This is a genomic window from Halomonas sp. IOP_14 (assembly GCF_021021315.1).
Taxonomy (GTDB): Bacteria; Pseudomonadota; Gammaproteobacteria; order Pseudomonadales; family Halomonadaceae; genus Vreelandella; species Vreelandella titanicae.
In genome coordinates this window covers 113711-228111 of sequence record NZ_JAINWD010000004.1, presented here as the reverse complement: position 1 = coordinate 228111, position 114401 = coordinate 113711, and the positions used below count along the sequence as shown (strand labels likewise).

Genomic DNA, 114401 nt, shown 5'->3' with positions numbered 1-114401 from the left:
CTGCTAGTCAAGCAACCGCAGCGGCTCAAGCCTCAGTGCGCGCGCGGATGGTAGCGGAGGGCGTTACGTTTTCTCAAGTGGATATGGGCGTATTCAGAGATCGAATGGGCAGCGTTTATGAAGAGCTAGGTTACAACCAGTATCGTGATCAATTGCTTTCTTCAGAGTGAGTCTCAGCCCTCTGCTCGCCAGGGCGGGGGCTGCACCCTTTTTGTCTTTTGCTATTACTTAACTGTCCGGATGCCCGTATAGGGCGAGGAATGCTGTATGTGGCATTGGTACGATAAAGGTGAGGAGTGGCTGGCTATTATGCTACTCGGTGGTACCTCTCTCACCATGTTAGTTAGCTCAACGGCTAGGGCAATAGGGAATCCTTTTGCAGGGGGCGCTGAGCTTGCACAATTTTTGTTTATTTGGACTGCTGTATTAGGGGCTGATATTACCCTGCGCCAGGGAGGCCAGGTGCGAATTGATGCCCTTGTCATTCGTTTACCTCTTAAGTTACAGCTCATGATTACCAGCCTATGTGTTGGGATGATGATGCTCTTTCTGGCTCTTTTAATCTGGTATGGCTTCGTTCTAGCAGCTTCAAACTGGCAGCGTCCCATGGGAGTGGCAGGACTTAGTTATGGGTATATCACTCTGGCACTTCCTGTCGGGGCATTGTTAATGATGCTTTCACTGGTACGCCGCTTGTTCGCTAAGGGCGTCATCGGGAGTTTGGTTGTTGACGATGATGACATTGTGGAGGAGGCGCTATGACGGCAGCTCTGTTATTAGGATTCGGTCTGCTTCTCATGGCGATAGGTATGCCCGTTGCCTTTGCTATTGGAATTGCGGGTTTCTCCTATTTCTTATTGCCAGAAACATTTTTACCGACAAGCATTGCCGTCCAGCGCATTGTATCTTCGACGCAATCATTTCCACTATTAGCTGTGCCGTTGTTTATTTTCATCGGCCATTTAATGAACGCCAGCGGTATTACCCCCCGTTTGGTTCACCTTTCTACTCTATTAGCAGGATGGATGAGCGGTGGTTTAGCCCAGGCAAGTATCGTGTTGAGCACCTTAATGGGCGGGGTTTCCGGTTCTGCCGTGGCGGATGCCGCAATGCAATCCAGGGTGCTGGGAAAAAGCATGATCAAGGGAGGCTATTCAGCGGGGTTTACTGGGGCGGTGCTCTCTATTGGGGGGCTGATTACTGCGACCATTCCACCGAGTATCGGTTTGATCCTTTACGGCTATCTTGGCGAAGTTTCGATAGGGCGGCTATTTATCGCAGGCCTCGTGCCGGGCTTCTTGCTAATGGTGGCGCTGATGCTGACCACTTACATCATGGCTAAACGACGGGGCTATCAGCCAGTAAGGGAGCGGTTGCCCACCGGCCGTGAAGTGCTTAAGGCCCTACGTGGCAGTATCTGGGCAATTCTCTTCCCCGTATGGCTCTTGGTGGGTATTCGCTATGGACTTTTTACCCCTTCCGAAGCAGGTGCTTTTGCGGTTGCTTATGCCTTGTTGGTGGGCTGCGTAATACACCGAGAAATGGGTATTAAAGAGATACTTAATGCCATGCGTGCCAGCGTAAGAGATATTGGCATGATAATGCTGATTATTATGTTCTCAGGCATTATTGGTTATGTCGTCTCTTTCGAAAGGGTGCCGCAAACAATAGCAGAGCTAACACTCGGCGTATTCTCTAGTCATATAACACTGTTGCTGGCAGTTTCCGTAATACTTGTTTTTCTAGGTATGTTGTTAGAAGCCACGGTTGTTGTCATGTTGTTAACCCCCATCTTGGTGCCCGTTATTAAAGCCGCAGGTGTTGATCCTGTTCATTTTGGGCTGTTAATGATGACGCTGGTTACGTTCGGTGGCATGACACCTCCTGTGGGTATTTCAATGTATACCGTGTGCGGAATATTACGATGCTCTTTTTATGAGTATAGCCGTGAGTTACTGCCTTTTGCCTTTGCTGTATTTGTGGTTGTGCTGGGCATTCTCTTCTTCCCCAATGTAGTGCTGTTTTTGCCTAATTTATTGCTGGGCTAAATCTGCCTATGACACTCTCATAATGAAGGAGCGATGATGAAGTTTAATGATAATGTTGAGTTCATGGGCAAAGACTTTCTGTTAGAAAATGAAGCAGCCCGACGGCTTTATCATGAGCACGCAGCGATCATGCCGATTTGCGATTATCACTCGCACTTAGATCCAGTCGAAATAGCTCATAATACCCAGTTCGATAATTTAACCCAGCTATGGCTAAAAGGGGATCACTATAAATGGCGTGCAATGCGCTGCGCGGGTGTTGCTGAGCAGCGTATAACCGGAGATGTCAGTGACCGAGAACGCTTTCAAGCATGGGCGGAAACCGTACCCGACTGCTTAGGCAATCCACTCTATCATTGGACGCATCTTGAGCTTAAGAAGCCGTTAGGGATCGACAATATTCTCCTCTCTGCACAGACAGCTGAGGAGATATGGCACCTATCTAAACAGCGGCTAGCAACTCCACAGCTTAGTGCTCAAGGGATTTTGGAGCGCTTTAACGTGCGTACTATTTGTACCACGGATGATCCTGTGGATAGCTTGGAAACCCATCAACGGCACGCGAAGGCGAACACTGGGCCGACTATGCTGCCGACATTTCGAGCTGATGCGGTTCTCAAAATAGAACAGCCAGCGTTTGTCGATTATCTCGCTACGCTCGAAGTTGCCAGTGGTGTGACGATACAGCGTTTCGATGATTTGCTGGCTGCTCTGTACCAGCGTCTCGAACATTTCGAAAGTTTAGGTTGCTGCCTTTCCGACCATAGCCTTGAGAAGCCCGTTTTTGTTGAGCCTCCTGCAGCTTATGAGCTGGATCGGATACTCGACCGCAGAAAGCGCGGAAATGAACTGAGTAGTGATGATGTGCACGGCTTTACCACAGCGGTGCTGCTATGGCTCGGTAAGGAGTATGCACGCCGGGGCTGGGTCATGCAGCTTCACATTGGCGCTTTGCGCGATTTAAGCCAGCGGGGGCGTCGTGACATAGGCGCTAACAGTGGTTTCGATGCGATTGGCGATATCACCTACGCAGAACCTTTAGCGGCGCTGTTGGATGCGCTGGATAGCCAGCATCAACTGCCGCGCACCGTGCTTTATAACCTTAACCCGCGGGATAACGAAATGCTCGCTGGGCTGGCCGGTTCCTTTCAAGGTGATGGAATCCCCGGAAAAGTGCAGTTTGGAGCCGCATGGTGGTTTAACGACCAGCGTGATGGCATGGAACGCCAGCTAACTACCCAGATGCAGTTTGGTTTGCTGCGCCACTTTGTGGGCATGCTGACTGATTCTCGTAGCCTTCTATCGTTTTCTCGTCATGAGTATTTTCGGCGTATTTTTTGCCAAATGCTGGGGACTCAAATGACCCGCGGCGAGTTACCCAACGATATTGACCGAGTTGGCGAGCTGGTTCGTGCGGTGTGCTACCACAATGTGCAGCGCTACCTATTTGAGCGTTAACTTCTTTTTACTTCTTGTGATGGATTTACCATGATCATTAGCGATGCATATTTAATCGTAACGTCCCCAGGCCGCAACTTTGTCACGCTGAAAATTGTTACCGAATCAGGAGTGTATGGGATCGGCGATGCCACATTAAATGGCCGCGAGCTGTCGGTGGTCGCCTACCTGGAAGAACATGTGTTACCAACATTAATTGGTCGCGATGCTAGCCGCATTGAAGATATCTGGCACTTTCTGTATCGCGGCGCTTACTGGCGGCGTGGGCCAGTAACGATGACGGCTATTGCCGCAGTGGACGTAGCCCTATGGGACATCAAAGCAAAGCTTGCGGGGATGCCGCTTTACCAGCTGTTGGGTGGTAAGAGTCGCGATCGGGTGATGGTCTACGGTCATGCGACAGGGCGTGATATTGAAGCGTGCCTAGAAGAGGTCGCCCGCCATGTGGATGAGGGCTACAGAGCGGTACGCGTTCAAGCTGGTGTGCCAGGCATTGCCAGCATCTATGGTGTCGCCAAAAAAGAGGGTGAGCCCTATGAACCTGCAGATTCTGATTTGCCCGCAGAGCATGTGTGGAGTACCAGTAAATACTTAAACCATGTGCCTAAACTATTTGCCGCCGTGCGTGAGCGCTTCGGCGATGATTTGCACGTGCTACACGATGTTCATCATCGCCTGACGCCCATCGAGGCTGCTCGCTTAGGTAAAGAAGTGGAGCCCTACCATCTCTTTTGGCTTGAAGACTGCGTACCGGCTGAAAATCAGGAGGCGTTTGGCCTTATCCGCCAGCACACCACCACGCCGCTGGCCGTAGGTGAAGTCTTTAACAGCCTGTTTGACGCCAAAGCGTTGATCGAGAATCAGTGGATTGACTATATACGCGCCACTTTAACCCACGCCGGGGGGATCACCCACGTACGGCGCATTGCCGATTTGGCGGGTCTTTACCACGTGCGTACCGGCTTCCACGGGCCAACGGATCTTTCGCCGGTTTGCTTGGGGGCGGCGATTCACTTTGACACCTGGGTACCCAACTTCGGCATCCAGGAGTATATGCCGCATACCAGCGCCACTGACGAGGTATTCCCCCACGATTATCGCTTTGAGGACGGGCATTTCATCGTTGGTGAAAAGCCGGGGCATGGTGTTGATATCGATGAACAGTTAGCCAAGCAATACCCCTATAAGCGCGCCAGCCTGCCGGTGAACCGGTTAGAAGACGGCACCTTGTGGCACTGGTGAAGGAGTTCATCTAGATGAAAGCATTCCAGGTAAAGGCGCCCCATGACTACCAGGTCGCGGAAGTTGATCCGCCCAAGGTGGCCGCTGGTGAAGCGTTGGTACGCGTAGCATTTGCCGGTATCTGCGGCTCGGATATGCACATTATCCATGGCGACAACGCCTTTGTGCGCTTTCCGCGCATCACCGGCCATGAGTTCGCCGGGGTAGTGGAGGCGGTAGGGGAAGGCGTGGCTGACGTAGCCGTTGGGGATCGCGTGTGCATTGACCCCGTTATCAGCTGTGGTGAGTGCTACCCCTGTCGGATTGGCCGTCCCAACGTGTGCAGTTCGCTTGAAGTGATCGGTGTGCATCGCGATGGTGGTTTTGAAGAGTTTGTGGCCGTACCCGCGGCTAACGTACACCACCTACCTGAGCATATCGGGCTAGACGCCGCTGCCTTAGTTGAGCCTTATACCATTGCCGCCAACGTACTTGATCGTATGCAGCCGCACCCTGGTGATCGACTAATGATTCTGGGCGCCGGCGTTATTGGCCTTACGATCCTGCAAATGGCTTTGGCCAAGGGGATTGAAGAGGTCATCGTCACTGATGTTATTAACGAGCGATTAGTGGCGGCAAAACAGCTTGGGGCAACGCAGGTATTTAATAGCCGCGAGCAGGATGTGGAAAAAGAGGTGCTTGCCTTAACCCAGGGGGAAGGCGTGCCGCTGATTGCCGATGCGGCCTGCGTGCCAGCGCTGTTACCGCAAATGCTGCGTTTAGCGTCGCCAGCAGGGCGCATTGGTCTACTGGGCTTTAGCGTTCAGCCCAGCGAGCTAGTGCAGTTAGAGGTGATTAAGAAAGAGCTGACCCTGGTCGGGTCGCGGCTCAACAACCGTAAGTTTCCGGAGGTGCTAAAGCTAATGGCAAGTGGGCAGTTGGATCCGTTGGCGTTAGTCAGCCACCGGTTGCCGCTAAGCGACATGCCCAGCGCCATCGACATGCTTGACCACCGGCCAGAAGAGGCCCGCAAGGTGCTGATTCAAATCAGTGCTTGAGGGATGCTACTCCAACCCACGCCAACCCACGCGAAATTAATAGCTGCAATAAACAACTAACAACACCCGTGTGCAGGAGAAAGACAATGATCAAACAACTTATCACCAGCGCTGTTCTTGGGGCCGCCATGCTAGGCAGTCACTCACTAATGGCGGCAGACTTTACCCTGCGTTTTGGCCATTTAGCCAATGAGCAGAACATTTGGCACCAGGCCGCTGAGAAATTTAAACAGGAGGTCGAAGCAAACTCTGACGGGCAGATCGAAGTACGCCTCTATCCCAGTGAGCAGCTTGGGAACGAGATGGACGTGATCAACAGTATCCAACTGGGCACGGCGGATATGACTATTACCGGTGAAAGCTTACAGAACTGGGCGCCGAAAGCCGCGATGATGGCGGTACCGTACGCCTTTAGAGATTCCGAACACCTCCATGCCGCCGTTAACGGCGATATTGGTGCTGAGATTGAAGCGCAAATCACTGAACGCACTAACCTGGTACCTTTGGCGTGGTTTGAGCGTGGCCCCCGTGAGCTGACCTCCAATCGTCCTATCCGCACGCCTGATGAGCTGGATGGGTTACGTCTTCGCGTTCCTAACGTGCCGCTATTCGTTGATACATGGCAGGCAATGGGGGCACGTCCAACCCCAATGGCGTTTAGCGAAGTGTTCACTGCGCTGCAGCAAAACACCCTGGAAGGTCAAGAGAACCCGCTTAGTCTGATCGAAAGCGCCAGCTTTAATGAGGTGCAGGACTACGTCAACATGACCGGCCATGTGCGCAGCTGGATCTACGTGGTGATTGGCCGTAACCAGTTGGAAAGTATGCCGGAAGAACTTCAGCAAGTGGTGCGAGACGCTGCTCAAACGATGCAGGAGTATCAAGCCGAGCTTTTCGTTGATGACCAAGCACGTCTTGAGCAAGCGCTACAGGAGCGTGGCATGGAGTTCGTGGAAGTCGATGTCGATGCCTTTGCAGAGAAAGCTCGCCCCGCCGTGCTTGAGGCCTTAACCGAAGAGCAGCGTGAACTCTTTGACGCTATCCAAGACCTGTAAGCTCGGATTTGTGGTCAATTGATAATGACAATGGGCTGGCCGTGCGCCAGTCCATTTTCTAACGATACAAGCAGCTTGCCCATGAGGATACGGTTATGAACTCGGATCACAAAGCGCTTGAACAGCAAGCGTTGGAGAGTCTGGATTCAATGTCGGTGGTGCCTAAATTTAAAGGCCCCATTGGGCGCGTCATTGGCTGGGTGGACACGTGCTTTCTGACGTTGGCTGTTACGGCGCTGATTGCGATTGCCGCCACGGTACTGCTGCAAATTTGTTCACGGCTATTTTTGCCGTTTTCGATAGCCTGGACCGAAGAACTCTCGCGCTATCTGTTTATTTATATGGTGGCACTATCTGTTGGTGTGGTGCTGCGACAGAACCGAAACATCAGCGTTGAGCTTTTCCATCATCTACTGGGGCCGCGCATACAGGCAGCCTTTCAAGTGTTGATCTGTGCGCTGATTGGCCTGTTTGCCTTTTTGGTGCTGCCTTACGCTTGGCAGTATGCGCAAAACGGCGCTTGGCAAACCTCGCCCACGCTGCATGTTCCCATGCTGTATATCTTTTTCTCAACGGTAGTCACCTTTGCGCTTCTCCTGGTTTATAGCTTGCTGGGGTGTCTTGAGGGAATTATCGCAATGTGTCACTCCTCTGCCTCCCTTCCGGAGTCGTAAGCATGGAAGTTATTATCCTCTTTAGCGTTTTCTTGGTTTTGCTCTTGGTGGGAATGCCCATTGCGTTTGCGCTGGGGTTAGCCTCGCTCTCTTATCTGCTGCTTGAAGGCATTTCATTAACCATCGTGCCGCAGCGCATGTATGCGGGTATCGACACCTTCGTGCTGCTGTGTATTCCCGGCTTTGTGCTGGCCGGCAATTTAATGAACGTGGGCAATATCACTGATCATATTGTGCGTTTTTCCAATGCTCTGTTAGGCCACATTCGCGGCGGTCTTGGCTTGGCCAATGTGGCAGGGTCGATGATTTTCGGTGGTATCTCCGGCACGGCGGTTGCAGATTCAGCCAGCATCGGTTCGGTGATGATTCCCGGTATGGCTCGCTCAGGCTATGACAAGCCGTTTGCTGCTGCGGTGACCGCCGCCTCGTCAACCGTTGGGCCGATTATACCGCCCAGCGTACCCATGATCATTGCCGGTTCGCTCAGCGGGATTTCGGTCGGACGGATGTTCCTGGCAGGTGCCGTACCGGGGCTTCTAATGGGCCTCGCCATGATGATTACGGTGTATATCCTGGCCGTTCGGCGTGGATATCCCAAAGAGCAGCGGGTACCGTTTTTGCAGCTGCTGCGCGAAGCCAAAACGGCCTTCTGGGCACTGCTGATGACCGTGATTATTCTCTATGGCATTATCGGCGGGTTCTTTACCCCTACCGAAGCTTCTATTGTGGCTTGCCTCTATGCCTTGGTCGTCGGCATGTATGTGTATAAAGGCCTGTCGTGGAAAAAGCTTCCGGCGATTTTGTCAGACACCGTATTAACCTCTTCGGCACTACTGCTGATGGTGGGGTTAGCCAACCTGTTTGGCTGGATACTCACCAGTGAGCAGATCCCTCAGATGATAGCCTCACTGATTCTCTCCATTAGCGATAACCCGCTCATTGTTTTACTCATCCTTAACCTGATTCTTTTGTTTGTTGGCGCTTTTATGGAGACCATTGCCGCGCTGATTATTCTTTTCCCGGCCTTGGTGGGAGTCGCCACTGGCGTGGGTGTCGATCCGGTTCACTTTGCGGTAATCGCGGTGTTGAACCTGATGATTGGGCTGACAACCCCGCCGGTGGGGGTCTGCCTATTCGTGGTAGCGGGGATTGGCAAGATACCTATGTTGACGGTGGCAAAAGCCATCGTGCCTTTTTTACTGTGCAACTTGGCGGTACTGTTGTTGGTGACCTATGTCCCCGCGATTTCGCTTTGGTTGCCTAACTTGCTGATGGGAGAGTAGTTGATGATGGCTCCAAAGCTTATTGAAGCAAAGCCAAGAAGTGGTCGGATCGGGATTGTCCATCTGGGGTTAGGCGCTTTTCACCGCGCCCACCAAGCGGTCTATTTAGAACGTTATCGTCAACGCAGTGGCGATGGTGAGTGGGGCGTTTGCAGCGCGAATTTACGCTCTAGCGTTGGTTTAGTCGACGGCTTACGTGCGGCAGGGCAGCGCTATCATGTAGCGGAGTACGCCGATAGTGACAGCGTCACGCTGCGCGAAATAGGCGTTATTGAAGAGACATTATTCTCGGGCCGTGATGGCGCGGACGAAAGTATGGATAGCTGGGGTCGAGACCGAGAGGCGCTATTGGCGCGAATGGCCTCTGAGGATACCCGTGTTGTTACGTTAACAGTCACTGAGAAGGGCTACTTTTTAAACCCTGCCAGCGGTGAGTTGAGAGTCGATGACCCCATGATCATCGGCGATATAGCCTCGCCCCAGCAGCCACGTACCGCACCAGGGCTATTGGTGGAAGCGTTAGCTCGGCGGCATGAGGCTGGCATTGCCCCCTTTACCGTGCTCTCTTGCGATAACATGCCAGATAACGGTAAGCGAACACGCCTAGCGGTGGTGCAATTGGCCGAGCATCGAGACGCAGCATTGGCCAGTTGGATTGCCAGAGAAGTGGCGTTTCCCTGCAGCATGGTGGATCGCATCGTCCCTGCGATGACCGACGCCGATTTTGAGCGCTTAGCGGCACTGGGCGTTACCGATCCAAACGCCGTGGTATGCGAAGCGTTCACGCAGTGGGTGGTTGAAAATAACTTCCCCCAGGGGCGACCCCGCTGGGAAGCTGAGGGGGTTGAGATGGTGGCAGATGTGGCGCCGTTTGAAACCATGAAGCTGCGCATGCTCAATGGCAGCCACTCCTTGCTTGCCTATCTTGGCGCGCTTGCAGGTATCGAAACGGTTTATGACGGCATCAATCACGTCGAGCTTCGGGCGCTGTTGCGCCGATATATGCTTGAAGAAGCGGCACCTACACTTGAGATGCCCGAGGGAATAGATTTAGACGCTTATGCTGACTCGCTGCTGGCACGCTTTGCCAATGACAGTTTGCGTCATCGTCTGCAGCAGATCGCTATGGATGGTAGCCAAAAGCTTCCACAGCGCTGGCTTTCCGGCGCGCTGGAACGTAGTGCCGCTGGTCAAACTTCGCCCTGCGTGGCGCTGGGAGTGGCGGCCTGGATTCGCTATACCGCGGGTCAAGACCTACTAGGAAATAGTTACCCCGTGGATGATCCGCTAGCCAAGCGCTTTGCAGAGCTGCACCAGATGCATGGTAGCGATCCCAGCGCGCTGGTAGCGGCCTATTTAGCCATGGACGATGTGGTGCCAAACGCATTGGCACAAGACGATGCGTTTGCACAGGCGGTGCTGGTGGCATATCAAACACTAACCCAGGGCGGGCTGCGTGAGGCACTAGCGGGCTTATAATCCCGTTAAGTTCAAAACCCCACTGATTGATTCAATCAGTGGGGTTTTTTATTGCGCACTAATGGCTAACGATTAGCGAGGTGCAGCGGGCGCTTCAGCGTTCGTGAGAGTCGGTTCGGGCACTTGCTCCATACGCTTGCGCTCTTGGTCAAGAATTGCCAGTGCCTGGGCAGAAGTCACGCGTGAGGCGGGCGTCACTAGGCTTACAATCACACCCGCTACCAGCGCTACTAGCACAGCGGGGATGCTTGGGTTACCCCAGAAGGCTGTCCAGTCGCCATTGGCAATAATCGTTAAGGAGGTCACCGAGGCGCAAATTAACGTGGCGATGGCACCCTGCCAGTTATAACGTGACCAGAAACGGCCCAGCATGGCACTCACAAACAGCCCTGACAGAATCGTCGAGATCATGCGGGTGATGTAAGTGATGACATTGTCTGAGGCCAGCGCGAACAGCAGCGCCAGACCAATGGTTGCCACTAGCGCAATACGCGAGAAGCGCACTACATTTCGCGCTGAGGGCGTGCGGCCCGTTGCCAGCACATATAGATCGCGAATCAGCGTGGAAACACCGGCAATGGCATCAGAGCTCGCGCTAGACATCGTGGCGGAAAGACCCGCTACCAATAGCAGTAGTCCTAATCCTAGGGGCATAATTTCAGTGGCCAGGAAAGGGAAGGCGAAGTTGCTATTTTCAAGCCCAGGGTTAAGGGCGTGGGTGGCCATACCAATAATCGCGGGAATGATCGAAAAGCCCAGGTAAAGAACGCCGGTGATTAAGAACGAGCGGCGTACCGATTTGACTGATTTACCTGAATAGATGCGCTGCCGAAAGGAGGGCGTAGCAAGCACGCCAATGGCAATGACGGCAGCCAGTGACAGCGCTGGCAGCGCACCAATTTGACCAATACCTAGAAAGCTAGTGGCCCCCGCATCCATACCTGCCGTAAGGCCTGAGAAGCCGCCAACCTCCACTAGCGCCAGCACCGCCATCAAAATAAAACCCGCAAACAGTACAACCGCTTGAATGGTGTCAGTCCAGATAACCGCAAAATAACCCCCCACCACGCAGTAAATGCCGAAGCCTAACGCCACCAGAATACGTGCGGTGGTTAGATCGATATCCGCCATCCAGGAGAGATAGAGACCACCGCCAAGAATATGCGCGCCCAACCAGCCTATACAGGCGATATAGATAAGTAGCGCGACCACATTACGTACCAGCCGATTCGCACCGACGTAATAGGCGAGTTCCTCACTCATGGTCATAAAGCGAAGTTTACGTACGGGAGCAAAACAGACCGCGAGCAGTAAAATGCCCACGGCGCCTCCAAGCCCGTATAAGGCACCCGCCCAGCCGTTGGCGTAACCGAACCCAACGGCGCCCATGCTGGAGCCGGTGCCCACCATGGTCGCGACCGTAGTACCTACGGTAAGGAATAGCGGAACGCTTCTTCCGCCGAGTAGAAAGTCGTCGCCGCTACCCCGTTTGTGTCTTGAAATCCACCAGCCAAACACAATCATGGCGACAATGTAGAGCACGAAGGTAATAAGGAATAGTTGGCTGTTCATGTTAACCTCTTATCGTTGTTTATCCGGCCGTTGCCGCGGCCGAAGGTAGGCAATGGAAGCGATTACCGCGGGGCTTTTTATCCTAATCACGCGGTAATCTGGCGCTGCACCCTTGCCGGGGTGCGGCGCTTTTTTTGGGGGTACTTAACGTTGGGTGTCTAGACGCGATCAGCGCGGAAGCACTTCACGTCAACCTCAACTTTGCAGTCCACCACCAAGTCTTGAACGCTGCAGATGCGTGCCGGTGGGTTGTCGCCAAAGACCTCCTTAAACACCTTGTTGAACGAGGTGAAATAGCGCGCATCGGTGAGCACGGTGGTGACATGCACGACGTCTTCAACGCCGAAACCTGCTTCTTGCATGATGGCCAGGCAGTTATCGAAGGCGAGGCGGGTCTGCTCAACAATGCCGCCTTCAACGACTTCGCCGTCGGTCATTGGTGTTTGTCCGGAGACGTATAGCCAGCCACCTGCCTCTACGGCGCGGGCAAAGGGCAGCTTCTGACCGCCGGTGCCTACGCCGCCTTCCGTGCCGTATCGAGTAATGCTCATGATGTTTGCTCCTGGTTGGGTTGAAAGGTGGGGATCGATTGCGAAATGCGCTCTGTTCTGCGTAGCATTCTGCCCGCGCGTTGGTCTGAAATTGTGCCTTGGTGATAGGCGATTCTGCCGTTCACTATGACCATTTCGATGCCTTTAGCGGCTGCGATGGGGGTCTCGTAATTGGCCGTATCTTCAAGCATCGTTAGATCAAAAAGGGTGAGGTCTGCGTAGGCGCCTATGCGGATCACTCCGCGATCCGTTAAGCCGAAATTAGTCGCCGAAAGGCTGGTCATTTTGCGCACCGCTTCGGCCAGTGGCATTAGCTTTAAATCGCGGCTGTAGTGGGCCAGCACACGCGGAAATGCCCCCCAAAGGCGCGGGTGGGGGTGCGGGTCGTTCGGTAATCCATCGGAACCGACCATGGAGAGCGGATGCGCTAACACTTGCTGCATATCCGCTTCACTCATGTTGTGGTAAACCGCCCCCGCCGGCTGTAGCTGCTTGGCCGCATCTAACAGTGATACCCCCCATTCGGCGGCGATCTCTTTTAACGGGCGACGTGCCTGCTCAGGGTGCGGTGTCGACCAGGTAATGGTGATCTCGATTTCGTCTGTGACCTGGCCCAGATCGAGAGTGGAGGAGCCCGCGGTGTAGGGGTAGCAGTCGCAGTGGGCATGCTGGTGCTGGGCGGCAGACTCCAATTTACTCAGCGCTTTACCAGCGCCTCCCCAATTGCCCGCGCCTGCGCATTTAAGGTGCGAGATCACCAGAGGCACCTGGCCATTGCGAGCGGTGGAAAATGCTTCGTCCATGGCATCCAGCAGGCCCGCAAACTCATCTCGAAGATGGGTGGTATATACGCCGCCTGATTGGCCAACGGCGGCCACCAGGGGGGCCATTTCGGTGGTCGGCGCGTGTATCGCGTTGCGATAGGCAAGCCCTGAGCTAAGCCCTAATGCACCTTCATCCAGCGCTTGGCTTAGCAACACTTCCATGTTGGCAATTTCTTCTTGAGTCGCAGGCCGGGCAAAGCTATCCATCACCTGGCTGCGCAGACTCGTATGCCCCACCAAGGCGGCGACGTTGATACTGGGTGCGGCAGCGTCTACGGCGTTGGCATAGGCGCTGAAGCTTGAGTAGCGGAAGTCTTCTAGCCTGCCCAGTAAATTCATGGGATCGGGGACTTCGCTGGCGAGTGTCACGGGGCTCGCACTGATCCCACAGTTACCCACCACCACCGTCGTTATTCCTTGTGTCAGCTTCGGCAGCATCTCTGGGGTACGAATGACATTAGTGTCGTCGTGAGTGTGGACATCGATAAAACCAGGGGTCAGATAGCGCTCTTGGGCGTCAATAATGGTGGTGGCGGTGGCGTAGGGCATGTCACCGATGGCGCAGATACGCTCGCCTTGAATAGCCACATCGGCACGAAAATGGGCTGCGCCGGAGCCATCCAGTACGCTGGCGTTACGAATCAGCAGGTCGTAAACCATCTTAATCTCCTAGTGGCTGGCGGTTGTCGCCACCGCGATGGTCATCGAGGCTAAGCTTGAGACGACGCAATTTAGTCCGTGAACGCTCTCGGTGGCGCATGGCAAGTTCAAGCGCTAACACATCGATGACCGCCAGCATGGCGTAGCGGGAAGCTGAAGGGTGATAGATGAAGTCGGTTTCCCGCGAGGTAATCGGGAGCACAGTGTCGGATGTATCGGCTAAAGGAGAATTCAGGGCGGTGATGGCAATCACTTTTGCGCCGTACTGCCTGGCAATTTGTGCCGACTCCACCATCTCCGGGGTATAGCCAGTGACCGATAGCACAACCACTACGTCATTTGGCTCAAGGGTTGACGCTACCATGCGGGGTAAGAGTGCTTGAGGGTAAGCGCAGATCGCATAGCCAAGTCTCACTAAACGGAATTGAAACTCTTGGCAGAGAATGCTGGAACCGCCCCCTGCGCCAAATACCAATATCTGGCGCGCTTTATCCAGCTGTTCGACCGCGCCTGCCACATCGGCCTGGGCGAGCAAGTCACGGTTAAGCGCGAGGGTTTGTGTGGCAATGTCATACACCACGCTTGAGCTGTCTTCGGGGGTCGCTTCTTGTATAAAACGGCGACCTGCTGCTAAAGCGCGTGTTAAGCGCGTTTTTAAGTCACGCACATTAGTGCAGCCGATAGCGCGTGCAAATCGGGTGACACTGGCATCACTTACCCCCGCGCGCTGGGCGATGTCACCGATGCTTGCTTCGGTGACAAACTCGATGTCAGCAAATATCAGCTCGGCGACTTTTTTTTCAGCTTCACGCAAGGCAGCAAAGTCAGTGGTAATACGTGACAAGATGTCGATTTCCTGGCTCACCGTGGACTCCTAATGGTTGCCTGATTTAAAAAGTATGTTAGTTTCTAACCTTAAGTCAATAGTTGTGAAAGTATCTAACATAGATGCTTTATTAAAAAAGAGGATATGGGCGAATGCAGACAATGGCGTTAGCGATGGATAAAGGCGGTGAGGAATTGGGATCAAACCTTCTATCAGGTGTCAGCCTTCCCGCCGCCGTGGTGCATGAAGGCCCACTGGCTCATAACGTAGAGTGGATGCAACGATTCGCAGAGGCTCACGGTGCTCGCTTGGCGCCCCATGGCAAAACCACCATGACGCCCGCGCTTTTCCATCGACAGCTCCAGGCAGGTGCGTGGGGTATCACACTTGCCACTGCGCCCCAGTGTCGTGCGGCTTTCGCCAATGGCGTTACCCGAATATTGATGGCGAACCAACTGGTGGGTCAGGCAAATATGGCCATTATCGCCAGTCTGATCGAACAGGGCGCTGCGTTTTATTGTGTGGTCGATAGCCATGAGAATGCGCGCCAGCTCGGGCGCTTTTTTGCTGAGCGGGGCTTGACGTTATCGGTGCTTATTGAGATAGGCGTGGAGGGTGGCCGCTGTGGCTGCCGCAATCAGCAGCAAATTCTTTCGCTGGCGGAGGTGATTGCTAGTGAACCAGCACTTTCTCTGGTGGGCCTGGAGGGCTATGAGGGTGTGGTTCACGGGGATAATCCCGAATCTGGTATTCGTACCTATGCTAAATACCTGGTGGATGTTGCCGTAGAGCTCGAAGCTGCTGGACGCTTTGCTGAAGAGAACCCGATTGTCACCGCGTCAGGTTCCGCCTGGTATGATGTGATTGCAGAGGCCTTTCAGGGCGCACCGCTTCAGGGAAGATTTACCCCCGTGCTACGCCCAGGTTGCTACATCGTCCACGACCATGGGCTTTATCGTGAAGCGCAATCAGCGGTATTAGGCCGCCGGCCGGATTTGCAGCAGGGGCTTGAGCCTGCCCTGGAAGTCTTTGCCCAGGTGCAGTCGCTTCCCGAACCTGGGCTTGCCATTGTGGCGCTAGGTAAGCGTGATATTGGTCATGACCAGCTACCTATGGCCCTGAGCCGGTTCAGGGAAGCCGGTGAGCCCTCTCAGTCAATGTCAGTTGCTGGTTGGGAAGTGACGAAAATTATGGATCAGCACACCTTTGTGGGCCTTCCGGAAGGGGCTCAAGATGTCGAGGTCGGTGATATTGTCGCGTTTGGCGCCTCTCATCCTTGTTTAACCTTCGATAAATGGCGCCAGATATTGTTAGTGGATGATCAACTAAACGTTAAAGAGCGTATGGCGACCTACTTTTAGCGCCCTGTTATTGAGAAAACCGTTATAGAGAACATCATTTAGCTCGTCGTACCTGCTGGTAGGCGCCCACCAATAGCCAGTGTCAGGGCGTCTGCCAGCTCCCCTAGCTGTTCCCGGCAGCGGTCGATGCTGGGAACTTCCCGATGCATCGCTTCTGGAATCAGAGTGAGATAAGGGATGGTGATAACGGCTTCGATAACGTCATGAACCCCAAAGACAGGGAAGCTGATATTGGTTAACCCTTGGACTTGAGGGCTTGGCCCCACGTGGTAGCCCTGCTGGCGAATCGGATCAAATAGCGCCCGCGTTCGGTCAACCTCTTGTTGCGTTGCATCGCTGGCGGCGAGAATGCGCTCCCGGCGTGGCTCATCCAGAAAGGCCAGCATGACGGCCCCAGAACCGGAGCCGCATATATCGATGTTGGCCCCCAGGCGCAGCCCAAAGCCCATCTTGTCGGGGTTTTCGTACTGGGCCACTACCAATAGATGGCCAGGACGAGCAACGCTAAGATGACACGACTGGGAGATTTCATGGCACAGCTCTTCCATGCGCGGTAGTGCGGCCTGTACTAACCGCTTGGTGGGCGGGAAGCGGTGGGCCATCTCAAACATCTTTAGCGTTAGCTGATAGCGGCTACCGCTATCATCCATGCTGACGTAGCCACGATCTCGCAGCACCATCAGCATGCGGTACATCTCATTGGTTTTACGGCCGATCTGTTCGGCAATCGCTTGGGTGCTTAGCGGCTGGGGAGATTGGGCAAGCAGCTCCAAAATATCCAACCCTTTCTCTAAGGCAGGGGCGTGGTACTGCGTTTCAGCCTTCTCCTTCATTCAAGCTCCCTTACGTGATTGCCAATCGCTCGTTGATCGTGGCGTTAACCAAAACGCTTGGTTAGCGTGCCAGCCAGCCGCCGTCTACCGCCAGGGTATGTCCATGCACGTAGCGGGCGGCATCGGAGCATAAGAATATCACAGCGCCGGCTAAGTCTTCTGGCGTGCCCCAGCGTCCGGCGGGGATTCGGCCAAGAATTTCAGCATGGCGCTGGGGATCGTCGCGCAATGCTTGGGTGTTGTCGGTGGCCATATAGCCAGGGGCGATGCCATTAACGTTGATGTCATGGCCCGCCCACTCATTGGCGAGCAGGCGCGTTAAGCCGAGAATGCCGCTTTTGCTGGTGGTGTAGGAGGGCACGCGAATGCCGCCCTGAAACGACAGTAATGAAGCGATATTGACGATCTTGCCCGGCGCTTTGCGCTCGATAAGGTGTTTGGCAACCTGCTGTGCGAGAAAGAAAGCGGCTTTTAAGTTAACGTCAATGACGTCATCCCAATCTTGCTCTGAAAATTCAACGGCTGCTGCCCGGCGAATAATCCCCGCATTGTTGACCAGGATATCCACCTTGCCCGCTTGCGCGATCGCCTGTGAGACAATCTCGCTAGGCGCTTGGCTGCCCAGCTCCGCCGTAATGTCGTAAAACTGGCGCCCTAGGGCCTCGACCTGCTGGCGGGTGTCATCAGCAGGGCTGCGGTTGACCCCCACGATATCGGCACCCGCCTGTGCCAGTGCAATGGCAATTCCCTGGCCCAACCCTTTGTTGCAACCCGTCACCATGGCAACTTGTCCGTTCAGCGAAAATAGCTTCATTGGTCACTCTCCCTGGGTAGTGGTTTAGCGCAGCTCTTTAGAAGCGATAAAGTCCATATCATCGTAGGTCAGGTTTTCACCGCACATACCCCAAATAAAGGTGTAGCGGCGAGTGCCAAAGCCGCAGTGAATCGACCAGCTGGGGTGAATCACGGCTTGTTCGTTGGCAACCACGATATGCCGGGTCTCTTGGGGTTCACCACACAGGTGGAACACCACATCGTCTTCACTCAAGTCAAAGTAGAAGTACACTTCCATGCGCCGTTCGTGGGTATGGCAGGGCATGGTGTTCCACATACTGCCGGGCTCTAACTGGGTAAGCCCCATGGAGAGCTGGCAGGTATCCAGTACATCGGTATGTAGGTACTTATTAATGGTACGCACATTTCCGGTTTCGGGGTCGCCAAGGGTGGTGGGCGAGGCATCTTCCGGGCGGATATGGCGAAGCTGGTAACGTACATGGGCAGGCGTTGAGTTGATATAAAAGCGCGCAGGCTTGGTCGCATCGAGGCTCTCAAAGCTGACTTCACGGCTCTCTTTGGGAATATACAAGCCGTGGTGGGTGCCCAGCTCGACCGTTTCACCGTCGACAGTAATGCGCCCGGGCGCGCCAATGTTGATAACGCCCATTTCCCGCCGCTCTAGAAAATAGTCAACGCCAAGTTCTTTGCCACCGCTCAGGGTAAGCGGTGAATCAGTGGGTACCGCGCCACCGACAATAATGCGGTCAACGTGGCTGTAGGTTAGCGACAGTTGCCCAGGCTCCATAATCTTGGTGACCAGCATTTTGTCACGCAGGCCCTGGGTATCGAGGGTTTTAAAATGATCGCTATGAAGCGCTTGGCGAATATCCATATGAATTTCCTTTAATAGTAAAAGTAAATGGGCTCACGAGAACAGCGTGAGCGGCCACAGGGTGATAGCCGGAAAGACAATGACCAGCAGTATCACCAGGAGATTTGCGAGCAGGAACGGCAGGGCGCCGCGGAAAATACGCCCAATCGAGAGGCCAGTGATGGATGAGCAGACGTTCAGGCACATGCCCACCGGCGGCGTGACCAAGCCAATAGCCAAGCCACTGATCAACAGGACACCAAACTGCACAGGTGAAATATTGGCCAGGGCAAGCACCGGCAGCACCACTGGGGTAATCAGCAAAATCGCGGGGGTCACATCAATAAAGGTGCCGATCAGTAGCACGGCAGCTGCAATCACCAGCAGAAGCAATATCGGGGTAAGATCCAGCCCGCCTAAAAAGCCTGCCAACAGCTGGGGAATCTGCTCCATCGAGAGAATCCACACGTACAGCTGGCTCATGGCAATAATGATCATCACCGTTGCGCTGGTCATTACGGCAGAGCGAAACAGTGCGGGCAGTTCACGCAGTTTGAGGCTTTTAAATACCACCAAGGCCAGAATCAGCGCATAGCCCACGCCTAACGCGGCAGACTCAGTGGCCGTAGCGACACCGCCGACCACCGCACCCACTACAAACAGAGGAATTAATAGCGCGAGTACCGCACGCTGAATCACCTGACGGCGCTGTTGAGGGTTTAATCCTGCGTGGGCACGGGGGTAGCCTTGACGACCGGCCATTAGCGCAATGATGCCCATCATCAGCAGGCCAATGAGTAGACCGGGGATAAGGCTCGCCATAAACATGGTGCCAATAGACTGCTGGGCGGTAACGGCGTAGATCACCATGGGCACACTGGGAGGAATGATCATGCCCATGGTGGAAGAGGCCACGGTAATGCCGCTGGCGGTTTCGACGCTGTATCCCTTGCGTGCCATCTCCGGAATCATGGCGGAACCCACCGACGCCGTATCAGACACAGAAGAGCCCGATATGCCGCCAAAGATCATTGATGTCGAAATATTGACGTGCCCCAGCCCACCTGGAAAACGGCCTACCAACATCAAACAGAAGTCGATCAAGCGAGCGGTAATGCCTGAGGCGTTCATCACCAGCCCCATCAAAATGAACAGCGGCAGGGCAATCATGGTGTACAGATCCATACCGGACAGTACCCGCTGGGGCAGCACGCCAATCAAGCCTGGTTGCATGATCAAAAAGTAAACCAACCCCGAAAGCCCTAGCGAGTAGGCGATGGGTACCCCAATCAGCAACAGCACCATCAGGCTAACAAGCAGTAAAATCATGCCTGGCCCTCCTGCGCGTCTTCTCGTTGAGCGGAGGGCCGCTCGCCACCCATTAGCACCGCCAAAGAAAATAGAATGACCAGTAGCGCGCCAATGGGGACACTGATTTGCACTACCCAATTAGGCACATCCAGCACGGCGGAGCGGAAACGACCCACTTGCCCAATCCAGCTGATACTGAGCCATGCCAAATAGCCATTGAATAACATCACAAGACAGTGGCGTAAGCGGTTCAGCCAGACGGCTATTGCCGAAGGCAGTGCATCCACAAGCACGCTGATACGGATATGCTCGCCGCGCAAAATGGCGACCGATGCCCCCAGTGCGGTGGAATACACAAATAGAAAGCGCATCACTTCTTCAGCACCGGCAAAGCCAATGCTGAATACGTAGCGCAGTATCACCAGTGCCAAGCAGAGCAGGAAAACCGCCGCAATTAATGCGGCGATCAGATTTTCCAGCAGGCTAGCGAAGCGGCGCATTACCCGCATCAAGGCGGTATCTTCCGCCATCGGCTGCGCCAGTGGAGGTGGATTCATTACTCCAGTACCTCGGCTTGATCAGTCAGGGCGAGCACTTGCTCTAACTGCTCCTGGCTAAAGTCACCACGCTCAACAAAGTGCTCCCAGACAGGAACGACGGCATCTACAAAACCTTGGCGGTGTTCGTCGGCGATGTCATTAATGCTCATGTGCTCGCCAAGGGTTTCGAGGTAGTTGGCTTCGGAGGCTAGCCAAATTTCGTTGGAGCGCGTCATCGTCTCCTGAGCGACGTCGTCGACGATCATCTGCAACTCTTCAGGTAGCTGGTCGTACCACTGGGCGCTGATAAAGAAGGGGTCAGGATGGATTTGCCAGTTCAGTAATGACATGTACTCCTGAGCTTCATGGAATTTCATATCGGCGATATTGGAGGACGGGTTTTCTTGCCCATCGACCACGCCTGTGCGTAGCGCCATATAGGTTTCGGTGTAAGGCACTTGCTGGGGGGAGGCTCCCAGCGCTTCAAACGCCCGCAGCGTGGGAGCCAGTGGCGGGGTGCGAATCTTCAAGCCACGGAGGTCATCAACTTGATTAACGGCGCGAACGTTATTGGTTAACTGGCGCATACCGCCTGCAACGCCGGTCACCGGTATATGCAGCTGGCTTTCACGTGCGCCTTCATTAATGGCCTGGCCAAGCTCGCCCTCCATTACGTCAATAGCCTGCTCCGGCGTGGTGAACAGGAACGGCATGGTATAGATCAGGTAGGCGGGGTTAGCTTGGGCAAACAAACCACCGCGATAGCCCTGAATAAGCCCCATTTGAACTTGCTGAAGTACGTCCTCCTCCTTCCCCAGGGTGCCATTGAAATAGAGTTCGACGGCGATACGCCCATCACTGCGCTCTTCAAGCGCTTCTTTGAAGTAGCGCATGGACTCAGAACGCGGCGCCTCATCGGTTTGCGAATGAGCATACTTGAAGGTGAAATCGGCAGCTTGGAGCGACGTGGTGAAGCCAATAGCGAGGCTGGCCATCATTAAGTGGGTTAGGCGCATGGAAGGTTCTCCGTTTTATTGTGATGTTCTTGTTGCGATGCGATAGCTGTTTCTCAAATATAAAATCTGTTTTTATATTTGATGTGAGGCCAAGCTTAACGTCATTCCTGCATAGGTCAATGCTTGGGCTATGCGACATTGGTCGCGATGCATATTTTCAGTACAGAGTGAGGGGGTTATAAGCACGCAGGCGGTGTCGTCGGCAGGCACGGGAAACATGCCTGTCGAGGGCGGGCGTTGGAGAGTTGATTAGCGGCGGTTAATCAGTTAACCAAGCAACCGCGATCAGAAGTGTAGGCGCGCAATGGCGGTGGGAAGCTCGCTGGCGTGGTGGATACCAATCGCCCCTTCGGGGGTGAGTTCTTCATTAGGGAAGTGGTTGAGGTGAATCACGTGCATGCCCGCCGCTAGCCCCGCTTCCACACCCACCGCCGCGTCATCGATCACCACGCACTGCTGAGGAGCATGGCCCATAGCGGCGGCAGCTTTACGGTACAGCTCGGGGTCGGGTTTCCAGACATTGAGGGTATAGGCGCTAAAGAGCTTGTCAGCAAAGTGATGGCCTAGTTCGGTGCTTTCCAGCGCACAGCGAATTTTGCGCTCGGGGCCATTAGAGACCACGGCCTTGGGGTGGCTACTTAACTGTTCCAGTGCGGCGACCATACCAGGAATCGCCACCAGCTCGGCACGCATACGGGCTTCCATACGCGCCCGCATACCTGCCTCAAGCTGGGAAAATGCATCTTCTGCTAATGTTTGAAAACGCTTTTCCAGGGTTTGGACGATCGTCTGGAAACGCACCCCGCGAAATTCATCCATATACTGACGCGCTGAAAAGGGTAAGCCGAATTCGGGAAGAATATCCCCCATCACCTCGGCAAGCAGTATTTCGCTATCCACCAAGGTGCCATCGCAATCGAACAGTAAGCACAGGGGCGTGGCAGGCTTCATTGATAGGTTTCCTCGTTGACTAAGCTAATTGGCCGCTCACCCGGGAGTGCTAGACGAATATTATCCACCGCTCGCTGGGCCATGGCGTCGCGGGTCTCATGGGTAGCAGAGCCGATATGCGGCAGGGCGACCACATTGGGCATCTTCGTCAGCGGTGACGCAGCGCGTAGTGGCTCCTGCTCAAATACATCCAGCCCTGCTGCTTGAATAACGCTGGTTTCCAAGGCGTGTATTAAGGCGCTTTCATCGACGACTTTGCCGCGGGCGATATTGATAAAAATGCCTGAAGGCTTCATCAGCGCAAACTCTTGGGTACCGATCAAATGCTCGGTCTCGGCGGTAAGCGGCACAGTGACACAGACGAAATCGGCTTCAGCCAATAGCTCGTTGAGTTCGCGGCGCTGCGCACCAAGCTCACTCTCTAAATCGGGCTTGGGTGAAGCGTTGGAGTAGAGCACCTGCATACCAAAGCCCAGGGCTCCGCGCCTGGCAACGGCTTGACCGATGCGCCCAAACCCCACCATGCCTAGGGTTTTACCATGCACATCGCTGCCAAACAGTGCCGGGCCAATGCTGGCTTGCCATTTGTCCGCTTTGACCCACTCGGCTAGTTCAACCACCCGGCGCGCCGCGGCCATGATCAACGCAAAGCCGGTGTCGGCAGTGGTTTCGGTAAGCACATCAGGCGTATTGCACAGCATAATGCCGCGCTTAGTAAGTTCATCAACAGGGATGTTGTCGTAGCCAACAGAGATGGTCGCTATGACTTTCAAGTTGGGCGCTGCGTCCAGCAACTGGGGGGTAATGGCTAAGCCGGAACCGATAATGCCGTGTGTCTCCGCTAATAGAGCGCGATTTTCAGGGGCATCAAGCGAGCTGGTTTTCGGCAACACATCCACTTCAAACAAATCGCTAAGTTCAGTCTGTTGAGCGTCGCTGAGTCGTCCTTGAATCACTAGACGTTTTTTCATTGTTATCTCCATGGTGAAAAGCCTGTTATCTAAAACCTGTTATTTAAAACCTGCTATTTAAAAAATAGTGTGTGGCGATTAGCCAATGGGTTGGTCGACTTCAAGCGCTAGTAGTTGCTCGCGATTAGGCAGACCTTCCATATCACCCACTACCTGGATGGCTTGGGCGCCAATGAGGTTGCCGCGTTGGGCGGCTTGACGCGCCGTTCTTCCGTCAAGCAGAGCGCTAATGACACCGACGGCGAAGCCATCGCCTGCACCTACGGTATCCACCACCTCAGCAACGTGGCAACCGGCCACTGTAAAGCTCTCTTCTTGCCCATCCAGGTTGCCACGGTAATAGCTACCTTCGGGGCCCAGCTTGATGATCACAGCCGAGGCACCTTGATCCAGATAATAGCCTGCTATGTCGTAAGGCGTCTTCTGCCCGGTGAGAAGCTGGCCCTCTGAAAGCCCAGGCAACACCCAGTCGGCGCGGCTGGCGAGTTCATTAAGGGTCGACCGCATAACGTTTTCGCTAGGCCAAAGTGACGGCCGCAAATTGGGGTCAAAGGAAATACTAGCGCCGTGGGCGCGGGCCCCTTCCATCAAATGATGGCTAAGTTGGCAGGCGCTTTCAGATAACGCTGGGGTAATGCCCGTCGCGTGAAGGTGGTTAAGTGCCTGAAAGTCGACATCCCGGGCGTCCTCAATAGTGAGATGGCTGGCGGCACTGCCACGTCTAAAATATTCAACTCGCGGGTCGGCGCCGTTCTGGGCACGTTCTTTAAAGAGCAGCCCGGTGGGGTGCTGTGCATCGGCGTGAATATAGCGATCATCGATACCTTCCGCTGTTAATGCCGCCTGAATAAACCCTCCAAAGCTATCGGTTCCCACTCGACTTAACCAGCCCACGTGGAAACCCAGCCTGGAGAGGCCGATAGCGACATTATTATCGGCGCCTGCCAAGCGGCGGTGGAAACGATCAATGTTGGATAAGTCGCCTGGTGAATCAGCGACAAACATAGCCATGGCTTCGCCGAAGGTGAGAATTTCTGGTGGGTTAGAGAAGGAGTGGGGCATAGTCAGTAATCTCTTCGAGTTGTTCATTATCATCCAATGGGAACGATACCATTTTTGTGGCAATTTTTTAGCACCGACTAAAAAAATTAGGGAACCTCTGATTTACGTAATGAGCGCAGGCCAGACAAGGCAAAAATCAACGAAAAAGCGGAGTTTACGGGTTGTAAATGAGCATTTTGATCGGACTCGCGCACGAGGTGATTTTTAACGCCGTATGGCCAAGCGCAATAGTTAATCAGAGGTTTCTTAGTGTTGGGTAGAACCTCGTTCAATCAGAGTAGGTGAAAAACTCAGCGCCGCTGGCATTGATGATACGTGGGGAGCAATGCGATGCATCAAGCATTGAACAGCCGTTTTACCCATTGCATCGGTGGGTTGGGCAAGCGTGGTAATGCCGGGAGAGATCAAAGCGCACCAATCGAGTTCATCAATCCCCATCAAGCCTACCTTGCCAAGCAGTAAGTCCAACTGCTGAAACAGGCGGGTCACGGTTAGGGTGGCAGTGCCATTGCCGCACAAGACAGCGCAAGCGTGCTGTTGGTGGGCGGCTAAAAAGTCGCTTAATTCTTGAAGCGTTGCAGTGCCATCTGAGTTAGCAAGCAGGGAGGATGAATGAATAAGCCCCAACTGCTCGGCAGTGTGGTTAAAGCGGGCCAAGCGTTTTTGTCGGGTGCTTGACTGCTGGGGAGCTTCGCTGACATACAGCACGGCCTGGTAGCCCTGATCGGCCAAGTGTTCTAGCGCCATATCGACCGCCAGATGATTATCGAGTCCAACCACCTCCGCTTCCACATGATCGACTTCGCGGTCTAGCAGCACAATGGGTGTCCCCTGGCTGATGAAAGTATGTAGTTGGCGTTCAGGGCTGCCGGATGCATTTACCACGAGACCTTCCACCTGATAGGCACCCAACAGGTCTAAATGCTGGCGCTCCTGTTCTGGGTCGTTATCAGTATTACATACTACCAATGAGTAGCCGTATTGGCGGCACGCTTGCTCTACACCATGTGTGATAGCCACTGAAAATGGGTTGCGGATATCTGCCACCAACATACCTAACAATTTAGAGCGACCACCTTTTAACCCGCGTGCCATTTGATTTGGCTGGTAGCCAAGGGTACCTGCCGCATGGGCGATGCGCGCTTGAAGTGAGGGCGAGAGCCGATCACGCTCTTCGCCAAAATAGCGCGATACGCTGGTTTTAGAGGCACCAGCGAGGCGGGCTACTTCAAGAATGGTGGAACGGCGCGGTGTAGGTGGCATAGTGTACTTTAAAATAGAGTGCTTAAATAAATAGCGTTTTGCGTTAAAGTGTCTTCCGTTACATTGTGATTAACGGAATGAAAGTAGCTCAATTTTGGGTGTTTGCTAGGCCAAAAGCAACGGCGTGCGAGCCGCTAAGGGTGATTGGCCATATGAATATTGTAGTCTGTGGGGTTCACCGTGCCCTCAAGACGTCCAATTTGAGTAAAGTCATTATTTTCAAGAACCGTGTCAATAGATGTGTCTCTAAAGGAGAGATTTTTAATAACGTTAACTTTACACGGCATTCCCTTTGCATCTACATCCATTATCCATGCTAAGAAACCGTTTGAGAACTTTGCTAAGCTACCGATAGGGTATAAGCCAAAGTGTTGGATATACTCTACAAGTAATGACTTTTCATAAATAGTTGGGCAGTTATTAACCCAGCGGTAGGCATCAAGAGGTTGCCGCGGATGCTGACCATTTCGCTCATGGGTTAATTTATTGATTATTTTAATAACACTGATTAGTCGAACACGCTCGGATAACTCTGCAGCCTGCTTTCCAGCTGGATAGCCGCTGCCATCGAGCCGTTCGTTGGCATTGAGGATAATGTCATGGCAGGCTGGGCTGGCGACCCAGCCCAGTGCTGTTAGCTTGTTATTCAGTGCAACAACATGTTCTTTGAGTAGCTCGGCTTGCGATGGAGATATGCGAATTTTAAGTGAGGGGAGCTGTTCGCTAATCAGCAGTGGTTTACCCATGGTGTGTAGTAGGGCGCCCGCCACTGTTTCCCGTGTCTGTGACGCGTATGGGTCACGACTGATCAGGATCATTGCTAGCTGGCTACTCACTTGTATGGCATGGCGCACCCACTCGGGTTCATCATGCAAAAAAGCCAGTGCATACTGAAGCCCCCTTCGGTCTTGAGTGACCATATAAAGAAGGCTGTCGACACACTCATAGAGGCTCTCTTCTGGAAATAAATCCTTGTTTTTAGTAAACATTAACATGACTTGTAGCTGGTGAGCGACTTCAAGAACACCGCGTAACAGAGGAGATCGTTGGCTACTCTTGGTTTGATCATGCTCTTCTTTGTGCTGCATTTTCTTCTCTTTGGCATCTGCGATGAAAAGCCGTGACTTAGCTCGAGAGGAGCTATCCTGTATACCTGAGCGAAAAGCAGCTTCGAACTCAGATTCCGATACATAATGGAAAAGAGTCTCAGTCATCGTGGCTGACATATTAATAAACTCAATACCTATAGCCGCATAGTCATGGCTCCCAAAAGGTCGCATATGACAAATACGTCCTTGAGTGTTGAATATTTCTCCGTTTGGAAACTCGAGAGTGACCTCCGGCAGTACCTGATTAATGCTAAGAGCCATGCTATCTTCCAGTCTGACATACACCATGCAGCCACCTACTGAAAGGTTACGCACTTTACCTTCCACGTTGAGCTCATGGGCAAATACTTCCAAGTGCACACGTGCGTGCATACCCAGAATGAAGGGTACACGCAAAGCTCTTCGATTATCGGAGGAAAAAATAGAGCCGGGAAGCTGGCACTCTAAATGGTAAGTGCAGGTATCTATTTTAATGACGTGTGCCGGCACTTGTTCAATATTATAAATTTCTTCTTCTATACCTGGCGTAGGATGGGAAGCTTCTATGTCAAAGCAAATGGTGTCGTTTTGCAAATAAGGAGAAAGCGAGCTACCTGTGTAATGTATCGCTAACGTTATTTTACCACTGTCCAATTCTATCTTAATAGCCTTCGCCTCTATGGCGTAGGCCGCTTCTTTTGAAAAAATAGAAATAGTATGTTCTTTTTTTAGCAAAGACCGTATTATTTGCCCAGTGGTATTTTGGTTCGCCGTATTGATAATCATATAAAACCCACCGTATTTATTTTGTTATAATTAATATCGACTTGGTGGTGACTGCTATATGCTTCTATTGCTTGTCACTCCTACCATGATAGGACATTTTTCCTGTGTCGATTAGCTATTATTTCGCTCCAGTTTGCAAACCTATTTATATCGATTTTAAGAGTCATTTGTAATGATTTGATAATTTTTGTTTATGTTTGATGCAGACCAGGCCGCCATTCGGCCGGGTAGGGATAATCAGGTAAACTGCACGCTTTCTTTATACAGCGATGCTCGCGGCATGCCCTCAAACCCTAAATCACTCCATTCTCAATCGAGCAGCTATGAATTAACGCCGTCTGGCGATCGCTATTTCGATGGCCTGGCCGAGAAATTCTCCCGTTCGCTCTATCAGGCACCCCGGGGCGAGCTGCGTCTCGCAATGCTCGACTACCTGCTACCGGAAATGCTGAATCTAGAGGGGCAGTGCGTGCTGGACGTGGGCGGTGGCCTGGGCCAGCAGGCGGCATGGTTTGCTGAGCGGGGGCACGATGTCACGATGACTGAACCCTCAGCAGATATGTTGAGCTACGCCAAAACCTGGCACCGGGACGTTAAAACGTTACCGGAAGAGGCTATTACTTATCTGCAGGCGCCGCTACAACTGTTAACAGAACAAGCTCCTGGCCCATGGCCGCTTATTACCTGCCATGCAGTGTTGGAGTGGTTGGGCGACCCGCAAGCAGCACTGGCTACCTTGAGTCATTTATTGACACCGGGTGGCCAGCTTAGCTTGATGGTGTTTAATCGCGATGCACTGCGCTTTTCCAACGCGGTCAAAGGCAATCTTGAGAAGGCGTTGAGCGACCGCTTAGCGGGGAAGGGCAAGCGACAACGATTGACGCCTATTTCGCCTGTTAGTCATGCCGAGGTTGAGCAGTGGAGTGCAGATAACGGCTTAGTGATAGATGCAGTCGCCGGTATCCGCGTTTTTCAAGATTACTTGCGCCACCCTCCCGCCACGCCAGTAGAAACTGAAACGCTGCTGGCGCTGGAAAAAAAGTATTGTCGCCATGACCCCCATTGGCGCTTAGGCCGCTACCTACTTTATACATTAATTAAACCGGAGATCGTTGAATGAGTGCCCAAGCCCCAGCGTGCCAACTGTTAGAGCGGCAAAAAGATAACTATGTAGCGCTGTGGGTCATTGGCCCGCCAGTCGATAGCTGGCTTATTGATCAATCGACGGGTGTGGTCAGTGGCGATTTTGACGTGCTGCGTGAGTGGCAGGCTAAAGGCAAACAGGCCCGAGCGCCTTTTGACTTAGCAGCGGGTGAGCCATTCGGCAAAGAGATGGTGCTGTTTTGGCCGAAGGCGCATCAGTTAGGTATTTGGTGGCTCAAGTGGTTATGTGGGCAGCTACCTGAAGGCACACCCATTGAAATTGTCGGCGAGCATCAAGGTGGCATTAAACGCGTTCCCAAGATGCTGGAAGAGCTGGGGATGCCTTGGGATAAGCGCGACAACGCCCGGCGCTGTTCACTCTTTGCCACCCAAACCGTGGCATTGGATTCGACTAGCGATAGCGCTTGGCAGCAATTCGAGACATTAGGACTGACGCTGAACAGCCACCCGGGCGTATTTGGCCACGGCAAAGTCGATGAAGGAACGCTGTTACTGTTGGGAAGCATTGAGAATAGCTTGCCGAAAAAACCGCTCAAAGTGCTGGATATGGGCTGTGGCGATGGGATTATTAGCGCTTGGTTGGCCCAGCGTGGCCATCATGTGACCGCGGTGGACGTCAGCGCTTTTGCGGTAGAGGCGTGTAAGCGCACCTTGGCGGCGAATGGGCTAGAGGGGCGGGTACTCTGCAGTGATGTATTCAGTGCACTTGAAGGTGAGCAGTTTGACTGGATTGTTAGCAACCCGCCTTTCCATAAAGAGCGTGATATCAGTTATGGCCCTAGCCAGCGTTTGATCAGCGCAGCGCCAGAGCATCTCAATGCGGGCGGGCGGTTAATCCTGGTGGCAAATGGCTTTTTGCCCTATCCAGACCACTTGCAGCGGGCATTTCAAGACTTCCAGACCCTGGCGGATAATCGCCGCTTCAAGGTTTACGGTGCGATTAAGTTACAGCGCTAGGTCTACGGCATTTGATGAGGTACTTACTCAGCAAAGAAAACATTAAGTACGTGATCCAGATGCACTTCCATGGCACGACGAGCAGCCGCCGGGTCACGTTCTTCAATGGCTTCAACGATGCGCTTATGGTCATCCTGGGAGCGCTGCGGCATATCTGTTTCCATAAAGAGTTCCTGGAGTCGACGAAACATGGCGCCGTACTTGTGGCCAAGCAGATGCTTGATGACAAGTGCGTAGGCCGCGTTGCCTGAGGCCTCAGCAATACGAATATGCAGTAATCGATCTCCGGCGCAGTTGCGCCCGCCATTGGCGTTGTCAGACACATTCCGCTCAAATGCCAAACGGATCGCTTTCATATCCTCTTCAGTGGCGTTCATGGCTGCTAACGCGGCAATTTCCGGTTCCAGATAGCGGCGCGTCTGGAGAAGTGAAAAGGGCGGGATCTCTTCGTCCAGATTGAGCTCAATTTCGCTCTCGAACTCTGGGTCTATTGCCCAGGGCTCGGTTCGAGCGGCTGCGCGCATCACCGACTCCATTGGAGTGGCGCGCGATTCAAGCACCACGACACCATGGCCGACTCGAACAGCTACCTGCCCAACCACTTCGAGAGCAATCAAGGCCTCTCTCACTGAAGCCCGACTAACGCCAAGAGCTTGGGCAAGCTCTCGCTCGGGGGGTAACAGCGTTCCTGGGGGAAACTCACCATCATTGATTAACTGCTGTAATTGATCAGCAATCTGGCGATAGAGGCGCTGCGAGCGGATGGTTTGAATCGGCATTCGTGGTGTTTCCTATCCGTTTCACTGGTGTTTTTAGACTAAAGTTGATGGCTACTAAAGTTTATTCCCAAAAGCTGCTATTTGGCCTTTTGAGGCTTGTCAGGGTCAAAGTTTCTCGCTCATACTCGGCTCATTGGTCAGGCCATTAGGTGTCTGGATGATTTGGCCTAATGTATGTTCCCATTCTTTTCAAGGTCGTGCCACAGCTTTTAGGGGCGCGCCTTAGCCGTTAGGGATGTGCAATAACATGAGACTCAAGAACAAAACTGCACTGATCACCGCCGCTGCAAACGGCATTGGGCGTGCTAGCGTCGAGCGCTTTGTTGCCGAGGGTGCACGCGTATTCGCGACAGATATCGATATTGCCAGCTTAGAAGGGATACCGGGTGTTGAAGCTTATCGCCTGGACGTCACGGATAGCCAAGCGATCCACCATTTAGCTGCTTCACTACCGACCTTGGATGTACTGTTTAACTGCGCCGGTATGGTGGCAGGTGGCAGCGTACTCGAATGCGACGAGGCCACTTGGCAGCGATCGATGGATCTGAATGTCACTTCAATGTTTCATACCTTGCAGGCTTTTTTACCGGGCATGTTGGCAAAAGAGAGTGGCAGTATCATCAACATGGCTTCCCTGGCATCTAGCATTAAAGGAGTTGCTAATCGCTGCGCTTACGGTACCTCTAAAGCCGCGGTGATCGGACTGACCAAGTCTGTCGCCGCGGACTTTATGACCCAGGGAATTCGCTGCAATGCGATCTGCCCTGGCACCGTTGAGTCTCCCTCTCTCAAACAACGTATTGCTGAGCAGGCACGTAAAGAGGGGCGCAGCGATGCAGAGGTGCTAGCCTCTTTTATTGCCCGTCAGCCAATGGGTAGGCTGGGGCGAGTGGAGGAAGTGGCTGCGCTGGCGGCTTTCCTGGCTTGTGATGAATCGCAGTTTATTACCGGCACCACGCAATTGATCGACGGTGGTTGGGCTAACTGATTACTTCAGAAGGAATAACAATATGAAACTTTTACGCTTTGGAACGACGGGACAGGAAAAGCCGGGCATTCTCGATAGTCAGGGTAAGGTGCGTGATCTGTCCGCTCTCGTTAGCGATGTTGCCGGTGATGTATTGAGCGACGAAGGGTTGCAGAAACTTCGCGATGTGGATCTCTCTATATTGCCAGAGGTCGCGGCTGATGTACGTCTGGGGCCTTGTGTTGGTCAGGTGGGCAAGTTTATTTGTATTGGTCTCAACTACTCCGATCACGCAGCAGAAACCGGCGCCGAGGTTCCCCCCGAGCCGGTCATTTTCAATAAGTGGACAAGCGCTATCTGTGGTCCCAATGACAATGTGGAGATCCCCCGTGGCTCCAAAAAGACCGATTGGGAAGTCGAGCTGGGGGTAATTATTGGAAAGGGTGGTCGTTACATTGATGAAGCCGAGGCGATGTCACATGTGGCGGGGTTTTGCGTGGTTAATGATGTGTCTGAACGCGAGTTTCAGTTGGAGCGCAGTGGTACTTGGGACAAGGGCAAAGGCTGCGATACGTTTGGCCCCTTGGGGCCCTGGTTAGTTACCCGTGATGAGATTGCTGACCCACACCAGTTAGGTATGTGGCTTGAGGTAGACGGCCAGCGTTACCAGGACGGCAATACGCGCACCATGGTGTATCAAGTGCCTTTTCTGATCAGTTACTTGAGCCGTTTTATGAGTTTGCAGCCTGGCGATGTTATCTCCACCGGCACACCTCCCGGTGTGGGTATGGGCCAGAAGCCCGCCGTTTACCTTCGTGATGGACAGCAAATGCGTTTAGGTATTGAGGGCTTAGGTGTGCAGCGGCAGCGGGTCGTTCAGGCCTAAACATAACGAGGAGAAGCGCGCTTATGGAAGTGCTTGTCTGTTCAAAGCCGCAACATCTGGAGCTGCGTCACGCTGCTAAACCAGAGTGTGCCTCTGGGCATGCCGTGGTACGGATACTCCGTATCGGTATCTGCGGAACGGATATTCATGCGTATGGTGGCAATCAACCCTATTTTGAATATCCCAGGGTGTTAGGCCATGAGCTTGCCGGTGAGATAGTCGAAGTCGCTGATGACCATGACCAGCACTTACTGGGCAAGCAGGTTTATGTCATACCCTACCTGCATTGTGGTGAATGCCGTGCCTGCCAGCAGCATAAAACCAACTGCTGCCAGAACATGCAGGTTATTGGCGTACATCAAGATGGTGGCATGGCGGAGTACCTGGCCGTACCTACCACTCACTTAGTGGTATCTGAAACCCTTAGCATCGATCAATTGGCCCTGGTGGAGTGCATGGCAATTGGTGCTCACGCTGTAAGGCGTAGCGTGCTACAAGCGGATGAATTAGCCGTCATCGTGGGTGCGGGGCCTATTGGTATGGGCGTACTCCAGGTCGCTAAAAGCCAGGGTGCGCGTACCTTGATGGTGGATACCAATCCATCACGTCTGGCTTTTTGCCGTGACGTACTGGGTGCCGATGCGGTGGCGAACCCTCAGGAAGTGGAAGTGGCTGCACAGATCAGCAAGCTAAATGGCGGTGCGTTAGCAGATGTGGTGTTTGATGCCACAGGGAGCCCTCGTGCTATGGAGGCTGGGTTCGATCTGGTGGGGCATGGCGGTTGCTATGTTCTGGTGAGTATAGTCAAAGCAGACATTACCTTCAGTGATCCTGATTTCCACAAGAAAGAGTTGACCTTGATCGGCAGCCGTAATGCCACTCGGGAAGACTTTGATAGTGTGGTGTCACTGATGGATAGTGGGGACATCAATGCTGAAGCAATGATTACCCACCGTGCTTACCTTGCTGACGTGCCTGCCCAGATGCCCCAGTGGTGTGACCCCGCTAATCAGGTTATCAAGGCCATGATATCGATTGATCATTAACACTTCTGCATCGTTTCCTCAAACTTGCCACATTCAGCCGCCGACGAATTTACCGGTAAGGTCTATTATGCAAATTAAGAAGTCGTTAATTTAACGGTATGAGTAGGAGTGGCAGCAATGGCGGGAAATATTCGAAATACGGCGGTACTGGGAAGTGCCGTTCTGTTGGGCGGGCTGCTGGCGCTTGGGCTGGTATGGAGCGGTAGTTATATCAAGGGCGCCGCAGAAGTATGGCAGCAGTCGTCACGTAGCGTCACGGTGCGCGGCTTAGCCGAGCGAGAAGTGCCGGCGGATTTGGTGCTGTGGCCGTTCAATTACAGTGTCAGCGCTAATAGCTTGAGTGACCTTGAGCAGCAGTTGTCCAGTGACGAGCAGGCAATTCGCGATTTTCTGGAGGCCCAGGGGTTTGCATCAGAGCATGTTAGCTCCACTCCGCCGCGGATTACCGACCAATATAGCAATCAGTACGGTGGTCAGCGCCCGGATGAGCGCTATCGCGCCGAAGCAACACTGCTACTGCGCTCCCCCGATGTCGAGGGCGTGATCGAGGCAATCCCCAATGCGACTTCACTGGTGCGGGAGGGCGTATTGCTCTCGCCCAGCTACGAATACCGCACGGAGTTTCTATTTACCGGACTTGATGCGATCAAGCCTGAAATGATTGCGGCGGCCACTGCGGATGCGCGTAACGCCGCACAGCAGTTTGCCGAAGATTCCGGTAGCCAAGTGGGCCAGATTCGTCAGGCGACCCAGGGCTACTTCTCCATCGAGGACTTGGACAGCTACACGCCGCAAACCAAACGTGTTCGCGTTGTCACCACGGTGGACTACTCCTTACAAGATTAGGCCCTAGGCGGCGTTAATGGCGCAGGGATTAGCCAGTGTAATCAATGGCGGTGATGGTATAAAACGTATCACCGTTAGGCGTGAGCACTTTTGCTTCATCACCCACCTGTTTACCGAGCAGTGCTTTAGCCATAGGTGCATCGATACTGATCCAGCGCTTTTTGGTGTCGATTTCATCGTGGCCAACGATCCTGAGATGCACCTCACCGCCATTTTCATCCTCCAGGCTTACATAAGCGCCGAAAAACACCTTGCTGGTATCGGCTGGCAGGCGGTCTACGATTTGCAGTTCGTCCAAGCGTTTCGTCAGGTAAGTAATCCGGGCGATAACGCGGTTCAGCTCTTTCTTGTTATAGGTGTAATCGGCGTTTTCACTGCGGTCGCCCTGGGCGGCTGCTTCGCCGACTTTTGCTGAAATATCCGGGCGTTTAACCCGCGATAGGTGATCCAAGATAGCGCGCAAGCGAGCCGCCCCTTCTGGGGTAATCAGATTGCTCTTAGGGGCTTGACGCGGATCTTTGGCTGGATCGCGCCAGCGGGTCATGTTGCGGCCTTTCATTACCTATTCCCCATCGTGTTTCGAGCTACCCACCTTACGTTAATTGCGCGAAGCAACCAAGCAGCATGCTACTGGTAAATCATTCAAACGTTCGTTACATTTTTTGCTATATTGGGCTAGAGGCCCGTCATTGGTGGGTCTAAGTAGGACAACAATAATGTTAGGAGCATGTATGCGAACTCACTCTTTTCCACGTATGTTTTTACCGCGCTCATTAATCGCCGCCGCTATTGGCAGCGCGCTGATGCTGTCTCCGCTAACCGCCTCTGCCTTTGAAGGCGAGCTGTTTTCGCTTAAAAACAGGTGGGAGCATACCGTGACTGAGATGCCCGCCAACGAGCGCGAGAGCACGTTAAAGGCATTGGCAGGTGAAGCGGAGCAGTTGGCCGAGCAGTACAGCGATGAAGCTGATGTACTTGTTTGGCAGGGAATAGTTCTGGCTTCTTATGCCCGTGAGCGCAGTGGTTTAGGCGCATTAGGAATCGCAGGTGATGCGCGTGACGCGTTAGAAAAGGCGATTGAAATAGATCCTCAGGGGTTGAATGGTTCCGCCTACGTCACGCTAGGTGCGCTTTACGATCGCGCTCCGGGGCGGCCACTCGGTTTTGGCAATAGTGATACCGCTGAACGCATGTTCCAGCGTGCCTTGGAGATCCGCCCAGACGGCATCGATGTGAACTACTACTACGCTGCCTTTTTGAAAGAAGAGGGCAATGAGCAGGCCGCTCGCGAGCACGCCCAGCGAGCGGTTAACGGCACCGCTCGAGACAACCGGCAAGCCTCCGATGAAGCGCTACGCCGTGATGCCGAAGCGCTGCTTAAGCAGCTGTAAATCCCCCGCTGAATTGGCATTCCCGGTGGCAAGCATTGATAATAGATCGATTATCACCACCGGGAGTGCCTCATGGCGTCCAACTCCAAGCACGATGCTGTTCAGAATCCTAATTTTCAGCGCCCTCCTTTTAAAAACACGGCTCTTAGCGTTCCAGACTTAAAGCGCAATGATGTTGAGCTGCTTAAGCGGGAGACGCTACACCAGGGGTTTTTCCGCCTGGAAGCCTTAGAGCTTCGTCACCGGCTGTTTGAAGGCGGTTGGAGCGAACCCATGCGTCGTGAAGTGCATAATCGCTTTGATGCAGTGGGTGTGCTGCTCTACGACCCCGAACGCGACTCATTGGTGCTCATTGAGCAGTTTCGTGCCGGCGCCATTGATGATTCCGTTTCTCCCTGGAAGCTCGAGCTCGTGGCTGGTTTGGTCGAAAAAGACGAATCGCTGGAAGATGTGGCGCGTCGCGAGGCGTGGGAGGAGGCCGGTTGTAAAGTGGCCCAACTGACCAAACTTCACACGTATTATCCCAGCCCTGGCGCCTGCAGCGAGCAAGTGACACTATTTTGTGGTTTGGTAGATACCCAAGGATTAGGTGGGATTCATGGCCTAGATGAAGAGCATGAGGATATTCGTGTTCACGTCATGCCTTTCGCTAACGCTTGGGAGCTCTTAGAGAAGGGGCGACTCGACAACGCCATGTGTTTAATTGGTCTACATTGGCTGAATAGTCAGCGAGCCTCACTGCGTGCTGCCTCGCAGCGCGCTTTGACGCAAAGCGAAACCGACGAGGAGTGAACATGGCGAGAATGGCCTATGTCACCGATTTAAAATCGCTCCAAGGGGAGTGCAGCGCCAACTATTTACGTTTGGTGCGCCTGGTGGGCGATATGGAGGCCGGCCAGCGCCGCGATATTGCCTTGCGCGGTGATAAACAGCATTTCGGTGATCTGCATCTGTATATTCAAGAGCAGGCGCCTTACACCACCATGGTGAATGTTTCTCAGACCGGCCCACTAGATACCGTTTTGGAAGGGCCGCGTATGCGCGTACATCTTTATCACGATGTACGCATGGCGGAAGTGACCGACTTTCAGCGCGAGCGCCACTTTAGTGGCCGCTACCGCTACCCCAATGCCCGGATGCATCAGCCGGATGAGAAGCTTCAACTCAACCGCTTCTTGGGCGAGTGGCTGGCTCATGGCCTTGCTCACGGTCACACGGTCGACGTGCCGGAGATGCCCTAATGCGTGTGGTGCAAATTACCGACGCCCATCTCTATGCGGATATCGAAGCGCGTTCCCGGGCGGGCATACCCTGGCGGCAGTTTCAGCAGGTGTTGAATGCCGTTGTCGCCGAAAAGCCCGATATCGTGCTGTTTACTGGTGATATTAGCCAGGATGAATCGGCCGCTTCCTACGCCTTGGCGATGCAGGCGCTGGAGCAGTTGCCTTGCCCCTGGTACTGGCTGCCGGGTAATCACGATCAGCCCGAGTTCATGGCGGCCGAGCGGCCGATGGTTGAACAAGTGGACTTGGATTCGTGGCGCATCCTGTTGCTCAATACCCAGGTGGAGGGCAAACCCCACGGTGAACTGGGAAGCGAGCGGCTAGCTAAGCTCGCTGAACAGTTAGAGAACGATGACCGGCCCACGCTGATAGCCATGCACCACCCACCGGTGGACGTCGGCGCGGTGTGGATGGATGCCATTGGCCTACAAGATCGCGACGCATTTTGGCAACTGCTAAGTAAACACCCGCACGTCAAGATCATCCTGTTTGGTCACGCGCACCAAGCCTACGCCGAGCATCATATTTTAGGCACAGGTAGAGGCATAGGTGAGGCCACTATTGATGTTTATGGCTGCCCGGCGATGGCCGATCAGTTTCTGCCCGGTGCCGAGCAGTTTGCCATTGATGAAGCTTCCCGCCCTGGCTATCGGGTTATCGATTTGGCGTATAGCGATGCCCAGGGAAGCGAGTGGCAGAGCTGGATAGAGCGCACTGATTAGACGTTAATTGCTCTCTTATTTCTAGATAGGTTTTTTAGGAATAAAAAGATAGTTATTAATTCTTTTGGGTTATTACCGGCTCGGCGTTACCCTACTCACATTCGAACGTACATTTATCTATAACGTACGCTGATTTTAGCTTGTGTGACGAGCTTGTTCTTGTGAGGTAAGGGGCCATGACCCAATTGTCTACATTGTCGTCAAAAGAGCGGTCTTCAGAGACGCGTTCTTCATCTTCAGCGACGCAGGGGGAGGCTTTTAATGCCCCTGATGCCGCGCGCTTGACCCACCTCAAGCAATTAGAAGCCGAGTCTATCCATATCATCCGTGAAGTTGCCGCTGAGTTCGCCAACCCGGTGATGATGTACTCCATCGGTAAAGATTCGTCGGTAATGCTGCACTTGGCGCGCAAAGCTTTTTACCCCGGTACACCGCCATTCCCGCTGATGCACGTGGACACCACGTGGAAGTTTCGCGAAATGATCGAGTTCCGTAACCGCATGGCTGAAGAGGCGGGTATGGAACTGATCGTGCACACCAACGAAGAGGGGCGGGCAGCCAATATCAACCCGTTCGACCACGGCAGCGCCAAATACACCGATATCATGAAAACCCAGGCGCTCAAGCAGGCGCTGGATAAGTATGGGTTTGATGCGGCCTTTGGTGGCGCGCGTCGTGATGAAGAAGCCTCGCGTGCCAAAGAGCGCGTCTACTCGTTCCGCGATAAGTATCACCGTTGGGATCCCAAGAACCAGCGCCCTGAGCTTTGGAACGTATATAACGCTAAGGTCAATAAAGGTGAATCGATCCGCGTGTTCCCACTCTCTAACTGGACCGAGCTGGATATCTGGCAGTACATCTACTTAGAGTCGATTCCCATCGTGCCGCTCTACTACTCGGCCAAGCGGCCCATAGTCGAGCGCGACGGTATGCAAGTTATGGTCGATGACGACCGTATGCCGTTAGCACCTGGCGAAGTGCCGGAAATGAAGTCGGTACGGTTTCGAACGCTTGGCTGCTACCCGCTAACCGGCGCGGTGGAATCCGAAGCCGCGACGCTTCCGGAAATTATTCAAGAGATGCTGCTGACCCGAACCAGTGAACGCAGTGGCCGCGCCATCGATCGCGATCAGGTGGGTTCGATGGAGAAGAAAAAGCGCGAGGGGTACTTCTGATGTCTCACCAATCTAATTTAATCGCCGATAATATCGAGCAGTACCTGCACGAGCACGAAAACAAAGACCTGCTGCGTTTTATCACCTGCGGTAGCGTAGACGACGGCAAATCGACGCTGATTGGCCGTCTGCTTCACGACTCGAAAATGATCTTTGAAGATCAACTGGCGGCGATCACTCAGGCTTCTAAAACCAGTGGTACTACTGGTGATACCGTTGATCTGGCGCTGTTGGTGGATGGGCTGCAGTCAGAGCGTGAGCAGGGCATTACCATCGATGTGGCGTACCGCTTTTTCTCTACCGATAAGCGCAAGTTTATTATCGCCGATACGCCTGGGCATGAGCAGTACACCCGCAATATGGCCACGGGGGCATCAACCGCCAGCCTGGCGATTATCCTGATCGATGCCCGCTACGGTGTGCAGACCCAGACTCGCCGCCATAGCTTTATTGCCGACCTGCTAGGTATTCAGCACCTGGTGATTGCGGTCAATAAGATGGATCTAGTGGACTTCTCCGAGCAGCGCTTTAACGAGATAGTCGATGAGTACCGAGCCTTTGCCACCAATCTGCAAGCACCTGACATTCGCTTTGTACCGATGTCGGCCCTGAATGGCGACAACGTGGTCAATCGCAGCGAACAAACGCCCTGGTATTTTAGCGATGCTTACCAGGGGGAAACACTGATCGAGCTATTAGAGAGTGTCGAGATTACCCGCGACCAGAACCTCAGCGATCTGCGTTTACCGGTTCAGTACGTTAACCGCCCGAACCTTGATTTTCGCGGTTACTGCGGCACCTTAGCCGCGGGTGTATTACGTCCTGGTCAAGCCGTTAAGGCACTTCCATCGGGTAAAACGTCGCGGGTTGCACGGATTGTCACTTTTGATGGTGACCTTGCGGCCGCTTATCCAGGTCAGGCGATCACTGTGACTCTGGAAGATGAAATCGATATCTCCCGTGGCGACTGGCTGGTGGCAGCGGATAGCGAACTGCCGCTCTCCAACACCTTTAAAGCCGATATTGTTTGGATGCAGGAAGAGGCGTTAACGCCAGGTAAGCTCTACGATTTCAAACTGGCGACCCGCGATCTTTCCGGTCAGATCAGTGCGATTGATTACCAAATCGACGTCAATACCCTGGAGAAGCATGCCACTCACTCGCTGGGGCTAAATGCGATTGCCCGCTGTGACGTGGAACTGACCGCCGCTATTCCGGTGGATGATTACCGCACCAGCCCCGGTACCGGTAGCTTTATCATCATTGATCGGCTGACCAACGTGACCGTAGGAGCCGGTATGATCCGCGGTACCGCCAGCGCCCCAGGCAATGCTTCAAACGCCACCGATTGGGCCGCCTTTGAACGTGACCTAAATGCCCTGGTGCGTAAGCATTTCCCTCACTGGGAAGCGAAAGATATCAGCGGTTTATTCAGCCGCTAACCGGCATAAGCTCCGGTCATGAGCCTCCTCACATCCGTGCGAGGAGTTCTCCTTATGTCATTGCGAGGAGCGAAGCGACGCGGCAATCTTGCTTTTGTCATTGCGAGCGCAGCGCGGCAATCTCAAAGTTAGTGCCATCGCCGGTATGAGATTGCTTCGTCGCAAGCTACTCGCAATGGCGGTAGGTGATTAGATTTACTCAGCATTAGGGAAAAACAGCTGCTGACCATCTACCTCAAAATCCGCAATCGCTTGCTGGCCCTGTTCAGAAACCAACCACTCGTGCCACTGAGCGGCGAGGTCGTGCTTCAAGTGCGGGTGACGCTCTGCCGAGAGCAATAGGCTGCCATACTGATTGAATAGCGCTTCATCGCCTTCAAACAGCAAGGTGAGGTCTTGTGGGTTGTCAAAGGCGACCCAGGTGGCGCGATCGGTAAACGTATAGGCGTCCATGCCCGCGGCGGTATTCAACGTAGGGCCCATGCCGCTGCCCAGCTCGCGGTACCACTCGCCCTGTGGCGTGACCCCGGCATCTTCCCACAAGCGCAATTCCGCGCGGTTGGTGCCGCTATCGTCCCCACGTGAAGCAAAGGGGGACTCGCTCTCGGCAATACGCTGCATGGCATCGATGACGGTTTCGCTGTCACGGATGCCCGCAGGGTCATCGCTCGGGCCGACGATTACGAAATCGTTGTACATCACATTCAAGCGTTCTGTGGCGTAGCCATCGGCCACAAACTTTTCTTCACCTGCGGTGTCGTGAACCAGCAGGCTATCCGCATCGCCACGGCGACCAATTTCAAATGCCTGGCCGGTGCCCACGGCGACCACGTGCACATCAATCCCGGTCTCTTCGCTGAATGCGGGGATGATGGCGTCAAACAGGCCAGAGTTTTCGGTAGAGGTCGTGGAGGCCAGGGTAATGTAGTCATCGGCCGCCATCAGCGTAGCGCTGAAGGTCAGCCCTAGGGTGCCAGCGGTGATAAGTGCGGTAGTTTTGTTCATTTTTGCTCCTTGATCGCTTTTCATAAATCGTTTTTCTTCAATCCTAGGGCTCACTTATATTGGAGCTACCAGACCAACTCGCCGCGAATAAACGCCCCCGCCTCAGGTGAGGTGGGGGCGGTAAAAAAGTCGCGGGCAGGGGTGTGTTCAAGTAGTTCGCCGTTGTGCAAAAACACCACGTCATTGGCTAAGCGATGTGCTTGGTGCAAGTCGTGAGTGGTCATAACGATACGTGTACCGCTGTGATGAAACTCCAGTACGGCATCTTCAACGGCCTTGATGGCGGCGGGGTCGAGCGCCGAGGTGGGTTCGTCTAAAAACAGCACTTGGGGATTGAGCAGCCAGGCCCGTGCCAACGCTAAACGCTGCTGCTCGCCACCGGAAAGCACCCGCGCAGGCCGTTTGGCTAGGTGTGCTAAGCCAAACTTCTCAAGGGCACTCATCGCCTGGGTTTTTCGAGGTAACGCTTTCAGTTCTGGTCGCGCCACTTTATTGATGGCTAGCACATAGGTCAGGTTATCCAGCGCTGAGCGGCGTAACAGCACAGGGCGTTGGAAAACCATGGCTTGCGCGGGCTGAACCCCTTGCCAGCGAACCGAACCGCTGGAGGGCGTTAGTAGGCCGTGAGCTAGACGCATTAATAGGCTTTTGCCCGCACCGTTCGGCCCCATTATTAGCGTTCGCTGGCAGCCTGCAAGGCGCATCGATGTGGGACTAAGCAGGGTATGGCCGCGATGGATAAAGCTCACGCTGTCGAGCTCAAGGGTGGCGACGGGGGGCGTATGATGTGCGTTCATCCCAGCCGCCTTTTCGCCGTTTCGCCGATTATGTGGGCAATCGCGTTAATCATGGTGACCAGGGCGAGCAGAATGATCCCTAAGCCAAGGGCCATAGGCAGGTTGCCCTTGCTGGTTTCCAACACAATGCTGGTGGTCATCACGCGGGTGACGCCGTCGATGTTCCCGCCCACAATCATCACTGCGCCCACTTCGGCGCTGGCGCGGCCAAAGCCTGCCAGGATCACCGTTAACAGCCCAAAGCGTGCGTCCCATAGCAGGGTGGGGATCATGCGTAGGCGCGTTAGCCCCAGTGAGTTCAACTGCTCGGCATACTCTCCGTGAAGCGCTTCAACCTGCTGGCGGGTGAGGGCGGCAATAATGGGTAGTACCAGAATCACTTGGGCTATCACCATCGCTGTTGGCGTAAACAGCAGCCCCCATTCACCCAGTGGGCCTGCGCGCGAAAGCAGTAGGTAGACACAAAGCCCTGCCACGACTGGCGGTAAGCCCATCAAGGCATTGAGGGCGACAATCACGACGTTACGTCCAGGAAAGCGCCATAGCGCCAGAGCAGCGCCTAAGGGCAGGGCTATCAGGCTGGCAATCAATACCGCCATCAGCGATACCTGCAGCGAGAGCATCACGATGGAGATTAGCGCGCTATCCATACTCAGGATCAGGGTGAGAGCAGTACTAAAAGCATTATCACTGGTGAGCATTGAGCGTCGGTTTCACTTTTGTATGAAGAGCTGTTGTAGGAAAACTGTTATCTGAGAATTGGCATGATGTATCGAAAAATGACTTAATGCACTGCGTCCTGAAATTTATGCAGTCATATGCAGTTAAAATACAAAAGAGGTTTGCATTTTACCCAGCGAGGCTACCTTGCGATGTCTGAACCACATACTTACCTGACCACCGCAGAAGTCGCTGACTATTTGCGTTTAAAAGAGCGCAAGGTGTATGACTTGGTGCGCCAAGGCCAGATTCCCTGTAGTCGGGTAACGGGAAAGTTGCTGTTTCCCCGCCAACAGATCGATTTATGGGTGCTGAACCATTTAGAAGGCGATCAGGCGCAGCGTTTATCAGTGCCGCTAGTAGCAGCCGGTAGCCAGGATCCACTGTTGGAGTGGGCTATTCGGGAAAGCGGCTCTGATTTGGCGATGCTCTGCCAAGGCAGTGGCGACGGCGTGCGGCGGTTGCTTGACGGCAAGGCGATGTTGGCGGGCATTCATCTGCTGGATGCTTCTACTCAGCGCTATAACGAACCCAGCGCGCTCGGCTTAAGCGGCATGCGTGATCTGTTGATAGTGCATTGGGCAAAGCGCCGCCAAGGGCTGCTTTTACCCGCTGGCAACCCGATGAGCATCTCTGGGCTAAATGATTTAAAACGGCCCGGGATCCGCGTGGCGCATCGCCAGCCCGACGCTGGAGCAGCACGGTTGCTGCACTGTTTGCTACAACAAGCAGGCATTGAAAGCTCGGCGATCAACTGGGCGCCCCATGCCTCCTTAAGTGAAGATGATTTGGCGCTTAGCGTTGGTCAGGGTGAGGCGGATGTTGGGCTGGGGGTTGAAGCCGCCGCCCATCGCCAGCACCTCGGCTTCGTTACACTTTGCGATGAGCCGTTTGATTTAATTATGCAGCGGCGCAGTTATTTCGAACCTTCAATACAGCGCCTGTTGGCGTTTGCTCATCAAGCGCGTTTTGCCGAGAGGGCAACACAGTTAGGAGGTTATGATATTGCTGAACTAGGAAGGATTGTGCATAACGCCTAGCGCGCTATTCGCTAACCTGCGGCGTCAGTAGGAGAGCTTGACCCTGATTCAATATACGCCACACTAGTGGGGCGTTACTAACGCAAATCATCACGAAAAGGAGAGCATGATGAAACAAGCACTAAACGGTAAGCGTGTTGCTATTTTAGCCGCAGCTGGTTTTGAAGAGTCTGAGCTGAGCGTACCGCGCGCCGCCTTACAGAAAGAGGGTGTTGAGGTTCATGTGGTCACCCCCGACGGTAAAGGAGTCCGCGCTTGGGCGGAAACCGACTGGGGCGACACCTATGAAGCCGATAAAGCCCTTGCTGATGCCAGTGAGTCTGACTACCACGCCTTGGTACTGCCGGGTGGTTTATTCAACCCCGATGAACTGCGCATCAACGACGATGCGTTGAGTTTCGTAAGAGGGTTTTTCCAGGCAGGTAAGCCTGTTGCTGCTATTTGCCATGCGCCGTGGATTTTAATTAATGCGGGCGTGGTTGAAGGCCGCCGCATGACCTCGGTACACAGCGTCGCGCAAGATTTACGCAATGCCGGCGTTGAGTGGGTCGATGAGCCAGTTGTTGTGGACAGCGGTCTTGTGACCAGCCGTACGCCGAAGGACTTGGATGCCTTTAACGCCAAGTTACTCGAAGAGCTGCAGGAAGGGCGTCACTCCGGTCAACACGCTTGATGAGCGTATTGCGTCAGTGGACAAGCTTTATCAAAAGGCTTGTCCACGTTATTGCCAAACCTATCAAAGGAGACAGTAGCCGCGGCGGAATGGTGGTTCATCCTTACCGCGGCTATGGTTCCCAACGTGAAGTTTTTGTCATGGGCCGGGTGTTTCGCCAAGCCGCACTAGGTCGAGCCATTCCTCGCCATGGCATGCTACGCGATACTGCGGACGTGGCGCGGCGCGTTTTACGCCAGGGGCTGGCCGATGCGCAGGTAGAAATTCACATCGGCGAAAATAAGCTCTGCGTCGGCACGGATCGAGATGGCTATTTCGACGTCCACTTACCGATTAGTCACACCCTGCCCATTGATGTCTCTTGGCACCGCGCCGATATTTTAGTGCATTGCTCGGGGCAGACGCCGGTACGTACTCACGTAGAAGTTTATGTACCTCCGTCAGAGGCGGATTTGCTGATCATCAGTGATATTGATGACACCGTTATGTTTACCGGGGTGGCGGAAAAGCTCAAAATGCTTTATCGCTTATTTGTTAAAAAACCTCATCGCCGCACCGCTTTCCCCGGTGTTGCGCCGCTTTATCAAGCTTTACATCGTGGCGTTAGTGAACGCGCTGAGCGGCCCATTTTGTATGTATCCCGTGGCCCTTGGGCGATATACGAAATGCTCGAAACCTTTTTTCAGATCAACCGCATCCCCGTTGGGCCGATTATCTTTTTACGCGAATGGGGCATCTCTTTGCGCAAGCCTTGGCCGCGCCGTGCAGAAGAGCATAAGCGCGAACTGATCGACCGTATGTTGACGCTTTATAATGATATGCCGTGTATTCTCATTGGCGATAGCGGTCAACACGATCCAGAAGTGTATACCGAGATAGTGAAAGCCTACCCAGATCGGATTAAAGCGATTTATATTCGTCAAGTGGATAAAAACCCCAAGCGCGAGCAGGCGATCCAGCGGTTGCGGGATGAGTTGGCCGGCACCCAGTGTGATTTAGTGCTCGCCGCGGATAGCGTGCTGATTGCCGAACACGCCCACGCCCAGGGCGATATCTCTGCCCACGGCTTAGCGGCAGTACAGCGCGAAGTTGAGGAGCACCGCAACGATCCCGCATAACGCTGTTGCCAAGTCAGTCCCCATGGTAAAAGTACGCTACGAAGAAGTGTGTTTAACGACGGTTATTTGTAGATAGGGGCTGCCATGGTTGTTGTGCTGATCATTTTTGCGCTGGCAGTATTTGTGCTCCCCAATGTTTGGGCCAAGTGGGTGCTTAAACGCCATACCCGCGGTCGTGACGATTACCCGGGGACGGGTGCAGAGCTTGCCGATCACTTGCTGCGCCGACTGGGGATTGAGGGTGCAAGCGTTGAGCGCACTGAGTTCGGTGACCATTATGACCCTGAAACCCGCTGCGTACGTCTTTCACCGGATAACTACGATGGGCGTTCGCTAACGGCCGTCACGGTGGCTGCCCATGAAGTAGGGCATGCCATTCAGCATCACCAGGGCTACACGCCGCTACTGGCGCGTAGCCGCTTAGTCGGCGTTGCCCAAAAAGCTGAGAAACTCGGCGCTGTACTGATGATGGCTGCACCTTTTCTGTTTTTATTGACGCGTCTGCCGGGTGGTTTAGCCATTGTAATTGCCATGGCGGTGATCAGCTTTGGCACCGCGGCGCTGGTGCATTTTGTGACCCTGCCAGTTGAGTTTGATGCCAGCTTTAACCGGGCGCTGCCGCTCTTGAAAGAGTACGTCCCGCCTTACGATATGCCCGGTGCCCGGCACGTACTCACCGCCTGCGCGTTTACCTACGTGGCCGCCTCGCTGGCCAGTGTTATGAACCTGGGGCGCTGGCTGGTGATTTTGCGGCGGTGAGCGTGTATTGAAGCTGTGTTTTCAGTGCCACTAAGTGTCTATGCATAATTTTTCGTGCATTAAAGGTTATAAAAAAAAATCAGTAGCTTACTAGATATTTATACCTGATTTACTTTTGCATAGGCACTTAGTTAATACCTATTGTCTGTCTTTATTGCTTTGTGGCGCGCAGTAGAATATAGGGTTTTGTGTCCTGTAGAGTGCGGAATTCACTCGTATGAACTGGCAACTGCGAATTGTCAAATGGTAGATTACGCTCTGTGGTTAGTGAAAGCCCCGCTGCGGCGAATGTATTTCGATATGTGGATAAACCCCATTGTTTGTCGACAATCTCTAATGGTTGCTGCCTTCCCGGTATCGTGAGGTAGACTGGGCGATTATCTCCGTCTTGATAGGAAATACCATGCTCTCCATTGCGGTAGGTCGGATAATCGACTCCGGTGGTTTGAGGATGAGTGTCGAGGATGTAATAGGAGCCGCCAGGTTTAAGTACGCGCATTACTTCCGTAGTGATGCGTACTAGTTCACGTCTTTCGGGAATGTTAATAAACAGAAAACAACTAATGACAGCTTCAAAACTGTTATCAGGAAATGGCAAATTTGGACCATGGATTTGCTCAAAGCGAAGACGGTTAGTGCCTGCGGATATTGCTTTTTCAATCATTGTTGAAGAGATGTCAACACCGGTGACATAGTCGAATCCGTCGTCTCTTAATCTTCTGGACACTTTGCCGCTGCCACAGCCGTAGTCCAATACACTAATTCCCTTGCCATAAGAGCAGGTTAACTCCGCGATGAGTGGTTGATAGCCAAAAGCATTCTCCACCCAATCATCATAAGCGTCAAAAAGCTCGGCGATATTTTGTTCAGTCCAATTAGTATTCATAAAAATAAATCCCCTAATATTTGCTCATGTATGAATGCTTGTACTATCCCCAGCGATTAATAAGAAACGGTTGATAGTAGGGGTTAATTATCTCTAACGCCTTTTGAGGCAGCGCATTCCCTATCTTGATTTGGCGATAGATCCAGAACAACATCAGCACATCTCGCCAATACGTCGTTAGGTTAAGATTAGCCATATCATTAAACGTCAACAAGCCGCTACGGATCTCTGACTCATATTCCAATAGTTTGCGTATGGTAGTCGGGGAGGTGCCAATTGGCATTAAAGGTACTGTGCCTGGCTGGGGTATAGTTTCATTACTATTCAAAAGTTCAAGCGCACGCTCATGTGTGCTTTCATAGACGTGAATAGAACCAACTTGATGTGTGTAGTGACCGATTTTGCAGCCTATGCGGGCAGCAATATACTCTTGCAAGAAAGTAAAAGAGAAAATATCGTTCAGCATGCCAACGTAGGCATCATTTGCACGCATATAGCTGACCATGTTCAACTTTTCTTCGCGGAGTAGCAACTGAAGACCCAAGGTACATGAAACGTCGATATTGCGTCGATAAAGATCTTCTTCCGCACTAAATATTTGAAGGACAGCGCGCTTACTGTCGGGATCGTCATTTTTAATGATATCAATCACTCGTTCGATTTGATCGAGCGTGTCTGCACCAAAGTTTTTAAGACGAGCTCCGTAACCAGTACCAGGTAAGCTTATACCATCTGGGCTGTAGCGTTGCATTGAAGGGGCGTACCAGGAAATAAATGCTAAGTCGTTTTTACCTGATAAATACCATAACGCTTCTGCATAATTAAAAACAATATTTTGTTTGCGTATTTTGCTTAGACAAAAACGATCAGGAGGATTGTCGAGTCGGATATTGAAGCCAATGAGTTCTCGCTCTTTATTTCCTCTAGGTGAGTTAACATATTCATATTCAAAGCAGATTTTATGCAGTGTATCTCTGTAGAGGCTGGTGAAATTCGTATAATGTTTGTGCATCATTATATTCATCTCTTTCGGTGGACAAAGAGGCGTATTTTGCTGATACGAATGATGGCGAGTAGTTTAAAAAGCTGAATTGGAGCTGTGAATCGCGTTTGATTTTTCTTTGACGATCAAACTGTGCAAATTAAAGGCTTTCACGACAGTATCTGCGACGTGATCAGCTAAGGCTTCATTGAAGTTGAGTTTTCCGTTTATAACTTTCGCCCAGCGGCAGTCCGCAGCATCATCACCAGGCCGTAGCTCGCCATCAACGTAGTGACATAAAAGGGCAACCAAGGCGAAGTGGTGGTGACTTCCCTCTGGGTCATATCCGATTACTTCTACTACATCAATTAACGGTCCTACCAATGCTGTGATACCGGTTTCCTCCATTAATTCGCGCTTTGCTGCACAATGTAGGCTTTCTCCCGGTTCCACTGATCCTCCGGGGAAGCCCCAAGTGCCCCGTTGAGGTTCTTTACTGCGTTGGACGAGGAGAACTTCATTATTACGCAGAGTTACGGCGATTGCTGCCAAGCGTGGCTTGGCAAGTACGGAGTTCAGGCGGTTTTTATCAGACGTGTTAAAAGGGGAGGTACTACTGAGCGTAGATGCGTTAGCGGGCGTTGAGTTACCTTGCGACACGATACACTCCTGCATTGAGATTCGGATAATACAGGCGTAGGTGTCAAAACAGATTCATATATGGTTTATGTCCGTTCCTACGCCGGTATCAGCCGGATCAGGTTCAAAGGGTTTGGATAACTCCATCTCAGCCTGAATAACAGGCACCCCTCGGAAAAGTTACTGTTACTATGAGTTTTAGTATAAGTCAATATTTGGGGGGCAATTCAATGCGGCGGCTTGGCGGACGCCGGGGCGGTTTTGACACCTTCTTCGCACACTTGGCTAACGGCTAACGGCTAACGGCTAACGGCTAATTGGCCCGGCTTATTCGCCAAAATCACCGCCCGCCGCGGTGCAGGGTAGCCTTCAATGGTGCGGGTGCGGTCGTTGGGGTCGAGAAAATCAGCCAACGATTGGTAGGTCATCCACTCCGTCGAGCGCTGCTCGTCTAACGTGGTAACGGCTTCATCGACCACGCGCACGTTGGTAAAGCCGCAGCGCTCCAGCCAGTGGCAGAGTGCTTGAGAAGAGGGCAGGAAGTAGACGTTGGGCATGGCGGCGTAACGTTCGCCGGGCACAAATACGGTCTGCTCGTCGCCTTCGACTACCAGGGTTTCTAGCACCAGCTCGCCGCCCGGAACTAACGCGGCTTTTAGCTGCTGAAGATGTTCCAACGGGGCAGGGCGATGGTAGAGCACGCCCATGGAAAATACCGTATCGAAAAAGCCCAGATTCTCAGGCACATCTTCAATGCCCACGGGTAAAAACTGCGTTTTGCCGCCATCCGCATCACCCACAAAGTGGCGTACTGCCTGAAACTGCCAGTAGAAACGTGGCGAAGGGTCGATGATTAGCACAAAAGCAGCACCTGCCCCGGCCATCCGCCAAGCGTGGTAACCGCTGCCGCCACCCACATCGAGCACTTTGCGATATTTTAGCGGTGCCAGGTGTGGCGCCACTCTTTGCCACTTCCAGTCAGAGCGCCACTCGGTGTCGATATAAATGCCGCCTAGCTGAAAAGGGCCTTTACGCCATGGGGCAAGCTTTCTAAGCAGGTTAAAGCATTGGCGCTGCTGGCTATCGCTAAGATCGAGATCAACGCTGACGGTGTCGCTGTTTAAATCCACGCGCCGCTCGGCGGGCAGCACCGGAAGCTTGGCCACGGCTTTTTCCCAGGCGGATAAATCGCCGTGGCGGTTACGGTCAAGCCCGTGAGCTAACTGCTCGGGAAGCTTCGCTAACCAGGGCGTTAGTGAGGCATCAAGCGTAGCTTGATCTAAAAACGCCTGATAAATTGCGCGATGATCGTCGGGTAGTGGCGCCACCTTTAACCCTCCTTAAACGCAATCAGCGAGGCAAAGTTAAGGTACTGGAACCAGGTCATCGAACGTGGAAAACCTGCTTGTTTCAAACGACCATGAAGTGCATCGAGGGTATCCGGCACCAGTACGTTCTCAAGAGCGGTGCGCTTCTGGCTGATTTCCAGATCACTGTAGCCATTGGCGCGCTTGAAATCGTGGTAGCGTTCTACCCGCCAGGCGTTGTCGCGCTCGTCGGCGTCGACGGTTTTCTCCGAGAGAATCAGCACGCCGCCGGGTTCCAGCGCTGCATAAAGCCGCGCCAGTAGTGCATCGCGGTCGGCGGCGGGTAGAAACTGTAGGGTAAAATTGAGAATGATCATGCCCGAAGATGCATACTCGAGGGTACGAATGTCGGCTTCTTCGACCTGCATAGCGTACGCTGGGCACTCGTCAGCAAAGGTTTGCCGAGCCTGGGCGACCATGGCGGGCGATAGGTCAACGCCCGTATAGCGAAAGGCGTCAGGCGCCAGCGCCCCTGCCAGCGCAAGGCCGGAAGCGCCCAGCGAACAGCCTAGATCATAGACATGGGCGCCATGGCGCAGGTGGCGCTGGGCAATTAAGCTCAACATGCCAAGAATTTGCCCGTAGCCGGGTACCGATCGGCGGATCATGTCAGGAAAGCAGGCGACCACCTTTTCGTCGAAAGAGAACCGCGCGACTCGGTCAAGGGGTGTCGAAAAGATAGCGTCACGGTAAGATGCATCACTCATGGGCAAGCCGGGATCATGGAAAAGGCGTGCTAGTTTACGCGCCCTTAATTGACTAGAACAGGCCTGTCTAGCACAGACTCACATAGAACAGCCCTGTTTAAGGTTATTAACCTGTTTAATGAACCCCGCTGCAAGGATCGACGCCACTGGAGAAGCTAAATGGCCTCAGCATCAAGCGCTACACCCGATACGTTACCGGCATGGCAGACGTTAAAGCATCACGCTGAAACGCTGCAGCATGTCCACTTGAAAACGCTGTTTGGCACCGAGCCTTCCCGCTGGGAAAGCTTTACTCGCCAGGTGGCGGGCTTGACGCTGGATCTTTCCAAGCAGCGCTGGGATGATGATACGCTCGAGCATCTGTTTACGCTGGCCAGTGAAGCGGGCGTACCCTCTGCCATTGAGGCGCTGTTGAGCGGTAAGCGAGTGAACGTCAGCGAAAACCGCCCGGCGTTACATACGGCGCTGCGTTTACCCGCCGATGCGACGCTTGAGGTTGAGGGGGAAGATATCGTCGCTGCCGTGCACGAAAGCCTTGCCCAAATGGAGCGCTTGGTCAGTCGGCTGCACGCAGGGCAGTGGCGTGGTGCCACCGGCAAGCCGATTCGGCATGTGGTTAACCTGGGCGTAGGCGGTTCAGATCTGGGCCCGTTAATGGTTACCCATGCGTTGGCAGATTTTCGGCCCAAAGATATTCATCCGGTTGAGGTGCATTTTGCTTCCACCATGGATGGCTCCCAGTTAGCGGACTATCTGAGCCGGTTGAATCCTGAAACCACTATCTTTGTGTTGTCATCCAAGTCGTTCACCACCATTGATACGCTCTCCAACGCTAACACCGCTCGGGAGTGGTTGCTTAGTCGCTTGACCCAGCATGGTGCGACGCCGATTAGCGCTGAGCTGGTGGTGCGTCAGCACTTTATTGGTGTTTCGGCGAGCCCTGAGAAAATGACCGAGTGGGGCATTGCTGACGATCATCAATTAACCTTCTGGGAGTGGGTAGGCGGGCGCTATTCGCTATGGGGCACCATTGGTTTACCCATTGCGCTGGTGGTTGGGATGGCGAATTTCCGCGAGTTTTTAGCCGGTGCGCACGCCATGGATCGCCATTTTGCTGAGGCAGAAATGGCGGAGAACCTGCCCGTGCTGCTGGCGTTAGCGGGAATCTGGAATGTCAACTTCCTGGATATCCGTGCGCACTCCATTCTGCCCTACGATGGGCGCTTGGAGTATTTCGCCGCCTATCTTGAACAGCTTGAGATGGAGTCCAACGGCAAGTCGGTTACCCGTCAAGGCCAGCCGATTAACTACTCCACTTGTCCTGTGCTCTGGGGTCAGTTGGGCCCCAACGCCCAGCACGCGTTTTATCAGCTATTGCATCAGGGTACTCAACCGGTGGTATGTGATTTTATCGCGCCGCTCAAGCGCTACGATGAGGTGGAAGACCCGGATACCCGCCGCCACCTTAAAACCCAGCATCGCCTGGCACTGGCCAACTGTTTTGCGCAGTCCCGCGTATTAATGCTTGGTGATGACGCCTTGGAAGACGACGGCCCACGGCCAGAGCACAAGCGTTATCGTGGTAACCAGCCCTCGACGACGGTGCTGCTTGACCAGCTCACCCCAGCGACCCTGGGTTCGCTTATCGCCCTTTACGAGCACAAAGTCTTTGTTCAGGCGGTGATTTGGGATATCAACCCGTTCGATCAGTGGGGCGTTGAGCTAGGCAAACAGATTGCCACTGATACCCAAAAGATTATCGACCATGAGGGAGATCTATCGCGGATGGATGCCTCTAGCCGTGGGTTGATTGAGGCGTTTTGGGCGGTGGAAAAGGAGTAAGCGAGTAAGTAAAGGCGCCCCTCTAAGTCTCATTGATGGGGTAGCCCTTTACCACCTTGCTCTTGATAAACATGGCTAGATATACAGCTTTTTGCTTTTCCGCTATCCTGTGCTTCTTTGCAAGCCGCCAATCACTCGTTTCAGCAATCAATATGGCTGCCAGTACGATTTTTCAGGGAACCGACGTTACATGACCCAGTTTGATGCCTCTCAGTACGGCGCGAGTTCCATCGAAGTCCTGTCGGGCCTCGAGCCGGTACGTAAGCGTCCCGGTATGTATACCGACACCACACGCCCCAACCACCTTGCTCAGGAAGTTATTGATAACAGCGTCGATGAAGCGCTAGCGGGCCACGCCACCATGATTAACGTCGTGCTGCATAGCGACGGCGGGATTGAAGTGCAGGATAACGGCCGTGGTATGCCCATCGACCTACACCCTGAGCACGGTGTTTCAGGCGTTGAACTGATATTTACCAAATTGCACTCGGGTGGCAAATTCTCCTCCACTAGTTACCGTTTTTCGGGCGGCCTACACGGGGTAGGGGTCTCGGTGGTTAATGCGCTATCGCGCCGGCTAGACGTCGAAGTTACCCGGGATGGGGCACGCCATGCCATGGCCTTCGAGTTCGGTGAGAAAGTCGAAGAGCTGCATGAAATTGGCAAAGCCCCCAAGCGGGCAAGTGGCACTTTGGTGCGTTTCTGGCCGGATGAGAGCTACTTCGATAGCCCCAAATTAGCGCTAACCCGGCTGAAACACCTGCTGCGTGCCAAAGCGGTGTTGTGTCCCGGCTTAAAAGTCACGCTGGTAGAACCTGACGGCACCTCCACCGAGTGGGAGTTCGCCGATGGTTTGCGCGACTACTTAGTTGAAGCCACCGATGGTTATGAAGTACTGCCCAAGGAGCCTTTTGTAGGCCACTTCAATGACGACGAGCACGGTGTCGATTGGGCGATTCAATGGCTACCAGAAGGCGGCGAAGCGCTGCTGGAGAGCTACGTTAACCTGATTCCCACCCCCCAGGGCGGTACCCATGTAAACGGTTTTCGTTCTGGGCTGCTGGACGCGCTGCGTGAGTTCTGCGAATACCGCAGCCTGTTGCCCCGCGGCATCAAACTCACCGCCGATGACCTCTGGGAGCGCACCTCCTTTGTGCTCTCAGTGAAGATGCTCGACCCGCAGTTTGCCGGGCAAACCAAAGAGCGGCTGTCATCGCGCACAATTGCCGGTTTTGTTTCCGGCGTCGTTAAAGACGCTTTCTCGCTATGGCTGAACCACCACGTGGATCAAGCCGAAGCGATTGCCGAGCTGGTCATTAGCGCGGCGCAAAATCGCCAGAAAAAAGCCAAAAAAGTCGCCCGTAAAAAGGTCACGTCCGGCCCGGCCTTGCCCGGTAAGCTAGCGGACTGCTCCGGCCAAGACCCTGCCCAGAGTGAGCTGTTTTTGGTCGAAGGGGACTCCGCTGGCGGCAGTGCCAAGCAGGCGCGTAACCGCGAGACCCAGGCGATACTGCCCCTGCGCGGTAAAATCCTGAATACCTGGGAAGTGGAGACCCACGATATCTACGGTTCCCAGGAGGTGCACGATATCGCCGTCGCCATTGGCGCAGACCCCGGCAGTGCTGATCTGGAAAAACTGCGCTATCACAAGATCTGTATTCTCGCCGATGCCGACTCCGATGGCTTACACATTGCCACGCTGCTGTGCGCGCTGTTTGTGCGTCACTTCCCGAACCTGGTGGATGCGGGCCACGTCTATGTAGCCATGCCTCCGCTCTACCGTATCGATCTGGGTAAAGAGGTGCACTACGCCCTGGATGAGAGCGAAAAAGCCGCCATTCTCAAGCAGCTTGCCAACAAGCGCGGCACGCCCAACGTCCAGCGCTTCAAGGGGCTGGGTGAGATGAGCCCGCTGCAACTGCGTGAAACCACGATGTCGACGGAGACCCGGCGACTGGTACAGCTGACGTTGACCGTCGGCGACGGCACCATGGAAATGATGGATATGCTGCTGGCCAAGAAGCGTGCCGGTGATCGTAAAAAGTGGCTGGAAGATTACGGCAATCTTGCCGATATCGAAGTGTAGGTAAAAGCAGACAAGCGTTAACAAGCCGTTGTTACAGTAACGCGTACTTTAGCCGATAGTTGAATGTAGAGCTTACATACTAAAAAGACGTAATAAACGTACATTCATATATAAGGGGAAGGCTTTTGTTTAACACGATATCTCGACAGTTAACGCTGTCTGCATTCGTACTTATGCTTCTGATGGCGGCCAGTATTTACGGCGTAATGGCGTGGCGAGGTCAGCCGCTGGTTATCGATGCGAGCCAGTCATTGATAGAGCGTACGGGGGGCTCGATTGTCAATGCGCTCAATGGTCAATTAGCCCGGGTCGAAGGCAATACATCGAGCTTGGCGGCTTTGGCCGAATCGCTGCCGCGTGAAGAAGCCATTTACCTTGAGGCCTTGCCTAATGTCGTTGATGACAACGGCAATGCCACGGTGGCGGGCGGCGGTATTTGGCCGGAGCCCGGCGCATTTTCCTCGGGTGTCGAGCGCTTTAGCTTTTTCTGGGCACGCAATGCCCAGGGCGAGTTGGAATTTTTGGATGACTATAACGCAAGCGATATTGCCGCCTATCATGATGAGGCATGGTACAGCAGTGCCCGTGATGCGACCCCCGGGCAGTGTGTTTGGTCTGCTGCTTATCGCGATCCGACGACCGGCGTCGCGATGGTGACCTGTAGTGTGCCTTATTACCTCGATAATGACTTTGCAGGTGTGGCCACCATTGATATGCAGTTAAACGGTGTTGCTGAGTTTCTCGCCGAAAATGGTGGCGGCACAGGCGGCTATGCCTTTGTACTGGATAAAGATCACAACGTGATTGACCTACCGGGCGTTGAGCAGGCGTCGGATGAAATGCGCGGCCTGGGCGATTTAGTGGGGGATATGCCTTGGCTTCAGCCCGTTGTAGAGGCCGTTGAGGCTGGCCGTGATGAGGCCAATGTAGAAAGTGCGGGCGTATTGGACGAGCCTGCGGCAGTGCGTTTGTTTGATATGCCAGACACTGGCTGGACACTCGGCTTGGTAACGCCTAGCGAACAGGTAACAGCCTTGGCGCGCACTTTAACGCGTGATTTATTGATGTTTATTTTACCGCTGTTGGCGCTGCTGCTCGCGCTAGGCTGGTGGGGTGGGCGTATCTTATTACGTCAGATTCGCAGTACTACTGGGCAGATTGATCAACTGGGCCAGGGCGGTTCCAGTCGTGAACTGACCATTTATCGCGATGATGAAATCGGCGAGCTACGCGGTGCCGTTAATCGCTACGCGGAGAAGTTGCAGCGTCTGTTTGGTGATGTGCGTGGCGTAGCGGATGCCATTGCCAGTGAATCGACGGAAATTGCCGCGGGCAATACCGAGCTTTCTAGCCGCACTGAGCAGCAAGCGGCTTCTCTACAAGAGACTTCTTCTACGATGGAAGAGATGGCCGCTACGGTGAAGCGCAATGCTGACAACGCTCAAGAAGCGGATCAGCGTGCGAAAGAGTCAGCGGAAAAAGTGAAACAGGGTGGAGAGCAGGTATCACGGCTGGCGCAATCCATGGAGGCTATCAACGCAAGCTCTACTGAGGTCTCTTCGATAGTCGATGTGATTGAAAACATTGCCTTCCAAACCAATATTTTAGCGTTAAATGCCTCTGTAGAGGCGGCGCGAGCCGGTGAACATGGGCGTGGCTTTGCCGTAGTGGCCAGCGAAGTACGTGAGCTGGCGTCGCGTAGCGCTGCTTCTGCCAGAAACATTAATGGGCTGATTAAAACCACCTCAGAGCAGATTGCCACCGGTAGTGGCTATGCTCAAGCAGCTGAATCCGCCATGAAAGATATCGTGGTGGCGATTGAAGAGGTTACTGCACGTATTAGCGAAATCAGCCAGGCGTCTGGCGAGCAGACCAACGGTATTGATGAGATCAACCGGGCGGTCACGCAAATGGATACGGTGACGCAGCAAAATGCCGGGTTGGTTAGCGAAGCGGCGAGTGCTGCCAATGAGCTGTCATTACAGGCCCAGCGCTTAAAAGGGCTGTTAGACGAGTTTCACGGTAGTTCTCAAGAAGCGTCATCTACGGCAGCGCTATCTAATGCATCAAACGAAAGGTATCAATTAACATAGCGAGCCATGTTAAGTGGCCGCGTGTCCGCTTATCAGCCGCCCCAACAGGGGCGGTTTTGTTGTCAAGGTAGGATATGATCGACATGGATATTCAAGTAGCGGAAGGAGACGTCGAGCGTCTCTCCCTGCGCGACTACACCGAAAAAGCGTACCTCGACTACTCGATGTACGTCATTCTCGACCGCGCCTTGCCCAATATTGGCGACGGCATGAAACCCGTGCAGCGGCGGATTATTTACGCCATGCGCGAGCTGGCGCTGCACGCCAACGCCAAGTACAAAAAGTCGGCGCGTACCGTCGGTGACGTGCTGGGTAAATTCCACCCCCATGGCGACAGCGCCTGCTACGAAGCCATGGTGTTGATGGCGCAACCATTTAGCTACCGCTACCCGCTGGTAGACGGCCAAGGCAACTGGGGTAGCCCCGATGACCCCAAATCCTTCGCCGCCATGCGCTACACCGAAGCCAAGCTTTCCAAGTTCGCCGAAGTGCTGCTGGGCGAGCTAGGCCAAGGCACCGTCGATTGGTCGCCCAACTTTGACGGCACCATGCAAGAGCCGCTGGTACTGCCGGCCAAGTTACCCCATGTGCTGCTCAATGGCGGCACAGGGATTGCGGTTGGCATGGCCACCGATATTCCTCCCCATAATGTCTCGGAAGTGGTCGAAGCCACCTGTCATCTGTTGCGCAACCCCAAGGCGACCACCGCTGATTTAATGGAATTCGTGCCCGCACCGGATTTCCCCACCGATGCGGAAATTATTACTCCGCCTGCTGATCTGCGAAAGCTTTACGAATCCGGTCGTGGCTCGGTCAAGCTGCGTGCCCGCTACATCCGCGAAGAAGCCAATATTGTTATCACCGCCGTGCCTTATCAGGTCAGCGGTGCCAAAGTATTGGAGCAGATTGCCGCGCAAATGCAGGCCAAAAAGCTGCCCATGGTGGCTGACCTGCGCGATGAGTCGACCCACGAAGAGCCGACTCGACTGGTCATCGAACCACGCTCTAACCGTATTGACGTAGAGTCGTTGATGGCGCACCTATTCGCCACCACCGACCTGGAAAAGAACGTGCGGGTGAACATGAACGTGATCGGCCTGGATGGCCGCCCACGGGTGATGCCACTACCGGAAATGCTGGGTGAGTGGCTGCAGTTCCGGCGCAGCACGGTGCGTCGTCGTTTAGAGCACCGCTTAGGCAAGGTCGAAGACCGGTTGCATATCCTGGAAGGCTTGCTAATTGCCTACCTCGATCTGGACGAAGTGATCCGCATTATTCGCGAGGAGGACGACCCTAAAGCCTCGCTGATGGCGACGTTTAGTCTCTCCGAGCGCCAAGCCGAAGCCATTTTAGAGTTACGCTTGCGTCACCTTGCCAAGCTCGAAGAGATGAAAATTCGTGGCGAGCAGGATGAACTGGAAAAAGAGCGCAAATATCTAGAGGGGCTGCTGGGCAGCGAAGCCAAGCTCACTACGCTGATTGAAAAAGAGATCCGCGCAGCAGGTAAAGAGCATGGCGATGAGCGTCGCTCACCGCTGGTCGAGCGCGAAGAGTCCAAGGCGCTTTCAGAAGTGGAGCTGCTGGGCGCTGACCCGATTACCGTGGTGCTCTCCGATAAAGGCTGGATTCGGGCGGCCAAGGGGCACGATATCGACCCCGAGGGGCTCTCCTATAAAGCCGGGGATAGCTTCCAACTGGCGGCGAAAGGTAAAACCAATCAGCCGCTGGTGCTGCTGGATGACACCGGTCGTGCCTATACGCTGTCTGCTCACAATCTTCCCAGTGCGCGGGGGCAGGGGGAGCCGGTCACCGGTCGCGCGAACGTTGCCGCTGGGGCGAAAATGGCGGGACTGATGTTCGCACCGCCGGAGCGGCGCTTCGTGCTCGCCACTGACGGCGGTTATGGCTTTGTGGCACGGCTCGATACACTTACCGGTAAAAACAAAGCCGGTAAAGCGGTGCTTAGCCTGCCCAAAGGCTGCAATGTGATGGCGCCGGTTGAAGTGCCAGAGGGCGATGAGCTGTGGGTTGCCTCGGTTTCAAACGAAGGCCGGCTACTGCTGTTTCCCTTGGATCAACTACCGGAAATGTCCAAGGGCAAAGGCAATAAGATGCTCGATATCCCCGGCCCACGCGCTGCCCGCCGGGAGGAGTTTGTTACCGGCATTGTGGTTCTCGCTGCCAGTGAGGCGTTAATGATTCATGCTGGTAAGCGCAAGCTAACCCTAAAAGCCGACGATTTAGCTTATTATCGCGGTGAGCGTGGCCGCCGCGGTAGCAAGTTGCCCCGTGGCTTCCAGAAAGTCGACCGTTTAGAGGCAGGAGAGTAAATAATGGCAGGAGCTAAGTGATGGCAGGCGGTGACTTGATCCTAACCGTTTTAGCGGCACGTTTAACCGCAGATATTCAATCCCAGGTAGACGCCCTGATCGTGCAATTTGGTCTGCAGAAAAGGAGCACCCGGCGACTTGCCGATCTGTCGTTACAGCAGAACTCGGTACAGCTGAGCAAGTGCATCGACTGTATCGAGCATCGTCTGGTAGGTGAGGTGGATGTTGAAGCGGTTCGTAATGCCGCACGGGTACTGAGCGAAACTCTGAGTGCTGATATTGTTATCCAAGCAGATACTCGTGATCACGTTCAGCCCCGTTTGGTGTGTTTCGATATGGACTCCACGCTGATCAAAGCTGAAGTGATTGACGAACTGGCCCGCCGCCATGGTGTGGGTGATGAAGTCGCAGAAGTCACCGAGCGTGCCATGCGCGGCGAGTTGGATTTCAAAGCGAGCTTTCGTGAGCGGATGAGCAAACTTGAAGGTTTGGATGAGTCCGTGCTGGCGGAGATCGCTGAGGAATTGCCGCTAATGGAAGGCGTAGAGCGCTTAATGGTTAACCTGAAGCACTTAGGTTTTCGCACCGCCATCCTCTCCGGCGGCTTCACCTACTTTGCTCGCCACTTACAGGAGAAGCTGGGCTTTGACGAGATCCATGCCAATGAACTGATCATCGAAAATGGCAAGGTAACCGGCGAAGTAAGTGAACCGATCGTCGATGCCGAGCGCAAAGCCGAACTATTAGAGTCCATTGCTCAGCGTGAAGGTTTTACCCTGGGTCAAACGATTGCGGTAGGGGATGGCGCCAATGATCTGAAAATGCTTGCCAAAGCGGGCATGGGGATTGCGTTTCGGGCCAAGCCCCTGGTGCGTGCCCAGGCGCGCCAGGCGATTTCAACCTCGGGCCTTGATGGCGTGCTCTATCTACTGGGCTATCACCAGCAGGATTTAACCCCGTAAATTCTGCTTTGGCACAGTCGCGCAAAGTGTCATTGCGAGGAGCCTGCGACGCGGCAATCTCAACCTGCGCAGGCGCAGTTCAACCCAAGATTGCCGCGCTTCGCTCGCAATGACAAAAGCGAGGTTGCTTAGCTTTCAGCCATGGCCTTTATCCGGGTGGGGTACCGGTTTATCGCCGACTTCTTCTGGACGCAGCTCTACTGGCTTACCCTGGGTTTTATCAGCGTGCTTTAAACGCAGGTGCAAGCCGGACTTGGCCAGCAAGTGGGCGCTAACGGGGGCGGTAATGAACAAGAAGAGCGTAATCAACATTTCCTGAATATCGGGTTTGCCATCCACGCTCCAGAAATACATCATCGAAGCGATCAGCATACAGCCGATACCCAGAGTGGTGGCCTTAGTCGGGCCATGCAGGCGCATATAAAAGTCACGCAAGTGGGCCATCCCTAGCGAACCAATAAACACAAAGATGCCGCCAGCAACCAGCAGCAGCGAAATAACCGCCTCTATTACTCCTGACATAACACCCCCTGGCATGAGCCTTTCTGGCATAGCGGCTGCCTCTTTATGGAGGCGACGATCACGGTACTCATTCGATAATATCTCCGCGCAGAATATATTTGCACACCGCAACGGTACTGATGAACCCTAGCATCGCGATCAGCAGCGCCGACTCGAAATAGGTTTTGCTGTTCAGCCATAGTCCCAGCAGCACGATCAGTGCAATCGAGTTGACGTACATAGTGTCCAGGGCGAGTACCCGGTCGGGCAGGCTGGGGCCGATGGTAAGCCGGTAGAGATTCATCAACAGTGCCATCACCACCAGGGCTAAGGTGATATAAAGCGCAATGCTCAGCATTCGTAAATCTCCTTGAGCGGGCGTTCATAGCGCTCACGAATCTGGTTAATCAGCGCCTCCTCATCGTCCACATTTAAGGCGTGAATCAGCAGCGACTTGCCATCCATGCGTAGATTGGCCGATACAGTGCCCGGTGTCAGGCTGATCGTGCTGGCCAGCAGCGTAATGGTGAAGCGCTCTTCGAGCATGAGTGGGTATTCAATAAAGTGAGGCTTAAGCTTGCGCCACGGGTTGGCGATCAAGTAAGCCACTTCAAAGTTGGCGATGATAATGTCGCCCAGCACCCGGAAAATAAACTGCAAAAGCGCGAAAGGTTTGGCGATAAGCGGTCGCGCATCCCAAAAGCGGTGGGTCAGCAGTGGGATCAAAATGGCTAATGAGCCACCGAGTACGAATTGACCAAAGGCGTAACTGCGTACCAGCAGCAGCCAAACGACTAGCAGTAGTAGCGATAAAACAGGCGTGGGTAGCCAGGAGCGCGGAGCAATCATTGGGCATCTCCAGCATCAGGTAGTAGCGTGCGAATCAGCACCTGGGGGTTGGCTAATTGCTCAGCCGTGGCTTGAGTGTAGCTGCTCACTGGCCCGGCCATGGCGACTAATAGAGGGGCTGCACTCAGCAGCCAAATAACCCCAAACCACTGGCAATGGGAAAGCGGCGTACCGCTGATCGTGCCCCGGTGGCTACGCCAAAACAGCGTAGAGCCAGCCCGGGAGAGGGCTATCAGCGAGGCTAAACTGGTTAGCAGCAGCAGCGGCCATAGCCATAGTCGCTGGGTGCCTTCGGCAGCATTGAGCATCAATGCTTTGCCGAAAGCGCCGGAGAACGGCGGGATGCCTGCGACGGCGATAGCGCCGACAAAAAACAACATGGCGAGTGCTGCGCCCTGCACCATAGGGCGGCCCTTGACTATGCGAGTACCCGCTTTGCCACGCTGGAGGCCAATCATTTCCGCTAGCAGGAACAGACCACCGGTGATCAACGTAGTGTGGATCAGATAGTAGAGTAGTGCAGAGACCGCCTGTGGCGAGCGCATGCCGATACCCGCCAGCAGCGTGCCCACTGACACCAGCACTAAATAAGCCACCAGCAGTCGTAAGTCCCGTGCGGCCATTACCCCAACGCCTGCGGCAGCCAGGGTAGCGAGCGATAGCCACCACACCCAGGGCTGTTCCAGCGCCTCCAAACCGCCAGCGCTATCGCCAAAAATGAGCGAGTAGACGCGCAGAATGGCGTAAATACCCACTTTGGTCATGATGGCAAACAGAGCCGCCACTGGCGCGGGGGCCGAGGCGTAAGCTTTGGGCAGCCAGAAGTAGAGCGGCAGAATGGCGGCTTTTAACCCAAACACGACCAGCAGCATCAGTGCCCCAGCGCTCACTAAGCCGTCACGCTCTTCGGGTAGTTCGGCTACCCGGATCGCCATATCGGCCATATTGAGCGTGCCTGTCGCGCCATACAGAATCCCCACTGCAATCAGAAACAGCGAAGACCCCGCCAGGTTGAGCACCACGTAGTGGACGCTGGCTTGAATGCGCGCTTTGCCGCCGCCGTGAAGCAGCAGGGCGTAGGACGCCAGCAGCAGAACTTCAAAAAAGACGAACAGGTTAAACAAATCACCGGTTAAAAAAGCACCGTTAATGCCCAGCAGTTGCCATTGAAAAAGACCATGGAAGTTGCTGCCTTTTTCATCGTCACCGGCGCAGGCAAACACTACTGCGCCAACGGCCAATACGGCGGTCAGCAGCAGCATTAACGCCGAGAGGCGATCCAGCACTAACACGATGCCGAACGGGGCTTGCCAGTCACCCAGCGCATAGTAGGTGACTTCACCACTGGCGGCTTGGCGTAATAGGCCTATCGCGACCAGCAGCAGCAGCACCGTGGCAGCAACACTCACCGTGCGCTTGTAACGCACTAATCCTTGGCGCTGATAGAGTAGCAATATGCCCGCGACTAGCGGCAGAACGACAGGGAAAACAATTAGATGCTGCATCATTCTCGGTCTTCCTTTTTACCGTCGACGTGGTCGTTCCCCACCTCACTCCGCGCCCGCATGGCCAGGATCACCACAAACGCCGTCATCGCAAAGCCAATCACTATGGCCGTGAGCACTAGCGCCTGGGGCAGCGGGTCGGCGAAACCTGCACCCTCGGAGACAATGGCAGCGCCATCAGTGGTTAGTCCCCCCATTGAAAACAGGAACAAATTCACTGCGTAAGAGAGCAGCGTAAGGCCCACCACGACCGGGAAAGTACGGCCGCGTAACGTTAGATAGAGGCCAGAAGCAGTCAATACACCGGTGGTCATCGCATAAAGCAGTTCCATTAACGAGGCTCCTTGGCAGAGGTGGCGGCGTTGGCATCAGCATCCTGTTCGCTTGCTTCGGTCACCGGGCGGTGAGCGGTGGTGACCTTACCAAGGTTGGCAAGAATCATCAGCGTAGCGCCCACCACCGCTAAGTAGACACCCAGGTCAAAGAGCAGCGCGGTGGCCAGTTCAAAGGTACCGATGAGTGGTAGGCTGAAATAGCCAAATGCGGATGTTAAGAACGGGTGACCAAATAGCCAGCTACCCAGCCCGGTTAGAGTGGCTATCGCCACCCCAATGACGGCTACCGGTTGGAAAGGGAAGTCCAAACGTTCTTGCGCCCACGCCACACCCCGGGCCATGTACAGCAGGATCAAGGCTACCGCAGTAATCAACCCCGCGATAAAGCCACCCCCTGGCTGGTTATGGCCGCGCAGGAAGATAAATGCAGATACCAACAGTGCCAGTGGCAGCAGCGTCATTGAAATTGACGTGAGTACCGCTGGGTAGCGGTCAGGTGACCATACCCGGCCTTCGCCGTCACTGTGCGGCATAAACAGGCGTAAGCGGTTCAGCAGCTTAAAGATCGCCAGGCCTGCGATGGCGAGTACGGTGATTTCACCCAAGGTGTCGAATCCCCGGAAGTCGACCAGAATCACGTTGACCACATTGTAGCCGCCACCACCGGGCTTGCTGTTCTCAATAAAGAAACTGGAAATCGACAGCGTCTCGCGGGTCATGACCGCGTAGTTAAGGCTGGCAATCACCAAGCCTAGCGTGCCTGCCAGCAACATATCGCGAACGTTGCGCAGTGGGCTGGATTCGCGCGGGGTCTTTTGGGGCAAGAAAAATAGCGCCAGCATCAACAGGATCATGGTCACCACTTCCACCGAAAGCTGTGTCAGCGCTAAATCGGGTGCTGAGAAACGAGCAAAGGTGAGCGCCACAAAGAGCCCGACGACCGATAGCATCAGCAGAGAGATCAGCCGGTAGCGGTGAGTGGCAGCGGTGGCCACGCCGCCAAACATCAACATCCCCGCCCCGAGTATGAGGATACCATCCAGCTCTTGATTGCCAGCAGCACCCGTTAAGTCAGTGATCTGAACCAGGCCGATCCCACCCATGACTAATGCGCCTAGCCAGAGCCAGCCCACATAACGCTGTAGCGAATTGCCTTCAAGCTTGGCAATAAGCTGCTCGGCGCGATAGCCCATGGAGACAAGCATGCGCTCAAACACCCGCCGGGCATCGACCCCGGCAAACTGCTGGGTAAATCGACGCACCTCGCCATAGCGCCAATAGAGTGCAATACCCACCACGAAGGCGAGCAAACTCATGATGAGCGGTAGATTCACGCCGTGCCAAATAGCCAGGTGGAAATCCAGTGGGCTACCAATCACCGCTTGGCTGGCGAGCTCTAATAATCCCGTTGCCATAAAAGCCGGGAACAGGCCCACTACCACGCACAGGGCTACCAATATTTCTACCGGCAAACGCATAAGGTGCGGCGGCTCGTGGGGCGATTTCGGTGGTGCTTCACGGGCCGGTTTGAAGAAAACGGCGTGCACCAAACGCAGCGAGTAAGCCACAGAGAGGATACCGCCCAGTGTTGCCAGCGCGGGCAATAGCCAACTAAGGCCGCCTAACACGGGCGTCGCTAGCGCTTCGGTGAAGAACATCTCTTTGGATAAGAAACCATTAAATAGCGGTACGCCCGCCATTGAGGCAGCCGCTAGCGTGGTCAAGAGTGCCGTCACTGGCATGGCTTTTTTCAGCCCGCCCAACTGTTTCAGCTCCCGGGTGCCGGTCTCGTGATCGATAATACCGGCACTCATAAACAGTGCGGCTTTAAAGGTGGCGTGATTCAGAATGTGAAACAGGGCAGCTAAAATCGCCATGGGGCTGCCGATACCCAACAGCACGGTAATCAAGCCTAAATGGCTAACGGTGGAGAACGCCAGAATACCCTTTAGGTCGGTCTTCATCAGTGCAAACCAAGCGCCATATAGCATCGTCACGATGCCCACTAGGGAGACCACCACGCTCCACAGCTCGCTACCCGCGATGGCTGGGTGCAGTCGTGCCATCAGAAAAATGCCCGCTTTAACCATGGTGGCCGAGTGCAGATAGGCTGATACTGGCGTGGGTGCCGCCATGGCGTGGGGCAACCAAAAGTGGAACGGGAACTGTGCTGATTTGGTAAACGCCCCCAGCAGTACCAAACCCAGCATAAGCGGGTAGCGGGAATCCGCCAGAATCACTTCGCCGCTAGCCAGTACATCGCCCATATTGAAGCTGCCCGCCATATCGCCCAACAGCAGTAAGCCCGCCAATAGCGCAAGGCCGCCCGCGCCGGTGACTGTTAGCGCCATGCGTGCGCCTTTACGGGCATCCGACTGGTGCGACCAGTAACCGATCAGCAAAAACGAAGAGAGGCTGGTTAACTCCCAGAAGAGCCATAGCAGAATCAGGTTGTCCGACATTGAAATACCCACCATTGACGCCATAAAAAGCATCAGGAAGGCGTAGAATCGGCCATAGGGTTCGTCTTTGGCTAAATAGTAGTGAGCATAAAGAATAATCAGCAGACCGATGCCGAGTATCAATAGGTTGAACAGCAGCGATAGCCCATCCAGGCGGAACGCCAAGTTCAGTGCCAGTTCCGGCATCCAGGTGACCGAAAAACGTAGCTGCTCGCCATCTAAAAGAGCTGGCACGTTGAGTAGCGTCATTACTAGGGCGGTAGCGGGCAGCACCGCCGTTGCAAGGGAACAGAAACCGCGCCCGCGCCGTGCGGTGAGTGCCGGCACCAGTACGCCTAGCAGAGGCAATAAGGCTATCCAAAGCAGTGTCATGGGGATCATCCAGCGGCTAAAGTAAAAAAAGTCAAAAGAGTACCAACAGGGCGTCTAAAGAGGCGTTCTGGTGGCGTAGGATACATCAAGTGAAACAACAGGATATCACTTGTGTAGCAGGTGTGTAATTTTAGTATAAAGTGTGCGAATTAACCGTTGAGAGATTTTTTGTTACATGAGTGAGTCCTTTACTAACTGGCAGTCCCGTTTCGAAAAGCTGCGGTCAAACAAGTTTTTTGAAGCGATGGTGATCGCCATTATCGTCATTTCCGCCCTGGTGATAGGGGCAAAAACCTACGACGAAACCACTCAGGTTGAGCAGTGGCTGCTCTATCTCGATATCGCGGTAACGATATTTTTCCTGATTGAGATTTTAATCAGAATGGCCGCGGAGCGCAGCCTGCTCGACTTCTTCAAAAAAGGCTGGAACGTTTTTGACTTCCTGATTGTGACTGCCAGTCTCATCCCCATGGATGACTCGGAAATGGTGCTACTGGCCAGGCTGCTGCGCATTTTCCGGGTACTGCGCCTGGTGTCGATGATTCCTGAACTTCAGATGCTACTTAGCGCCCTGGTGAAGTCGGTGCCACGGATGGGCTATGTGGTACTGCTGATGTTTATCATCTTCTATATATACGCTGCCATTGGGAGCTTTCTGTTTCACAATGTAGACGAGGGGCTGTGGGGCAATATTTCCCTGGCCATGCTAACGCTATTTCAGGTGGCGACCTTTGAGAGCTGGGCCACCGCTGTGCTGTATCCGGCCATGGAGGTCTACCCCTACGCTTGGATCTATTTTCTCACCTTTATCTTTTTGAACGCCTTTATCTTTCTCAATATGATGATTGGTATTGTGCTGGACGTGATGCAGAAAGAGAGCGCGCAAATGGCGCTGGACAACGGCGAAGGCGAAGAAGCCGAGCTGCAGTCGCTGCGCAATGATGTTCGCGGGCTGAAAGCGCAGCTTGACCGTATGGAGTCAGCGCTCTCTCAAGCATACTCGACAGCCCCAACACACCAGAATGACGCGGGCGGTAAGCACAGCGACAAGCCCACAACTGACTGATTTTAGGAGAGCCGCCATGATGTTGACTGATCCTGCCAAAAAGTACCGCCCCTTTGTGGCCGTTGATCTGCCCGACCGCCAGTGGCCGAGCAAGCGTATTGAAACAGCGCCTGTCTGGTGTAGCGTTGACCTGCGCGACGGTAACCAGTCGCTGATCGACCCTATGGATCAGGAGCGCAAACAGCGCTTATTCGACATGCTGCTAAGTGTCGGTTTTAAACAGATAGAAGTGGGCTTTCCGTCAGCCTCCCAAACCGACTTCGATTTCGTTCGCTCGCTGATTGAGCAGGATAAAATTCCTGACGATGTGACCATTCAAGTGCTAACCCAGGCACGTCCGCACTTGATTGAACGCACCTTTGAATCGCTACAAGGCGCCAAAAACGCTATCGTCCACGTCTATAACGCTACCGATCCCATGTTTCGCCGGGTAGTGTTCAATGTCGATAAAGCTGAATGCGTGCAAATCGCCGTCGAAGCAACCCAGCAGATTCGCGCGCAGATGGACGCCGCACCAGAAACCAACTGGACGTTCCAGTACTCGCCGGAACTCTTCACTACCACCGAGATGGACTTTGCCGTTGAGATCGTCGAAGCGGTCATGGACGCTTATGGCACCCGCGCCGATAAGCCCATGATCGTGAACCTGCCTGCCACGGTAGAAGTCGCCACGCCCAACAACTACGCCGACCAGATCGAGTGGTTCTGTCGCCACGTCAAAAACCGCGACCACTTGATTGTCAGCGTTCACCCCCATAACGATCGCGGTACCGGCGTTGCGGCGGCAGAGCTGACGCTGATGGCCGGAGCTGATCGCGTTGAGGGTACGCTGTTTGGGAATGGCGAGCGCACCGGCAACGTTGATATCGTCACCCTGGCGATGAATATGTATACCCAGGGCGTTAACCCCCAGCTCGATTTTTCCAATATCACGCCCATCATGCGCGAAGTGGAGTACTGCAACCAACTGCCGGTGCATCCGCGCCACCCCTACGTGGGCGATTTGGTGTTTACCGCCTTCTCCGGCTCTCACCAGGATGCGATCAAAAAAGGCATGGCGGATCGTCGCGCCAACCCTGATGCCGTTTGGGATGTGCCTTATTTGCCTATCGATCCGCTGGACGTGGGCCGTAGCTACGAAGCGGTGATTCGGGTTAACAGCCAATCGGGTAAAGGCGGTGTTTCCTACCTGCTTGAGCAGGAACACGGTATTGAGCTACCGCGCCGGCTTTCCATCGAGTTTAGTCAGGTCGTTCAGGAAGTGGCAGAGCGCACCGGGCGTGAGATCACCTCGCAGATGATCTATCAGGCGTTCTCGGATGAGTATTTAGAGCAGCGAGTGCCCTTTGCATTAGTTAACCACCGTTTGTCGTCTGAACCCGACAGCCCCAAAGTCACGCTGGACGCCGTAATTGAGGAGAGCGGCACACGGCAAACGTTAAAGGGCGAGGGCAACGGCCCGTTAGCGGCCTTTGTTAAAGCACTGGCAGCCGCAGGGCACGATGTAGAGATTATTGACTACCACGAGCACTCCCGTGGCCAGGGCGCCGACGCTGAAGCGATCGCCTATGTGGAAGTGCGTATCGACGGCAAAGCGGTATTCGGTGTAGGTAACGATGAAAGCATTACCAGCGCGTCGATGAAGGGGGTATTGAGTGCGATCAATCGCCACTATTCGACCCAGCCTGCGGCGGCCAACGTAACGGCAGAGACGTTGGGGTAATACTGCAGTTACCAGTTGAGCGAGGTGAATTGCAATGCGGCCCTGGCAGATAATGGTAGTAACCGCGATAGTGATCGCCGGGCTAGCATCAACATTGGCCTCTCATGAGCCGTTTGAGTCCAAACTGGTAAGATTGGAAGCTCAGCGGGCATTGCCCTCGCTAGAGGCGGCGCTTCAGCAGGAAACAGCGGAGCTCAATGCGCTGTTTCTCAGTTATGCTGACGATCAGGCGCTGTGGATGAGCGCCTCTTTGGCGATTTTGCGCCACGGTGATATGGCCCGCGATGTATTAGTGGAGTACGGCTTACTGCCCAATTTTCAGCGAGTACTGGTGCGCTATGGGGCTGACGCCGTACTTCCCATTAGCTACTTTCGCAACCACGATGTGGCCACGCTAAAGGCGCAGTACTGGGTCGGTGAGCGTTATCAGCAATTCAGCCGCTGGTGGAGCGATGAGGAGGGAGATGCGGATTCAGCGTTTACTCCTTATCGACGTGGGCAGATGGGCATTGTGCTGCTGGATGCCAATGGTCACGCGCTGCTCAACCAGTTTGTGGTCAGTGAACAAGGCGACGTGGAGTGGCTACAGGGTGAGCGTCTGGTTGCGGGCCTAGGCGATTTCTTCACCAGCGGGCTACGCGATTTGGAAAGCCAGTGGCGGCGGGGTGACGACATTGGCGCCGCCGATCTAGGCTGGGCCGGTGTCGATCTACTCGTGATGGCCAGCACCGTGAAGGTGCTGCGGGCAGGCAAGGCCGCTCGTGCTGCCCGGGTGGGCAGTGTGGAAGCCCAGGGGACTCGTGCTGGTTTGCGCCAAGGCGCGTTAATGAGTGGTGGCGGGCGTTTTGCGGCGTTGCCACGTATGGCCAAAGTAGCCGCTGTGGCGGGCACTGCCTATGTAGTGGTTCGCCATCCAAGCCTTGTGAGCGCACTTGGCGCCAACCTCTCTTCCTGGCTAGGCTGGCCGGTTTGGCTCGGTCAGTTTCTTATCTGGCTCATCGTGCTACTGCCAGTACTCTTCATTGCGCGCTTTATTTACCGCTGGCTACTTACGCCGATACTGTGGCTGCTGGTGCCGCTGATGCGGGTATGCTTTAGGGCGGCAAACAATCAGTTAGCCAGGCGTACCAAGCCTCAGACCCGTGATCTTGGCTGAAGCAGTGAGAGAAAGTAGTTGTTAACGTAAACGGGGCAGCCTCTGAGGCCGCCCCGTTTTACGCTAAGGGTTACTCTGGCAGCGCGTAGACCGCGATCTGATCACCCACCTGGTCTTTCAGAATGGTATTGCCACCGGAAACAAAGGCGACATATTGGCGGCCATTGTACTCGTAGACCGCGGGGTTCGAGACGGAGGGGGCTTCGGTCTGGTCTGACCAGAGCTCCTCGCCGGTCTCAAGGGAGTAGGCACGCACCTTGGCATCCATGGAAGCGCCAATAAAGATAATATTGCCTGCGGTTACGGCCGGGCCACCGATGGTGGGCGAGCCCCAGCTCTCAGGCATAAAAAAGCCATACTGTTGCGATGCTCCCACCGGACGACGCCATTTGATATCACCGCTGGTCATATCCAGGGCGACAAGCTCGCCAAAGGGGGGCTCCCAGCAGGGCATGCCTAGCCGGTTAAGCGCTACCTCAAGGCGCATCCCGTAGGGGGCGCCTTCTTGAGGGGCGAAGCCGCTTTCGTTGCCGGAGCCGCTATCCGCTTTGTCATAATCTTCGCGATTATAGAGTTTTATGTACTGCACAATGTGCGAGGTATTGACGATCGCTGTCTGGCTTTCGGGGTCGAAGGCTACGCCGCCCCACTGAACGCCACCCGCGCTGATGGGAAAGCCAAGGGTGCCTTCGCCTTGGGTCGTCGGTGGGGTGTACATGCCTTCATAGTGAAGATCGTCCCACAATGCGGAACACTCTCCGAAGCTAACCGCGTCGGCCAGCGCCCAGACGTTGGGCTTTTCAGACTGATCTAACAGCGGTTCCGGTTTAGTCGGGAAAGGCTGGGTCGGCGCGTAAACTTCGCCCTCAACGCTGCCGTCGCCGCTGGGTACCGGGCGCTCCTCAATCGGCCAAACGTCTTCGCCTGTTTCGCGATTAACCACGAACAGAAAGCCCATTTTGGTTGCCTGGATGAGTGCCGGTATTTCTTCACCATCTACTGTGATGTCCATCAGCGTTGGTGCGGCATTGATATCGTAATCCCAGATATCGTGATGTACCCACTGCCGCGACCAAACCACTTCGCCGGTCTCGATATCCAGGGCAGTGGTGGATGTGCCCAGAGGCACTTCTTCGGTGCGATTGCCGCCCCAGTAGTTCGGCGAGGGTGAGGAAACCGGCAGATAGACTAAACCACGCTCCTCGTCGGCGGACATATGTGTCCAGACATTGGCGGTGCCGCTTTGATCGCGCATCTCATCGGAAAGTGCCTGGAACGTCCATTCACGTTCTCCAGTGCGGGCATTAATTGAGTAAACAGTGCCGGGTGGCGCCTGTTCGTAGGCCCAGTCCATCCCTGCCCAGCCGAGTACCAAGTGGTCTCCCACCACGGTAGGGGGTTGTAGTAGCGAAAGCGGCCAGCGGTCGTTGGTGTCGTTCCACTGGTTGACGTCGAGCACACCGTTATCGGCAAAGTCGGCGCACTGTTCGCCACTATCGGCATCAACCGCGAAAAGCTGTGCATCCATGGTGCCCATATAGATAATTTTCTGACAGGGCTCGCCTGCTACCGGATCGTCGGCTTCCCAATAGGCCACACCACGGTTTTTCAAGGCGGGTTGAGTTAGCGCTTCCAGAGAGGATTGAGTATCGAAACTCCATTTCTCTTCGCCACTACCGGGGTCTAACGCGAGTATGCGGTAGAAGGGAGTACCAATATAAAGGGTATCGTTAGCAAACACCGGGGTCGCTGACCAAACGGTGGCTGGCAACTCACCTGAGCCATCCGCGACATCGCCGGTATGCACTTCCCATACCTTCTCCAGCTCGCCAACGTTATCAGTATTGATTTGATCAAGCGGGCTATATTTTTGGGCATTAAGCTGGCCATGGAAGCTGTTCCAGGTCGGCTCGCCAGGCACCAGCGGGATGGGAGCGCGACTGGGCGCTTCTTCTTGCTCGGGATTCTCCTGCTCACTGGGTTGACCCTGAGCCAGTAACGGCAAGGGCGTAAAACAGATCGCCAGGGCGGTGACTGCGCCTAAGCCTGGGGTTATCGATTTAAACGGGGTGGGTAATAATGTCGGCATGGGCGGCTCCTCAGGTGTGGGTGAGACGGGCGTGATGGGTTGCGCGAACCATATCAACAATCAAGCCGATCAGACCGACTACCATGGCTGCGCTGATCCACCACTGATGCAGCAGCATTCCGGCGAAAAATGTACCGGCAAGCCCGATCAGGATGAGTATCCGCAGTACGATGGAAGCACCACGCCTTTTGACTTTAAAGAGAAGTAACGCCATCACCGCAAGGGCGAGACAGGCCACAATGGCGACCAGTGCCCCGAGCGTTCCAGTGACGCCGGTTAGTGGTGTGAAATAGGCATATAAAGCGATGGCCAGCCCGGCAAGCGAGGCTATTAAGAGGACGAAAGCGCCCGGTCTGGACGAGAGAGATGGTGACATAACGCTATGGCCTCCTGCTGAGTGAGATGCCCAACGTTGAGGCTAATTCAACGTCAGAAATCGTTAGCACTATAACTTTAGCAGAAAACGATATTTTTACGATCTGGGTGACATGTCTTGATTAACTGTAGCAACACCCAGCGCTGTTTTTTCAATGAAGGGGAGGCATTGTAAAAGCGTTCGTCTCAGCTAAACTAGACCTATTAAACTAAGCTTACTAACCAAGTCGCATTTTTAGGAGATTTTATATGGAGGCTATCAATATTCACGAAGCTAAAACACGGTTGTCTCAGCTAGTGGCGAGGGCTGCCGAGGGGGAGGGGTTTATTATTGCCAAAGCAGGCAAACCGATGGCACGCGTGACGGCCATTGATAGCCCTACTTCTGGACAGCAAAAGCGTCTGGGGTTTCTGGCAGACCAGTTTAAGATACCTAATGATTTTGATCGTATGGGACAGGAGGAAATAGCCGAGATGTTTGGAGGTTGATGTGAATCTACTTCTGGACACGCATGTTTTGCTCTGGGCGGCGGCAGCGCCGGAGAGGCTTTCTGTTGATGCGCGAGCTATGATTAATGACGAAGATAACAGGCTCTATTTTAGCGCTGCCAGCATATGGGAAGTGGTCATTAAGAACAGTCTGCAACGCCCTGATTTTCACGTTGACCCGCACTTGCTGCGTCGTGGGCTGCTGGATAACGGTTATTTAGAACTTTCTATCAGTTCATTGCATACACTTAACGTTGCTCATTTACCAGTCATCCACAAAGACCCTTTTGATCGAATTTTGGTGGCCCAGGCAGAAGCTGAGGGATTTTTGCTGCTTACTGCGGATGAGCTGGTGGCTCAGTATGCTGGGCCTATCCGGAGGGTATAACTAACTTGTGGCTTAAGGCTTCAGCACTGAGCCATTCAAGCGTCTCAGTGCCGGCTGTTTCTTCAACATGCGTCACAACGGCGTTTTACTTCCCCTTCCAGGAATTTCTCGCACTAGGCGTGGCATTAAGAAGCCGGGTAAATGATCGCGAAGATGAGCAACCAGCTCGCGTGCTTCGCTGTCCGGCACATCAAAATGCGCAGCGCCTTGCACAGGATCCAGTACATGCAGGTAATAGGGCAGAATACCTGCTTCGAATAGCCGTTCAGAAAGTGCGGTAAGGGCCGTGACACTATCGTTCACATTGCGCAGCAGTACACTCTGGTTGAGTAGTGTTGCACCCGCCTGCTTAAGGCGCGCGCAGGCGTCTACCACCGCCTGGTCGATTTCATTGGCGTGGTTAATATGCAACACCACCACCTTTTGCAGGCGTGTAGAGGAAAGCCAGCCAAGCAGAGCGTCATCGACCCGATCGGGAATCACCACCGGCAGGCGGGTATGAATGCGTAGCCGTTTTAGGTGCGGGATACTTTCTAGCTGCTCCACCAGCCATGCCAACTGGCGATCGCTGGCGGCCAACGGATCGCCGCCAGACAGAATCGCCTCGTGAATAGTGGTGTCAGCGCGCAGGTAATCCAGCGCTTCCTGCCACTGCGCTCTGGAGGGTGAGTTATCGCTATAGGGAAAATGGCGGCGAAAGCAGTAGCGGCAGTTGATGGCACAGTTGGGGCTGGCGATAAGCAGCACTCGGCCAGCATACTTATGGATCAGCCCTTTGGCGGGCCGATGTTCGGCTTCTTCAAGCGGATCGACGACGTAGCCATGTGGCGTTAGTGCTTCCTCGCCAAGCGGCAGTACCTGACGCAGCAGCGGGTCGTTTATGTCGGCATAGGCTATTCTGTTGAGGTACGCTTCAGGCACACATACGTCAAACAGTGCATGTCCAGCCTTGGCGCCCGCCAACCAGTCGTGGCTTAGGCCCAGCCGTTCGCATAGTGTTTGCGGGTCACGAATGGCATGAGAAAGCTGCTGCTGCCAAGTGGAATGCGCCAGTGAGTCGCGATGGCTTTGCGTTTCAGACGCGGCAATAATGATGTTCTCCTGCAAAAAAGCCCTCCTTCGGGTTATCATGCGCGCACTTATTTAACGACGCCATTTGCAACGCTGCTGGCATATAGCTACTGGTATATAAACCTGCTGACAGTGGCAAAGTATGGCTTCGCGCACCACCTGTTGATACAAATAACTGAAATGGATGATTGAGAGACATTATGGCGAACTATTCTACCAACGAATTCAAGGCCGGTCTGAAAGTAATGCTCGACGGCGATCCTTGTGCAATCGTTGAGAACGAGCTGGTCAAGCCCGGTAAGGGGCAGGCGTTTAACCGAGTTAAACTGCGGAATTTGATGACTGGCCGCGTAGGTGAGAAGACTTTCAAATCCGGTGACTCGCTGGAAGGTGCCGATGTCATGGATTTAGAAATGGAGTATCTCTACACCGATGGTGATATGTGGCACTTCATGAAGACCGATGGCTCGTTTGAGCAGTATGCGGTAGAGAAAAAAGCGCTAGGCGATACCGTCAAGTGGCTGAAAGAGCAGGTGCCCTATATCATTACGCTTTGGGATGATAAGGCCATTTCCGTGACGCCGCCTAACTTTATCGAGTTGGAAGTCGTGGAAACAGATCCCGGTTTGAAAGGCGATACGGCACAGGGTGGTTCTAAGCCTGCGACGTTGTCTTCTGGCGCTGTGGTGCGTGTGCCGCTCTTCATTAACCAGGGCGAAGTGTTGAAAATCGATACGCGCAGTGGGGACTACGTCTCACGCGCTTGATCGCTTTCCAGGGCGCTTGTATGTCTTAATGGCCACGCTTTGTGCGTGGCCATTATTATTTAAGGTGATTTTTTCAAGGAGTCGTTATGGCCATTGATTGGCAACCCTCAGCGTCCTTTGAAACGCTGCGCGAACGGGCGCGGTTAATGGCCAAAGTGCGCGCTTTTTTTGCCCAGCGTGACGTGCTGGAAGTGGAAACGCCCGTGCTGGGGCAGGGGGGAAGCACGGATATCCATTTGGTGTCGCTGCACACTCTGGCGCGCACGGACAAAGGGCAGCGCCGTCTATGGCTACAAACCTCCCCTGAATTCCATATGAAGCGCTTGCTCGCAGCGGGCAGTGGGCCGATCTTTCAGCTTGCGCGAAGTTTTCGCGATGGCGAAATCGGCGCCCGCCATAATATTGAGTTCACTATGCTGGAGTGGTATCGGCCGCAATTTACGCTGGATCAACTGATTGATGAGACTGCGACGCTCATTATGTCACTGTTGCCCAGTTTCCCCGGCCCACCTGTGCATTACCGCTACCGGGAGTTGTTTCATACTTACGTAGAGGTTGATCCGTTCACGACGTCTCTGGATAGGCTGAGGGCGATAGCTGCCGAGCGGGCACAAATGTCTGCCCAATCCTTAGCTGATGAAGGCCGCGAGACCTGTCTTGACCTGTTAATGAGCGTGGTGATCGAGCCGCAGTTAGGCCAGCAGGAGCTAAGCGTGGTAGTTGATTATCCGGCTAGCCAAGCAGCCTTGGCGCGACGCCATCAAGATGCAGATGGTGAGTGGGTGGCTTCCCGCTTTGAGGTCTATCTTAACGGTATTGAGTTGGCTAACGGCTACGATGAGCTGACCGATGCGGCTGAGCAGCGCACGCGCTTTGCTGAAGATAACGCTGAGCGCCGCCGTTTGGGCTTACCGGAAGTGGATGTGGATGAGCGGCTGCTGGCCGCACTTGAGCACGGAATGCCCGAAGGCGCCGGTGTGGCGCTGGGGATAGATCGCTTGATTCAGTTGGCACTCGGCAAGGCACGCCTGGAAGACGTGCTTACATTCTCAACGCCCAGCTGTTAGCGGCTAGTCGCTAACAGGCTGCAAGCCGTCAAGCCGAAATCCTACGCAGTAGGAATACCAGCGGTACGCTGGCAATGTAGATCAGTCCCATCCAAGTAAAGATGTCGTTAAAGGCCAGCACTTGTGCCTGCTGAGAGACTCGTTGCGCCAGCATGGCGACGGCGGTGTGATAGGTATCGGGCACCGAGCCGGCGAGCATCGCTTGGTATTTGGCGATCTCCGCTACCACGACCTCGCGGCTAGTATCGATAGCAGGGATGAGCTGATTCCAGTGAAAGTCCTCGCGGATGTCGCGCACCGTATCGATCAGCGCCAGTCCCATGGCACCCCCCAGGTTGCGCATCACGTTAAAAAGCCCACTGGCGTTGCCTACCTCGCTCGGCGGCAGGGTGCCCAGGGCAATACGCGAGGCTGGAATGATACACAAGATCAGCCCCATGCCGCGCACGATCTGCGGCACGCAGAACTGCCAAAAGCCCGACTCCACGGTAAGATTGGCGTTCATTATGGTGCCCACGCCGACCAGCAGCAGGCCCATAAACAGCATAATGCGCAGATCGAGGCGGTTGGACAGCTGACCGACAATAGGCGCGCAAAGAAACATCGTCAGCCCGGTGACGAACATCACCTGACCAATTTGCAGGCTCGAATAGCCGCGCACATAGCCAAAAAACAGCGGCATGATGTAGACCAGCCCGTAGAGCGCGATGCCGATGATAAAGCCCATTACGGCGCCGATGGCAAAGTTGCGGTTGGTAAAGGCGCGCAGATCGACGATTGGGTGGTCGCTGCGCAGGGTGCGGATGAAGAACCAGGCTCCCGCCACTAGGCAGGTCAGGCTGAACAGCAAGATTCGCTGGCTGGCAAACCAGTCATCGCCGGGCCCTTCTTCAAGCACAAACTCTAGCGAGCCCAAAAACACCGCGATCAATACCAGGCCGATCAAGTCCAGGTGGCGCGCGACCGCGTGGTTGGGTTTGTCGATATCGAGAAATGTCCAGGCGGCCCAGCAGACCAGAACGCCGGGGATCACGTTGGCCAGGAACAGCCAGTGCCAGCTGAGCGTCTCGGTGATGTAGCCGCCCACGGTGGGACCCACCGAGGGTGCCATGGTGACAACCATGCCGATCACCGCCTGCACGCTGCCCATCACCCGGCGGGGAAAGATCGAAAAGCTAACTGCCTGGGTAATGGGTATCATCGCTCCGCCCATAAAGCCCTGAATAGCGCGCAGCACGATCAGTTGCTCGATCGAGGTGGCCAGCGCGCAGCCCAGGCTCGCCAGGGTGAAGCCGACGCACGACAGGGTGAAGGCTACTCGAGTGGAGAGAATGCGCATCAGCATGCCCGACAGCGGGATCATCACAATCTCGGCGATCAGGTAAGCGGTCTGCACCCAGGAGATTTGATCCTCGCTGGCTGAGAGCCCCGCCTGGATTTCGTTGAGCGAGCTGGCGACGATCTGAATATCCAGAATTGCCATGAACATGCCAAACACCGCAGCAATGAAGCCAATGCGCTGTGGCCAGGGTGGCATGTCGTTAACGCCCGTCACCGAGCCGGCGACCGTCTCGCTCATGACTTGGGCCGCTCCGCTGCCAACTGCTGGGCAGGGCGGGAGTCATTTTGTGGTTCAAGATGACGAGTATCGATCTCGGGCACGGCCGATAGCCCGGCGCGCAGTTGGCTCAGCGCCTCGGTGGGGCCGGTGACGCGGATCTTGACCGGCACCCGCTGGACGATTTTGTTGAAATTGCCGGTGGCATTGTCCTGGGGCAGCAGGCTGAACTCGGTGCCGGTGGCTGGCGACAGGCTGTCGACGATGCCTTCGTAGGTAATATCCGGGTAGGCATCCAAATGCACCGCGACTGGCTGGCCGACGCGAATCCGTTCGAGCTGGGTCTCCTTAAAGTTGGCTGCCACGTAGGCCGACTCGATGGGTACCAGCTGCAAAAGCGTCAGCGACGGCTGCGCTAAGGTGCCGACCTCAACGCGTAGATTGCCAATCGCGCCGTCCCGGGGGGCGACGATGCGGGTCTTATCCAACTGGTGGCGAGCATAGTCAAGATCGGCGCTAGCGGCGTCCAGATTGGCTTCAGCACGGGTCACGTCGCTCTCGGCCACGGCTAGCTGCCGCCTGGCCGAGACAACCGCGGCTTGGCTTTCGGCAAGCTTTGCCTGGGCGACACTCAGTGCGGCCTGGTCATCTTCGCGCTGCTGACGGGAGCCATAGTTGTTGGCGGCAAGCGATGAGGAGCGCTCCAGATGCTGGCGCGCCTGGTCAAGATTAGCCTGGGCCGCCTGCTGCTGAGCCGTGGCCTGATCGATAGCCGCCTGCTGCAAATCTACCTGGCGGTGTGATTGGGCGATTGAGGCTGCGGCCACTGCCTGCTGGGCCTCGGCCTGGGTCACCTGGTCGCGGTAGCTCTCGGCGTCTAGACGTATCAGCAGATCGCCTTGCTTGACCGTTTGGTTATCATCTACTGCCACCTCGACGACCCGCGCTGATAGCTCGGCGCGTACCGCGACGCTGTCGGTGCGCACATAGGCATTGTCGGTCTCTTCCATGAAGCGCCCGGTTTGCCACCAGCCCATGCCCCACCAAATTAGCGCCGCCAGGACGATAATCCCCGCCACCATAGCGAGTAACTTGCGGCTAGTTTTGCCGCTGGAGTGGGCATCTTGACCCGCGACGGTATGGCTGCTTTGGCGCTCATCCGGGGGCTCGCCCGGCTTAGTATTCGATGTCATGACCACTCCTTAAGGCAATAGCGCTCCTGCTAGGGGCTCCCTGTGAGGCAAAGACACCTCCCTTGGGAAAAAGACAAATAGTGTAATGAATGCTACATTACATTTCCAGGGCAAAAAATATTACTTCTGTGCGCCGCGTCTTTATAATTAATCCTTCTTTATATACCTCTATAGGAGTGTCAATGCCACGCTCAACCACGCCAGATCCCAACATAACTGATGGCGTAACGTCGCGCGGCGTGGCGCGCCGTGAACGTCTGCTGGACGCTGCCCGGGATGTTTTTCTTGAACAGGGCTATGCCGGTGCCAGCGTTAACGAAGTGGTTGCCCGCGCCGGCGGATCTTTGGCGACGCTGTATAAGCAGTTCGGTAACAAGGAGGGATTATTCACAGCGGCGATGGAGCGTCATATCTCCACCGCTTGGGCAGTGCTGGAGGAGGGGCGACGGGATCACCAAGCCCTAGAGCAGGTGCTGTACGAGCTAGGCCGCCGAATGCTGACGTTGGTGTTCGAGCCGGGCGTGATCCGTTTAGTTCGCGGCTTAGCCTTTGAGGCCGAACGGGCTCCGGAGCTTGGTGAGCTGTTTCTCACTCGCGGCCCCGACCAGACCCGTCAGGCGCTAGCTGCTTACTTAAGCGAGCAGGTGGATAGCGGCCGTCTTGACCTCGACGATCCGCGTGAAGCGGCCGGTATGTTTATGGGAATGTTGCTTGGTGAATGGCACATTGACGCTCTGCTTGGTCGCCATGTGCGTCTTGACGAGACGCGGTGCAACGCTCGAGCTCGACGCTGTGTCGAGCTCTTCCTCTCAGGTGCGGCTAGTGCTTCGACCTAGGTCGTTCAGGGGGAAAGGTCATCAATAAGCTCCCAGCGTTTGCCCCATCTGCACCATGCTGCCCAGCGGATTGTTTGCGAAATTGGGCGGCTTGGCGAAACACATCACCACCGTTGAGCCGAGCTTGAAGCGGCCCATCTCAGCGCCTTTTTCAAGTGTGATAGGTTGGCTAAATTGTGTGCGCTGAGGGCAGCCCGCAAGCGGCGTCACCTGCCCTGACCAGACGGTTTCGATGGCAGCGACGATCATCGCACCAACCAGTACCATCGCCATGGGGCCGTGCTCGGTATCAAAGATACATACTAAGCGCTCGTTGCGGGCGAAGAGGCCCGGCACGTAGTTGGCGGTGGCCTGGTTGACCGAGAAGAGCCGCCCGGGTACGTAGATCATTTCTCGCAACGTGCCGGTTACCGGCATATGCACCCGGTGATAGTCCCGCGGGGAGAGGTAAACGGTGGCAAAGCTGCCGCCTAAAAACTCTTCTGCCAGTGTCGTATCGCCGCCGAGCAGGGTTTGCGCGGAGTAGGTGTGGCCTTTGGCCTGCACCAGTTGTCCGGCCTGTAGGCGTCCGTATTGGGAGAGCGTACCATCGGCGGGGCTGAGGATACCGTCGCCTAGCGGGCGGGCATCCGCTTTGAGCGCACGGGTGAAGAAGTCGTTGAACGTAGCGTAGGCGGTGGGGTCTGGCTCAAGCGCCTGGCTCATATCAACGTTAAAGCGCTTGATAAACGCTTTAATCAAGGTGTTTTTCACCCAGGGGTTGTCACACTGGGCGAACTGCCCGGTTAGGCGCGAGATCGCGTGGTGAGGCAGCGGATATTGGAGTAGTGAAAAGGCTTTTTGGGAAAGGGTCACAGTAATATTTTCACTTCTCAATCGGTGTGTCGTCGCGGTTGCCCCATTCACCCCAGGAGCCCGCGTAGCCGCGCATATTAAAGCCCAGTGCCTTGCCCACCAGCCAGGTGAAGCTGCTGCGGTGGTGGCTTTGGCAGTGGGTGGCAATTTCCATGTCGGGCGTGAGGCCCAGGGCGCCTAGCTCGGTGATCAGCTCGGCGTAATCGCGTATACGTAGCGCACGATTGCGATCCATGGCGTGGAGCCAATCCATATTGACCGCCCCAGGAATATGGCCCAGGTGCTTGTTGTTACCGCGTAAGCCATCGTACTCATCTTTGGAGCGCGCATCCCATACCGCAAACTGCCTATCATCGAGCTTTTCTTTGATTTCGTCGCAGGTAATCAGGGCTTGGGGGTTGAGAAACTCAGCGTGGTATTCGCTGGGGGTTGGGGCGGTCGGTTCTGTGCTCTCTTCCAGGCCCGCATCGCGCCAGGCGTGAATGCCGCCGTTCAAATAGGAGTAGCGAGTGTGGCCGATCAGGTCTAGCGTCCACAGTAACCGTGCCGCCCAACCGCCGCCTTCGTCGTCGTAAGCGACCACGTGAGTATCGCGGGTTAAGCCCAGGGCACTGAACAGCCTTGATAGCGCCTCGACGCTGGGAACGTCGCTGGGCACAGGCCCTTCACCGCGCATCAAGTAGCGAAAATCGAGGAAGATAGCCCCAGGCACATGGCCTTGGCGATAGCTATCGCCGTTGACCGGTACATCGATAATCAGCAGCTGTGGGTCATCCAAATGTTCCTGCAGCTGTTCAGACTCAACGATTAGCGGCAGCAGGTTGGATTCCGACGATTGGCTTTCGGTGCTCATGAGTAACTCCTCTAAATCCTAGCTATCCAAGCTATCAAGTATGCGCCGGTAGCTGGTAAAGCGTGCTGGATGAATCTTGCCTGCCTCGACCGCTGCGAGTAAAGCACAGCCTGGCTCATTGCGGTGGCGGCAGTCGCGGAAGCGGCAGTGACCAATATAGTCGTGAAACTCAATAAAGCCGTCGGTGACTTCCTGCTCGTTGAGGTGCACCAGGCCAAACTCGCGAATACCCGGTGAGTCGATGAGATCGCCGTCGGCCACTTCAGCGCGACTCATGGTATAGAGGCGTGCCGTGGTGGTGGTGTGAGTACCTTTGCGCGAGTCTTCCGAGAGCGCGCCAATGCGCAGGGTTTCATCGGGTAGCAGCAGGTCGATTAGCGAAGATTTGCCCACGCCGCTTTGACCGACGAATACCGAGGTGCGGCCTTCAAGCTGGCTGCGCAGATCATCCAGCCCGGTTTCGGTAGCGGTGGTGGTGCGTACGACGGGATAGCCCAAATCGCGGTAGCGTTCTAATAATTTGCCTAACTCGCCGCCATCTTCTGGCAGCAGGTCGGTTTTATTGAGGACCAGCACTGGCGCTATACCGGTGGCCTCGGCGGCGACCAGATAGCGATCGATAAGGTTGGCGTGAGGTGCGGGTTCGACCGCAAATACGATCAATAGCTGATCAATATTGGCGGCCACCGGTTTGAGCAGGCCGCGAGCGTCGGGGCGCTTTAGCACGCTGTCGCGCTCTTCCCGTGCCACCACCACGCCGGAGCCTTCTTGCCCTGCGCGCCATATCACTCTGTCGCCGGTAACTAGGCCATCCAAGTTGGCGCGTAAGTGACAGCGCACCGGTTCATTATCGCTATTGCGCACCTCCAGGGTGCGTCCAAAGTGAGCAACGACACGGCCCGGCTGTTCGGCACCGTATTCACCGGCGGCGAGTTTTTCAGCGTCTTGCACATCGCGCTTTTCGGCGCGCTGGGCACGTTCCGCCTGGACTTTCTCGACTCGCCACTGCTGCTGGCGACTTAATTTACGTTTGCTCATGACCACCTGATGATCGCTACAATAGATGTCATTGTACCTATCAAAGGTGTGATTGTACTTATCAAAGATGCCATCAAGTAGCCAAGCTCTCCTTTGTAGCTGCTTGAAGGGTCTATTTTCAGTGTTATTTAAGAAACCTCTGATTAACTATTGCGCTCGACCATACGGCGTTAAAAATCGCCTCGTGCGCGAGTCCGATCAAAATGCTCATTTACAACCCGTAAACTCCGCTTTTTCGTTGATTTTTGCCTTGTCTGGCCTTCACTCATTACGTTAATCAGAGGCTCCTTAAGTATTATTTTGTTTTTCACTATTCAGGTTGCATTCAATTCTGCTACTCATTGCAGTGCTCTCATCAACACCTAAAGGCTAAGCATTACAAGGTATCGTAACCGTGCTAAAGGTGAGATTCGCGAAGGTTGTGCGCTCGCTCTGTCTGGTGAAATGTCTCAAGAGCACTCATCAATTAGTATAAGGCATTGTAGCTGCTCACTACGCATTTACTGTGGGCGTCAAATCAGATGACCTTATGTCGTATGCACCTGAAATCGGAGTGGCTCTCGTAAGGAATTGTTTTATATAACATAAAATGTATTCTTATACATTTTATGTTCTGAGCCAGGCTGAATTATAGGGTTGTATAAGCATAGGTCTCACTAGTCTTTTTATGGGTCTTTAAAAAATCTTCACCAAGGGCTATTTGACACAGCAATCTGAGGGCTGCTATTAATATTTTGTGATATATCACAGCATGCATCGCAAACATGGAGCAGCTTATGAAAACTATAAAAAGATCTATCGTAGCAGCGCTTGGCATTGCTTTACTCACGCCTTTAACCAACAGTTACGCGCAAGATGTAACAACGCTTAACTTTCAAACGCATCATAGTTCCTCATCGCTACAAGGGGAGGCTCTTATTAGATTTGCCGATTTGGCAAACGAAATGTCAGGCGGTAGTTTAGATATAAAAATGCATACTGACTCAGCAGTAGTGAAAGCGTCTGAGGCATTTGAGTCAGCCAGCATGGGAATTATTGATGGTGATGCAACAGGGGCAGGATATATAACGGGTAAAAATCCAGCCTTTCAATTTTATGGCGATATCATGGGAGGGTACAACACACCTCACGAGTTAATCGGTTGGTATAAAGATGGAGGTGGATTAGAGCTAGCTAACGAACTATATCACAAGTTTGATATGCACTTGGTTGGAGTGTTTGTCGCGACTCCTGAAGCGCTCAGCTCGACTACTGAGTTAGCGGGGATAGAAGATATAGATGGTTGGAAGTTCCGCTCTCCTCCTGGTATGGAGTCTGAAATATTTGCAAGTTTGGGAGCTGGCCCAGTTGTAATGCCTTTTGGTGAAGTGTTTACGGCGATGTCCACAGGAACCGTTTCCGGCGCGGATGCATCCACCTTGGCAGTGAATAAAGGTTTAGGTCTCTACGATATAGCAGAGCATGCTACTTATCCGGGTTTTCATTCAATGCCCATTGAGCACGTGGCGATGAATCTTGAAAAGTGGAATAGCCTTAGTGAAGCAGAGCAACAAATACTTCGTTCTGCTCTGGATACCATTGCATTGGAGATAGTTCAAGACTCCACGATGCTCGATCGTCAAGCAGCAGTAGAACTTAGACAAGAAGGTGTAACTCTACACGATTGGAGCGAGGAAGACCGTCAGGTATTCAGGGAAGCAGCTCAAGCAGTGTGGGAAGATTGGTCGACACGTAGTCCTGAAGCGAAAGCCGCGTACGATTCACATATCGCCTATATGACGAAAATAGGCATCCTTGAATAGATGAAAATGCCAATAAACCGAGGCCATTAGGCCTCGGCTTACTCAAGGAGAGACTCTATGCCACCTGCTAAGCATAAGTCATCGATTGCAAAAACAATAACGGCACTTTTTTCTTTGCTGCTACTCGTGATTGTGGCCGTCACTTTTTACGAAGTGTTAGCCAGGTATATATTTAAAGCTCCCACCCTTTGGGCCAATGAGCTGGCACTTTGGTTATCTGCGATTCTTTATGCGGCGGCAGGTGTCTATGCAATGCAGCTCGACCAACACCTCCGTATTACCGTCTTATATGACGCTTCGCCATCTTGGCTAAAGCGAGTATTCGACTGTATCCAGCTTATTTGCGTGCTTACTTACTGCTTGGCGGTATCCTGGTTCGGTTGGCCCAGTTCATGGAAAGCATTGTCAACGTGGGAGCGCTTTGGTACCGCTTGGAACCCTCCCATACCTGCGACAGTCAAGCCTGCCATAGTGTGCGCAGCACTGATAATAGCGATCTACGCGATTATCAATTTCGTCAACAATATGCGGGGGATCGACACTCGCTCACTGGCTGAGGAGAAGGGACGTGTCGATTGAGTTAATTACCCTAGTACTTGTTCTTGGCGTTCTATTTCTGATGGCTATAGGTGTGCCGCTGGCCTTTGCTGCGGGCTCTCTTGCGATCACAATCGCTTACTTTAATTATGGTACTCCCGTCATCGCCATTGCCCACAAAACGATATATGGGCTGGCTACTGAGTATGCATTACTCTCTATTCCGTTGTTTATATTTATGGCAACGCTGTTAGAAAGATCGAGAATAGCCCACGACCTTTACAATAGTCTCAATAAACTATTTGGACACCGAAAAGGTGGCGTAATGACCGTTACGCTTGTTATATCCATCTTTATGGCTGCCATAAGCGGTATCATAGGTGGTGAGATTGTTCTGCTCGGTCTAGTGGCACTACCTCAAATGTTGAGGCTTAACTATGATAAAAAACTGGCAATTGGAGTGATCTGTGCTGGCGGTTCCTTGGGGACAATGATCCCTCCGTCAATTGTACTAATTGTTTATGGGCTCACCGCCGAAGTCTCAGTGCATAAATTGTTTCTCGCTTCATTTGTTCCAGGCTTTGTATTAGCGCTTGCCTATTATGCTTATATCTATATTCGTTGTACGTTAAATCCAAACCTAGCCCCAATGCCCGATAAAGTAGAAGTCGAAGCCATTGGTTGGAAGGACATCATTCATGGTTTCCTTCCGTTTCTGTTGCTAATTTTTATCGTGTTTGGGTGCATCTATGGTGGAATAACATCAATTACAGAAGCAGCTGGGGTAGCTGTGGGCGCCACCCTTATGGTGATATATGCACGCAAAGAGCTTTGCAAAGAGTTAGTGTGGCAAGCGCTTAAAAGGACGCTCCTGTCATGCGGTATCATTTTATGGGTAACTTTTGGCGCAGCTGTATTAATTGGAATATACAATCTCTCAGGGGGGCAACAGTATGTTACTAGCTTTATTGCTGGGCTAGGTATTTCTCCCTTTGCAACAATCTTGGTTATGATGCTCGTGTTTTTTGTGCTTGGGCTGTTTATGGATTGGATTGGAATACTGCTTCTTACAATTCCTATTTTTGTACCCATTGTAACTCATTTAGGTTATGACCCAGTATGGTTTGGTGTGCTCTTTTCACTAACGATGCAAGTTGCATTTTTGTCACCTCCATTTGGGCCGGCTGCATTTTATTTGAAAAGTGTTGCCCCACCTGAGATCAGCCTTCAAACAATATACGCTTCGCTTTGGCCATTTATGCTTATACAAATAGCAATACTGGTATTTATGTTGGCTTTTCCTGGTATAGCACTTTGGTTGCCTGCCGCACTCAGCTAAAAAGGATTAAAAATGAAAATAACAGCGATAAAAACATATCGACTAAAAGAATTTTCCAATGTGCTTTGGGTACACGTTGAAACGGATGCTGGTATCGTCGGTTTAGGTGAAACATTTTATGGTGCTGGGGCTGTAGAGGCCCATATACACGAAACACTTTCCGAGCGATTGTTGGGCAAAGATCCTCTTCATATTGAGGCTTTGCACAAAGAGATGGTATCACTCCCCATGGCGCAGTCTTCAACAGGCGCTGAATACCGCGCAGCCTCTGCTATCGACATAGCTCTCTGGGATATCTTTGGTAAAGTATGTAACCAGCCAGTCCACCAAATGTTAGGGGGGCTTTGTTGGGAGAAAATTCGTATATATAACACTTGCGCAGGTTATCGTTACGTTCGAACCAACAATATCAAGCCGGTTTCAAATTGGAATATAGGTGCCTCAGAGGGGCCTTATGAGGATCTGGACGGCTTTATGAACCGCCCAGCGCAGTTAGCTGAAAATCTCCTGGAGTCGGGTATTACGGCAATGAAAATCTGGCCATTTGACCCCGCTGCTGCTGAGACGCGTGGCCAGTACATCACCTCACCGCAAATGAAAAAAGCGATAAAACCTTTCGAAGAAATACGTAAGGCTGTTGGCGATGAAATTGACATCATGGTTGAGTTTCATTCTCAGTGGAATTTACCGACCGCAAAAAATATTGCTAAGGAATTGGAGCAATTTAATCCCACTTGGTATGAAGACCCCATCCGAATGAACTCACCGCAAGCACTTGCTGAGTTTGCCGCTTCTACCTCTGTTTGGACGTGTGCCAGTGAAACGCTTGGCTCTCGTTGGCCCTATAAAGACATGCTGGATCGTGACGCAACCCATGTGGTTATGGTCGATCTCTGCTGGACAGGGGGGTTAACAGAAGGGCGCAAAATAGCCTCCCTTGCCGAAACCTGGCATCGCCCTTTTGCTCCTCATGACTGTATTGGCCCGGTCGGGTTTGTGGCCGCCATTCATATGTCGTTTAGCCAGCCAAACACGCTCATTCAGGAGAGTGTAAGAGCTTTTTATCGAGGCTGGTACACCGAGTTGGTAACGGCTGTACCCAAAATCGAGAATGGCTTTGTATACCCCATGGAAGGGCCAGGGCTTGGTGTTGAATTACTGCCCACTTTCTTTAAACGCTCCGATTTGAGCGTGAGAAAAACGTCACTTTAAAGGAGATACCCATGGCAACGAATCTTTTTGATTTAACAGGTAAAACCGCTCTCATTACCGGCTCTTCACGGGGCTTGGGTCGCGCTTTTGCCGAGGGGCTTGCAAGTGCTGGAGCTTCGATCATTCTTAATGGCACGAGCCTAGAGAGGCTAGAGGCAGCTAAAAGAGAGATGACTCAGAGTGGCTATCATGTCGAAATAGCAGCTTTTGATGTCACCAATGAAAGCGAGATTAAATCAGCCTTCGACCAATTCGATAAAGCTGGTATCAATATTGACATTTTGATAAATAATGCCGGAATACAATTTAGAAAGCCGATGGTTGAGCTTGAAACATCCGATTGGCACCGTGTAATCGATACTAATTTAACCTCAGCTTTTGTTGTCGGCAGAGAAGCGGCAAAGCGAATGATTGAGCGTGGTCACGGAAAGATAATTAATATCGGATCCCTAACCAGTGAGCTAGCCCGGGCAACGGTTGCTCCCTACACGGTAGCCAAGGGTGGGGTTAAAATGCTGACTAAGGCGATGGCAGCTGAGTGGGGAGAGCATGGTATCCAGGCTAACGCCATTGGGCCTGGTTATATGTTGACTGATATGAATGAAGCCCTAACCTCAAACCCAGATTTTGATGCATGGGTAAAAAGCCGAACACCTGCCCGTCGTTGGGGAAAGCCTGAGGAACTCGCAGGAACAGCCATTTACCTTAGCTCCGCTGCTTCAGCCTATGTTAATGGACAAATAATTTATGCTGATGGCGGCATGATATCAGTGCTATAGGGGGCCTTTATGCAAACAATAGTCATACACTCCCCCGGTGACTTGCGCGTCGAAGAGCATCAAGAAGCGCATCCGCCTGGTTCAGGTGAAGCAAAAATAACGATTAGTAAAGGTGGTATTTGCGGCTCTGACCTTCATTACTTCCATAACGGCGGTTTTGGTGCGGTAAGGTTGCAAGAGCCTATGGTTCTAGGACATGAAGTAGCTGGTGTTGTCGCGGAACTTGGCATAGGTGTTTCACATTTGAAAGTGGGCGATAAGGTGGCTGTGAATCCTTCTATGCCTTGTGGCACATGCCAGTACTGTCAAAATGGCCAACGAAACCAATGCGAAGACATGCGTTTTTTTGGAAGTGCCATGCGTTTTCCTCATCAACAGGGGTTGTTTCGCCAAAATGTCACGATTCCAGCCCAACAACTCTACCCGCTACAACCCGATACTGACCTGACATATGCTGCTTGCGCAGAGCCTTTAGCCGTTTGCCTCCATGCTGTACGCCAAGCAGGCTCTTTGGTCGGGAGTAACGTATTAGTCTCGGGATGCGGGCCGATTGGCTGCTTAACGGTACTTTCTGCTGCTCGTGCTGGGGCTCAATATATTACCGCGACAGATCTTTCTGATGCTCCTTTAGCGATTGCGGCTCAATTAGGTGCGCATCGTAGTGTTAATCTCAATAGCCAACCAGATGCGTTGACCTCCCTTGCTCACGGGAAGGGTAGCCAAGATGTTATCTTTGAATGCTCGGGTAGCCCCAAAGCACTTGCGTCGGCATTAGAGATTATTAAGCCCGGCGGTATTATTATTTTGGTCGGTTTAGGTGGTGAGATTCCATTTCCCTTAAATTTAGCGGTTGCTAAGGAGGTTAAGATGATGGGGAGCTTCCGCTTTGACGAGGAATTTTCCCAGGCAGCTGATCTTATTGATAGAAAGGTGGTTGATTTAAAACCTTTCGTATCTTCAGTTATACCTTTTGGAGAGGCAAAGTCTGCTTTCGATCTAGCTTCTCTGCGTGAAAAATCCATGAAAGTTCAGCTTGATTTTGACGGAAAATGAGTTTTTACATGGTAATTTGTTGTGCTTTTTTTGATAGAGGTTGATTGAATGTTAGATTTGTGTTTGCTATGAAAGGTGCGATGAGTATTTTTATTTATTTACCAAGTATAATATTTTATTTGGCGAGCTTATGCATGGAAAAATAGGCAAGTTTTGTCCGATAACAATGGCTGAATAGATATGAGCAATAAAACTAGTAATGCGGGTCAGAACCTGCTTGATCTCGCCTATGATAAGCTTGAAGAACTCATTGTCACCTGCGAGCTAAAGCCAGGCAGCCATCTTAGGATTCAAGACTTACAAACGATGACAGGCTTTAATCGAATGCCGGTGTATCAGGCGACAACTCGTTTGGCTGCTGATACGTTAATGATTATTCATCCGCGACAAGGTGTCCAGATTTCACCAATAGACTTGTCTCGTGCTTCATTACTGCTTGACTTACGTCGAGACCTTGAAAGGTTTGTTATATCGCTGGCTAGCCAAAGGGCAAGCGACGCGCAAAGAAGTCAGTTTCGCCACATAGCTAACTTGTTAAAAACAAGTGAGTCTTTAACTATCTCTGAATTCAATGCTTATGATAGCAAAATAGACCAAATGGTGCTTTCCGCGTGCGGTGAGCCTTTTCTACAGTATACGCTTAGACCTCTGCATACTATTTTTCGAAGAATTGGCTGGGTTTATCACTCCTATACTGCCGGTGGGGAAAGTCTTGATAGTACCGTGGAAGGTCATATCGCTGTCCTGGATGCCATACTTTCCGGTAAGCCAGAACAAGCCGCACTGGCATCTGATAAGCTTATTGACTTTGTGAAAGATATGTTGCCGGTTTTAAGCGATGAATTACCTCCTAGTGTCTTTGATGTAAGAATGGAATTTAAACAACCTTAATTTAATAACAATACTGGAGCTTCCATGGACATAGTCTTTCATGGCAAAAATGCACAAACATTTTTTAGCAATTTTGAATCCCTTCTTGAGGACGATCACACCATAAAACTGTTGCCAGATACGCTCGAATCCGAAGAAGATATTGCTTGCTATGCCGGTGCCGATGTCATTGTTGGTGTCAAACATGATTCATCGCTACCTACTTTAACAAAAACAAAGTTGTTTCATGTCCCAGGCGCTGGTTATGACGGTTTAGACCTCTCTCTGCTTCCAAGCACAACAACGGTCTGTAATTGTTTTGGCCATGAGCAAGCCATCGTTGAGTATATTATATCAGCTCTGCTGCTGAGACATGTTCCTCTAGCGGATGCTGATAAAAAATTAAGACATGGTGACTGGGAGTATTGGGCTGGTGGTGCATCAGGCCTACGCACTGAGCTATCTTCTGAATCCATAGGTATCATCGGTTTTGGACATATTGGGAAAGAATTGGCAAGTCGAGCTCATGCTTTTGGAATGGATGTTTCAATAGCAAATAGGAGCATAGTTGAAGCGTCTAACCAAATAAAAAAATATTATGCTTTTGATGATCTATCTTCTATGTTGAAAGATGTCGATATTGTCGTTAATACGCTTCCGCTGTCTAAAGATACTGAAGGTTTTATTGGTCAAAAAGAGTTTAAAGATATGAAAAGGAGCGCTGTTTTTGTCAATGTTGGTCGTGGCCGCGTGGTTGATGAGAAAGCGTTATTTGATGCCCTAAATGAGTCGAGAATTGCTAGCGCGGTCATAGATACTTGGTATGTCTATCCAGCAGGCTCAGAGTCTAACCCTTTACCCGCTTCTCTTCCTTTCCATGAATTAGACAACGTGATTATGACCCCGCACATGTCAGGATGGACACACGGTACGGTAAAGCGCCGCCAGTTAACGATGGCACGCAATATTAATAAACTTTCCAAGGGTGACGGCGATCTTGTGAACATTGTTTCTACTTAAATGCCAATTAAATCAGAGATCTGCTTGTGAACCTTTACCCATAATTAAAACGGCATAGTTTGCTGATGATATAGCTTCAGCGGCAAATGCGGGACTGTTTCCCCTCGTGTTAAAGTGCGAGAATTTATAGGGCCTGTGGACGTTTCGTCGTGATTCACGCTGAAACGTCCACAGGCCCGTGTTTAACTGTAAGCGTAAATTTAAGGCACAATGGCATGGTGTGAATAGCCATTTAGGCAAAAGGATAACGGTAATGAGCAACGATACGACGGGTGCAACAGAAGGAAAAACAGCGCCGCGGAATGATCTGCTGGTGTGGATTGATCTAGAGATGACCGGTCTCGATCCTAATAAAGAGCGCATCATTGAAGTAGCCACGCTCATTACAGATGCGGATTTGAATGTGGTCGCCGAGGGGCCGGTTATTGCGGTGAAGCAGCCCGATAGTCTGCTGGCGCAGATGGATGACTGGAACCAGAAAACCCACGGCGAATCAGGCTTAGTCGCACGCGTGAAGGCAAGCCAAGTGGAAACCGCTGAAGCTGAGCAGCAAACCCTGGCGTTTTTGCAGCAGTACGCAGTGGCAGGTTCGTCGCCCATGTGTGGCAACAGCATCCATCAGGATCGTCGTTTTCTCGAGCGTGAAATGCCTGCGTTGCTCAACTTTTTCCACTACCGCAATCTTGATGTGTCTACCATAAAAGAAGTGGCCAAACGCTGGAACCCCGGTGCGCTGGCGGGCTTTAGTAAACAGAATGTGCACTTGGCCATGGACGATATTAAAGAGTCGATTGCCGAGCTGGCCCACTACCGCAATACATTTTTACGCGTTGATCAGCGCAGCGACGAAGAAGAATAGCTAAGAAGAGTAGCGTTTAAGACGCGTCAGTGGCAATGCGCTCACTGCGTTTAAGACGCTGCTCCTCAAGCGCCCAGGCGACGTGTTCACGCACCAGCGAGCTTGGGTAGGCTCTGCGCGCCCAGAGCGCGGCTTCAACGGCCTCGCTCCAGGGCGCGTTACCCAGGCCAATGGCGATATTGCGCAGCCAGCGCTGGTAGCCAATGCGCCGAATGGGGCTGCCAGCGGTTTTATCCAGAAACTCCGCTTCGCCCCAGCCAAACAGGCTAATAAGCGATGCGCGATCCAGGTCATGGCGCGGCTCAAAGTCATCTTCCTGGGTAATATGGGTAAAACGCGTAAAAGGGCATACCAATTGGCAGTCATCGCAGCCGTAAATACGGTTGCCCATGGCGCGACGAAACTCGACTGGAATCGCCCCGTGCAACTCAATAGTGAGATACGAAATGCACTTGCGCGAGTCGACCACTTTATCGTCAACAATGGCACCGGTGGGGCAGGCCACTTTGCACGCGTTACAGCTACCGCAGTGTTCGTGCTCAAACGGTGCGTCAATGGGCAATGGAAGGTCAGTATAGAGTTCGCCAACAAAAAACAGCGAACCCGCCTTGGGGTTGAGCAGCATGGCGTTTTTGCCAAACCAGCCGAGCCCCGCTTTTTGAGCCAGGGCGCGTTCCATCACCGGCGCTGAGTCGACAAAAGCGCGGTAACCGAAGCTGCCGACTTCCTGCTCAATTTTTTTTGCTAATAGGGCTAACCGTTTGCGGATTAGCTTGTGATAATCACGGCCAAGGGCGTAGCGCGATACATAGGCGCGGTTGGGCTGACCGAGCACCTTGGTGCTCTCCACCTCGGCGGGCAGGTAATCCATACGCACGCTGATAATGCGTTGAGTGCCGGGTTCCAGCTCCTCTGGGCGAGTGCGCTTGGTGCCATGCTTGGCCATAAAGCCCATTTCGCCGTGGTAGCCCTTTTCCAGCCACGCGTCGAGGTGGTCTTCATGAGCCGACAGTTCAGTATCGGTGATGCCCACCTGCTGAAAACCCAGCTCTCGCCCCCAGGTTTTAATCAGGTCGGCAAGGCGAGCAAGTTTCTGGTCAGTCATTGCACCATCAGAACGTGCAAAGGCAGTGGAATTCGACATAGTCAATCAACAGCAAGGCATTAAGCGCGCTATGCTAACGCATTGGCAGCCATCAAAACATGTGAAAGGAGCGATCGTGACAGTCCCGAATACTTCCATGCTACGCCCCCTCTATAAAGCCGCCCAGGTTCAGGAACTCGATCGGCGCACGATCGCCGGGGGTATCGATGGCTTTGCATTGATGCAGCGCGCCGCCTCAAGCGCCTGGCACAGCTTCCGCTCCCGCTGGCCACAAGCACGTAGTATCACCGTGCTATGTGGGAGTGGCAACAACGGTGGCGATGGTCACGTGCTGGCAGCGCTAGCCATGCAGTCGGGCCTCAAAGTGCAGCGGATAACCCTTAAGTCCGTTGAAGAGCTCAGCGGCGACGCGGCCCGTGCCGCAGAATTAGCAACATCCGCGGGCGTGGGCTGCGAGGAGTGGCACGCTGGGATTGAGCTCACCGGCGAAGTGATTGTTGATGCATTGCTGGGTACCGGGTTGACCGGTGAAGTAGAGGGGCGCTTCAAGCGTGCTATTGAAACGATCAACGCTGCAAAGCAGCCAGTCCTGGCGATTGATATTCCCTCTGGATTGGTTGCCGACACCGGTGCGGTACCGGGTATTGCTGTGAAGGCCTCCTGCACGGTGACCTTTATTGGCGATAAGGTTGGATTACATACAGGTGATGCCCCTGCCTATACTGGCGAGATCGACTTTCGACCCCTGGGTGTCAAAGCCCAGGCCTATTTCGATATTCCCCCCACGGCTTGGCGGCTGGATGATTCGCTGCTGGCAGAGGCTTTTGCACCACGCCTGCGTACCAGCCATAAAGGCGACATGGGCCATGTGCTGATCATGGGCGGCGCCCCTGGTTTCGGAGGTGCCGCGCTGCTGGCCTGTCAGGCTGCTGCCCGCTTAGGGGCGGGTAAAGTAAGCTTGGCGACTGCCCCAGAACATATTGCCGCCAGTTTGGTGCGTTGCCCGGAGGTGATGGCTCATGGCGTACGCGGTGGCGCTGAGGCCGCTGAACTGCCCAGTAACGCTGACGTTGTGGTGGTCGGGCCAGGGCTTGGCCAAGCTGCCTGGGGGCAGGCGGTGCTGCAGAGTGCGCTGCAGGCAGATAAGCCGCTGGTGGTAGATGCCGACGGGCTTAACCTCCTGGCGCGCCAGTGGCCGGAGGTTCGCCGTGATAACTGGATTTTGACTCCACACCCCGGTGAGGCCGCGCGACTATTGAACTGTTCCGTTGCCGATATCCAATCCGACCGGCCCGCTGCTGCCCAGGCACTGCAACGCGCTCGGGGTGGTGTGGTGATTTTAAAAGGCGCGGGCAGTTTAATTGCTGGGCCTAGCGGTTTGGTGGTGTGCCCTTACGGGAACCCCGGTATGGCCAGCGGCGGCATGGGCGATGTGCTCAGCGGCATGCTGGGGGCGTTGGTTGCTCAGCGGGGCGAGGTGGAGTTTAGTGTCTGGCTAGGTGCCATGGTGCATGCGTTAGCGGCCGATCGCGCGGCAGCGGAAGAAGGCGAGCGTGGCCTGCTGGCCAGCGATCTGGCATCCTATGCGCGAAAATTGATTAATCCGTGAAGGCAGCCCACATGCAGGTGCAATTAGACAACGAAGAGGCCCAGGTCGCTTTTGGCGAAACTCTCGGGCACGTATTGCAAGGACGCGGGCTCGTCTATCTAGAGGGTGAGCTAGGTGCCGGTAAAACCACGTTAACGCGTGGCATCCTGCGGGCTTACGGCCATCAAGGGGCGGTTAAAAGCCCCACTTACACCTTGGTAGAGCCTTATGAGTTGAACGATCAACGGGTTTATCATCTGGATTTATACCGCTTAGCGGATCCAGAAGAGCTTGAGTTTATTGGTGGTCGAGACGTGCTGGCCGACGATGCAGTCACCATTATTGAGTGGCCCAGCCGCGGTGAAGGGTGGTTGCCAGCGCCTGACCTGCGCCTAACCTTGGAAGTAGTGGCGCAAGGGCGTTTAGTCTCATTAGCTGCGGGTAGTGATAACGGTCAGCGTATGCTTGAATTATTGCGAAGTAAGGTAAGTAGCAAGGTAAGTGCAGTCAGTAAAGAAGGTTCTGACCAGTTGGAGAACGGTGTGATTCAATGGAAATGAAGGGCATAGCGGCAGGTGTATATCGCTTATTAGCCGCCGGTTTTTTTGCCCTGGCGGCGGTTGATGTACAAGCGTCCAGCGTAGAGAGCATGCGGCTTTGGGCGGCGCCAGATCATGCCCGGCTGGTGTTTGATCTCTCCGCTGCGACTAATGCCAACGTATTTTCGCTGGAGAACCCGGCGCGGTTGGTGATTGATTTAGATGATACCCAAATGGATACCGACCCCAGTACGCTGCCTTTGCACGACAGTGCAATTACCTCGGTGCGTACCGGCGTGCGGGAGGGTGGGGGCCTGCGGGTAGTGCTTGAACTCAATCGAGAAATTGAGCCACGCCATTTTACCCTGACACCTAACGACCAGTACGGTCACCGACTGGTCGTTGATCTCGAATATCCTGGTGAGAGTGCCGTCGAGAATCCGATTGACCCCATTGAGGCGATGATTCGGGATCAGGAAATTCAGGCCCAGCGGGCATCTGCTCAAGGCCAGCTGTCGGACAGCGTGGCGCCGCCTAGCGAGGCAGCGCCGACAGAAGTGCAGGCAGCCAAGCCGCACCCAAGGCGCGATATTATTATTGCCGTCGACGCCGGTCATGGCGGTGAAGACCCGGGGGCGATTGGCCCTTCAGGCACACGGGAAAAGGACGTAGTGCTGGAAATTGCCCGTCGCCTAGCCGCTGAAGTGAACGGTACTGAGGGCTTTAAAGCCGTGCTGGTGCGGGATGGTGACTACTATATAGGGTTGCGTCAGCGTACCGCACTGGCACGTGAGCAAAAAGCCGACTTTTTTGTCTCGATACACGCCGATGCTTTCACCAGCCCAAGACCCCAAGGGAGCTCGGTCTATGCGCTTTCTCAGCGCGGCGCCACCTCGGAAACCGCCCAGTGGCTGGCGGATAGTGAGAACCGCTCCGACCTTATCGGCGGTGTCGATGGCAGTCTCTCCTTGCGTGATAAAGACCAGGTGCTGCGCGGCGTGTTGTTGGATTTGACCATGACTGCCACGCTGAATGACTCGCTCTCGATCGGTGGTCAGGTATTGGAGCAGTTAGGCCGCATTAACCGGCTGCATAAGTCGCGGGTCGAGCAGGCTGGGTTTATGGTACTGAAGTCTCCCGATATCCCCTCGCTGTTGATCGAGGTTGGCTTTATCTCTAACCCTGACGAAGAGCGTCGGCTACGCGACCCAGTACACCAATCAGGGCTTTCTCAGGCTATCTTCAGCGGTTTGCGCGAGCATTTTGAGCGCTTCCCACCGCCGGCCAGCCTGCTTGCCTGGCAGCGTGATAATCAGCGTCGCCCTTCGGGTAACGAGTACCGTATTCAGTCGGGAGACACCCTGTCAGCGATTGCTGTGCGTCATGGCGTGCCGGTTAATCAGTTGAGGCAGGCCAATGACCTGAATGGTGACGTGATTCGTGTTGGCCAAGTGTTACAGATTCCCCGTTCATGAGGTGCCGTGTTGACTGATATGACCGCTACCGCACCGCGTATACAGGTACTCGACCCGCGGTTGGCCAACCAGATTGCCGCCGGGGAGGTGGTTGAGCGCCCCTCATCGGTCACCAAAGAGTTGATAGAGAACGCTATTGATGCTGGCAGCCAGCGTATCGAAGTAGAGATCGAGCAAGGGGGCGCGCGGCTGATCAAAGTGCGCGATGACGGGATTGGCATTGGCGAAGAGGATTTACCGCTGGCCCTGGCCCGCCATGCCACCAGTAAGATTGGCAGCCTGGAAGACTTAGAGGGCGTTAGTTCGCTAGGCTTTCGCGGTGAAGCGCTGGCATCGATTAGCTCCGTCTCGCGGCTGGAGCTGATCTCCAATGCCGAAGACGACCCCCGCCATGGCTGGCGGGTGGTTGCGGAAGGGCGGGGCATGGAAGCACGGGTGACACCTGCGCCACACCCCCGTGGTACCAGCGTTGGCGTGCGCGATCTGTTTTTTAATACCCCCGCCCGGCGCAAGTTTCTGCGCACAGAAAAGACCGAATTTGCCCATGTAGAAGAGGCATTTCGCCGTCAGGCGCTATCCCGCTACGACATCGCCTGGGTATTGCGCCATAACCAAAAAGTCATTCACCAGTTGCCCGCCGGTCACTCTGCGGCGGCCCGGGAGCGGCGTATTGCCTCGCTGTTGGGCAAGAATTTTATCGAGCATGCTCGCTATATCGAGCGCGAAGCGGGCGGTATACGGCTAAGCGGCTGGGTTGGCTTGCCCACCCACTCGCGCTCACAGGCTGACCAACAGTACTTTTTTGTCAATGGACGCGTGGTGCGTGATCGTTTGGTCGCCCACGCGGTGCGTCAGGCCTATCGTGATGTGCTGTTTAACGGCCGTCATCCGGTCTTTGTGCTCTATCTGGAGCTTGATCCAGACGTTGTGGACGTCAACGTCCACCCCACCAAGCATGAAGTGCGCTTTCGTGATGGTCGTATGGTTCACGACTTTCTCTATTCGAGCCTCCATCACTCCCTGGCGTCGGCTAAACCCGCTGAGAGTGCAGAGGAGCATGATGCCGAGGTGGCTGATACGTCAGGCGTATCGCCACAGGGCGAAGCTTCAGAAATGGGGGCTGAACAACCCCGCTGGCAGCAGCAGGGGATTGCGCTGCCCCACTCGCCGGATCGCCACCCCGGTGCTGAGCGCGTGCGCCGCTTTATGCAGGGTTATCAGGCGCTACACCCCAATCACGAAGAAACGCTGTTAACGCCTCAGCCGAGCCCTCCCAGTGAGCGAGGTAGTGAGGTGCGTGAAGCGCCCCTGGCGATGCCTGATAACGATCCCACTGCGCCACCACCACTAGGGTTTGCGCTAGGGCAGTTGCACGGCATTTATATTCTGGCCCAGAACGCTGAGGGATTGGTGCTGGTGGATATGCATGCCGCCCATGAGCGAATCGTCTATGAGCGCATGAAGACACAGCTGGCCGCTGCCAAAGGGTTGGATGCGCAGCCGCTGCTAGTGCCTGTCTCCATTGCCGCTAGCCGGGCCGAAGTGGCCACGGCAGAGAGCGAGCAAGAGGCAATTGCCAAGCTGGGTATTGAGCTGGATATCGCCGGGCCAGAGACGCTGCTGGTACGCCAACTGCCGGCGTTACTTGCCCAGGCTGATCCTGAGGCGCTGGTGCGTCAGATGCTGGAAGAGCTGGCGCGCTATGGGCGTACCCATCAAGTCGAGGCTAGGGTGCATGAACTACTCTCTACCATGGCCTGTCATGGCAGCGTGCGTGCCAACCGTCGGCTTACTATTGACGAGATGAACGCGCTATTGCGCGACATGGAGCGCACCGAGCGCAGCGACCAATGTAATCACGGTCGTCCCACCTGGACGCAGATGGGGCTCAAAGCGCTTGATCGGCTCTTCTTGCGCGGCCAATAGATGCTTGAACAACAGCTGCGCGATCAGTAATCACCTTTTTCTTAGCTAACGGAACCGCGCATGGCTGATACCCGCCCCTGGGCGATTTTTTTAATGGGCCCCACGGCCGCTGGGAAAACCGATGCTGCGATGGCGCTACACGAGCACCTGGGGCATGAGCTGATTAGCGTTGACTCGGCCATGGTATATCGCGGCATGGATATTGGCAGTGCCAAACCCAGCGCGAGTGAGCTTGCCCGTGCGCCTCACCACTTGATCGATATCCGCGATCCCGCTGAGCCCTATTCGGCGGCCGATTTTCGTGTAGATGCGCTTTCTCTTATGCGACAAATCAGCGCGGCGGGCAAAGTCCCCCTGCTGGTCGGCGGTACTATGCTTTACTACAAGCGGCTGGTCGAAGGGGTGGCAAACTTGCCTTCTGCCGACCCGGCTATTCGCCAGCGGCTTGAAGCACAGTGGCAAAACGAAGGACTATTGTCGCTACATCAACGCCTGGCAGAGGTGGATGCGCTATCCGCCCAGCGCATTCACCCCAATGACCCGCAGCGCGTCATGCGCGCACTGGAGGTGTACTACGCCAGTGGGCGGCCAATGAGTGAGCTGTGGGCGGAGCAGCAGCCGGAAACCTTTCCCTGGCGCGTGTTGTCGATAGCTTTGGCGCCCAGTGATCGCAGCTTGCTGCATCAACGCATTGCCCAGCGTTTCGAAGTAATGTTGGGTGAGGGCTTGATAAATGAAGTCGCCGCCCTCAAAAAGCGTAATGACTTACATTTAGGCCTACCGGCGATGAAGAGTGTTGGTTATCGCCAAGTGTGGGAGTACCTGGAAGGTGAGTATGACTATGCCTCCCTCGTTGAGCGAGGCGTGATCGCAACTCGTCAGTTAGCCAAGCGACAATTAACCTGGTTAAGAAGCTGGCCAGAACTTAACTGGGTAGATTCACAGCGCTCAGATGCACTGGATCAGGTGTTGAAACTCGTGCGTGACAGCAGTGCTTAGCGTAAGATAGTTCGCTAAGCTGGTAATTTAGGTAGTGTGTTTTCGATTGGCTGGGTGTTTGAGCCTTTCGAATATCACTAGGCTCTTCGGGCATCATTCGGCCTTTCGGGCAGTAATAAAATAGTGCGGCGTAGCACCAGTAGGGCACGCCATTTGATAATTAACCCCAACGACAGTTTTAGGGAGAGCAACATGTCCAAAGGGCAGTCCCTTCAAGACCCGTACTTGAACATTCTGCGCAAGGAGCGCATTCCGGTCTCTATCTTTTTGGTCAACGGCATTAAGCTGCAGGGCCAGATCGAATCGTTTGACCAGTTTGTTATCCTGCTGCGCAATACCGTTAGTCAGATGGTTTATAAACACGCTATTTCCACGGTTGTTCCATCTCGCAACGTACGCTTGCCTGCGCAAGACCCGGCAGAGCAGGATGCGGAGATTTAACACCGCTGGAGAAGCAAGAGAGTCCACGAGGTATTGATTGTTTTTCGAACGCCCAGACGCCGGTGAAACGGCAGTTCTTGTTCACGTCGATTTTCATGATGAACAAAAACGTGAAGACCCGGGTGAGTTTTTAGAGCTCGTACGCTCTGCTGGTGCAGAGCCTGCGACTCTTCTCACTGCTAGCCGCCACCGACCTGACTCGCGCACCTTTATTGGGTCAGGTAAGTTGGAAGAGCTGCGGGCACTGCTCGCGGCTCATGAGGCAGAGCTGGTGATCTTCAACCATAGCTTAAGTCCCTCTCAAGAGCGCAATGTAGAGCAAGAGCTCAAGTGTCGAGTGCTCGACCGTACTGGTTTGATCCTCGATATCTTTGCGCAACGGGCAAGAACCCATGAAGGTAAGCTGCAGGTAGAGCTTGCTCAGCTTGAATATATGTCGACTCGCCTCGTGCGTGGTTGGACACACCTAGAGCGGCAAAAAGGTGGGATTGGCCTGCGCGGCCCAGGCGAGACGCAGTTAGAAACTGACCGTCGTCTGCTGCGTGGTCGGATCAAATCGATTCACAAACGGCTCGATAAAGTGCGCAGCCAGCGCGACCAGAATCGCCGAGCGCGTGCGCGTGCGGAAATTCATAGCGTATCGCTGGTGGGGTACACCAACGCCGGTAAGTCAACGCTATTTAACGCCTTAACCAATTCTGAGGTGTATGCAGCCGACCAGCTGTTTGCGACACTTGACCCTACTTTGCGGCGGCTTGAGATTGAAGACGTTGGTCCGGTAGTGATGGCCGATACCGTGGGCTTTATTCGCCACTTGCCGCACAAGTTGGTTGAGGCGTTTCAAGCGACGCTCCAGGAAGCCTCTGAAGCGTCGCTGCTGGTACACGTGATCGATGCCGCAGATCCTGACCGCGAGTTAAACGTGGAGCAGGTGGAGCTAGTGCTCAAAGAGATCGGCGCCGATGATGTGCCGGTACTCAAAGTCATGAATAAAATTGATAAGCTCGATAGTGCCCCACGTATAGAGCGTGATGGGCATGGTGTGCCCGAAGTGGTTTGGCTTTCGGCCCAGCAGGGCCAGGGGCTTGAGCTGCTCCATGAGGCGCTGACCGAGCGCTTGGCAAATGATGTCATTGGCTTTTCGCTGACACTGACTCCCGAGCAGGGTAAGCTGCGGGCAGGGTTGCACGAGCTCAATGCCGTTCGCGAGGAAGCCTTTGATGAGCAGGGGCATTCAGTGCTTGATGTGCGTTTGCCGCGGCGTGACTTTAATCAGTTGATGGCCCAACTGGGCGAGCGAGCCAACACCTATTTACCTGAAGCGCTGCGTGAAACCAATGAGTGGTAAGCGACTTAATTACCCATCCTAGTACGCTGCATGTATGCAGTTTTGTATAAAAATGGTACAAGGTTTATAGAGCAATAATATCAAAACGCGGTGGTGCCGCCTAAGTGTGATGCCATTAGCGTTAGCGAATACCTTAGTGGAGACGAAGTATGGCCTGGAATGAGCCTGGTGGTGGCAACCAGCACGACCCTTGGAGTAGTGGCGGCCGACGCGGTGGAAACGACGGCGATGGAAACCGTGGCAGTAATAATGGCGGCGGCAACAATGGCAATAAAGGGGGCAACAACCAAGGTCCACCTGACCTGGATGAAGCGCTGAAAAAGTTTCAGGACAAGCTCAACAGCATGTTGGGTGGCGGCAAAAAAGGCGGCGGCAAGAAAACCGGTGGTGGCGGTAGTGATAAGAACCGCAACCCTTTCGCGCTGCCAGGCCTGCTGATTATTGTTGCGCTGGCTATTTGGGCTGCAATGGGCTTCTACCTCGTGGATCAATCCGAGCGCGGCGTTGTGCTGCGGTTTGGTGAGTTTCAGGGCATCGTAGATCCAGGCCTGCAGTGGAACCCGCCGCTGATTGACGATGTACGTATGGTCAATGTGACCCGTGTGCGCTCTCTGTCGCAGACCCAGTCGATGCTGACCCGCGACGAAAACATTGTCGAAGTGGAAATTTCTGCTCAGTACCAAGTAGCTAATCCACGCGATTTTGTGCTTAACGTACGCGATCCTGCTATCTCGATTGAGAATGCGCTGGATTCGGCACTACGTCACGTCGTCGGCGGTACCGATATGATCGATATCCTAACCTCTGGCCGTGAGATTCTGGGTAGCTCGGTTGCTAGTCGTCTACAGTCCTATCTCGACAACTATGGTGCCGGTATTCGTCTGCAAACCATTAACATCGAGTCCACTTCGGCGCCCGCGCCAGTGATTGACGCCTTCGATGACGTTATCCGGGCCCGTGAAGATCGTCAGCGTACGATCAACCAGGGTATTGCTTACGCCAACGCGATTATTCCGGAAGCGCAAGGTCAGGCGCAGCGTATTGTTGAGCAGGGGCAGGGTTACCGTGAGTCAGTAGTCGCTGAAGCGCAGGGTCAAGCCAACCGCTTTAACTCGCTACTCTCCGAGTACACAAATGCCCCGGATATCATGCGTGAACGTATGTACCTGGACACAATGGAAGAAGTGTTTAGTAATTCGCCGAAGGTGCTGTTGGATGTAAGCGAAAACGCGCCGCTGATGTATCTGCCCCTCGATCAGCTTAGCGGTGGGAGCAGTAATCGAAATAACTCTTCGAGCGGAAGCGCCAATAGCGATGAACAGCTAGACCCGAGTGTGCTTGAGCGGTTACGCAACACCCAGGGCAGTTCCAGCTCTTCATCGAATACCAATAGTAGCTCCATCCGCAGGGAGGGCCGGTAAATGATTAATAATCGATCCCTGCTGATTGTTGGTGGTCTAGCTGCCGTGGCGTGGCTGGCAAGCAACACTCTGTACGTGGTAGACGAAACCGAGCGTGCCGTTAAACTGCGCTTTGGTGAAGTCATTGAAGAGAATATTCAGCCTGGCTTGCATGCCAAAGTGCCGATCGCGCAAACGATTCGTAAGTTTGATACGCGCTTGTTGACGCTGGACACCGATACCAGCCGCTATCTGACCCTTGAGCAGAAAGCGGTTATCGTTGACTCCTATGTTAAGTGGCAGGTGGTTAATCCTACTCGCTACTACGAGGCGACTGCCGGCGATGAGTTGATGGCCATTCGCCTGATTCAGCCGCGGGTGGATGAGAGCCTGCGTAATGAATTTGGTCGCTTGAATCTTCAGGAAATTATCGCCGAGCGTCGTGATGACCTGATGACGGGCCCCACCGCAGAACTCGACGAGCTGATGCGTGAAGAGCTCGGGGTGGCAATTCGCGATATTCGTATCAAGCGCATCGATTTGCCCGAAGACGTATCAGCCGCTGTTTTTGAGCGGATGCGCTCCGAGCGTGAGCGTGAAGCTCGTGAATGGCGTGCTCAGGGTCAGGAAGAGGCTGAGCGTATTCGCGCCAATGCGGATCGTCGTCGCCAAGTACTGCTTGCCCAGGCCAATGAGCGCTCCGAGACGCTGCGCGGTGAAGGTGATGCCCAAGCCGCTGCGATTTTCTCTGAAGCGTATGGTCAGGATCAGGAGTTCTACTCTTTCTGGCGTAGCCTTAATGCCTATAGCGAAAGCTTTGCCGACGATGGCAATCTGATGGTGCTTGAGCCGAGTAGCGACTTCTTCCGCTATTTGCGCAGCGCTGAACCAGAAAGCGGTGAAGACAGCGGCGAGTAAACCGCCGTTGGCCGGTGCTCCTCGTCTTGGTTTGTTGATAGCCAAGCGGGGTTCACCCGGCCAATAAACGTGATAGAATTTGTTGACCGGGCGTCGCCCGGTTTTTTTGTGGCTCCTATTTCTTCAAGTTCAAGGCAATCGTCATGACCATCGCTGACCGCTGGCTACTGCCCGACGGCATGGATGAGGTGCTCCCGCCTCAGGCAAGCCGTATGGAAGAGCTGCGCCGCGCGCTGCTCGATCTTTACCACTGCTGGGGCTACGACCAAGTTATGCCGCCTCCAGTGGAGTTTCTGGATTCGCTGTTAACCGGCACCGGTACGGATCTGGATCTTCAGACCTTCAAACTGACTGATCAGTTGACCGGCCGTATGATGGGCGCCTCGGCGGACGTTACGCCGCAGGTTGCGCGTATGGATGCCCATTCGCTAAAGCGTCAGGGGCCGGTGCGCCTTTGCTACTGCACTAATGTACTGCGTGCTAAGGCAGACCAGCATCAGGGAGGGCGTAGCCCGGTACAGGTGGGTGCTGAGCTGTTTGGTCATGCCGGGCTAGAAGCGGACAGTGAGATAATTCACTTGGCGCTGGCCAGTATGAAGGCCGCGGGCGCTGAGGAGATTCACTTGGCGTTGGGGCATATCGGTATCTATCGAAGCCTTGCAGAAGCGGCAGCGCTCAGTGACGAGCAGGAGCGTGCGTTATTTGAGGCGTTAGCGCTAAAATCACCCAGTCAACTGGCGCAGCATGTAGATGCCAGCGTCAGCGACCCGGCCTTAGCGGACATGCTGTTAGCTCTGGGTGATCTGCACGGCGGTGCGGATGTTTTACGCCAGGCGCGGGAGCGTTTTGCCGGTGCGCCGGCCTCGGTCACGGCGGCACTGGATCAGTTGGATGCGCTCTATCAAGGGGTGCTGGCACGCTTTGATGTGTCGCTCTACTTTGACTTGGCGGAACTGCGCGGCTATCAATACCACACGGGTATGATGTTTGCCGCTTATGTGCCGGGCTACGGACATGCGTTGGCTAAAGGCGGACGTTATGACGATACCGGGCGGGCTTTTGGTCGTGCGCGCCCGGCCACCGGCTTCTCGATGGATCTGAAACAGCTGGCGTCGCTGGCGCTGGCATCCCCGAGTCGCGGGGCTATTTGGTCGCCCGCTGTGCAGGATGAGTCGCTCAACGCTGCCATTGTCGCGCTGCGTGAGCAGGGGGAACGCGTGATTCAAGCGCTGCCAGGGCAGCGTACTGGGCCGGCGGAGCATGAGTGTGACCGCCGTCTTGAGCTTATCGATGGTCGTTGGCAGCCAACGGCCCTGACACAAGAGACGAGTGCATCATAATGGGTAAGAATGTCGTAGTGCTGGGCACCCAATGGGGTGACGAAGGCAAGGGTAAAATCGTTGACCTGCTGACTGAGTCCGCATCCGCCGTGGTGCGTTTTCAAGGTGGCCATAACGCGGGTCATACGCTGGTCATCGACGGTGAAAAGACCGTTCTCCACCTGATTCCATCCGGCGTTTTGCGCCCAGGCAAAACCTGCGTGATTGGTAATGGTGTGGTGCTTTCGCCGGAAGCGCTGATCAAAGAGATCCGTGAGCTGGAAGCCAAAGGTGTGCCAGTACGCGAACGCCTGCGTCTGTCGCCAGCTTGTCCGCTGATCCTGCCCTACCATGTGCGCCTGGATCAGGCCCGTGAAAAAGCCCGTGGCATTGCCAAAATTGGCACCACTGGCCGGGGCATTGGGCCTGCCTACGAAGACAAAGTCGCCCGTCGTGGCCTGCGCTTAGGCGATATGCTGCATCGCGAACGTTTCGCTTCCAAGTTGGGCGAAGTGCTCGACTACCACAACTTCGTGTTGGTGAATTACCACGGTGAACCGGCGGTCGACTTCCAGGAAGTGCTGGACACGGCGATGCAAATGGCCGAAGAGCTGCGTCCCATGGTGTGCGATACCGTCAGTATGGTGCACGACCTGCGAAAAGCCGGTGAGAATATCCTGTTTGAAGGGGCTCAGGGCTCGCTGTTGGATATCGACCACGGTACCTACCCCTATGTAACCAGCTCTAACACCACCGCAGGCGGCACAGCCACCGGCTCTGGCGTCGGCCCGCTCTATTTGGACTACGTGCTGGGTATCACCAAGGCGTATACCACCCGTGTTGGTTCAGGCCCGTTCCCCACTGAGCTGTTCGATGTCGATGGCCGCCACCTTGCCGAGCGTGGCCACGAGTTTGGTGCTACCACTGGCCGTGCCCGCCGCTGTGGCTGGTTTGACGCTGTGGCACTGCGTCACGCGGTGCAAATCAACTCGGTCACCGGTATCTGCCTGACCAAGCTGGACGTACTGGACGGGCTGGAAAATATCCGCGTGTGCGTTGGCTATCGCAGTAAAGATGGTGACGTGCTGGAAACGCCAGTGGATTCAGAAGGCTATGAAGCTGTTGAGCCCCTCTACGAAGACCTGCCAGGCTGGAAAGAGTCGACTCTAGGGGCTAAAAAGGTAGAGGATTTACCTGCCAATGCCCGCGCTTATATCAGTTACCTTGAAGAGCAGGTAGGTACCAGTATCGATATTATCTCCACCGGTCCAGACCGCATGGAAACCATCGTGCTACGTAACCCGTTCGATAGCTAAGCACGCTTTAAGCGGGCCATTAGTGAGCAGATGAGCAAAAGGGGCAACTTAGTTGCCCCTTTTGCTATTTAAAAGTCGATACCCCGACGCGCCTGCAGGCCATTGTTGAAGGCATGGCGCACTTCCTGCATTTCAGTCACTGTATCGGCCATAGCGACGAGTTCGCGGTGAGCGTTGCGGCCGGTAATAATCACTGTCTGTTCTTTAGGACGATTCTCCAGTGCTTGTTTAACGGTTTCGATCTCCAGGTAGCCAAACTTGAGCATATAGGTGATTTCGTCGAGCACCACCAGATAGGTCTCTGGGTCTGCGAGCATACGCTCAGCCTCTTTCCACACTGCTTGGCAGGCGTCGGTGTCCGCTTGGCGATTTTGCGTATCCCAGGTGAAACCGGTAGCCATTATCGCCACCTCTAGATTGGCATCCTCCTCCAATCGATTGCGTTCGCCGCACTCCCACAACCCCTTGATAAACTGCACTACGCCCACTTTATAGCCATAACCCAAAGCGCGGGTGACCGTGCCCCAGGCAGCGGTTGTTTTGCCTTTACCGTTACCGGTGTTAACGATGATTAGGCCGCGCTGCTCGTTAGCACTGGCGACTTTCTCCTCTACGCGCGTTTTAAGCTTCTCCATAGAGGCTTTGTGGCGGGTGTCGCGGTCACTCATGGTATCTCCTGATAAAGCGGAAAGCTGAAAAATAGCCAATATTCATAATCCGCTAGCCTAAGCTATCAGCACAGGGTTGAACATCTTTATGGAGGTACTTGAAGATAATTTTTGTACAGGTATTTTCGGTGTTTTGTGAATATTTGTCTCAATAATGCACCCTAAAATCCAACAAAAAAGAACAGGATTGGCCCCTAGGGGGCTGGCTGCTCTAGAATAGGTGGTCATGTCTTTTCAGGAATTACATCATGCCCTCATTTGATATTGTTTCAGAGTTCGATAAACACGAAGGCGCTAACGCCGTAGACCAAGCTAACCGGGAAGTGCAGTCACGGTTCGATTTTAAGGGGGTCGATGCCAGCTTCACCCTTGAAGGTGACAAAGTGCAGCTAGAGGCGGAAGTCGATTTCCAGCTCAAGCAGATGCTCGATGTGCTGCGAGCCCGTTTAATCGCCCGGGGTATCGATGCCCGCTGTATGGATGTTCAAGACCCGGTGCTCTCCGGCGTGAAAGCACGCCAGGAAGTCGCTCTTAAGGAGGGGCTCGACGCGGCGGAAGCCAAAGATGTGGTCAAGCGCATCAAGGCCAGCAAGCTCAAAGTGCAGGCGCAAATTCAAGGTGAGAAAGTGCGTGTAACGGGTAAAAAGCGCGACGATTTACAAGCTGTTATGGCATTGCTGCGCGGCGAAGAGGGGCCGGATTTACCGCTCCAATTCGATAACTTCCGCGACTAGGTAGCGGTGTTAAGCTGTCGAACATTTTGAACTATGTAATATTCGTTTTATACAGGAGTCACGCACTATGTCTGATCCGCAGCCGGTTTATTTAAGCGACTACCAGCCACCCGCCTACCGGGTAACTCATACCGAGCTGACGTTTGATCTTGACCCCGCCGCGACCCGTGTGAAAGCGCGACTGTTGATTGAGCGACATCCAGAAGCTGACGCTAAGGCACCGCTCGTCTTAAATGGCGAGCAGCTAAAGCTTATCTCCCTGGCGATTGATGCAACGCCGCTGGATGTCGCTGCTTATGAACTAGATGATGAAGTCCTGCGCATTGCTCAGGTGCCCGAGCGTTTTGTGTTGGAGAGCGAGGTGGAGATCGCCCCGCAGGAGAATACGGCGTTAGAGGGGCTGTACCAATCCAACGGTATGTACTGCACCCAGTGCGAGGCCGAAGGCTTCCGGCGGATTACCTTTTACCCTGACCGCCCAGACGTCATGGCGACCTTTAAGGTCACTGTGATCGGCGATCAGCAGCAAGAGCCGATTTTGCTGGCTAACGGTAACCCGATTGAGCGCGGCGAGCTGGAGGGCGGTCGCCACTTTGTTACTTGGGAAGACCCGCACCCCAAGCCCTGTTACCTGTTTGCTTTGGTGGCAGGCAACCTGCATAGCGTAGAAGATCATTTCACCACCATGAGTGGGCGGGATGTCACGCTGCAAATTTGGGTAGAAAAAGAGAACCTGGATAAGACCGAGCATGCCATGGCCTCGTTAAAGCGTGCCATGGAGTGGGACGAGCAGGCGTATGGGCGCGAATACGACCTGGATCTGTTTATGATCGTGGCCGTCAATGACTTCAATATGGGGGCGATGGAGAACAAAGGCCTCAATATCTTTAACTCTGCCGCAGTCTTGACCCACCCCCAGACCGCCACCGATGCAGCGTTCCAAAACGTGGAAGGCATAGTCGCCCACGAATACTTTCACAACTGGTCGGGCAATCGCGTTACCTGCCGCGACTGGTTCCAGCTCTCGCTGAAAGAGGGCTTCACGGTCTTTCGTGACCAGTGCTTTTCAGCGGATACCAATTCAGCGCCGGTTAAGCGCATTCAGGATGTCTCCTTTTTCCGCACGGCCCAGTTTGCCGAAGATGCTGGCCCCACGGCGCATCCGATTCGTCCCGACCACTTTATCGAAATTACCAACTTCTACACCCTGACGATTTATGAGAAAGGGGCCGAAGTCGTACGCATGTTGCGTAATTTAGTAGGGGAGGAGAGCTTTCGTCGCGGTTCAGACCTTTACTTCGAGCGGTTCGACGGTCAAGCGGTGACCATTGAAGACTTTGTCGGCTGTATGGCTGAAGCCTCCGGTGAAGACTTCAGCCAGTTTATGCGCTGGTACTCCCAGGCGGGAACGCCGGATATTGATGCCCACGGTGAGTATGATTATGTTCAGGGCGAGTACCACTTGACGCTGCGTCAGCGTACGCCTGCAACACCTGGCCAGCCAGATAAGCTGCCGTTGCATATCCCGGTGCGTATGGGGCTGGTAGGTACCAAGTCGGGGCAGGATCTCACCCTGACGCTCAATGGCGAAAAGCTCGGCAAAGACGCGGTTATTCATCTACGTGACGATGAGCAAACGTTTGTATTCACCGATGTTGCCGAAGCGCCAGTGCCCTCTTTGCTACGCGAATTTTCCGCCCCGGTGAAGCTGCATTACCCCTATTCAAGGGAAGATCTCGCCTTCTTGCTGACCCACGATAGCGATGGTTTCAACCGCTGGGATGCGGGTCAACGCCTAGCGCTTTTGGCCTTGGATGACCTGATTGCTGCCCACCGGAATGGCGTCGAAAAGGTTATGGATAGCCGCGTCGTCGATGCCTTTAGAGCGCTGCTGAGCGGGCCAAGGAGCGATAAAGCGGTACTGGCAGAGATGCTGACGCTACCCTCTGAAGCATATATCGCCGAGCAGCAGCCCATTGTGGATGTAGATGCTATCCATGCCGCGCGGGAATTTGTCCGTCAGTCATTAGCCGTGGCTCTGCGGGATGAGTTTCTGGCTATCTATGAAGCCAATGTGACGGAAGAAGCGTACGCGCCGACACCGGAGCAAATAGCTCAGCGTAGCCTGAAAAACGTGGCGCTCTCTTATCTTATGTCGATTGAAGATGAGCAGGGCTTGGCACTGTGTGAAAGCCAATTCGCTGCTGACCACAATATGACCGATGTGCGTCAGGCGCTCACCCTGCTGGTGCACAGCGACCGCGATGACCTGGCTTCGCCAGCACTCAAAGCCTTCGGTGAGAAGTGGGCGCATGACCCGCTGGTGATGGATCAGTGGTTCACCGTCCAGGTATCGCGCCCTCAGCCAGATGTGCTTGAGCGGGTGAAGTACCTGATGCAGCATCCCGCCTTTTCACTCAAGAATCCCAATCGAGTCCGTGCATTGGTCGGCGCCTTTGCTCAGAACCGGGTTAATTTCCACCGTTTGGATGGTCAAGGCTACCAACTGCTGGCTGATGTGGTCATCGAGCTCAACCGGCTTAACCCGGAAATTGCTGCGCGGCTAATCACCCCGTTAACCCGCTGGCAGCGCTTTGATGAAACCCGCCAAGCACTAATGCGGTCTGAGCTTGAGCGGATCAAACAACAGCCGCTATCTTCAAATGTATACGAGGTGGTCGAGAAAGCACTGGCATAAGCGTTTAGCGCAGTAGTGAACAACCGCAGTTAAACCATGGAAAGGAATAACAATAGTGACAGACTCACAGCAACACTATTTACTGATTATCAATGGTAAATCCGCCGGTAACCCGGCATTGCGTGAAGCAGTCAATGAACAACGTCAGGCAGGGATGCTGATTACGGTTCGCGCTACCTGGGAAGGGGGCGACGCTGCGGATATTGCAGAGCAGTCTGGCGCCATGGGCATTACCCACGTGATTGCCTGTGGTGGCGATGGCACCGTCAGTGAAGTCATGAACGGGCTGATGCGCTTGCCTCATGACCGGCGTCCTGCGTTGGGCATTGTGCCCCTAGGCAGTGCCAATGATTTTGCTACCTCCGTTGGTTTACCGCTGGAGCCAGGCGCCGCTTTGGCCGCTGCACGGGAGTTAAGCGCCTATCCCATTGATGTTGTGCGCGTGACCGCAGGTGCAGGTGGCGAATCGTCCACCAGCTACTATATCAACATGACCACCGGTGGGTTTGGCGCTGAAGTTACCTCGTCGACACCGAAAACGCTTAAGCGGCTGCTCGGGGGCGGGGCTTACTCAGTGATGGGCGCGCTGAAGGCTTGGCGCCACCGCAGCTATCGCGGCACGCTCCATTGGGACGAAAAAGAGGAGAGTGCGTCTTTGTTGCTACTGGCGCTAGGTAATGGCCGCCAGTCGGGCGGGGGACAGGTACTGGGGCCGCGTGCCAAGCTGGATGATGGCCGTCTGGACGTGCTGCTGGTCAAAGACTTTCGGTCGATAACGGAACTGACCAAGCTCATTAGCGAGCTGCAGAGTTTCCCCTATGACGGGCGATTCGTGCGCTACTTCACCACGACCCAACTAACCGTGACCACCCAGGCAAATGGTTCGCCCTGGCCACTCACGTTAGACGGCGAAGCGCGCTACTATGACCAGTTCTGCGCGGAAGTAGTGCCCCTTGCTCTGCGTGTGTTACTGCCTGAGGAGTGCCCGTTGCTCTCCTCGACCAGCCGGCCTTAGTTCTTTTGGCTCACATTGTTAACGTTATAAAGGAGAAGAATTAAATGGCAAATCGCGTGTGGATACCCGCGCTCGCTGCCGTGGCTCTTTTGCTGAGTGCCTGCGGTGACTCCCAGGAAGATCCCACCGTGACACCCGATGATAATGCTGCGGTGACGGATGAAGAAACGGCTCGTGATGAGGGGGCGGGCGAAGAAGCGTCGGTCACGGCTGAAAACGCGACTGAGATGTCCAGTCCTGAAGAAGTAGAGGATGATATTGAGGAGCGCCAAGCTGCTGAGGAGCTTGAGCGAGCGGAAGCGCTGCGCGAGGATAGCGACACTCAGGCTAGTGATCCCCAATCCAGCGGCACTCAGTCCAGTGGCAGTGCGACGGCTGGCGGTGAAGAGGTTGAGGCTGGTGAAGACACCTTGGCGGCGGATCCTGAAGAGGTGCTCGATGAAGAGAGCGCTATGCCGGGTGAAGCTACACGTTCCGATGTAGATGACATCATTGCCGAAACTGAACGCCGTTTTGAAGAGGCCGAGCAGCGTTTGGAGGAGCAGTTTCAGGAGGTAGAGCAGCAGGCGCCAACCTTGGAGCCGATGGAGAACGAGGATGTACCGCCTAGCTGGGACACCGAAAGCAGTCTGCCCGAGCGCACACCCTTGCAGGATGACAGTGATGTAACCGATGTTGACGCCTTGATTGAAGACACCGAACGTCGCTTTGAAGAAGCGCAGCAGCGGCTTGAGGAACAATTCCAAGAGTTGGAGAATCGTGAGGCGGAGAGTGGTGCTGTGGTCGAGCCGTCAGGCGAGCTTGATAGCAATGACTTTGACAGCAATGACTCCGATAGCGGTGATTCTGATAATCGTGATGTCGATAGCGCTGAAGATAGCCAGGAAACCGGTGCTAATGGAGAGTCGCGGAGTGAGAGAGGATCGCTTGAGTGATTCTCTTTAGCCAATAGTCAGGCAATAAAAAAGGCCCGCGTTTGCGGGCCTTTGTCCATCCGTTAGCAATTAAGCTGGGCGGATGTTGGAAGCCTGAAGGCCTTTTTTACCCTGAGTCACTTCAAAGCTGACTTTTTGACCGTCTTGCAGGGTCTTGAAGCCTTCAGCTTGAATTTCGGAGAAGTGGGCGAACAGATCGTCTCCGCCGTCATCAGGAGAGATGAAGCCGAAGCCTTTAGTGTCGTTGAACCACTTAACAGTGCCAGTTGCCATTTTCTATTTCCTTAACGTGCTTAGTAATCACGGGCAACTCTATTGTCCACCCGCTACAATTACTCTAGATGTAAACACGGCTGTCGTCCAGCGACATTCCTAAGATTTTTTATTTGGTTGCGAGCAAGCACAAATGATGCAGTTAGGTTTTATTGATGCGCAGTTTATTTCCTTTTTGGTAGCGATCACGTTGCTGACGATAAGCCCCGGTGTTGATACGTTGCTGGTGATACGCAATACGGCCCGCGGAGGCATCCGCGATGGGGTCACCACGAGTTTAGCTATCTGCTGCGGCCTGTTTGTGCATGCAACGATTTCTGCATTGGGCATTTCGTTGATCCTGCTCCAGTCGGCCTGGGCGTTTCATATGCTGAAGCTGGTGGGGGCGGGCTACCTAATTTGGCTGGGTATTACCAGCTTGTTAGCAGCGCGGAAAGGCCAGCCACTGCCGGTTAATGGTGTGCTAGAAGGTGTGCCTGCCGTTTCGCGCTGGCAGCCGGTTAAAGAGGGTTTTTTGTCCAATGTGTTGAACCCCAAAACCGTGGTGTTCTACATGGCCTTTTTGCCTCAGTTCATCGCTCCTGGCGATCCTGCGCTACTGAAGTCGCTATGGCTGGCGGGAGTGCACTTTATCATCGCCAATATTTGGCAAATCAGCGTGGTCATGATGGTGGGAAGTGCCGGCAAATGGTTGGCTAACGCACGTTTTGCGCAAGCGCTTAATGCCGCTACGGGCAGTGTATTGGTGGTGTTTGGTATTCGGCTGGCATTAACACAGCGCCCGGTATAAACCGGACGCTGGTAATGTGGTAGGTAGAGAAGGGCTTAGCGGCGGGCGAGCAGGGCTCGGTCGTAGCGTACCTGCTGCTCGTTATCGCTAAGCAGTGAAACGCCTTCGCTACTGCCACCGTTAGCGAGGCTTTCAAAAATCACCCGATAGCTAAGCACCGCCTGCACGTAGTCGCGGGTTTCGCGGAAGGGGATGCTCTCTACAAAGAGATCAAAGGCCTCTACGCCATCGCCCAGCCACTGATCGACGCGGCCAGGGCCCGCATTATAAGCCGCTGCGGCGGCCAGTCGATTGCCCTGGTAGCGTTGCAGCTTGTCGCGCAGGTAGGTGCTGCCCAGGCGAATATTAAGCTCTGGGTCGAGAACGCCGTAGGGGCCAGGATCGCTAATGCCCAATTCGCGACTGACTTGGCTGGCGGTACCGGGCATTAGCTGCATTAATCCACGCGCCCCTGCGGGTGAAAGGGCGTTAGGGTTGTAAGCGCTTTCACGCCGGGTAATGGCCATCAATAGGTATGGATCCACGCCGGTGAGACGGCCCCAATGTTGAAAGCTGTCGTGGTAGGCCTGGGGGAAGCGCCAATCCAAGGCGTCCCACATTTCAGCGGCAATGGTGGTTTGCACCAGGCGCGCATGCCACTGCTGTTGAGCGGCATAGTCGGCTAGCGCTCGTGCCTGTTGCGGCGAACCGCTC

The 114401-nt window shown here is 54.0% G+C and carries 108 protein-coding genes and 1 riboswitch (2 of these 109 running past the window's edge); of the genes, 65 read left to right on the top strand and 43 right to left on the bottom strand.

Annotated features, from left to right (window positions below):
• The 10 genes from K7H09_RS05610 to K7H09_RS05565 all read left to right on the top strand — a co-directional run.
• Positions 1 to 170 carry the 3' portion of a C4-dicarboxylate TRAP transporter substrate-binding protein gene (locus tag K7H09_RS05610; protein ID WP_009287701.1) on the top strand. It extends 790 nt beyond the left edge of the window, so the window shows 170 of its 960 coding nt (coding positions 791-960); its start codon lies beyond the left edge, outside the window; it ends in the stop codon at positions 168 to 170.
• 97 nt (positions 171 to 267) lie between these two features.
• Positions 268 to 762: a TRAP transporter small permease gene (locus K7H09_RS05605; RefSeq protein WP_022524052.1), complete on the top strand. Its 495-nt coding sequence runs from the start codon at positions 268 to 270 to the stop codon at positions 760 to 762.
• On the top strand, positions 759 to 2048 hold the full coding sequence (locus tag K7H09_RS05600; protein ID WP_022524051.1) for a TRAP transporter large permease: 1290 nt from the start codon (positions 759 to 761) through the stop codon (positions 2046 to 2048). The genes K7H09_RS05605 and K7H09_RS05600 overlap by 4 nt, the downstream gene beginning before the upstream one ends.
• Before the next feature lie 36 nt (positions 2049 to 2084).
• Positions 2085 to 3506 carry a glucuronate isomerase gene (gene uxaC / locus K7H09_RS05595; protein ID WP_230803974.1) on the top strand — a complete coding sequence of 474 codons (1422 nt, stop codon included), beginning with the start codon at positions 2085 to 2087 and terminating at the stop codon, positions 3504 to 3506.
• 30 nt (positions 3507 to 3536) lie between these two features.
• A complete protein-coding gene (gene manD, locus K7H09_RS05590; protein ID WP_041157987.1) occupies positions 3537 to 4748 on the top strand; it encodes a D-mannonate dehydratase ManD in 1212 nt (403 codons plus the stop codon).
• 14 nt (positions 4749 to 4762) lie between these two features.
• Positions 4763 to 5785: a Zn-dependent oxidoreductase gene (locus K7H09_RS05585; protein WP_009287704.1), complete on the top strand. Its 1023-nt coding sequence runs from the start codon at positions 4763 to 4765 to the stop codon at positions 5783 to 5785.
• A gap of 86 nt (positions 5786 to 5871) precedes the next feature.
• Positions 5872 to 6840 carry a TRAP transporter substrate-binding protein gene (locus tag K7H09_RS05580; protein WP_022524048.1) on the top strand — a complete coding sequence of 323 codons (969 nt, stop codon included), beginning with the start codon at positions 5872 to 5874 and terminating at the stop codon, positions 6838 to 6840.
• Between the two features lie 95 nt (positions 6841 to 6935).
• Positions 6936 to 7514 carry a TRAP transporter small permease gene (locus K7H09_RS05575; protein WP_230803972.1) on the top strand — a complete coding sequence of 193 codons (579 nt, stop codon included), beginning with the start codon at positions 6936 to 6938 and terminating at the stop codon, positions 7512 to 7514.
• Between the two features lie 2 nt (positions 7515 to 7516).
• The gene (locus K7H09_RS05570) at positions 7517 to 8797 is read left to right on the top strand and encodes a TRAP transporter large permease (RefSeq protein ID WP_141441317.1); all 1281 of its coding nucleotides are present in this window, start codon (positions 7517 to 7519) and stop codon (positions 8795 to 8797) included.
• Positions 8798 to 8800: 3 nt separating this feature from the next.
• Positions 8801 to 10276 carry a mannitol dehydrogenase family protein gene (locus K7H09_RS05565; RefSeq protein WP_230803970.1) on the top strand — a complete coding sequence of 492 codons (1476 nt, stop codon included), beginning with the start codon at positions 8801 to 8803 and terminating at the stop codon, positions 10274 to 10276.
• A gap of 72 nt (positions 10277 to 10348) precedes the next feature.
• On the opposite strand, the gene K7H09_RS05560 is transcribed toward K7H09_RS05565, so the two are convergent.
• The 4 genes from K7H09_RS05560 to K7H09_RS05545 form a co-directional block, all read right to left on the bottom strand.
• Positions 10349 to 11848 carry a sodium:solute symporter family protein gene (locus tag K7H09_RS05560; RefSeq protein WP_230803968.1) on the bottom strand — a complete coding sequence of 500 codons (1500 nt, stop codon included), beginning with the start codon at positions 11846 to 11848 and terminating at the stop codon, positions 10349 to 10351.
• 158 nt (positions 11849 to 12006) lie between these two features.
• Positions 12007 to 12399: a RidA family protein gene (locus K7H09_RS05555; protein WP_022524043.1), complete on the bottom strand. Its 393-nt coding sequence runs from the start codon at positions 12397 to 12399 to the stop codon at positions 12007 to 12009.
• Positions 12396 to 13883, bottom strand: coding sequence for an N-acyl-D-amino-acid deacylase family protein (locus tag K7H09_RS05550; RefSeq protein ID WP_230803966.1), 1488 nt, complete (start codon positions 13881 to 13883; stop codon positions 12396 to 12398). The genes K7H09_RS05555 and K7H09_RS05550 overlap by 4 nt, the downstream gene beginning before the upstream one ends.
• Position 13884: 1 nt before the next feature.
• Complete coding sequence (locus K7H09_RS05545) at positions 13885 to 14748, bottom strand: MurR/RpiR family transcriptional regulator (RefSeq protein WP_230803963.1); 864 nt, start codon at positions 14746 to 14748, stop codon at positions 13885 to 13887.
• Between the two features lie 113 nt (positions 14749 to 14861).
• Between K7H09_RS05545 and K7H09_RS05540 the strand changes: the two genes are divergently transcribed.
• The gene (locus K7H09_RS05540; protein ID WP_230803961.1) at positions 14862 to 16070 is read left to right on the top strand and encodes an amino acid deaminase; all 1209 of its coding nucleotides are present in this window, start codon (positions 14862 to 14864) and stop codon (positions 16068 to 16070) included.
• A 38-nt stretch (positions 16071 to 16108) separates the two neighbouring features.
• Here the strand turns inward: K7H09_RS05540 and K7H09_RS05535 are convergent, their stop codons facing one another.
• The 11 genes from K7H09_RS05535 to K7H09_RS05485 form a co-directional block, all read right to left on the bottom strand.
• Positions 16109 to 16903 (bottom strand): IclR family transcriptional regulator, encoded by a 795-nt coding sequence (locus K7H09_RS05535; protein WP_009287709.1) that lies wholly within the window; start codon positions 16901 to 16903, stop codon positions 16109 to 16111.
• A 61-nt stretch (positions 16904 to 16964) separates the two neighbouring features.
• Positions 16965 to 17717 (bottom strand): 2-dehydro-3-deoxy-D-gluconate 5-dehydrogenase KduD, encoded by a 753-nt coding sequence (kduD, locus tag K7H09_RS05530; protein ID WP_009287710.1) that lies wholly within the window; start codon positions 17715 to 17717, stop codon positions 16965 to 16967.
• Between the two features lie 24 nt (positions 17718 to 17741).
• The gene (gene kduI, locus K7H09_RS05525; RefSeq protein ID WP_009287711.1) at positions 17742 to 18572 is read right to left on the bottom strand and encodes a 5-dehydro-4-deoxy-D-glucuronate isomerase; all 831 of its coding nucleotides are present in this window, start codon (positions 18570 to 18572) and stop codon (positions 17742 to 17744) included.
• Positions 18573 to 18605: 33 nt separating this feature from the next.
• Complete coding sequence (locus tag K7H09_RS05520; protein WP_230803958.1) at positions 18606 to 19880, bottom strand: TRAP transporter large permease; 1275 nt, start codon at positions 19878 to 19880, stop codon at positions 18606 to 18608.
• Positions 19877 to 20419 carry a TRAP transporter small permease gene (locus K7H09_RS05515; RefSeq protein ID WP_027959017.1) on the bottom strand — a complete coding sequence of 181 codons (543 nt, stop codon included), beginning with the start codon at positions 20417 to 20419 and terminating at the stop codon, positions 19877 to 19879. Before K7H09_RS05515 ends, K7H09_RS05520 begins: the two co-directional genes overlap by 4 nt.
• A complete protein-coding gene (locus K7H09_RS05510) occupies positions 20419 to 21417 on the bottom strand; it encodes a TRAP transporter substrate-binding protein (protein ID WP_230803954.1) in 999 nt (332 codons plus the stop codon). The genes K7H09_RS05515 and K7H09_RS05510 overlap by 1 nt, the downstream gene beginning before the upstream one ends.
• Before the next feature lie 285 nt (positions 21418 to 21702).
• Positions 21703 to 22368, bottom strand: a complete 666-nt coding sequence (locus tag K7H09_RS05505; RefSeq protein ID WP_041158001.1) for an HAD family hydrolase — start codon at positions 22366 to 22368, stop codon at positions 21703 to 21705.
• A complete protein-coding gene (locus tag K7H09_RS05500; RefSeq protein ID WP_230803952.1) occupies positions 22365 to 23339 on the bottom strand; it encodes a 2-hydroxyacid dehydrogenase in 975 nt (324 codons plus the stop codon). Before K7H09_RS05500 ends, K7H09_RS05505 begins: the two co-directional genes overlap by 4 nt.
• Positions 23340 to 23417: 78 nt before the next feature.
• Positions 23418 to 24401 (bottom strand): sugar kinase, encoded by a 984-nt coding sequence (locus tag K7H09_RS05495; RefSeq protein WP_230803945.1) that lies wholly within the window; start codon positions 24399 to 24401, stop codon positions 23418 to 23420.
• Positions 24402 to 24647: 246 nt separating this feature from the next.
• Entirely contained in the window at positions 24648 to 25664 is a 1017-nt protein-coding gene (locus tag K7H09_RS05490; protein ID WP_230803942.1) for a LacI family DNA-binding transcriptional regulator, read from the bottom strand.
• Between the two features lie 134 nt (positions 25665 to 25798).
• Positions 25799 to 27538 carry an HD domain-containing phosphohydrolase gene (locus K7H09_RS05485; protein WP_230803936.1) on the bottom strand — a complete coding sequence of 580 codons (1740 nt, stop codon included), beginning with the start codon at positions 27536 to 27538 and terminating at the stop codon, positions 25799 to 25801.
• 280 nt (positions 27539 to 27818) lie between these two features.
• Between K7H09_RS05485 and K7H09_RS05480 the strand changes: the two genes are divergently transcribed.
• Positions 27819 to 28658: a methyltransferase domain-containing protein gene (locus tag K7H09_RS05480; RefSeq protein WP_041158005.1), complete on the top strand. Its 840-nt coding sequence runs from the start codon at positions 27819 to 27821 to the stop codon at positions 28656 to 28658.
• On the top strand, positions 28655 to 29659 hold the full coding sequence (locus K7H09_RS05475; protein WP_230803911.1) for a methyltransferase: 1005 nt from the start codon (positions 28655 to 28657) through the stop codon (positions 29657 to 29659). Before K7H09_RS05480 ends, K7H09_RS05475 begins: the two co-directional genes overlap by 4 nt.
• A gap of 23 nt (positions 29660 to 29682) precedes the next feature.
• Here K7H09_RS05475 and K7H09_RS05470 read toward each other — a convergent pair whose 3' ends face one another.
• A complete protein-coding gene (locus K7H09_RS05470; RefSeq protein WP_022524026.1) occupies positions 29683 to 30438 on the bottom strand; it encodes a FadR/GntR family transcriptional regulator in 756 nt (251 codons plus the stop codon).
• 247 nt (positions 30439 to 30685) lie between these two features.
• Here K7H09_RS05470 and K7H09_RS05465 point away from each other — a divergent pair, with 247 nt between their 5' ends.
• The 4 genes from K7H09_RS05465 to K7H09_RS05450 all read left to right on the top strand — a co-directional run bounded on the left by K7H09_RS05465 (position 30686) and on the right by K7H09_RS05450 (position 34183).
• Positions 30686 to 31426, top strand: coding sequence for an SDR family oxidoreductase (locus tag K7H09_RS05465; protein ID WP_230803909.1), 741 nt, complete (start codon positions 30686 to 30688; stop codon positions 31424 to 31426).
• Positions 31427 to 31448: 22 nt separating this feature from the next.
• The gene (locus K7H09_RS05460) at positions 31449 to 32291 is read left to right on the top strand and encodes a fumarylacetoacetate hydrolase family protein (RefSeq protein ID WP_230803907.1); all 843 of its coding nucleotides are present in this window, start codon (positions 31449 to 31451) and stop codon (positions 32289 to 32291) included.
• 23 nt (positions 32292 to 32314) lie between these two features.
• Entirely contained in the window at positions 32315 to 33337 is a 1023-nt protein-coding gene (locus K7H09_RS05455) for a zinc-binding alcohol dehydrogenase family protein (RefSeq protein WP_230803905.1), read from the top strand.
• Between the two features lie 117 nt (positions 33338 to 33454).
• On the top strand, positions 33455 to 34183 hold the full coding sequence (locus K7H09_RS05450; protein ID WP_022524022.1) for an SIMPL domain-containing protein: 729 nt from the start codon (positions 33455 to 33457) through the stop codon (positions 34181 to 34183).
• A gap of 28 nt (positions 34184 to 34211) precedes the next feature.
• On the opposite strand, the gene greB is transcribed toward K7H09_RS05450, so the two are convergent.
• Positions 34212 to 34742 carry a transcription elongation factor GreB gene (greB, locus tag K7H09_RS05445; RefSeq protein ID WP_180090652.1) on the bottom strand — a complete coding sequence of 177 codons (531 nt, stop codon included), beginning with the start codon at positions 34740 to 34742 and terminating at the stop codon, positions 34212 to 34214.
• Positions 34743 to 34914: 172 nt separating this feature from the next.
• Between greB and K7H09_RS05440 the strand changes: the two genes are divergently transcribed.
• The 6 genes from K7H09_RS05440 (at position 34915) to cysN (ending at position 40196) form a co-directional block, all read left to right on the top strand.
• A complete protein-coding gene (locus tag K7H09_RS05440; protein ID WP_230803903.1) occupies positions 34915 to 35574 on the top strand; it encodes a hypothetical protein in 660 nt (219 codons plus the stop codon).
• A gap of 72 nt (positions 35575 to 35646) precedes the next feature.
• Entirely contained in the window at positions 35647 to 36366 is a 720-nt protein-coding gene (locus tag K7H09_RS05435; protein ID WP_041158009.1) for an NUDIX domain-containing protein, read from the top strand.
• A gap of 2 nt (positions 36367 to 36368) precedes the next feature.
• Positions 36369 to 36815, top strand: a complete 447-nt coding sequence (locus tag K7H09_RS05430) for a DUF1249 domain-containing protein (RefSeq protein ID WP_230803901.1) — start codon at positions 36369 to 36371, stop codon at positions 36813 to 36815.
• On the top strand, positions 36815 to 37579 hold the full coding sequence (locus tag K7H09_RS05425; protein WP_230803899.1) for a phosphodiesterase: 765 nt from the start codon (positions 36815 to 36817) through the stop codon (positions 37577 to 37579). Before K7H09_RS05430 ends, K7H09_RS05425 begins: the two co-directional genes overlap by 1 nt.
• A gap of 176 nt (positions 37580 to 37755) precedes the next feature.
• On the top strand, positions 37756 to 38754 hold the full coding sequence (cysD, locus tag K7H09_RS05420) for a sulfate adenylyltransferase subunit CysD (protein ID WP_009287723.1): 999 nt from the start codon (positions 37756 to 37758) through the stop codon (positions 38752 to 38754).
• The gene (gene cysN, locus K7H09_RS05415) at positions 38754 to 40196 is read left to right on the top strand and encodes a sulfate adenylyltransferase subunit CysN (protein WP_230803897.1); all 1443 of its coding nucleotides are present in this window, start codon (positions 38754 to 38756) and stop codon (positions 40194 to 40196) included. The genes cysD and cysN overlap by 1 nt, the downstream gene beginning before the upstream one ends.
• A gap of 195 nt (positions 40197 to 40391) precedes the next feature.
• Here the strand turns inward: cysN and K7H09_RS05410 are convergent, their stop codons facing one another.
• The 3 genes from K7H09_RS05410 to K7H09_RS05400 form a co-directional block, all read right to left on the bottom strand.
• Positions 40392 to 41201: a substrate-binding domain-containing protein gene (locus K7H09_RS05410; RefSeq protein WP_039859749.1), complete on the bottom strand. Its 810-nt coding sequence runs from the start codon at positions 41199 to 41201 to the stop codon at positions 40392 to 40394.
• A gap of 65 nt (positions 41202 to 41266) precedes the next feature.
• On the bottom strand, positions 41267 to 41998 hold the full coding sequence (locus tag K7H09_RS05405) for an ATP-binding cassette domain-containing protein (protein ID WP_039859750.1): 732 nt from the start codon (positions 41996 to 41998) through the stop codon (positions 41267 to 41269).
• The gene (locus K7H09_RS05400; RefSeq protein WP_009287726.1) at positions 41995 to 42699 is read right to left on the bottom strand and encodes an ABC transporter permease; all 705 of its coding nucleotides are present in this window, start codon (positions 42697 to 42699) and stop codon (positions 41995 to 41997) included. Before K7H09_RS05400 ends, K7H09_RS05405 begins: the two co-directional genes overlap by 4 nt.
• 171 nt (positions 42700 to 42870) lie before the next feature.
• Here K7H09_RS05400 and K7H09_RS05395 point away from each other — a divergent pair, with 171 nt between their 5' ends.
• From K7H09_RS05395 to K7H09_RS05380, 4 genes are all read left to right on the top strand, one after another.
• Entirely contained in the window at positions 42871 to 43758 is an 888-nt protein-coding gene (locus K7H09_RS05395; protein ID WP_230803891.1) for a helix-turn-helix transcriptional regulator, read from the top strand.
• Between the two features lie 109 nt (positions 43759 to 43867).
• Complete coding sequence (locus tag K7H09_RS05390) at positions 43868 to 44431, top strand: type 1 glutamine amidotransferase domain-containing protein (RefSeq protein ID WP_027959031.1); 564 nt, start codon at positions 43868 to 43870, stop codon at positions 44429 to 44431.
• Between the two features lie 89 nt (positions 44432 to 44520).
• A complete protein-coding gene (locus K7H09_RS05385) occupies positions 44521 to 45549 on the top strand; it encodes an App1 family protein (RefSeq protein WP_230803888.1) in 1029 nt (342 codons plus the stop codon).
• A gap of 84 nt (positions 45550 to 45633) precedes the next feature.
• Positions 45634 to 46308, top strand: a complete 675-nt coding sequence (locus tag K7H09_RS05380) for a zinc metallopeptidase (RefSeq protein WP_230803886.1) — start codon at positions 45634 to 45636, stop codon at positions 46306 to 46308.
• A 151-nt stretch (positions 46309 to 46459) separates the two neighbouring features.
• On the opposite strand, the gene K7H09_RS05375 is transcribed toward K7H09_RS05380, so the two are convergent.
• The 5 genes from K7H09_RS05375 to cmoA all read right to left on the bottom strand — a co-directional run bounded on the left by K7H09_RS05375 (position 46460) and on the right by cmoA (position 50889).
• Positions 46460 to 47194: a class I SAM-dependent methyltransferase gene (locus K7H09_RS05375; protein WP_230803885.1), complete on the bottom strand. Its 735-nt coding sequence runs from the start codon at positions 47192 to 47194 to the stop codon at positions 46460 to 46462.
• A 43-nt stretch (positions 47195 to 47237) separates the two neighbouring features.
• Complete coding sequence (locus K7H09_RS05370) at positions 47238 to 48209, bottom strand: thymidylate synthase (RefSeq protein ID WP_230803884.1); 972 nt, start codon at positions 48207 to 48209, stop codon at positions 47238 to 47240.
• Between the two features lie 63 nt (positions 48210 to 48272).
• Positions 48273 to 48836 (bottom strand): NUDIX hydrolase, encoded by a 564-nt coding sequence (locus K7H09_RS05365; RefSeq protein ID WP_022524007.1) that lies wholly within the window; start codon positions 48834 to 48836, stop codon positions 48273 to 48275.
• A gap of 57 nt (positions 48837 to 48893) precedes the next feature.
• Positions 48894 to 48997, bottom strand: a riboswitch (TPP riboswitch).
• A 117-nt stretch (positions 48998 to 49114) separates the two neighbouring features.
• On the bottom strand, positions 49115 to 50143 hold the full coding sequence (cmoB, locus tag K7H09_RS05360; protein WP_159176602.1) for a tRNA 5-methoxyuridine(34)/uridine 5-oxyacetic acid(34) synthase CmoB: 1029 nt from the start codon (positions 50141 to 50143) through the stop codon (positions 49115 to 49117).
• 2 nt (positions 50144 to 50145) lie between these two features.
• The gene (cmoA, locus tag K7H09_RS05355) at positions 50146 to 50889 is read right to left on the bottom strand and encodes a carboxy-S-adenosyl-L-methionine synthase CmoA (protein ID WP_022524005.1); all 744 of its coding nucleotides are present in this window, start codon (positions 50887 to 50889) and stop codon (positions 50146 to 50148) included.
• A 159-nt stretch (positions 50890 to 51048) separates the two neighbouring features.
• On the opposite strand from cmoA, the gene pgi reads away from it, so the two are divergent.
• From pgi to serB, 5 genes are all read left to right on the top strand, one after another.
• On the top strand, positions 51049 to 52731 hold the full coding sequence (gene pgi, locus K7H09_RS05350) for a glucose-6-phosphate isomerase (protein ID WP_027959039.1): 1683 nt from the start codon (positions 51049 to 51051) through the stop codon (positions 52729 to 52731).
• A 190-nt stretch (positions 52732 to 52921) separates the two neighbouring features.
• Positions 52922 to 54817 carry a DNA topoisomerase IV subunit B gene (gene parE / locus K7H09_RS05345; protein ID WP_161463467.1) on the top strand — a complete coding sequence of 632 codons (1896 nt, stop codon included), beginning with the start codon at positions 52922 to 52924 and terminating at the stop codon, positions 54815 to 54817.
• A 125-nt stretch (positions 54818 to 54942) separates the two neighbouring features.
• Positions 54943 to 56910: a methyl-accepting chemotaxis protein gene (locus K7H09_RS05340; protein WP_230803883.1), complete on the top strand. Its 1968-nt coding sequence runs from the start codon at positions 54943 to 54945 to the stop codon at positions 56908 to 56910.
• Between the two features lie 74 nt (positions 56911 to 56984).
• Positions 56985 to 59240: a DNA topoisomerase IV subunit A gene (gene parC, locus K7H09_RS05335; protein WP_230803882.1), complete on the top strand. Its 2256-nt coding sequence runs from the start codon at positions 56985 to 56987 to the stop codon at positions 59238 to 59240.
• 20 nt (positions 59241 to 59260) lie between these two features.
• Positions 59261 to 60202, top strand: a complete 942-nt coding sequence (gene serB / locus K7H09_RS05330) for a phosphoserine phosphatase SerB (protein ID WP_161463465.1) — start codon at positions 59261 to 59263, stop codon at positions 60200 to 60202.
• Between the two features lie 135 nt (positions 60203 to 60337).
• Here serB and K7H09_RS05325 read toward each other — a convergent pair whose 3' ends face one another.
• The 6 genes from K7H09_RS05325 to K7H09_RS05300 form a co-directional block, all read right to left on the bottom strand.
• Entirely contained in the window at positions 60338 to 60724 is a 387-nt protein-coding gene (locus K7H09_RS05325) for a Na+/H+ antiporter subunit G (RefSeq protein WP_027959043.1), read from the bottom strand.
• A gap of 67 nt (positions 60725 to 60791) precedes the next feature.
• Positions 60792 to 61061, bottom strand: a complete 270-nt coding sequence (locus K7H09_RS05320) for a K+/H+ antiporter subunit F (protein WP_008958594.1) — start codon at positions 61059 to 61061, stop codon at positions 60792 to 60794.
• On the bottom strand, positions 61055 to 61552 hold the full coding sequence (locus tag K7H09_RS05315; RefSeq protein ID WP_230803881.1) for a Na+/H+ antiporter subunit E: 498 nt from the start codon (positions 61550 to 61552) through the stop codon (positions 61055 to 61057). The genes K7H09_RS05320 and K7H09_RS05315 overlap by 7 nt, the downstream gene beginning before the upstream one ends.
• Complete coding sequence (locus K7H09_RS05310; RefSeq protein ID WP_230803880.1) at positions 61549 to 63060, bottom strand: monovalent cation/H+ antiporter subunit D; 1512 nt, start codon at positions 63058 to 63060, stop codon at positions 61549 to 61551. Before K7H09_RS05310 ends, K7H09_RS05315 begins: the two co-directional genes overlap by 4 nt.
• Positions 63057 to 63389 (bottom strand): Na+/H+ antiporter subunit C, encoded by a 333-nt coding sequence (locus K7H09_RS05305; protein WP_022523997.1) that lies wholly within the window; start codon positions 63387 to 63389, stop codon positions 63057 to 63059. Before K7H09_RS05305 ends, K7H09_RS05310 begins: the two co-directional genes overlap by 4 nt.
• Complete coding sequence (locus tag K7H09_RS05300; RefSeq protein ID WP_230803879.1) at positions 63389 to 66226, bottom strand: monovalent cation/H+ antiporter subunit A; 2838 nt, start codon at positions 66224 to 66226, stop codon at positions 63389 to 63391. The genes K7H09_RS05305 and K7H09_RS05300 overlap by 1 nt, the downstream gene beginning before the upstream one ends.
• A gap of 175 nt (positions 66227 to 66401) precedes the next feature.
• On the opposite strand from K7H09_RS05300, the gene K7H09_RS05295 reads away from it, so the two are divergent.
• The 3 genes from K7H09_RS05295 to K7H09_RS05285 are packed head-to-tail and all read left to right on the top strand — an operon-like array spanning position 66402 to position 70171.
• On the top strand, positions 66402 to 67292 hold the full coding sequence (locus K7H09_RS05295; RefSeq protein WP_230803878.1) for an ion transporter: 891 nt from the start codon (positions 66402 to 66404) through the stop codon (positions 67290 to 67292).
• A gap of 16 nt (positions 67293 to 67308) precedes the next feature.
• Positions 67309 to 69015, top strand: coding sequence for a 2-isopropylmalate synthase (leuA, locus tag K7H09_RS05290; RefSeq protein ID WP_230803876.1), 1707 nt, complete (start codon positions 67309 to 67311; stop codon positions 69013 to 69015).
• Between the two features lie 34 nt (positions 69016 to 69049).
• Complete coding sequence (locus K7H09_RS05285; RefSeq protein WP_138800051.1) at positions 69050 to 70171, top strand: hypothetical protein; 1122 nt, start codon at positions 69050 to 69052, stop codon at positions 70169 to 70171.
• Positions 70172 to 70241: 70 nt separating this feature from the next.
• Here the strand turns inward: K7H09_RS05285 and K7H09_RS05280 are convergent, their stop codons facing one another.
• Together K7H09_RS05280 and K7H09_RS05275 are read right to left on the bottom strand one after the other, a co-directional pair.
• Entirely contained in the window at positions 70242 to 72260 is a 2019-nt protein-coding gene (locus tag K7H09_RS05280) for a pyrroloquinoline quinone-dependent dehydrogenase (RefSeq protein ID WP_138800052.1), read from the bottom strand.
• 10 nt (positions 72261 to 72270) lie between these two features.
• On the bottom strand, positions 72271 to 72636 hold the full coding sequence (locus K7H09_RS05275) for a hypothetical protein (RefSeq protein WP_027959048.1): 366 nt from the start codon (positions 72634 to 72636) through the stop codon (positions 72271 to 72273).
• A 248-nt stretch (positions 72637 to 72884) separates the two neighbouring features.
• Between K7H09_RS05275 and K7H09_RS05270 the strand changes: the two genes are divergently transcribed.
• Together K7H09_RS05270 and K7H09_RS05265 are read left to right on the top strand one after the other, a co-directional pair.
• Positions 72885 to 73124, top strand: coding sequence for a type II toxin-antitoxin system Phd/YefM family antitoxin (locus K7H09_RS05270; protein WP_027959049.1), 240 nt, complete (start codon positions 72885 to 72887; stop codon positions 73122 to 73124).
• 1 nt (position 73125) lies between these two features.
• Positions 73126 to 73512 (top strand): type II toxin-antitoxin system VapC family toxin, encoded by a 387-nt coding sequence (locus tag K7H09_RS05265; RefSeq protein WP_039859760.1) that lies wholly within the window; start codon positions 73126 to 73128, stop codon positions 73510 to 73512.
• 72 nt (positions 73513 to 73584) lie between these two features.
• Here K7H09_RS05265 and epmB read toward each other — a convergent pair whose 3' ends face one another.
• Entirely contained in the window at positions 73585 to 74619 is a 1035-nt protein-coding gene (gene epmB, locus K7H09_RS05260) for an EF-P beta-lysylation protein EpmB (RefSeq protein ID WP_027959051.1), read from the bottom strand.
• 164 nt (positions 74620 to 74783) lie between these two features.
• Between epmB and efp the strand changes: the two genes are divergently transcribed.
• Positions 74784 to 75350: an elongation factor P gene (gene efp / locus K7H09_RS05255; RefSeq protein WP_027959052.1), complete on the top strand. Its 567-nt coding sequence runs from the start codon at positions 74784 to 74786 to the stop codon at positions 75348 to 75350.
• 86 nt (positions 75351 to 75436) lie between these two features.
• Complete coding sequence (gene epmA / locus K7H09_RS05250; RefSeq protein WP_009287746.1) at positions 75437 to 76417, top strand: EF-P lysine aminoacylase EpmA; 981 nt, start codon at positions 75437 to 75439, stop codon at positions 76415 to 76417.
• A gap of 28 nt (positions 76418 to 76445) precedes the next feature.
• On the opposite strand, the gene K7H09_RS05245 is transcribed toward epmA, so the two are convergent.
• Together K7H09_RS05245 and K7H09_RS05240 are read right to left on the bottom strand one after the other, a co-directional pair.
• Positions 76446 to 77996: a DHA2 family efflux MFS transporter permease subunit gene (locus K7H09_RS05245; protein ID WP_190373434.1), complete on the bottom strand. Its 1551-nt coding sequence runs from the start codon at positions 77994 to 77996 to the stop codon at positions 76446 to 76448.
• Positions 77993 to 79168: an HlyD family secretion protein gene (locus tag K7H09_RS05240; protein ID WP_230803873.1), complete on the bottom strand. Its 1176-nt coding sequence runs from the start codon at positions 79166 to 79168 to the stop codon at positions 77993 to 77995. The genes K7H09_RS05245 and K7H09_RS05240 overlap by 4 nt, the downstream gene beginning before the upstream one ends.
• Positions 79169 to 79350: 182 nt before the next feature.
• Between K7H09_RS05240 and K7H09_RS05235 the strand changes: the two genes are divergently transcribed.
• Complete coding sequence (locus K7H09_RS05235) at positions 79351 to 80004, top strand: TetR/AcrR family transcriptional regulator (RefSeq protein ID WP_141441294.1); 654 nt, start codon at positions 79351 to 79353, stop codon at positions 80002 to 80004.
• A gap of 21 nt (positions 80005 to 80025) precedes the next feature.
• Here the strand turns inward: K7H09_RS05235 and asd are convergent, their stop codons facing one another.
• The 3 genes from asd to rsgA are packed head-to-tail and all read right to left on the bottom strand — an operon-like array spanning position 80026 to position 82750.
• Positions 80026 to 80859 carry an archaetidylserine decarboxylase gene (gene asd, locus K7H09_RS05230; RefSeq protein WP_174788131.1) on the bottom strand — a complete coding sequence of 278 codons (834 nt, stop codon included), beginning with the start codon at positions 80857 to 80859 and terminating at the stop codon, positions 80026 to 80028.
• A 10-nt stretch (positions 80860 to 80869) separates the two neighbouring features.
• Positions 80870 to 81712, bottom strand: coding sequence for a sulfurtransferase (locus tag K7H09_RS05225; protein ID WP_230803870.1), 843 nt, complete (start codon positions 81710 to 81712; stop codon positions 80870 to 80872).
• Positions 81713 to 81730: 18 nt separating this feature from the next.
• A complete protein-coding gene (gene rsgA, locus K7H09_RS05220; protein WP_022523982.1) occupies positions 81731 to 82750 on the bottom strand; it encodes a small ribosomal subunit biogenesis GTPase RsgA in 1020 nt (339 codons plus the stop codon).
• Positions 82751 to 83526: 776 nt separating this feature from the next.
• Between rsgA and K7H09_RS05215 the strand changes: the two genes are divergently transcribed.
• The 9 genes from K7H09_RS05215 to orn all read left to right on the top strand — a co-directional run bounded on the left by K7H09_RS05215 (position 83527) and on the right by orn (position 92221).
• The gene (locus K7H09_RS05215) at positions 83527 to 84552 is read left to right on the top strand and encodes a TRAP transporter substrate-binding protein (RefSeq protein ID WP_027959055.1); all 1026 of its coding nucleotides are present in this window, start codon (positions 83527 to 83529) and stop codon (positions 84550 to 84552) included.
• 57 nt (positions 84553 to 84609) lie between these two features.
• Positions 84610 to 85131, top strand: a complete 522-nt coding sequence (locus tag K7H09_RS05210) for a TRAP transporter small permease subunit (protein WP_041158029.1) — start codon at positions 84610 to 84612, stop codon at positions 85129 to 85131.
• Positions 85121 to 86428 carry a TRAP transporter large permease gene (locus tag K7H09_RS05205; protein ID WP_230803867.1) on the top strand — a complete coding sequence of 436 codons (1308 nt, stop codon included), beginning with the start codon at positions 85121 to 85123 and terminating at the stop codon, positions 86426 to 86428. Before K7H09_RS05210 ends, K7H09_RS05205 begins: the two co-directional genes overlap by 11 nt.
• A 12-nt stretch (positions 86429 to 86440) precedes the next feature.
• Positions 86441 to 87640, top strand: coding sequence for a mandelate racemase/muconate lactonizing enzyme family protein (locus tag K7H09_RS05200; protein WP_022523977.1), 1200 nt, complete (start codon positions 86441 to 86443; stop codon positions 87638 to 87640).
• An 11-nt stretch (positions 87641 to 87651) separates the two neighbouring features.
• Positions 87652 to 88419, top strand: coding sequence for an SDR family oxidoreductase (locus K7H09_RS05195; protein WP_230803864.1), 768 nt, complete (start codon positions 87652 to 87654; stop codon positions 88417 to 88419).
• 9 nt (positions 88420 to 88428) lie between these two features.
• Positions 88429 to 89472, top strand: a complete 1044-nt coding sequence (locus K7H09_RS05190) for an L-idonate 5-dehydrogenase (RefSeq protein ID WP_027959059.1) — start codon at positions 88429 to 88431, stop codon at positions 89470 to 89472.
• A gap of 180 nt (positions 89473 to 89652) precedes the next feature.
• The gene (locus tag K7H09_RS05185; RefSeq protein ID WP_051052087.1) at positions 89653 to 90363 is read left to right on the top strand and encodes a GntR family transcriptional regulator; all 711 of its coding nucleotides are present in this window, start codon (positions 89653 to 89655) and stop codon (positions 90361 to 90363) included.
• Positions 90364 to 90387: 24 nt separating this feature from the next.
• Entirely contained in the window at positions 90388 to 91362 is a 975-nt protein-coding gene (locus K7H09_RS05180) for a 2-hydroxyacid dehydrogenase (RefSeq protein ID WP_009287756.1), read from the top strand.
• A 253-nt stretch (positions 91363 to 91615) separates the two neighbouring features.
• Entirely contained in the window at positions 91616 to 92221 is a 606-nt protein-coding gene (orn, locus tag K7H09_RS05175; RefSeq protein ID WP_039859766.1) for an oligoribonuclease, read from the top strand.
• A 16-nt stretch (positions 92222 to 92237) separates the two neighbouring features.
• Here orn and queG read toward each other — a convergent pair whose 3' ends face one another.
• A complete protein-coding gene (gene queG, locus K7H09_RS05170; RefSeq protein ID WP_442908116.1) occupies positions 92238 to 93365 on the bottom strand; it encodes a tRNA epoxyqueuosine(34) reductase QueG in 1128 nt (375 codons plus the stop codon).
• A gap of 97 nt (positions 93366 to 93462) precedes the next feature.
• On the opposite strand from queG, the gene K7H09_RS05165 reads away from it, so the two are divergent.
• The 11 genes from K7H09_RS05165 to K7H09_RS05115 all read left to right on the top strand — a co-directional run bounded on the left by K7H09_RS05165 (position 93463) and on the right by K7H09_RS05115 (position 106595).
• Positions 93463 to 94935, top strand: coding sequence for a bifunctional ADP-dependent NAD(P)H-hydrate dehydratase/NAD(P)H-hydrate epimerase (locus K7H09_RS05165; RefSeq protein WP_035539151.1), 1473 nt, complete (start codon positions 93463 to 93465; stop codon positions 94933 to 94935).
• 11 nt (positions 94936 to 94946) lie between these two features.
• A complete protein-coding gene (gene tsaE, locus K7H09_RS05160) occupies positions 94947 to 95474 on the top strand; it encodes a tRNA (adenosine(37)-N6)-threonylcarbamoyltransferase complex ATPase subunit type 1 TsaE (protein WP_035539154.1) in 528 nt (175 codons plus the stop codon).
• A complete protein-coding gene (locus K7H09_RS05155) occupies positions 95465 to 96928 on the top strand; it encodes an N-acetylmuramoyl-L-alanine amidase (RefSeq protein WP_230803861.1) in 1464 nt (487 codons plus the stop codon). The genes tsaE and K7H09_RS05155 overlap by 10 nt, the downstream gene beginning before the upstream one ends.
• Before the next feature lie 18 nt (positions 96929 to 96946).
• Positions 96947 to 98854: a DNA mismatch repair endonuclease MutL gene (mutL, locus tag K7H09_RS05150; protein WP_230804059.1), complete on the top strand. Its 1908-nt coding sequence runs from the start codon at positions 96947 to 96949 to the stop codon at positions 98852 to 98854.
• 60 nt (positions 98855 to 98914) lie between these two features.
• On the top strand, positions 98915 to 99853 hold the full coding sequence (gene miaA / locus K7H09_RS05145; RefSeq protein ID WP_009287758.1) for a tRNA (adenosine(37)-N6)-dimethylallyltransferase MiaA: 939 nt from the start codon (positions 98915 to 98917) through the stop codon (positions 99851 to 99853).
• Between the two features lie 192 nt (positions 99854 to 100045).
• Positions 100046 to 100294, top strand: coding sequence for an RNA chaperone Hfq (hfq, locus tag K7H09_RS05140; RefSeq protein ID WP_007114649.1), 249 nt, complete (start codon positions 100046 to 100048; stop codon positions 100292 to 100294).
• Between the two features lie 37 nt (positions 100295 to 100331).
• On the top strand, positions 100332 to 101642 hold the full coding sequence (gene hflX / locus K7H09_RS05135) for a ribosome rescue GTPase HflX (RefSeq protein WP_009287759.1): 1311 nt from the start codon (positions 100332 to 100334) through the stop codon (positions 101640 to 101642).
• Between the two features lie 149 nt (positions 101643 to 101791).
• Complete coding sequence (gene hflK / locus K7H09_RS05130) at positions 101792 to 103063, top strand: FtsH protease activity modulator HflK (protein ID WP_027959067.1); 1272 nt, start codon at positions 101792 to 101794, stop codon at positions 103061 to 103063.
• Positions 103064 to 103960, top strand: a complete 897-nt coding sequence (gene hflC, locus K7H09_RS05125; RefSeq protein ID WP_009287760.1) for a protease modulator HflC — start codon at positions 103064 to 103066, stop codon at positions 103958 to 103960.
• A gap of 143 nt (positions 103961 to 104103) precedes the next feature.
• The gene (locus K7H09_RS05120; protein ID WP_022523962.1) at positions 104104 to 105300 is read left to right on the top strand and encodes an ATP phosphoribosyltransferase regulatory subunit; all 1197 of its coding nucleotides are present in this window, start codon (positions 104104 to 104106) and stop codon (positions 105298 to 105300) included.
• Complete coding sequence (locus K7H09_RS05115; RefSeq protein WP_022523961.1) at positions 105300 to 106595, top strand: adenylosuccinate synthase; 1296 nt, start codon at positions 105300 to 105302, stop codon at positions 106593 to 106595. Before K7H09_RS05120 ends, K7H09_RS05115 begins: the two co-directional genes overlap by 1 nt.
• Before the next feature lie 68 nt (positions 106596 to 106663).
• On the opposite strand, the gene cobO is transcribed toward K7H09_RS05115, so the two are convergent.
• A complete protein-coding gene (gene cobO, locus K7H09_RS05110) occupies positions 106664 to 107263 on the bottom strand; it encodes a cob(I)yrinic acid a,c-diamide adenosyltransferase (protein WP_141441287.1) in 600 nt (199 codons plus the stop codon).
• A 248-nt stretch (positions 107264 to 107511) separates the two neighbouring features.
• On the opposite strand from cobO, the gene K7H09_RS05105 reads away from it, so the two are divergent.
• The 4 genes from K7H09_RS05105 to K7H09_RS05090 all read left to right on the top strand — a co-directional run bounded on the left by K7H09_RS05105 (position 107512) and on the right by K7H09_RS05090 (position 112645).
• Positions 107512 to 107997, top strand: a complete 486-nt coding sequence (locus K7H09_RS05105; RefSeq protein WP_007114656.1) for a YajQ family cyclic di-GMP-binding protein — start codon at positions 107512 to 107514, stop codon at positions 107995 to 107997.
• 67 nt (positions 107998 to 108064) lie between these two features.
• Complete coding sequence (gene pepN / locus K7H09_RS05100) at positions 108065 to 110695, top strand: aminopeptidase N (RefSeq protein ID WP_230803859.1); 2631 nt, start codon at positions 108065 to 108067, stop codon at positions 110693 to 110695.
• Positions 110696 to 110750: 55 nt separating this feature from the next.
• Entirely contained in the window at positions 110751 to 111710 is a 960-nt protein-coding gene (yegS, locus tag K7H09_RS05095; RefSeq protein WP_022523958.1) for a lipid kinase YegS, read from the top strand.
• 44 nt (positions 111711 to 111754) lie between these two features.
• Positions 111755 to 112645 carry a hypothetical protein gene (locus tag K7H09_RS05090; protein ID WP_051052089.1) on the top strand — a complete coding sequence of 297 codons (891 nt, stop codon included), beginning with the start codon at positions 111755 to 111757 and terminating at the stop codon, positions 112643 to 112645.
• 69 nt (positions 112646 to 112714) lie between these two features.
• Here the strand turns inward: K7H09_RS05090 and K7H09_RS05085 are convergent, their stop codons facing one another.
• Entirely contained in the window at positions 112715 to 112918 is a 204-nt protein-coding gene (locus K7H09_RS05085; protein WP_007114660.1) for a cold-shock protein, read from the bottom strand.
• Between the two features lie 133 nt (positions 112919 to 113051).
• Here K7H09_RS05085 and K7H09_RS05080 point away from each other — a divergent pair, with 133 nt between their 5' ends.
• Positions 113052 to 113708, top strand: a complete 657-nt coding sequence (locus K7H09_RS05080; RefSeq protein WP_159176622.1) for a LysE family translocator — start codon at positions 113052 to 113054, stop codon at positions 113706 to 113708.
• Between the two features lie 35 nt (positions 113709 to 113743).
• Here K7H09_RS05080 and K7H09_RS05075 read toward each other — a convergent pair whose 3' ends face one another.
• Positions 113744 to 114401, bottom strand: partial view of a transglycosylase SLT domain-containing protein gene (locus tag K7H09_RS05075; protein WP_230803857.1) — the end only. Its footprint extends 1292 nt past the window's final position; only the last 658 of its 1950 coding nucleotides appear in the window; its start codon lies off the right edge, out of view; the stop codon is at positions 113744 to 113746.

Bases quoted from the DNA above. Each gene is read 5' to 3' on its own strand.
- hfq (WP_007114649.1), top strand. From the start codon at position 100,046: ATGTCCAAAGGGCAGTCCCTTCAAGACCCGTACTTGAACATTCTGCGC.
- K7H09_RS05510 (WP_230803954.1), bottom strand. From the start codon at position 21,417: ATGCGCCTAACCCACTTAATGATGGCCAGCCTCGCTATTGGCTTCACC.
- K7H09_RS05380 (WP_230803886.1), top strand. From the start codon at position 45,634: ATGGTTGTTGTGCTGATCATTTTTGCGCTGGCAGTATTTGTGCTCCCC.
- serB (WP_161463465.1), top strand. From the start codon at position 59,261: ATGGCAGGCGGTGACTTGATCCTAACCGTTTTAGCGGCACGTTTAACC.
- orn (WP_039859766.1), top strand. From the start codon at position 91,616: ATGAGCAACGATACGACGGGTGCAACAGAAGGAAAAACAGCGCCGCGG.
- epmA (WP_009287746.1), top strand. From the start codon at position 75,437: ATGGCCATTGATTGGCAACCCTCAGCGTCCTTTGAAACGCTGCGCGAA.
- K7H09_RS05560 (WP_230803968.1), bottom strand. From the start codon at position 11,848: ATGAACAGCCAACTATTCCTTATTACCTTCGTGCTCTACATTGTCGCC.
- K7H09_RS05375 (WP_230803885.1), bottom strand. From the start codon at position 47,194: ATGAATACTAATTGGACTGAACAAAATATCGCCGAGCTTTTTGACGCT.
- K7H09_RS05215 (WP_027959055.1), top strand. From the start codon at position 83,527: ATGAAAACTATAAAAAGATCTATCGTAGCAGCGCTTGGCATTGCTTTA.
- K7H09_RS05570 (WP_141441317.1), top strand. From the start codon at position 7,517: ATGGAAGTTATTATCCTCTTTAGCGTTTTCTTGGTTTTGCTCTTGGTG.
- cmoA (WP_022524005.1), bottom strand. From the start codon at position 50,889: ATGAGTGATGCATCTTACCGTGACGCTATCTTTTCGACACCCCTTGAC.
- K7H09_RS05490 (WP_230803942.1), bottom strand. From the start codon at position 25,664: ATGCCACCTACACCGCGCCGTTCCACCATTCTTGAAGTAGCCCGCCTC.
- K7H09_RS05455 (WP_230803905.1), top strand. From the start codon at position 32,315: ATGGAAGTGCTTGTCTGTTCAAAGCCGCAACATCTGGAGCTGCGTCAC.
- greB (WP_180090652.1), bottom strand. From the start codon at position 34,742: ATGAAAGGCCGCAACATGACCCGCTGGCGCGATCCAGCCAAAGATCCG.
- K7H09_RS05280 (WP_138800052.1), bottom strand. From the start codon at position 72,260: ATGCCGACATTATTACCCACCCCGTTTAAATCGATAACCCCAGGCTTA.
- K7H09_RS05090 (WP_051052089.1), top strand. From the start codon at position 111,755: ATGGCAAATCGCGTGTGGATACCCGCGCTCGCTGCCGTGGCTCTTTTG.
- K7H09_RS05585 (WP_009287704.1), top strand. From the start codon at position 4,763: ATGAAAGCATTCCAGGTAAAGGCGCCCCATGACTACCAGGTCGCGGAA.
- cobO (WP_141441287.1), bottom strand. From the start codon at position 107,263: ATGAGTGACCGCGACACCCGCCACAAAGCCTCTATGGAGAAGCTTAAA.
- K7H09_RS05200 (WP_022523977.1), top strand. From the start codon at position 86,441: ATGAAAATAACAGCGATAAAAACATATCGACTAAAAGAATTTTCCAAT.
- K7H09_RS05310 (WP_230803880.1), bottom strand. From the start codon at position 63,060: ATGATGCAGCATCTAATTGTTTTCCCTGTCGTTCTGCCGCTAGTCGCG.
- K7H09_RS05240 (WP_230803873.1), bottom strand. From the start codon at position 79,168: ATGACATCGAATACTAAGCCGGGCGAGCCCCCGGATGAGCGCCAAAGC.
- K7H09_RS05300 (WP_230803879.1), bottom strand. From the start codon at position 66,226: ATGACACTGCTTTGGATAGCCTTATTGCCTCTGCTAGGCGTACTGGTG.
- mutL (WP_230804059.1), top strand. From the start codon at position 96,947: ATGACCGCTACCGCACCGCGTATACAGGTACTCGACCCGCGGTTGGCC.
- K7H09_RS05520 (WP_230803958.1), bottom strand. From the start codon at position 19,880: ATGATTTTACTGCTTGTTAGCCTGATGGTGCTGTTGCTGATTGGGGTA.
- K7H09_RS05425 (WP_230803899.1), top strand. From the start codon at position 36,815: ATGCGTGTGGTGCAAATTACCGACGCCCATCTCTATGCGGATATCGAA.
- tsaE (WP_035539154.1), top strand. From the start codon at position 94,947: ATGCAGGTGCAATTAGACAACGAAGAGGCCCAGGTCGCTTTTGGCGAA.
- cysN (WP_230803897.1), top strand. From the start codon at position 38,754: ATGTCTCACCAATCTAATTTAATCGCCGATAATATCGAGCAGTACCTG.
- efp (WP_027959052.1), top strand. From the start codon at position 74,784: ATGGCGAACTATTCTACCAACGAATTCAAGGCCGGTCTGAAAGTAATG.
- K7H09_RS05440 (WP_230803903.1), top strand. From the start codon at position 34,915: ATGCGAACTCACTCTTTTCCACGTATGTTTTTACCGCGCTCATTAATC.
- K7H09_RS05210 (WP_041158029.1), top strand. From the start codon at position 84,610: ATGCCACCTGCTAAGCATAAGTCATCGATTGCAAAAACAATAACGGCA.
- K7H09_RS05195 (WP_230803864.1), top strand. From the start codon at position 87,652: ATGGCAACGAATCTTTTTGATTTAACAGGTAAAACCGCTCTCATTACC.
- pgi (WP_027959039.1), top strand. From the start codon at position 51,049: ATGGCCTCAGCATCAAGCGCTACACCCGATACGTTACCGGCATGGCAG.
- uxaC (WP_230803974.1), top strand. From the start codon at position 2,085: ATGAAGTTTAATGATAATGTTGAGTTCATGGGCAAAGACTTTCTGTTA.
- K7H09_RS05295 (WP_230803878.1), top strand. From the start codon at position 66,402: ATGAGTGAGTCCTTTACTAACTGGCAGTCCCGTTTCGAAAAGCTGCGG.
- K7H09_RS05430 (WP_230803901.1), top strand. From the start codon at position 36,369: ATGGCGAGAATGGCCTATGTCACCGATTTAAAATCGCTCCAAGGGGAG.
- kduI (WP_009287711.1), bottom strand. From the start codon at position 18,572: ATGGATATTCGCCAAGCGCTTCATAGCGATCATTTTAAAACCCTCGAT.
- K7H09_RS05465 (WP_230803909.1), top strand. From the start codon at position 30,686: ATGAGACTCAAGAACAAAACTGCACTGATCACCGCCGCTGCAAACGGC.
- K7H09_RS05450 (WP_022524022.1), top strand. From the start codon at position 33,455: ATGGCGGGAAATATTCGAAATACGGCGGTACTGGGAAGTGCCGTTCTG.
- K7H09_RS05580 (WP_022524048.1), top strand. From the start codon at position 5,872: ATGATCAAACAACTTATCACCAGCGCTGTTCTTGGGGCCGCCATGCTA.
- K7H09_RS05435 (WP_041158009.1), top strand. From the start codon at position 35,647: ATGGCGTCCAACTCCAAGCACGATGCTGTTCAGAATCCTAATTTTCAG.
- K7H09_RS05600 (WP_022524051.1), top strand. From the start codon at position 759: ATGACGGCAGCTCTGTTATTAGGATTCGGTCTGCTTCTCATGGCGATA.
- hflK (WP_027959067.1), top strand. From the start codon at position 101,792: ATGGCCTGGAATGAGCCTGGTGGTGGCAACCAGCACGACCCTTGGAGT.
- cysD (WP_009287723.1), top strand. From the start codon at position 37,756: ATGACCCAATTGTCTACATTGTCGTCAAAAGAGCGGTCTTCAGAGACG.
- K7H09_RS05385 (WP_230803888.1), top strand. From the start codon at position 44,521: ATGGTGGTTCATCCTTACCGCGGCTATGGTTCCCAACGTGAAGTTTTT.
- K7H09_RS05370 (WP_230803884.1), bottom strand. From the start codon at position 48,209: ATGATGCACAAACATTATACGAATTTCACCAGCCTCTACAGAGATACA.
- parE (WP_161463467.1), top strand. From the start codon at position 52,922: ATGACCCAGTTTGATGCCTCTCAGTACGGCGCGAGTTCCATCGAAGTC.
- K7H09_RS05180 (WP_009287756.1), top strand. From the start codon at position 90,388: ATGGACATAGTCTTTCATGGCAAAAATGCACAAACATTTTTTAGCAAT.
- K7H09_RS05475 (WP_230803911.1), top strand. From the start codon at position 28,655: ATGAGTGCCCAAGCCCCAGCGTGCCAACTGTTAGAGCGGCAAAAAGAT.
- K7H09_RS05270 (WP_027959049.1), top strand. From the start codon at position 72,885: ATGGAGGCTATCAATATTCACGAAGCTAAAACACGGTTGTCTCAGCTA.
- hflC (WP_009287760.1), top strand. From the start codon at position 103,064: ATGATTAATAATCGATCCCTGCTGATTGTTGGTGGTCTAGCTGCCGTG.
- rsgA (WP_022523982.1), bottom strand. From the start codon at position 82,750: ATGAGCAAACGTAAATTAAGTCGCCAGCAGCAGTGGCGAGTCGAGAAA.
- K7H09_RS05080 (WP_159176622.1), top strand. From the start codon at position 113,052: ATGATGCAGTTAGGTTTTATTGATGCGCAGTTTATTTCCTTTTTGGTA.
- leuA (WP_230803876.1), top strand. From the start codon at position 67,309: ATGATGTTGACTGATCCTGCCAAAAAGTACCGCCCCTTTGTGGCCGTT.
- K7H09_RS05575 (WP_230803972.1), top strand. From the start codon at position 6,936: ATGAACTCGGATCACAAAGCGCTTGAACAGCAAGCGTTGGAGAGTCTG.
- K7H09_RS05190 (WP_027959059.1), top strand. From the start codon at position 88,429: ATGCAAACAATAGTCATACACTCCCCCGGTGACTTGCGCGTCGAAGAG.
- K7H09_RS05515 (WP_027959017.1), bottom strand. From the start codon at position 20,419: ATGAATCCACCTCCACTGGCGCAGCCGATGGCGGAAGATACCGCCTTG.
- K7H09_RS05405 (WP_039859750.1), bottom strand. From the start codon at position 41,998: ATGAACGCACATCATACGCCCCCCGTCGCCACCCTTGAGCTCGACAGC.
- K7H09_RS05275 (WP_027959048.1), bottom strand. From the start codon at position 72,636: ATGTCACCATCTCTCTCGTCCAGACCGGGCGCTTTCGTCCTCTTAATA.
- K7H09_RS05485 (WP_230803936.1), bottom strand. From the start codon at position 27,538: ATGATTATCAATACGGCGAACCAAAATACCACTGGGCAAATAATACGG.
- K7H09_RS05540 (WP_230803961.1), top strand. From the start codon at position 14,862: ATGCAGACAATGGCGTTAGCGATGGATAAAGGCGGTGAGGAATTGGGA.
- K7H09_RS05460 (WP_230803907.1), top strand. From the start codon at position 31,449: ATGAAACTTTTACGCTTTGGAACGACGGGACAGGAAAAGCCGGGCATT.
- K7H09_RS05565 (WP_230803970.1), top strand. From the start codon at position 8,801: ATGATGGCTCCAAAGCTTATTGAAGCAAAGCCAAGAAGTGGTCGGATC.
- K7H09_RS05470 (WP_022524026.1), bottom strand. From the start codon at position 30,438: ATGCCGATTCAAACCATCCGCTCGCAGCGCCTCTATCGCCAGATTGCT.
- K7H09_RS05395 (WP_230803891.1), top strand. From the start codon at position 42,871: ATGTCTGAACCACATACTTACCTGACCACCGCAGAAGTCGCTGACTAT.
- K7H09_RS05155 (WP_230803861.1), top strand. From the start codon at position 95,465: ATGGAAATGAAGGGCATAGCGGCAGGTGTATATCGCTTATTAGCCGCC.
- K7H09_RS05535 (WP_009287709.1), bottom strand. From the start codon at position 16,903: ATGAAGGAGAAGGCTGAAACGCAGTACCACGCCCCTGCCTTAGAGAAA.
- K7H09_RS05085 (WP_007114660.1), bottom strand. From the start codon at position 112,918: ATGGCAACTGGCACTGTTAAGTGGTTCAACGACACTAAAGGCTTCGGC.
- K7H09_RS05315 (WP_230803881.1), bottom strand. From the start codon at position 61,552: ATGATTGCTCCGCGCTCCTGGCTACCCACGCCTGTTTTATCGCTACTA.
- K7H09_RS05185 (WP_051052087.1), top strand. From the start codon at position 89,653: ATGAGCAATAAAACTAGTAATGCGGGTCAGAACCTGCTTGATCTCGCC.
- K7H09_RS05605 (WP_022524052.1), top strand. From the start codon at position 268: ATGTGGCATTGGTACGATAAAGGTGAGGAGTGGCTGGCTATTATGCTA.
- queG (WP_442908116.1), bottom strand. From the start codon at position 93,365: ATGTCGAATTCCACTGCCTTTGCACGTTCTGATGGTGCAATGACTGAC.
- K7H09_RS05500 (WP_230803952.1), bottom strand. From the start codon at position 23,339: ATGAAAAAACGTCTAGTGATTCAAGGACGACTCAGCGACGCTCAACAG.
- K7H09_RS05165 (WP_035539151.1), top strand. From the start codon at position 93,463: ATGCTACGCCCCCTCTATAAAGCCGCCCAGGTTCAGGAACTCGATCGG.
- K7H09_RS05555 (WP_022524043.1), bottom strand. From the start codon at position 12,399: ATGAGCATTACTCGATACGGCACGGAAGGCGGCGTAGGCACCGGCGGT.
- K7H09_RS05390 (WP_027959031.1), top strand. From the start codon at position 43,868: ATGAAACAAGCACTAAACGGTAAGCGTGTTGCTATTTTAGCCGCAGCT.
- K7H09_RS05105 (WP_007114656.1), top strand. From the start codon at position 107,512: ATGCCCTCATTTGATATTGTTTCAGAGTTCGATAAACACGAAGGCGCT.
- K7H09_RS05285 (WP_138800051.1), top strand. From the start codon at position 69,050: ATGCGGCCCTGGCAGATAATGGTAGTAACCGCGATAGTGATCGCCGGG.
- K7H09_RS05115 (WP_022523961.1), top strand. From the start codon at position 105,300: ATGGGTAAGAATGTCGTAGTGCTGGGCACCCAATGGGGTGACGAAGGC.
- parC (WP_230803882.1), top strand. From the start codon at position 56,985: ATGATCGACATGGATATTCAAGTAGCGGAAGGAGACGTCGAGCGTCTC.
- K7H09_RS05235 (WP_141441294.1), top strand. From the start codon at position 79,351: ATGCCACGCTCAACCACGCCAGATCCCAACATAACTGATGGCGTAACG.
- K7H09_RS05400 (WP_009287726.1), bottom strand. From the start codon at position 42,699: ATGCTCACCAGTGATAATGCTTTTAGTACTGCTCTCACCCTGATCCTG.
- K7H09_RS05225 (WP_230803870.1), bottom strand. From the start codon at position 81,712: ATGAGCACCGAAAGCCAATCGTCGGAATCCAACCTGCTGCCGCTAATC.
- K7H09_RS05305 (WP_022523997.1), bottom strand. From the start codon at position 63,389: ATGGAACTGCTTTATGCGATGACCACCGGTGTATTGACTGCTTCTGGC.
- K7H09_RS05120 (WP_022523962.1), top strand. From the start codon at position 104,104: ATGACCATCGCTGACCGCTGGCTACTGCCCGACGGCATGGATGAGGTG.
- K7H09_RS05550 (WP_230803966.1), bottom strand. From the start codon at position 13,883: ATGGTTTACGACCTGCTGATTCGTAACGCCAGCGTACTGGATGGCTCC.
- K7H09_RS05495 (WP_230803945.1), bottom strand. From the start codon at position 24,401: ATGCCCCACTCCTTCTCTAACCCACCAGAAATTCTCACCTTCGGCGAA.
- pepN (WP_230803859.1), top strand. From the start codon at position 108,065: ATGTCTGATCCGCAGCCGGTTTATTTAAGCGACTACCAGCCACCCGCC.
- K7H09_RS05480 (WP_041158005.1), top strand. From the start codon at position 27,819: ATGCCCTCAAACCCTAAATCACTCCATTCTCAATCGAGCAGCTATGAA.
- kduD (WP_009287710.1), bottom strand. From the start codon at position 17,717: ATGAAGCTATTTTCGCTGAACGGACAAGTTGCCATGGTGACGGGTTGC.
- K7H09_RS05325 (WP_027959043.1), bottom strand. From the start codon at position 60,724: ATGTCAGGAGTAATAGAGGCGGTTATTTCGCTGCTGCTGGTTGCTGGC.
- K7H09_RS05320 (WP_008958594.1), bottom strand. From the start codon at position 61,061: ATGCTGAGCATTGCGCTTTATATCACCTTAGCCCTGGTGGTGATGGCA.
- manD (WP_041157987.1), top strand. From the start codon at position 3,537: ATGATCATTAGCGATGCATATTTAATCGTAACGTCCCCAGGCCGCAAC.
- miaA (WP_009287758.1), top strand. From the start codon at position 98,915: ATGGCTGATACCCGCCCCTGGGCGATTTTTTTAATGGGCCCCACGGCC.
- K7H09_RS05505 (WP_041158001.1), bottom strand. From the start codon at position 22,368: ATGAAGCCTGCCACGCCCCTGTGCTTACTGTTCGATTGCGATGGCACC.
- K7H09_RS05410 (WP_039859749.1), bottom strand. From the start codon at position 41,201: ATGAACAAAACTACCGCACTTATCACCGCTGGCACCCTAGGGCTGACC.
- K7H09_RS05245 (WP_190373434.1), bottom strand. From the start codon at position 77,996: ATGAGCGAGACGGTCGCCGGCTCGGTGACGGGCGTTAACGACATGCCA.